118 protein-coding genes, 1 riboswitch and 1 other annotated feature (2 of these 120 only partly in view) are annotated in these 114,489 nt (G+C 47.5%); of the genes, 64 read left to right on the forward strand and 54 right to left on the reverse strand.

From position 1 onward, the window contains the following. From K7G97_RS15265 to acpS, 8 genes are all read right to left on the reverse strand, one after another. Positions 1–1,675, reverse strand: the 5' portion of a protein-coding gene (locus tag K7G97_RS15265; RefSeq protein ID WP_223040976.1) for a Tex family protein. It extends 446 nt beyond the left edge of the window; only the first 1,675 of its 2,121 coding nucleotides appear in the window; it begins with the start codon at positions 1,673–1,675; the stop codon falls past the left edge of the window. Between the two features lie 63 nt (positions 1,676–1,738). After that, positions 1,739–2,536 carry an RNA polymerase sigma factor SigB gene (gene sigB, locus K7G97_RS15270; protein WP_023469620.1) on the reverse strand — a complete coding sequence of 266 codons (798 nt, stop codon included), beginning with the start codon at positions 2,534–2,536 and terminating at the stop codon, positions 1,739–1,741. Then, on the reverse strand, positions 2,502–2,984 hold the full coding sequence (gene rsbW, locus K7G97_RS15275) for an anti-sigma B factor RsbW (RefSeq protein WP_023469621.1): 483 nt from the start codon (positions 2,982–2,984) through the stop codon (positions 2,502–2,504). Before rsbW ends, sigB begins: the two co-directional genes overlap by 35 nt. Then, on the reverse strand, positions 2,981–3,307 hold the full coding sequence (locus tag K7G97_RS15280) for an STAS domain-containing protein (protein WP_023469622.1): 327 nt from the start codon (positions 3,305–3,307) through the stop codon (positions 2,981–2,983). Before K7G97_RS15280 ends, rsbW begins: the two co-directional genes overlap by 4 nt. 194 nt (positions 3,308–3,501) lie before the next feature. Beyond that, positions 3,502–3,852 carry a type II toxin-antitoxin system PemK/MazF family toxin gene (locus K7G97_RS15285; protein ID WP_023469623.1) on the reverse strand — a complete coding sequence of 117 codons (351 nt, stop codon included), beginning with the start codon at positions 3,850–3,852 and terminating at the stop codon, positions 3,502–3,504. A 3-nt stretch (positions 3,853–3,855) separates the two neighbouring features. Beyond that, positions 3,856–4,080: a hypothetical protein gene (locus tag K7G97_RS15290; RefSeq protein ID WP_023469624.1), complete on the reverse strand. Its 225-nt coding sequence runs from the start codon at positions 4,078–4,080 to the stop codon at positions 3,856–3,858. A gap of 139 nt (positions 4,081–4,219) precedes the next feature. Next, positions 4,220–5,293, reverse strand: coding sequence for an alanine racemase (alr, locus tag K7G97_RS15295; protein WP_223040977.1), 1,074 nt, complete (start codon positions 5,291–5,293; stop codon positions 4,220–4,222). Further along, entirely contained in the window at positions 5,271–5,651 is a 381-nt protein-coding gene (gene acpS / locus K7G97_RS15300) for a holo-ACP synthase (RefSeq protein ID WP_223040978.1), read from the reverse strand. The genes alr and acpS overlap by 23 nt, the downstream gene beginning before the upstream one ends. Before the next feature lie 68 nt (positions 5,652–5,719). Here acpS and K7G97_RS15305 point away from each other — a divergent pair, with 68 nt between their 5' ends. After that, positions 5,720–6,460, forward strand: a complete 741-nt coding sequence (locus tag K7G97_RS15305) for a rhomboid family intramembrane serine protease (protein WP_064300646.1) — start codon at positions 5,720–5,722, stop codon at positions 6,458–6,460. A gap of 47 nt (positions 6,461–6,507) precedes the next feature. Here K7G97_RS15305 and K7G97_RS15310 read toward each other — a convergent pair whose 3' ends face one another. From K7G97_RS15310 to K7G97_RS15320, 3 genes are read right to left on the reverse strand one after another with little or no spacing between them, the layout of a single operon-like run. Then, positions 6,508–6,771, reverse strand: coding sequence for a hypothetical protein (locus K7G97_RS15310; RefSeq protein ID WP_023469628.1), 264 nt, complete (start codon positions 6,769–6,771; stop codon positions 6,508–6,510). A gap of 19 nt (positions 6,772–6,790) precedes the next feature. After that, entirely contained in the window at positions 6,791–7,291 is a 501-nt protein-coding gene (locus tag K7G97_RS15315; RefSeq protein ID WP_023469629.1) for a hypothetical protein, read from the reverse strand. After that, entirely contained in the window at positions 7,281–7,556 is a 276-nt protein-coding gene (locus K7G97_RS15320) for a 4a-hydroxytetrahydrobiopterin dehydratase (RefSeq protein WP_023469630.1), read from the reverse strand. The genes K7G97_RS15315 and K7G97_RS15320 overlap by 11 nt, the downstream gene beginning before the upstream one ends. 163 nt (positions 7,557–7,719) lie before the next feature. On the opposite strand from K7G97_RS15320, the gene K7G97_RS15325 reads away from it, so the two are divergent. Together K7G97_RS15325 and K7G97_RS15330 are read left to right on the forward strand one after the other, a co-directional pair. Beyond that, positions 7,720–8,253: a cysteine hydrolase family protein gene (locus K7G97_RS15325; RefSeq protein WP_223040979.1), complete on the forward strand. Its 534-nt coding sequence runs from the start codon at positions 7,720–7,722 to the stop codon at positions 8,251–8,253. A gap of 17 nt (positions 8,254–8,270) precedes the next feature. Beyond that, positions 8,271–9,722 (forward strand): nicotinate phosphoribosyltransferase, encoded by a 1,452-nt coding sequence (locus tag K7G97_RS15330; RefSeq protein ID WP_029342847.1) that lies wholly within the window; start codon positions 8,271–8,273, stop codon positions 9,720–9,722. 50 nt (positions 9,723–9,772) lie between these two features. Here the strand turns inward: K7G97_RS15330 and K7G97_RS15335 are convergent, their stop codons facing one another. Next, entirely contained in the window at positions 9,773–10,099 is a 327-nt protein-coding gene (locus K7G97_RS15335; protein ID WP_029342848.1) for a hypothetical protein, read from the reverse strand. A 142-nt stretch (positions 10,100–10,241) separates the two neighbouring features. On the opposite strand from K7G97_RS15335, the gene K7G97_RS15340 reads away from it, so the two are divergent. Then, positions 10,242–10,733: a YwpF family protein gene (locus K7G97_RS15340; protein ID WP_050678476.1), complete on the forward strand. Its 492-nt coding sequence runs from the start codon at positions 10,242–10,244 to the stop codon at positions 10,731–10,733. Here K7G97_RS15340 and K7G97_RS15345 read toward each other — a convergent pair. Both K7G97_RS15345 and K7G97_RS15350 read right to left on the reverse strand, forming a co-directional pair. Further along, positions 10,730–11,320, reverse strand: coding sequence for a histidine phosphatase family protein (locus K7G97_RS15345; RefSeq protein ID WP_223040980.1), 591 nt, complete (start codon positions 11,318–11,320; stop codon positions 10,730–10,732). The two genes, K7G97_RS15340 and K7G97_RS15345, sit on opposite strands and share 4 nt — an antisense overlap. 17 nt (positions 11,321–11,337) lie before the next feature. Further along, entirely contained in the window at positions 11,338–12,327 is a 990-nt protein-coding gene (locus K7G97_RS15350) for an alpha/beta hydrolase (protein WP_223040981.1), read from the reverse strand. A gap of 169 nt (positions 12,328–12,496) precedes the next feature. On the opposite strand from K7G97_RS15350, the gene K7G97_RS15355 reads away from it, so the two are divergent. Together K7G97_RS15355 and K7G97_RS15360 are read left to right on the forward strand one after the other, a co-directional pair. Next, the gene (locus K7G97_RS15355) at positions 12,497–13,510 is read left to right on the forward strand and encodes a metal ABC transporter solute-binding protein, Zn/Mn family (protein WP_195865968.1); all 1,014 of its coding nucleotides are present in this window, start codon (positions 12,497–12,499) and stop codon (positions 13,508–13,510) included. Between the two features lie 69 nt (positions 13,511–13,579). Next, a riboswitch (SAM riboswitch) is annotated at positions 13,580–13,684 on the forward strand. 81 nt (positions 13,685–13,765) lie between these two features. Then, positions 13,766–15,076, forward strand: coding sequence for a Na+/H+ antiporter NhaC family protein (locus K7G97_RS15360; RefSeq protein WP_029342853.1), 1,311 nt, complete (start codon positions 13,766–13,768; stop codon positions 15,074–15,076). Positions 15,077–15,119: 43 nt separating this feature from the next. Here the strand turns inward: K7G97_RS15360 and K7G97_RS15365 are convergent, their stop codons facing one another. After that, entirely contained in the window at positions 15,120–15,323 is a 204-nt protein-coding gene (locus tag K7G97_RS15365; protein ID WP_023469639.1) for a hypothetical protein, read from the reverse strand. 157 nt (positions 15,324–15,480) lie between these two features. Here K7G97_RS15365 and K7G97_RS15370 point away from each other — a divergent pair, with 157 nt between their 5' ends. After that, the gene (locus tag K7G97_RS15370) at positions 15,481–16,293 is read left to right on the forward strand and encodes an aldo/keto reductase (RefSeq protein ID WP_023469640.1); all 813 of its coding nucleotides are present in this window, start codon (positions 15,481–15,483) and stop codon (positions 16,291–16,293) included. 123 nt (positions 16,294–16,416) lie between these two features. On the opposite strand, the gene K7G97_RS15375 is transcribed toward K7G97_RS15370, so the two are convergent. The 3 genes from K7G97_RS15375 to K7G97_RS15385 form a co-directional block, all read right to left on the reverse strand. After that, positions 16,417–16,878, reverse strand: coding sequence for a hypothetical protein (locus K7G97_RS15375; RefSeq protein ID WP_023469641.1), 462 nt, complete (start codon positions 16,876–16,878; stop codon positions 16,417–16,419). Between the two features lie 85 nt (positions 16,879–16,963). Next, the gene (locus K7G97_RS15380) at positions 16,964–18,409 is read right to left on the reverse strand and encodes an alanine/glycine:cation symporter family protein (protein WP_223040982.1); all 1,446 of its coding nucleotides are present in this window, start codon (positions 18,407–18,409) and stop codon (positions 16,964–16,966) included. A 181-nt stretch (positions 18,410–18,590) separates the two neighbouring features. Further along, positions 18,591–21,044: a CoA-disulfide reductase gene (locus K7G97_RS15385; RefSeq protein WP_223040983.1), complete on the reverse strand. Its 2,454-nt coding sequence runs from the start codon at positions 21,042–21,044 to the stop codon at positions 18,591–18,593. A gap of 200 nt (positions 21,045–21,244) precedes the next feature. Between K7G97_RS15385 and K7G97_RS15390 the strand changes: the two genes are divergently transcribed. From K7G97_RS15390 to K7G97_RS15430, 9 genes are all read left to right on the forward strand, one after another. After that, positions 21,245–21,772, forward strand: a complete 528-nt coding sequence (locus K7G97_RS15390) for a type III secretion system chaperone family protein (RefSeq protein WP_023469644.1) — start codon at positions 21,245–21,247, stop codon at positions 21,770–21,772. Positions 21,773–21,928: 156 nt separating this feature from the next. Beyond that, positions 21,929–23,113, forward strand: a complete 1,185-nt coding sequence (locus tag K7G97_RS15395; RefSeq protein WP_223040984.1) for a hypothetical protein — start codon at positions 21,929–21,931, stop codon at positions 23,111–23,113. A gap of 26 nt (positions 23,114–23,139) precedes the next feature. Next, on the forward strand, positions 23,140–24,051 hold the full coding sequence (locus K7G97_RS15400) for an NAD-dependent epimerase/dehydratase family protein (RefSeq protein WP_223040985.1): 912 nt from the start codon (positions 23,140–23,142) through the stop codon (positions 24,049–24,051). Next, the gene (locus tag K7G97_RS15405) at positions 24,033–24,887 is read left to right on the forward strand and encodes a lysylphosphatidylglycerol synthase transmembrane domain-containing protein (protein WP_223040986.1); all 855 of its coding nucleotides are present in this window, start codon (positions 24,033–24,035) and stop codon (positions 24,885–24,887) included. Before K7G97_RS15400 ends, K7G97_RS15405 begins: the two co-directional genes overlap by 19 nt. Continuing rightward, positions 24,884–26,320 carry an alkaline phosphatase family protein gene (locus K7G97_RS15410; protein ID WP_223040987.1) on the forward strand — a complete coding sequence of 479 codons (1,437 nt, stop codon included), beginning with the start codon at positions 24,884–24,886 and terminating at the stop codon, positions 26,318–26,320. The genes K7G97_RS15405 and K7G97_RS15410 overlap by 4 nt, the downstream gene beginning before the upstream one ends. Next, positions 26,317–27,045: a glycosyltransferase family 2 protein gene (locus K7G97_RS15415; RefSeq protein WP_050678465.1), complete on the forward strand. Its 729-nt coding sequence runs from the start codon at positions 26,317–26,319 to the stop codon at positions 27,043–27,045. Before K7G97_RS15410 ends, K7G97_RS15415 begins: the two co-directional genes overlap by 4 nt. Continuing rightward, a complete protein-coding gene (locus K7G97_RS15420) occupies positions 27,042–27,776 on the forward strand; it encodes a hypothetical protein (protein WP_235515952.1) in 735 nt (244 codons plus the stop codon). The genes K7G97_RS15415 and K7G97_RS15420 overlap by 4 nt, the downstream gene beginning before the upstream one ends. 12 nt (positions 27,777–27,788) lie before the next feature. After that, positions 27,789–28,706 (forward strand): FTR1 family iron permease, encoded by a 918-nt coding sequence (locus tag K7G97_RS15425; RefSeq protein WP_075642928.1) that lies wholly within the window; start codon positions 27,789–27,791, stop codon positions 28,704–28,706. Beyond that, entirely contained in the window at positions 28,703–30,079 is a 1,377-nt protein-coding gene (locus K7G97_RS15430) for a hypothetical protein (RefSeq protein WP_223040988.1), read from the forward strand. The genes K7G97_RS15425 and K7G97_RS15430 overlap by 4 nt, the downstream gene beginning before the upstream one ends. Before the next feature lie 71 nt (positions 30,080–30,150). Here K7G97_RS15430 and K7G97_RS15435 read toward each other — a convergent pair whose 3' ends face one another. Then, the gene (locus tag K7G97_RS15435; protein ID WP_223040989.1) at positions 30,151–30,717 is read right to left on the reverse strand and encodes a GNAT family N-acetyltransferase; all 567 of its coding nucleotides are present in this window, start codon (positions 30,715–30,717) and stop codon (positions 30,151–30,153) included. Between the two features lie 99 nt (positions 30,718–30,816). Then, entirely contained in the window at positions 30,817–31,434 is a 618-nt protein-coding gene (locus K7G97_RS15440) for a YitT family protein (protein ID WP_064300662.1), read from the reverse strand. A 410-nt stretch (positions 31,435–31,844) separates the two neighbouring features. Between K7G97_RS15440 and K7G97_RS15445 the strand changes: the two genes are divergently transcribed. Then, a complete protein-coding gene (locus K7G97_RS15445; protein ID WP_223040990.1) occupies positions 31,845–33,194 on the forward strand; it encodes an FAD-dependent oxidoreductase in 1,350 nt (449 codons plus the stop codon). 425 nt (positions 33,195–33,619) lie between these two features. Here K7G97_RS15445 and K7G97_RS15450 read toward each other — a convergent pair whose 3' ends face one another. Beyond that, complete coding sequence (locus tag K7G97_RS15450; RefSeq protein WP_223040991.1) at positions 33,620–34,102, reverse strand: VOC family protein; 483 nt, start codon at positions 34,100–34,102, stop codon at positions 33,620–33,622. Between the two features lie 131 nt (positions 34,103–34,233). Between K7G97_RS15450 and K7G97_RS15455 the strand changes: the two genes are divergently transcribed. The 8 genes from K7G97_RS15455 to K7G97_RS15490 all read left to right on the forward strand — a co-directional run bounded on the left by K7G97_RS15455 (position 34,234) and on the right by K7G97_RS15490 (position 42,319). After that, positions 34,234–35,118 (forward strand): SDR family oxidoreductase, encoded by an 885-nt coding sequence (locus K7G97_RS15455; protein ID WP_223040992.1) that lies wholly within the window; start codon positions 34,234–34,236, stop codon positions 35,116–35,118. A 341-nt stretch (positions 35,119–35,459) separates the two neighbouring features. Continuing rightward, on the forward strand, positions 35,460–36,011 hold the full coding sequence (locus K7G97_RS15460; RefSeq protein ID WP_035395634.1) for a maltose acetyltransferase domain-containing protein: 552 nt from the start codon (positions 35,460–35,462) through the stop codon (positions 36,009–36,011). A 97-nt stretch (positions 36,012–36,108) separates the two neighbouring features. Further along, complete coding sequence (locus K7G97_RS15465; protein WP_262415768.1) at positions 36,109–36,993, forward strand: hypothetical protein; 885 nt, start codon at positions 36,109–36,111, stop codon at positions 36,991–36,993. A gap of 19 nt (positions 36,994–37,012) precedes the next feature. After that, a complete protein-coding gene (locus tag K7G97_RS15470; protein WP_087681615.1) occupies positions 37,013–37,696 on the forward strand; it encodes a response regulator transcription factor in 684 nt (227 codons plus the stop codon). Beyond that, on the forward strand, positions 37,693–38,964 hold the full coding sequence (locus K7G97_RS15475; protein WP_223040993.1) for a sensor histidine kinase: 1,272 nt from the start codon (positions 37,693–37,695) through the stop codon (positions 38,962–38,964). The genes K7G97_RS15470 and K7G97_RS15475 overlap by 4 nt, the downstream gene beginning before the upstream one ends. A 67-nt stretch (positions 38,965–39,031) precedes the next feature. After that, the gene (locus K7G97_RS15480) at positions 39,032–40,105 is read left to right on the forward strand and encodes a site-2 protease family protein (protein WP_058704417.1); all 1,074 of its coding nucleotides are present in this window, start codon (positions 39,032–39,034) and stop codon (positions 40,103–40,105) included. A 150-nt stretch (positions 40,106–40,255) separates the two neighbouring features. Beyond that, a complete protein-coding gene (locus K7G97_RS15485) occupies positions 40,256–41,644 on the forward strand; it encodes an MATE family efflux transporter (protein WP_223040994.1) in 1,389 nt (462 codons plus the stop codon). A gap of 108 nt (positions 41,645–41,752) precedes the next feature. After that, a complete protein-coding gene (locus K7G97_RS15490) occupies positions 41,753–42,319 on the forward strand; it encodes a 3'-5' exonuclease (RefSeq protein ID WP_053452136.1) in 567 nt (188 codons plus the stop codon). A gap of 441 nt (positions 42,320–42,760) precedes the next feature. Here K7G97_RS15490 and K7G97_RS15495 read toward each other — a convergent pair whose 3' ends face one another. The 3 genes from K7G97_RS15495 to K7G97_RS15505 all read right to left on the reverse strand — a co-directional run bounded on the left by K7G97_RS15495 (position 42,761) and on the right by K7G97_RS15505 (position 46,923). Beyond that, positions 42,761–43,876 carry an NADH-dependent flavin oxidoreductase gene (locus K7G97_RS15495; RefSeq protein ID WP_023469665.1) on the reverse strand — a complete coding sequence of 372 codons (1,116 nt, stop codon included), beginning with the start codon at positions 43,874–43,876 and terminating at the stop codon, positions 42,761–42,763. Positions 43,877–43,968: 92 nt separating this feature from the next. Beyond that, positions 43,969–46,059, reverse strand: coding sequence for an MMPL family transporter (locus K7G97_RS15500; protein WP_223040995.1), 2,091 nt, complete (start codon positions 46,057–46,059; stop codon positions 43,969–43,971). A gap of 69 nt (positions 46,060–46,128) precedes the next feature. Then, positions 46,129–46,923, reverse strand: a complete 795-nt coding sequence (locus tag K7G97_RS15505) for a hypothetical protein (protein WP_195865985.1) — start codon at positions 46,921–46,923, stop codon at positions 46,129–46,131. Between the two features lie 115 nt (positions 46,924–47,038). Here K7G97_RS15505 and K7G97_RS15510 point away from each other — a divergent pair, with 115 nt between their 5' ends. After that, positions 47,039–47,212, forward strand: a complete 174-nt coding sequence (locus K7G97_RS15510) for a YycC family protein (protein WP_195865986.1) — start codon at positions 47,039–47,041, stop codon at positions 47,210–47,212. A 46-nt stretch (positions 47,213–47,258) separates the two neighbouring features. On the opposite strand, the gene K7G97_RS15515 is transcribed toward K7G97_RS15510, so the two are convergent. Next, positions 47,259–47,741, reverse strand: a complete 483-nt coding sequence (locus tag K7G97_RS15515) for a site-2 protease family protein (RefSeq protein ID WP_058265683.1) — start codon at positions 47,739–47,741, stop codon at positions 47,259–47,261. 181 nt (positions 47,742–47,922) lie between these two features. Further along, positions 47,923–49,929, reverse strand: coding sequence for a type I pullulanase (pulA, locus tag K7G97_RS15520; RefSeq protein WP_262415769.1), 2,007 nt, complete (start codon positions 49,927–49,929; stop codon positions 47,923–47,925). A gap of 111 nt (positions 49,930–50,040) precedes the next feature. On the opposite strand from pulA, the gene K7G97_RS15525 reads away from it, so the two are divergent. After that, positions 50,041–50,535: a YajQ family cyclic di-GMP-binding protein gene (locus K7G97_RS15525; protein WP_023469671.1), complete on the forward strand. Its 495-nt coding sequence runs from the start codon at positions 50,041–50,043 to the stop codon at positions 50,533–50,535. Between the two features lie 109 nt (positions 50,536–50,644). On the opposite strand, the gene K7G97_RS15530 is transcribed toward K7G97_RS15525, so the two are convergent. Continuing rightward, positions 50,645–51,430, reverse strand: a complete 786-nt coding sequence (locus K7G97_RS15530; protein ID WP_029342884.1) for a 3-hydroxybutyrate dehydrogenase — start codon at positions 51,428–51,430, stop codon at positions 50,645–50,647. A gap of 121 nt (positions 51,431–51,551) precedes the next feature. Here K7G97_RS15530 and K7G97_RS15535 point away from each other — a divergent pair, with 121 nt between their 5' ends. The 3 genes from K7G97_RS15535 to K7G97_RS15545 all read left to right on the forward strand — a co-directional run bounded on the left by K7G97_RS15535 (position 51,552) and on the right by K7G97_RS15545 (position 53,605). Further along, positions 51,552–52,430: a LysR family transcriptional regulator gene (locus K7G97_RS15535; RefSeq protein WP_223040996.1), complete on the forward strand. Its 879-nt coding sequence runs from the start codon at positions 51,552–51,554 to the stop codon at positions 52,428–52,430. Positions 52,431–52,521: 91 nt separating this feature from the next. Then, on the forward strand, positions 52,522–52,935 hold the full coding sequence (locus tag K7G97_RS15540) for a carboxymuconolactone decarboxylase family protein (protein WP_023469674.1): 414 nt from the start codon (positions 52,522–52,524) through the stop codon (positions 52,933–52,935). A 76-nt stretch (positions 52,936–53,011) separates the two neighbouring features. Beyond that, entirely contained in the window at positions 53,012–53,605 is a 594-nt protein-coding gene (locus tag K7G97_RS15545; protein WP_223040997.1) for a metallophosphoesterase family protein, read from the forward strand. A gap of 62 nt (positions 53,606–53,667) precedes the next feature. On the opposite strand, the gene K7G97_RS15550 is transcribed toward K7G97_RS15545, so the two are convergent. Next, positions 53,668–54,273, reverse strand: a complete 606-nt coding sequence (locus K7G97_RS15550) for a hypothetical protein (protein ID WP_050678446.1) — start codon at positions 54,271–54,273, stop codon at positions 53,668–53,670. 30 nt (positions 54,274–54,303) lie between these two features. After that, entirely contained in the window at positions 54,304–55,986 is a 1,683-nt protein-coding gene (argS, locus tag K7G97_RS15555; protein ID WP_023469677.1) for an arginine--tRNA ligase, read from the reverse strand. A 60-nt stretch (positions 55,987–56,046) separates the two neighbouring features. Next, positions 56,047–56,265, reverse strand: a binding site (T-box leader). A gap of 129 nt (positions 56,266–56,394) precedes the next feature. On the opposite strand from argS, the gene K7G97_RS15560 reads away from it, so the two are divergent. After that, positions 56,395–58,071 (forward strand): GGDEF domain-containing protein, encoded by a 1,677-nt coding sequence (locus K7G97_RS15560; protein ID WP_223040998.1) that lies wholly within the window; start codon positions 56,395–56,397, stop codon positions 58,069–58,071. Positions 58,072–58,086: 15 nt separating this feature from the next. Beyond that, positions 58,087–58,869, forward strand: coding sequence for an alpha/beta hydrolase (locus K7G97_RS15565; protein WP_058713927.1), 783 nt, complete (start codon positions 58,087–58,089; stop codon positions 58,867–58,869). 58 nt (positions 58,870–58,927) lie between these two features. On the opposite strand, the gene trhO is transcribed toward K7G97_RS15565, so the two are convergent. Further along, on the reverse strand, positions 58,928–59,842 hold the full coding sequence (gene trhO / locus K7G97_RS15570; RefSeq protein WP_082663183.1) for an oxygen-dependent tRNA uridine(34) hydroxylase TrhO: 915 nt from the start codon (positions 59,840–59,842) through the stop codon (positions 58,928–58,930). 238 nt (positions 59,843–60,080) lie between these two features. Here trhO and K7G97_RS15575 point away from each other — a divergent pair, with 238 nt between their 5' ends. The 4 genes from K7G97_RS15575 (at position 60,081) to K7G97_RS15590 (ending at position 63,844) form a co-directional block, all read left to right on the forward strand. Next, complete coding sequence (locus K7G97_RS15575; protein WP_023469681.1) at positions 60,081–60,728, forward strand: TVP38/TMEM64 family protein; 648 nt, start codon at positions 60,081–60,083, stop codon at positions 60,726–60,728. A gap of 264 nt (positions 60,729–60,992) precedes the next feature. Then, entirely contained in the window at positions 60,993–61,319 is a 327-nt protein-coding gene (locus K7G97_RS15580) for a DUF485 domain-containing protein (protein WP_023469682.1), read from the forward strand. Continuing rightward, positions 61,316–62,872 (forward strand): solute symporter family protein, encoded by a 1,557-nt coding sequence (locus K7G97_RS15585; protein ID WP_223040999.1) that lies wholly within the window; start codon positions 61,316–61,318, stop codon positions 62,870–62,872. Before K7G97_RS15580 ends, K7G97_RS15585 begins: the two co-directional genes overlap by 4 nt. 114 nt (positions 62,873–62,986) lie before the next feature. Then, positions 62,987–63,844: a sulfite exporter TauE/SafE family protein gene (locus K7G97_RS15590; RefSeq protein WP_075642918.1), complete on the forward strand. Its 858-nt coding sequence runs from the start codon at positions 62,987–62,989 to the stop codon at positions 63,842–63,844. Between the two features lie 57 nt (positions 63,845–63,901). On the opposite strand, the gene K7G97_RS15595 is transcribed toward K7G97_RS15590, so the two are convergent. Then, positions 63,902–65,278, reverse strand: a complete 1,377-nt coding sequence (locus tag K7G97_RS15595) for an alanine/glycine:cation symporter family protein (RefSeq protein WP_223041000.1) — start codon at positions 65,276–65,278, stop codon at positions 63,902–63,904. 144 nt (positions 65,279–65,422) lie between these two features. On the opposite strand from K7G97_RS15595, the gene K7G97_RS15600 reads away from it, so the two are divergent. From K7G97_RS15600 to K7G97_RS15610, 3 genes are all read left to right on the forward strand, one after another. Next, on the forward strand, positions 65,423–66,640 hold the full coding sequence (locus tag K7G97_RS15600; RefSeq protein ID WP_223041001.1) for a PucR family transcriptional regulator: 1,218 nt from the start codon (positions 65,423–65,425) through the stop codon (positions 66,638–66,640). 121 nt (positions 66,641–66,761) lie between these two features. Beyond that, a complete protein-coding gene (ald, locus tag K7G97_RS15605; protein WP_029342897.1) occupies positions 66,762–67,886 on the forward strand; it encodes an alanine dehydrogenase in 1,125 nt (374 codons plus the stop codon). Between the two features lie 141 nt (positions 67,887–68,027). After that, entirely contained in the window at positions 68,028–68,888 is an 861-nt protein-coding gene (locus tag K7G97_RS15610; protein ID WP_223041002.1) for a tetratricopeptide repeat protein, read from the forward strand. 3 nt (positions 68,889–68,891) lie between these two features. Here the strand turns inward: K7G97_RS15610 and K7G97_RS15615 are convergent, their stop codons facing one another. Next, positions 68,892–69,539, reverse strand: a complete 648-nt coding sequence (locus tag K7G97_RS15615) for a diacylglycerol/polyprenol kinase family protein (RefSeq protein WP_087681632.1) — start codon at positions 69,537–69,539, stop codon at positions 68,892–68,894. A 115-nt stretch (positions 69,540–69,654) separates the two neighbouring features. On the opposite strand from K7G97_RS15615, the gene K7G97_RS15620 reads away from it, so the two are divergent. Continuing rightward, complete coding sequence (locus K7G97_RS15620; RefSeq protein WP_023469690.1) at positions 69,655–70,278, forward strand: DUF1836 domain-containing protein; 624 nt, start codon at positions 69,655–69,657, stop codon at positions 70,276–70,278. Positions 70,279–70,323: 45 nt separating this feature from the next. On the opposite strand, the gene K7G97_RS15625 is transcribed toward K7G97_RS15620, so the two are convergent. Together K7G97_RS15625 and K7G97_RS15630 are read right to left on the reverse strand one after the other, a co-directional pair. After that, entirely contained in the window at positions 70,324–70,800 is a 477-nt protein-coding gene (locus tag K7G97_RS15625; RefSeq protein WP_023469691.1) for an LURP-one-related family protein, read from the reverse strand. Positions 70,801–70,971: 171 nt separating this feature from the next. Then, entirely contained in the window at positions 70,972–71,358 is a 387-nt protein-coding gene (locus K7G97_RS15630) for a restriction endonuclease (RefSeq protein WP_230088865.1), read from the reverse strand. 303 nt (positions 71,359–71,661) lie between these two features. Here K7G97_RS15630 and K7G97_RS15635 point away from each other — a divergent pair, with 303 nt between their 5' ends. After that, the gene (locus K7G97_RS15635; protein ID WP_223041003.1) at positions 71,662–73,797 is read left to right on the forward strand and encodes an ATP-binding protein; all 2,136 of its coding nucleotides are present in this window, start codon (positions 71,662–71,664) and stop codon (positions 73,795–73,797) included. Further along, on the forward strand, positions 73,797–74,861 hold the full coding sequence (locus K7G97_RS15640; RefSeq protein WP_262415770.1) for an SDR family oxidoreductase: 1,065 nt from the start codon (positions 73,797–73,799) through the stop codon (positions 74,859–74,861). The genes K7G97_RS15635 and K7G97_RS15640 overlap by 1 nt, the downstream gene beginning before the upstream one ends. Positions 74,862–74,912: 51 nt before the next feature. On the opposite strand, the gene K7G97_RS15645 is transcribed toward K7G97_RS15640, so the two are convergent. Beyond that, the gene (locus tag K7G97_RS15645) at positions 74,913–76,304 is read right to left on the reverse strand and encodes a TrkH family potassium uptake protein (RefSeq protein ID WP_035395598.1); all 1,392 of its coding nucleotides are present in this window, start codon (positions 76,302–76,304) and stop codon (positions 74,913–74,915) included. 160 nt (positions 76,305–76,464) lie between these two features. Between K7G97_RS15645 and K7G97_RS15650 the strand changes: the two genes are divergently transcribed. The 3 genes from K7G97_RS15650 (at position 76,465) to K7G97_RS15660 (ending at position 78,330) form a co-directional block, all read left to right on the forward strand. Next, on the forward strand, positions 76,465–76,704 hold the full coding sequence (locus K7G97_RS15650; protein ID WP_023469697.1) for a hypothetical protein: 240 nt from the start codon (positions 76,465–76,467) through the stop codon (positions 76,702–76,704). 98 nt (positions 76,705–76,802) lie between these two features. Further along, complete coding sequence (gene motA, locus K7G97_RS15655) at positions 76,803–77,588, forward strand: flagellar motor stator protein MotA (protein WP_029342903.1); 786 nt, start codon at positions 76,803–76,805, stop codon at positions 77,586–77,588. Then, positions 77,563–78,330, forward strand: coding sequence for a flagellar motor protein MotB (locus K7G97_RS15660; protein ID WP_195865998.1), 768 nt, complete (start codon positions 77,563–77,565; stop codon positions 78,328–78,330). Before motA ends, K7G97_RS15660 begins: the two co-directional genes overlap by 26 nt. Before the next feature lie 40 nt (positions 78,331–78,370). On the opposite strand, the gene K7G97_RS15665 is transcribed toward K7G97_RS15660, so the two are convergent. The 6 genes from K7G97_RS15665 to K7G97_RS15690 form a co-directional block, all read right to left on the reverse strand. After that, the gene (locus tag K7G97_RS15665) at positions 78,371–78,904 is read right to left on the reverse strand and encodes a DUF420 domain-containing protein (RefSeq protein WP_023469700.1); all 534 of its coding nucleotides are present in this window, start codon (positions 78,902–78,904) and stop codon (positions 78,371–78,373) included. A 3-nt stretch (positions 78,905–78,907) separates the two neighbouring features. Beyond that, a complete protein-coding gene (locus K7G97_RS15670) occupies positions 78,908–80,335 on the reverse strand; it encodes a dihydrolipoyl dehydrogenase family protein (RefSeq protein WP_029342906.1) in 1,428 nt (475 codons plus the stop codon). Beyond that, positions 80,332–80,709, reverse strand: a complete 378-nt coding sequence (locus K7G97_RS15675) for a DUF1499 domain-containing protein (RefSeq protein ID WP_023469702.1) — start codon at positions 80,707–80,709, stop codon at positions 80,332–80,334. Before K7G97_RS15675 ends, K7G97_RS15670 begins: the two co-directional genes overlap by 4 nt. A gap of 93 nt (positions 80,710–80,802) precedes the next feature. Beyond that, positions 80,803–82,188, reverse strand: a complete 1,386-nt coding sequence (locus K7G97_RS15680; protein WP_214729090.1) for a sensor histidine kinase — start codon at positions 82,186–82,188, stop codon at positions 80,803–80,805. Next, positions 82,185–82,877, reverse strand: a complete 693-nt coding sequence (locus K7G97_RS15685; RefSeq protein WP_023469704.1) for a response regulator transcription factor — start codon at positions 82,875–82,877, stop codon at positions 82,185–82,187. The genes K7G97_RS15680 and K7G97_RS15685 overlap by 4 nt, the downstream gene beginning before the upstream one ends. Before the next feature lie 20 nt (positions 82,878–82,897). Next, positions 82,898–84,142: a hypothetical protein gene (locus K7G97_RS15690; RefSeq protein ID WP_262415771.1), complete on the reverse strand. Its 1,245-nt coding sequence runs from the start codon at positions 84,140–84,142 to the stop codon at positions 82,898–82,900. A 139-nt stretch (positions 84,143–84,281) separates the two neighbouring features. On the opposite strand from K7G97_RS15690, the gene K7G97_RS15695 reads away from it, so the two are divergent. Further along, complete coding sequence (locus tag K7G97_RS15695; protein ID WP_223041005.1) at positions 84,282–85,112, forward strand: Cof-type HAD-IIB family hydrolase; 831 nt, start codon at positions 84,282–84,284, stop codon at positions 85,110–85,112. A gap of 382 nt (positions 85,113–85,494) precedes the next feature. Here the strand turns inward: K7G97_RS15695 and ung are convergent, their stop codons facing one another. Continuing rightward, positions 85,495–86,154: a uracil-DNA glycosylase gene (ung, locus tag K7G97_RS15700; RefSeq protein WP_214729098.1), complete on the reverse strand. Its 660-nt coding sequence runs from the start codon at positions 86,152–86,154 to the stop codon at positions 85,495–85,497. An 80-nt stretch (positions 86,155–86,234) separates the two neighbouring features. On the opposite strand from ung, the gene K7G97_RS15705 reads away from it, so the two are divergent. After that, a complete protein-coding gene (locus tag K7G97_RS15705; RefSeq protein ID WP_195866005.1) occupies positions 86,235–86,960 on the forward strand; it encodes a WecB/TagA/CpsF family glycosyltransferase in 726 nt (241 codons plus the stop codon). 225 nt (positions 86,961–87,185) lie between these two features. On the opposite strand, the gene K7G97_RS15710 is transcribed toward K7G97_RS15705, so the two are convergent. Both K7G97_RS15710 and K7G97_RS15715 read right to left on the reverse strand, forming a co-directional pair. After that, positions 87,186–87,818, reverse strand: coding sequence for an NAD(P)H-dependent oxidoreductase (locus tag K7G97_RS15710; RefSeq protein WP_023469709.1), 633 nt, complete (start codon positions 87,816–87,818; stop codon positions 87,186–87,188). Between the two features lie 145 nt (positions 87,819–87,963). Beyond that, positions 87,964–88,422 carry a MarR family winged helix-turn-helix transcriptional regulator gene (locus K7G97_RS15715; RefSeq protein WP_029342913.1) on the reverse strand — a complete coding sequence of 153 codons (459 nt, stop codon included), beginning with the start codon at positions 88,420–88,422 and terminating at the stop codon, positions 87,964–87,966. Between the two features lie 170 nt (positions 88,423–88,592). On the opposite strand from K7G97_RS15715, the gene K7G97_RS15720 reads away from it, so the two are divergent. Further along, positions 88,593–88,853: a hypothetical protein gene (locus K7G97_RS15720; protein WP_029342914.1), complete on the forward strand. Its 261-nt coding sequence runs from the start codon at positions 88,593–88,595 to the stop codon at positions 88,851–88,853. Positions 88,854–88,870: 17 nt separating this feature from the next. Beyond that, positions 88,871–89,824, forward strand: coding sequence for a LacI family DNA-binding transcriptional regulator (locus K7G97_RS15725; protein ID WP_223041006.1), 954 nt, complete (start codon positions 88,871–88,873; stop codon positions 89,822–89,824). Between the two features lie 54 nt (positions 89,825–89,878). Here K7G97_RS15725 and K7G97_RS15730 read toward each other — a convergent pair whose 3' ends face one another. The 5 genes from K7G97_RS15730 to cbpA all read right to left on the reverse strand — a co-directional run bounded on the left by K7G97_RS15730 (position 89,879) and on the right by cbpA (position 96,219). Continuing rightward, positions 89,879–90,532: a C40 family peptidase gene (locus tag K7G97_RS15730; RefSeq protein ID WP_223041007.1), complete on the reverse strand. Its 654-nt coding sequence runs from the start codon at positions 90,530–90,532 to the stop codon at positions 89,879–89,881. 219 nt (positions 90,533–90,751) lie between these two features. Next, positions 90,752–93,967 carry an efflux RND transporter permease subunit gene (locus K7G97_RS15735; protein WP_223041008.1) on the reverse strand — a complete coding sequence of 1,072 codons (3,216 nt, stop codon included), beginning with the start codon at positions 93,965–93,967 and terminating at the stop codon, positions 90,752–90,754. A gap of 14 nt (positions 93,968–93,981) precedes the next feature. Beyond that, complete coding sequence (locus K7G97_RS15740) at positions 93,982–94,539, reverse strand: TetR/AcrR family transcriptional regulator (protein WP_087681646.1); 558 nt, start codon at positions 94,537–94,539, stop codon at positions 93,982–93,984. 210 nt (positions 94,540–94,749) lie between these two features. After that, a complete protein-coding gene (locus tag K7G97_RS15745) occupies positions 94,750–95,523 on the reverse strand; it encodes a pyrroline-5-carboxylate reductase family protein (protein ID WP_262415772.1) in 774 nt (257 codons plus the stop codon). 57 nt (positions 95,524–95,580) lie between these two features. Then, positions 95,581–96,219 (reverse strand): cyclic di-AMP binding protein CbpA, encoded by a 639-nt coding sequence (gene cbpA / locus K7G97_RS15750; protein WP_023469717.1) that lies wholly within the window; start codon positions 96,217–96,219, stop codon positions 95,581–95,583. A 341-nt stretch (positions 96,220–96,560) separates the two neighbouring features. Here cbpA and K7G97_RS15755 point away from each other — a divergent pair, with 341 nt between their 5' ends. From K7G97_RS15755 to queF, 9 genes are all read left to right on the forward strand, one after another. Then, positions 96,561–97,178 carry a DUF47 domain-containing protein gene (locus K7G97_RS15755; protein ID WP_023469718.1) on the forward strand — a complete coding sequence of 206 codons (618 nt, stop codon included), beginning with the start codon at positions 96,561–96,563 and terminating at the stop codon, positions 97,176–97,178. Positions 97,179–97,194: 16 nt separating this feature from the next. After that, positions 97,195–98,199, forward strand: a complete 1,005-nt coding sequence (locus K7G97_RS15760) for an inorganic phosphate transporter (RefSeq protein WP_023469719.1) — start codon at positions 97,195–97,197, stop codon at positions 98,197–98,199. 131 nt (positions 98,200–98,330) lie between these two features. Next, positions 98,331–99,146: a pyridoxine/pyridoxal/pyridoxamine kinase gene (gene pdxK / locus K7G97_RS15765; protein ID WP_023469720.1), complete on the forward strand. Its 816-nt coding sequence runs from the start codon at positions 98,331–98,333 to the stop codon at positions 99,144–99,146. 61 nt (positions 99,147–99,207) lie between these two features. Then, complete coding sequence (locus tag K7G97_RS15770; protein WP_087681649.1) at positions 99,208–99,576, forward strand: YojF family protein; 369 nt, start codon at positions 99,208–99,210, stop codon at positions 99,574–99,576. Further along, positions 99,573–100,223 carry a bacillithiol biosynthesis deacetylase BshB2 gene (gene bshB2 / locus K7G97_RS15775; RefSeq protein WP_023469722.1) on the forward strand — a complete coding sequence of 217 codons (651 nt, stop codon included), beginning with the start codon at positions 99,573–99,575 and terminating at the stop codon, positions 100,221–100,223. Before K7G97_RS15770 ends, bshB2 begins: the two co-directional genes overlap by 4 nt. Before the next feature lie 171 nt (positions 100,224–100,394). Next, positions 100,395–101,051, forward strand: a complete 657-nt coding sequence (gene queC, locus K7G97_RS15780) for a 7-cyano-7-deazaguanine synthase QueC (protein WP_023469723.1) — start codon at positions 100,395–100,397, stop codon at positions 101,049–101,051. Further along, positions 101,048–101,503, forward strand: a complete 456-nt coding sequence (queD, locus tag K7G97_RS15785) for a 6-carboxytetrahydropterin synthase QueD (RefSeq protein ID WP_023469724.1) — start codon at positions 101,048–101,050, stop codon at positions 101,501–101,503. The genes queC and queD overlap by 4 nt, the downstream gene beginning before the upstream one ends. Next, entirely contained in the window at positions 101,500–102,216 is a 717-nt protein-coding gene (queE, locus tag K7G97_RS15790) for a 7-carboxy-7-deazaguanine synthase QueE (RefSeq protein WP_223041009.1), read from the forward strand. The genes queD and queE overlap by 4 nt, the downstream gene beginning before the upstream one ends. 13 nt (positions 102,217–102,229) lie before the next feature. Then, a complete protein-coding gene (queF, locus tag K7G97_RS15795) occupies positions 102,230–102,718 on the forward strand; it encodes a preQ(1) synthase (protein ID WP_023469726.1) in 489 nt (162 codons plus the stop codon). Between the two features lie 435 nt (positions 102,719–103,153). Here the strand turns inward: queF and K7G97_RS15800 are convergent, their stop codons facing one another. Continuing rightward, positions 103,154–103,435: a helix-turn-helix domain-containing protein gene (locus K7G97_RS15800; protein WP_075642904.1), complete on the reverse strand. Its 282-nt coding sequence runs from the start codon at positions 103,433–103,435 to the stop codon at positions 103,154–103,156. 257 nt (positions 103,436–103,692) lie between these two features. Between K7G97_RS15800 and K7G97_RS15805 the strand changes: the two genes are divergently transcribed. The 5 genes from K7G97_RS15805 (at position 103,693) to K7G97_RS15825 (ending at position 109,724) form a co-directional block, all read left to right on the forward strand. After that, positions 103,693–105,360, forward strand: a complete 1,668-nt coding sequence (locus tag K7G97_RS15805) for a PTS transporter subunit IIBC (protein ID WP_174514745.1) — start codon at positions 103,693–103,695, stop codon at positions 105,358–105,360. A gap of 86 nt (positions 105,361–105,446) precedes the next feature. Further along, positions 105,447–106,250 (forward strand): endonuclease/exonuclease/phosphatase family protein, encoded by an 804-nt coding sequence (locus tag K7G97_RS15810; protein ID WP_035395584.1) that lies wholly within the window; start codon positions 105,447–105,449, stop codon positions 106,248–106,250. A 169-nt stretch (positions 106,251–106,419) separates the two neighbouring features. Beyond that, entirely contained in the window at positions 106,420–107,832 is a 1,413-nt protein-coding gene (locus K7G97_RS15815; RefSeq protein WP_023469730.1) for a sucrose-specific PTS transporter subunit IIBC, read from the forward strand. Positions 107,833–107,959: 127 nt separating this feature from the next. Next, on the forward strand, positions 107,960–108,802 hold the full coding sequence (locus K7G97_RS15820) for a PRD domain-containing protein (protein ID WP_262415837.1): 843 nt from the start codon (positions 107,960–107,962) through the stop codon (positions 108,800–108,802). After that, positions 108,789–109,724, forward strand: coding sequence for a carbohydrate kinase family protein (locus tag K7G97_RS15825; RefSeq protein WP_223041011.1), 936 nt, complete (start codon positions 108,789–108,791; stop codon positions 109,722–109,724). The genes K7G97_RS15820 and K7G97_RS15825 overlap by 14 nt, the downstream gene beginning before the upstream one ends. A 107-nt stretch (positions 109,725–109,831) precedes the next feature. Here K7G97_RS15825 and K7G97_RS15830 read toward each other — a convergent pair whose 3' ends face one another. After that, entirely contained in the window at positions 109,832–110,527 is a 696-nt protein-coding gene (locus K7G97_RS15830; protein ID WP_223041012.1) for an alpha/beta hydrolase, read from the reverse strand. Positions 110,528–110,700: 173 nt separating this feature from the next. Here K7G97_RS15830 and K7G97_RS15835 point away from each other — a divergent pair, with 173 nt between their 5' ends. Continuing rightward, complete coding sequence (locus tag K7G97_RS15835; RefSeq protein WP_231681714.1) at positions 110,701–111,957, forward strand: purine/pyrimidine permease; 1,257 nt, start codon at positions 110,701–110,703, stop codon at positions 111,955–111,957. 44 nt (positions 111,958–112,001) lie between these two features. Here K7G97_RS15835 and K7G97_RS15840 read toward each other — a convergent pair whose 3' ends face one another. The 3 genes from K7G97_RS15840 to K7G97_RS15850 all read right to left on the reverse strand — a co-directional run. Then, the gene (locus K7G97_RS15840; RefSeq protein WP_047390672.1) at positions 112,002–113,495 is read right to left on the reverse strand and encodes a peptide MFS transporter; all 1,494 of its coding nucleotides are present in this window, start codon (positions 113,493–113,495) and stop codon (positions 112,002–112,004) included. A 239-nt stretch (positions 113,496–113,734) separates the two neighbouring features. After that, positions 113,735–114,370 (reverse strand): Rossmann-fold NAD(P)-binding domain-containing protein, encoded by a 636-nt coding sequence (locus tag K7G97_RS15845; RefSeq protein ID WP_058704374.1) that lies wholly within the window; start codon positions 114,368–114,370, stop codon positions 113,735–113,737. Next, positions 114,367–114,489, reverse strand: partial view of a glutathionylspermidine synthase family protein gene (locus K7G97_RS15850; protein WP_223041013.1) — the final stretch only. 1,101 nt of this gene lie beyond the right edge of the window; only the last 123 of its 1,224 coding nucleotides appear in the window; the start codon falls outside the window, past its right edge — the gene reads right to left on this strand; it ends in the stop codon at positions 114,367–114,369. The genes K7G97_RS15845 and K7G97_RS15850 overlap by 4 nt, the downstream gene beginning before the upstream one ends.

The raw sequence follows: 114,489 nt of genomic DNA on the forward strand, positions 1-114,489 counted from the left end.
GCTTCTCGACTGTTTTATATTGTTCCGGATGAATCGGCGTCCGGTCGAGCGGATGCGTACCTTCTAGAATTCGCAGGAATCCTGCAGCCTGCTCATATGCCTTTGCACCAAGACGAGGAACTTTCAATAATTCCTGACGTGTCTTGAACGTCCCAAGTTCCGAGCGGCGTTCGACGATTTTTTTCGCTGTCGCCTTCGTGATTCCTGCGACATAACTCAAAAGCGGTTCTGACGCTGTATTAACATCAACTCCGACTTGGTTGACGACCGTCTCGACGACGAAATCAAGTGTCTCCTTCAGTTTCGTTTGCGAGACATCATGTTGATATTGACCGACTCCGACAGACTGCGGGTCAACTTTGACGAGTTCAGCCAGTGGGTCCTGCAAACGACGCGCAATCGAAATCGCGGATCGTTGTTCGACTTGAAGCTCTGGAAACTCCGTCCGGGCAATCTCTGAAGCAGAATAAATACTTGCTCCTGCCTCGTCGACGATCGTAAAGGCGATATCTTTTTGCCCCTGCATCCAGTCCGCAACGAATGCTTCTGTTTCCCGTGAAGCTGTACCATTGCCAATCGCAATCAACTCGATTCCATATGTATCGACGAGCTGTGAAAGAGTTTGGCGTGCTTCTTTTGCTTTTTGCTCTGACATCGTCACGTAAATGACGCCGACTTCCTTCATTTCACCTGTCGGATCGATGACTGCCCACTTACATCCTGTCCGGTAAGCCGGATCAAGACCCAACATGACTTTCCCTTTCATCGGTGGTTGCATGTAGAGTTGACGGAGATTCTTACCAAAGACGTCAATCGCTTGGAGCTCTGCCTTTTCCGTCAGTTCATTTCGAATTTCTCGTTCGATGGCAGGAAAGACGGATTTTTTATAGCCCGTCGTGATCGCTGCTTCGACGATATCACGTTTCTTTGGCGCCAGTTGTGCGTAGGAACGAAGCAATGTCGGTAAAACCTGTTGTTCCTCTAACACGACTTTCACAGAGACGATTTTCAATGCTTCCGCACGGTTGATCGCAAGAATCCGGTGCGGAACGATCTGTTGGATCCGCTCACTGTAGGCATAATACTGTGCAAAGACGCCTTTTTCATCGACTGCATCCTTTTTCTGTTTCGTGACGATTTCTGCTGAACGGCGCATTTGCTTACGAATGAACTCACGCACCGTCGCTTGTTCGCCCCACTCCTCGGAAATGATCGATTGTGCCCCAGTCAGCGCTTCTTCCGAATCCAGCCCATTGCTCAAGCGATGGAATGTCGCTTCATCATAAGCAGACTTGTCGCGGAGCCAGTCAGCAAGTGGTGCAAGCCCTGCTTCCCGTGCAATTTCCGCTTTCGTCCGACGTTTTGGTCGAAATGGTAAGTAGATATCTTCGACTTGCTGTAACGTCGTCGCTTCTTCAAGTGTTCGACGAAGTTCCGGCGTCAGTCCACCTTGTTCCTCAATCTTTTCAAGGACGTCGCTCCGTCTGCTTTCAAGTTGCGTTAATTGTTTATGTCGATCGAGAATCGCTTTGATCGCGACCTCATCGAGTTCACCTGTCTGTTCTTTCCGGTAGCGGGCGATGAACGGAATCGTACCGCCTTCTTCCGTCAATTGTAAGACTGCCTTCACTTGCGCAGGACGTACATTCAGTTCACTTGCGATTCTCTTTTCCATCTGCTTCACCTCTCATTCATTATACCGAAGAACGCATGGAAAAGAAAAAAGACTGACACGAGGTCAGTCTTTAGAGAATACTTCATTTGGTTCGACTTTGATCGCTTCACGTAACTTCTGTAAAGCGCGTCGTTGAAGACGGGAAACGTGCATTTGTGAAATGCCGAGTAGTTCGCCCGTTTCTTTTTGACTCATATTGCGGTAGTAAGCACATTCGAGAATCGAACGTTCGCGGTCCGTTAAGACAGCAAATGCCTTTTCAAGAATCAGACGCTGATCGACAGAATCGTAGCCGTTTTCTTGATTCCCGACAAGATCGAGTAACGTAACGGTACTACCTTCCTGATCTGCCTCAATCGAACTATCAACGGATAACGCTTGATAGCTTTTACCCATTTCAAGTGTTTCGAGGACTTCCTCTTCCGATACTTCAAGACGCGCAGCAATCTCATCGATGCGCGGAGAGCGTTGCAACTCCGTCGTCAACTCCTCGACTGCCTTCTTGATTTTCGGTCCAAGTTCCTTGATGCGACGTGGAACGTGAACGCTCCATGTTTTATCGCGGATGAAACGTTTGATTTCACCGATGATCGTCGGAACAGCAAACGATTCAAAACTGCGACCGAATTCCTTATCGAAGCGACGAAGCGCTGCGAGCAACCCAATCATTCCGACCTGAACGAGATCGTCATGAATCGGTCGACCACGCGAGAACTTCCGGGCCAAAGCTTCTACCAAGTCTGAATAACGCTCGAGTAATGCCGCATGCACTTCCTCATCTTGGTCGTCCTGCTGATACAAATCAATCAGTCGAAGTACTTCATCATCACTGTGATGGCGTTGTTGAGACTTTGCTGGCACTTTGACCCACCTCATCTCTATTCATATATTTTGTCATATGGACAGTGACGCCGTTCGCTTTCTCGATCGTTACTTGATCCATCAATGCTTCGATCATCAAGATACCGAGTCCTCCTTCATGCAAGGAATCGAGATCGTGTGCATCCGTAATCGGTTCACTTTGGCGTTTGACCTCATCTTTATCGAACGTAATGCCGTTATCCTTGACGACAATCTCAAGACGATCATCCGGATAGACATTACATGTCAAGGCGATGCTACCATCTTCTTTTCCTTCGTACGCATGTTGAACAGCGTTCGCACATGCTTCTGAGACAGCGATCTTGATATCTTCGATGTCATCATACGTGTATCCCATACGGTTCGCGACACCTGAAACCGTCAGACGGGCAATGGCTACATATTCCGGTTTTGCCGGTAATGTCATGTTTAGTTGTTCGTTCTTCATTGCGTTCCACCTCTTACACCACTATCGATTGTAATGATGCTTGAAAGACCTGTGATTTCGAACAGACGACGGATGCGTTCAGAAACGCCGACGAGCGTGAACGATGTACCGTTCTTTTTCGCCGCTTTGAGTGCTCCGACGAACACGCCGAGACCTGTCGAATCCATGTAGTGTACTTCATCCAAATGGACGACGACATCGTTTGTTTCAACTGCCGGGACTAGTTCTTGGCGAAGCTTTGGTGCTGTATACGTATCAATCTCACCTGCGATATAAAGATGCGTCTGACCGTCTAGCTGCTCTGTTTTAATTGTTAAATCCATCTTCAAGTTCCTCCTCAAGGAAAATCTGTCTATGTGGTCTTGCTATTCATCCTACCTCATCCCTTTATAAAAAGGTCACTTGGGTATGTTTCCCCGTAAAGAAAACTTTAAAACCCATTTTATAAAAAAAGAGGTCAAAAAAAGTCGCATACGCTAGTATCGACTCTTCTTGTGTTGCGCTTCTATGTAAGTGCCTAAAAATCAACCAAGCCTAAGCTGATTGCGACGGCACTATTTACTTTCATCATCGTGTCTGGATCTAGATGTGTGACTTTATCCGTTAGACGGCGTTTATCAATTGTCCGGATTTGCTCAAGTAAGATGACCGAATCACGTTCTAATCCGTGTCGCTCTCGATATACTTCCACATGGGTCGGTAGTTTGGCTTTGTCGATCTGTGCCGTGATCGCAGCCACGATGACTGTCGGGCTGAATCGGTTACCAATATCATTTTGTAGAACAAGCACGGGACGAACTCCCCCTTGTTCCGATCCGACCACAGGTGACAAATTTGCATAAAACACGTCGCCACGTTTGACTATCAAAGCTTACACCCCGCTTACTTGACGTAGGAGTGAGAACTCCGCCTCCGTTTCAATCTGGAACATTTCGCCAACGATCGATAAATTGATTGCTGCCATTTCTTCGTAACCACGCTTCAATTCCTCACGTAGCTGACGCTTGCGTTCTTCGGTCGTATGGTTCGACTTCATCCCAATCGTCTCCTTCGCTACATTTCGCTCAACAAACTGCATTTCCCGTTGTTGGACCAAGATAATGGCACCTCCAGATTCACTGAAACCTTAACGAACGACTCACTTTCTACTTCAATATATCAGTCGAATTCAGAAAATACAATCAAAATTCAAACAAATAACATATTTTTGCCATCTTATTGATGTCTTGTACGAATCATTGACGTGGAACACGCTTCGAGAATTGACAGAGAACTTCATAGTTGATCGTCCCGAGCCAATGGGCTGCTTCCTCGATCGGTGCCCCTTCTCCAATCAAGATGACTTCCGTTCCAATCGGATATTCTCGCGGTAAACGAATCATGAGCCGATCCATGCAGACACGCCCGACGATTTCGCACGGTAGACCGTCTACGATCAACGAATAACCTTGGAACTTGCGTGACCAGCCATCCGCGTAACCAATCGGAACGGTACCGATCCATTCATCCGTCGGCGCGGTATAAGTCGCTCCGTAACTGATCGTTTGACCCGGTTCAACTTGTTTGACCTGCATCAGACGACTTTTCAGTGAAAACGCTGGTTTTAAAAATTCATAATGACCTGCCATCTCATCGGACGGCATCGCCCCATATAATGCAATACCAACTCGAACGACGTTAAACGGTGCTTGACCTGCTAAGCGAATCGCTGCCGCCGAATTGGCACAGTGGACGTACCGGATATCCGGTACTAGTGCGACGTACGACAAAAACGTCTCGAGCTGGCGTTCAAACAACCGACTACTCAGCTCGTCAGCAGTCGCGAAATGCGTATAGATCCCTTCGAGTTCAACGAGATCATCATCACACTCAACAAGAATTCGCTTCAACTCATCGACATGTTGCAATCCGAGTCGCCCCATTCCCGTATCGACTTTGATATGCAAGCGGAGATGATCGACTTCCGTCAAATGACGTTTCGCTTCCTGAAGCCAATCGGCTGAAAAGACAGGGACGGCGACATCATAATTCGAAGCGACTGGTGCATGTTCCGGTAGTAAGGCTTCAAGCATCAGAATCGGTGCTTGGATGCCCGCTTCGCGTAACTCAATCGCTTCTTCGAGGAGTGCGACAGCGAGTAAGTCGGCTCCGTTCTCAAGAGCGATCTCAGCAACTGTCACTGCCCCGTGACCATAGCCGTCCGCCTTGACGACTGCCATCACCTGTTGTTCACCCATCCGTGTTTTGATTTCGCGTATATTATGTGCGATCGCTTCCCGATCGATTTCAATCCAAGTTGGTCGGTACATCCCATTCCCTCTTCTCTAATAAGACTTGCGCAGATGCATAATGCTCTGAATGTGTGATCGAGACGTGGATGACGCCATCGAATGGTCCACTCATGATCGGTCGCCCTGTCTCATCGTTTAAAATTTCAACATCTTGCCAAGAGACTTCTTTTCCGACGCCGGTTCCGAATGCTTTGACGAACGCTTCCTTTGCGGCGAAACGTCCAGCAAGATACTCGATGCGACGGTGTCCCGAGAGCGATTGAAATCTTTCCTGCTCTGCCTGTGTTAAGATTCTCCCAGCAAAACGTGGCTGTCGCTCGAGCGTTTGCTTGATTCGATTCAGTTCGACCAAATCGATTCCAATTCCATAAATCATCCGAGACGCCTCCACAGTTCTATTCTTCGCCATCTTCATATAGAATGAAGATGAAGCGAGGTGTTGTCATGTTTAGTCGAACGGAAAACCTACAAACGTTCACACGTTCTTATCCGGTCGTTTCGTTGTTCATTTTAATCCAAGTCGCCCTGTTTGTCATCGAACAGTTGGGCCCACTCCTTAACCTGACATTCTCTCCTCTAAATGCAGGGGCATCCATCAATCTCTTAATCGAGCAAGGTGAATGGTGGCGTGTCGTCACAGCAACGTTCTTGCATTACGATTTTTGGCACATTGCGTTCAATACGTTTGCTCTCGTCATCTTCGCTCCACCGCTTGAGCGGATGATCGGACATGGTCGATTTGCAGCCTTTTACTTGCTCGTTGGTACGCTTGCAAACATCTTGACGTACTTCACGAAAATCAATGAACCGTTTTATGGTCAAGCTGGAGCATCGGGTGCCATTCTTGGTTTGCTTGGTTTTTATGTGTACTTGAGTCGATTCAAGCGGACTGTCATCCTAGCAGACGATACACGTCTTGTGTATATCTTTACTGCGGTCACGGCAGTCTTTACGTTACTTGGTTCAAATGTCGCTGTATTCGGTCACTTGTACGGTTTCGTCCTCGGATTCCTCTTCGGATTCGTCTTTGGTAATCGTGCCGTTCCATTCACACGTCCGTTCCAAACTGGTCGTCGATCGAGCGGTGGACCTGTCTTCGTAAGCGGTTCTGGTCAACTCGGTCGGATCTTCTTCTATATCATCATCGCGTTTGCCGTACTCGGATTATTCTTCCGCTACTTGTAAACCAGCATACAAAAAGGACTCCGCTACACGCGCGAGTCCTTTTTTGCTTATTTGCGAAGTACTTCTGCTAAGTCCTTCACGTCGTCAATCAGGTTATGGATCGTCTCCTGATTATCCGTATAGAGTGCTTTTAGTTCCTCAAAGCGCCCTTTTGGATCTTGTTTGACAGCAGACAATTGTGTTCCTGCGCCGCTGAATGTCCGTTTCACTGCTGCGAACTGCGCTTGGCGCGTATCTTTATGCAGTAGTGATAAAGTAGCGCCGACGAGTGCGCCACCGAGTGTTGCTACGACAAAATAGTTCTTCTTCATCTGTTAGTCCCCCTGCATCTCACTCATTTGTTGGTGGTACGATTTGATACCGTTTCATGACGGGAGAAGGCGCGAACGACTTCCCTGCCTCTTCAGCATACTGGTCTACCGTAAGACGTTCAACTGATTTTGCATAACGAGCTCCGTCCCCTGTCTCTTGGAACTGAATCAATAAGGCAAGATCCGTTCCCTTCTCGACACGTCCAATCCGAAACGCCTGGAAGCCACCGTATTCTGCTCCGATGACTTTCGGATTCGACATCACTTGATGTACAAATAGATCCCCGCTATTTTGATCTGCCGGAATCGACCAGTAGAAGAGACTGCCTTCATCCGAAAAATTGCCACGTGATTCAAGCAACGTGTAGGTATTGCCACTTTGAAAAGGTGATTTCGAGTCCGTCTCCATCCAGAGGATGGCATCGCCGCTTCCGCTAGCGACACGAATATGAGCATCACGGGAACGAATTTGTTCAACGAACGAACCGCTACCGAATGTAATCGAAAGTTTAGATGGCATCACAGGCCTCCGCAAGTTGAAAGTCTTTTTCCGTCAATCCGTTTTCATCATGAGTCGTCGCTGCAAGTGTGACGTTTTTATAGTCGATCACGATTCGTGGATGATGATTCAAGTTTTCAGCGATACTTCCGACTTCCTGTACGAAATCCAGTGCCGCAGGGAACGATGCAAGTGTATAGGTCCGGACGATTTCATCATCCACGACACTCCAATCCTGCAACCGCTCAAGACGCTCTTCCACTTCATACTCATTCAACCTAGCCATCCCTTTCTCCTCCTCTACTATCATTTTCGTCCTATACCTTATACCCCATTCTTTTACTTCTCTATACCTGTTTGTATCCGATTTCTTCCTTTTGCCTTCTGTGTGAGATAGAGTACAATGTGAAAGAGAACACTAATTCAAAATCGGAAAGGGGCTTACGCATATGCGCGCTCTGATTGTCATTGATTACACGATCGATTTCGTTGCTGACGAAGGAAAGCTGACTTGTGGAAAACCAGGACAAGCGATTGAAAATCGAATTGCTACGTTGATGGAGGAATTTTCAACGGAAGATTACGTCGTCATCGCCAACGATATTCACGAAGAAGGCGATACGTTCCACCCGGAAACCGTCCTCTTCCCGCCACACAATATCCGCGGAACACATGGACGTGATCTGTTCGGAAAAGTCGCAGCCATGGCACGGGTCGCCGATCACGTCATCGACAAGACGCGTTATAGTGCGTTCGCCGGGACGGACCTCGATTTACGCTTGCGTGAACGCGGTATCCGCGAAGTCCACCTCGTCGGTGTCTGTACGGACATTTGTGTCCTTCATACAGCTGTCGATGCCTACAATCTCGGGTATCGTATCGTCGTCCATGCCGATGCGGTCGCAAGCTTTAACGCGACTGGTCACGAGTGGGCGCTTACACACTTTAAACAATCGATCGGCGCTGAAGTCGTCGGCGAATAAGAAGGGATCTGTCCGTCATGTTACAACGTAATCTTGCACTCCATACCGATCTGTACTTACCACGGTGGATGTATATCTATTGGAAAGAAGGACGTCATAATGAACGCGCCGTCTTTGATGTTTACTACCGTTCGAATCCGTTCGCAGGAGGCTATGTCGTCTTTGCGGGTCTCGAAAATATCATCGAGTACATTCAAACACTCCGTTTCACGGAAGAAGATATCACGTACTTGCAAGAGATGATTGGCTTCCCGGATGAGTTCAAGGATGAACTGCGTCAGTTCAAGTTCAATGGTTCGATCTCAAGTGTCAAAGAAGGCGAGATCGTCTTCCCGAACGAACCACTGATTCGGATCGAGGCACGCATCTTTGAAGCGAAGCTCTTACAGACCGCGATTCTGAACATCGCGAACCACGAATCGCTCATCGCGACGAAGTACGCACGGATTCGTCAATCGGCTCCCCGTGCGAAGTTCCTCGAAGCTGGCGCCCGTCGCGCGCAAGGCATCGATGCCGCTTACTTCGGTACGCGTGCTTCGTACCTGGCTGGTTTTGACGTCACAAGCCTTGCTTCAGCAGGACGCGACTTCGGCATTCCGTGTGGTGGAACGATGGAACATGCCGACATTCAATTCCACGATGACGAATTGACGGCATTCCGGACATTCGCTTCTCATTATCCGGATCAGGCGACATTACTCGTCGATACGTACGATACGCTCAAGAGTGGTCTTCCGAATGCCATCACGGTTGCGAAGGAACTCCAAGCCAAAGGGCATAAACTGCGTGGCATCCGAATCGATTCTGGCGACTTATCTTACTTGTCAAAACGTGCCCGCAACATGCTGGACGAAGCCGGCTTCCCGGAAGTCGACATCGTCTTATCAGGGGACCTCGATGAGTACGTCATCCAGGACTTACGCATCCAAGGTGCCCAAGCCAATACGTTCCTCGTCGGAACACGCGGTATCACAGCCTACGAACAACCGGCTCTTGGAATGGTCTATAAACTAGTCGCGCGTGAAGTAGATGGCGAGCTCGCACCCGTCATTAAAGTATCCTCGTCAAAAGCCAAGACGACGACGCCCCATATCAAGGAAGTGTATCGCATCATCGATCCGGTGACGGATAAGTTCAAAGGCGATTACGTCACGTTGATGGACGAAGATCCGTCGACACTTGAAGCTGTCGATCTCATCGACGTCCGGGACCCATCGTTCCGAAATCGCATCGAACAGTTCAAGGTCGAGCGGTTACTTGAACCAATCTTTAAAGATGGAGAACTGGTCTATACGGTTCCGACGATCGAAGAGAGCCGCCACTTCCACGAAACACAGATTGGTCGTCTGTGGGAAGAGTACAAACGGCTGCGTTTGCCAGAGATTTATGCTGTCACATTCAGCGATCGTCTCTGGAAGCTCAAACTCGACATGATTCGGGATACTCGACTGGCAAGTGGATTAAAATAAATCGCCAAAAAGCGCCGTTCTTCCTCCATCGGAATGAACGGCGCTTTTTCTCATGTTAATCCTGCTTCGTTTCCGACAGGTGTCATTTCTGTTGGCGCTTGTTCCATCTTCTTACGAAAGTACCATGCGAAGCCAAGTGCACCTCCGATGAAGACGATATACGTGATGCGTTGACCGAATTCAGCTAAGGAATCCGCGTAGAAAATACTGATTAAATGATCACTTCCACTAATGAGTAGCAAACAGGCAATCAGGAGCGCAATGCGATATGCAAGCGTCGGGCGGTCTGTCGGTTCAGCATGCCAATACATGATGATATGGTGGGCAAGTAGAACGATACCCAGGATTCCTAATATTCCAATGAGTACTTGCGGCATAATGAACGATCCTCCTGTTTAGTAGTATCTAGTCTTATTTAAACATAGTTCATACGAATTTCGTCAGGAAAAGTTTCCCGTCTTACATTCCTCACGGTATACTGTAGGAAAATCGTAAGCGATCAAGGGAGGGTATTTTTTCATGAAAACCTTTAAGTTATGCACATTACGCATTTTAATGGATGAGTCAGGACGTGATACGACGATTCCCGTCGCCATTCAGGACGGATTGACGGTCAGTACCGAACAGACGGCACAGTGGGTTGCAGAAATCGTCGTTCCTCCGACGGATCAGCCGATCGTCGATGAATTGTTCACAAAACATTTACGTGCTTTGATTGAAATCACGATCTCACGACCTGATAATGACCCTGCCGCGATGATCGTCACGCCTCTTGAACGGACTGTCTTAAGCGAAAACGTCTCATATGTCTTCACGGGTAAGATGGTCATGATGAAAAATGATTTATCTGAATCGATCTTACGCGAAGTCGTCGAAGATGGATTCGCTGGCGAAGAACTCGTTCAAGAGTATAAGGATCGTCGTTCAAAACGTGGCGCCCATATCACAAGTATCGCTAAAGAAACGTTCAAACAATATTTGACCGAGCATCCGAACGCACCTGTCTCTTAAGGTTTTTCAACCTCGTCCGTGATGTGGTCCGCTACGTTGATGCGGTCAATCGTATAGTGATCCGTATGCTGGATATAATTCGCACACGCGTTTTTCAAAGGTGTCCGGTAACTAAATGTCGCATCAATCGACGATAATGCTGCCTTGATCGTATGCGAGTGACAGACGATTAGAATTCGTTTCCCTTCATACGTGCGTGTCACTTCCTGTAGCGCCTCGAACACGCGATCTTGGATGTCTTGTTCCGTTTCAAGACCTGGCACAAGTGTCGTATCGTTCGCTTGAACGGCTTCGTAAATCGCTGCGACCGGTTCACCGGAAGCGGCTCCGAATTCGCGTTCGACAAGTCGCTCATCTGTCGCTGTGATCGTTAAACCAACAGCACGACCGATGATTTCTGCTGTCTCAACGGCACGTGATAGGGGGCTTGCTAACAAGACATCCCACTCTTCATTCGATAGATAAGCGGCGCTGAGTTCCGCTTGTCTTCTTCCTGTTGCATTCAACGGGATATCTTCTCTTCCTTGAATCCGTTCGTTTAAGTTCCAATCCGTCTGACCATGCCGCACTAAACAAATTTCAGTCATGTCTCTGTCTCCCTCATTTAAGAAATATGACTGATTGTATCATGTTTTCCATTCGGAAGTTGTCGCGGTGGCAACAGTAGCACCTGACAGGTGAAACGTTCAATTCGTTCAAGCAATCGCTCAATCTTTAACGGATTTTCCGTCTGAGCGAAACTGGCAAGTGAGTGGGTGCCATTCGGAAAGGAAAACAAACGAACATCGGCTCCGACATCCGCTCCCTTCTCAACGAAATGCAAAGCTTGAGAAAACGGGACGATCGGATCTTTTTTACCGTGCAAGAGCATGATGGGCGGGGCATCCGACGATAAATGTGTGACGGGTGAGACGTGCGTCATCAGCTTGCGCCATTCTTCTCGTCCCCCCTTGTAGAACTTAATGTGGGCAATCCAAGTCTGAATGAAATTAAACAACAAAAAGTTCGTCGGTGGATATAAAGCGATCACACCACTGATCAATGGCATGTGGCGCTCATCACGCTCACCAACGAAAGCAGATGGGGCAAGTGCCGTCGTCAGCATGAGTGCAGCTCCGGCTGAGTCTCCCCATACCATCATCCGACCTCTTAGAATGCGAAGATCCTCCGCTTCCTTGTTCAAAAAACATAATGCATCCCGTACATCTTCGAGGTTATCCGGAAAATAACTGCCCTCTTCGAACAAACGATAATCGATACTACAGACAGCAACTCCGAGTTCAAGCAGACGGTCGACGATTGGACTAAAGCAGAATATGTCATCACGCTCCCCACGAACGAATGCACCGCCGTGTGCGTAGATGGCAACTGGAAACGGTCCCTCACCCGGTGGATAATAGAGATCGAGCTGTAAGATGCGGTCTCCCACCTGCTTATAGGTGAGCGTCCGCGGTGCCAGTTGTTTTTCTGTGTGTGGCAAGGCGGGTTCGGTCCACCGGAGCAGTGCACCGTAATTGTTCCAAATACTCGCTCCCGCTGCTGCCGTCGTCAATAACGCAGCTCCCCCCATTAGCCATGCAGTTTCACGTTTCACTTGATCACCTCCAAAAGACGTACCAGTTTCTTCACTTTATTATCCTTTTACCCCGTTTTAAAAGATGTCGAACGTCTCGGTATTCCTACTTGACGCTTCATCGGCGTTCCGCTATAGTGAGAAAGTCCAAATCGGAATAGTTACGTTTTAATAATGGAGGTATCATATAATGAAAAAAATCATTCCTGCTTTAACGGTCGCCTTCGCGAGTGCAAGTGTCCTCGCTGCTTGCGGTTCAAATACCGATTCATCGACTTCAGATAAAACCCAGACAGAAGTCTATGCATCAACGTTCGCGACGGCTGCTATTGCCCGCGAAATCGGTGGCAATCAAGTCGACGTCAAGATGATCGTTCCACCTGGAGCAGACCCCCACTCTTACGAGCCAACGTCAAAACAACTCACTGAGATTGCCAAGGGCGACTTGTTCCTCTTAACCGGTACGACGCTCGAGCCGTATTCGAAAAAAATCCAGGAGAGTCTAAAAGGCACGGATGTCCGCTTCGTCGAGACGAGTAAGGACGTCAACTTGCTAGAGTCGGATGCTACACTTCATGCACATGAAGAAGAAGGGCATACAGAAGACGAACATGCCCACGAAGAAGAAGGGCATGATGATCATGCAACAGATGAACATGCGCATGAAGAAGAGGGTCATGACCACGGAAAATACGATCCACACGTCTGGCTCGACCCTGTCAACGCAAAAGCAATGGCACGCTCAATTACAACTGCTCTATCAAAAGAAGTACCAAAAGACAAAGCAACATTCGAGAAAAACTTAAAAGCGTTCGATCAACAAGCTGACGCACTCGATGAAGAGTTCAAACAAGCGGTCGCTGATGGATCGAAAAAAGAGCTTCTCGTTACGCATGCCGCTTACGGTTACCTCGCAGAACGATATGGCTTCACACAACTGCCGATCGCGGGAATTTCTCCTTCTGATGAACCGTCACAAAAGCAACTGGCCGCTTTAGTGAAAGAAGCACGGATGCATGATTTAAAATACGTCGCGTTCGAAGAGACAGTCTCACCTAAGGTTGCACGTGTCATCCAAAAAGAAATCGGAGCTGAATCCGTGACGATTCATAATCTAGAGTCGGTCACGAAAGCGCAACAAAACAGCTCTTATTTCAAGTTGATGGAAGAAAACGTCCAAACATTGAAAAAGGCACTTCAGTAAAGTACAGTTGACACGCGTTACTCAATGCGGTACGGTAAGAAACGTGTTTTACAACAATTGAATGACTTCTTTTTATCGCGAGAAACGGAGGGACTGGCCCAATGATGTTTCGGCAGCGGACGATTTGATTCGTACTGTGCCAAATCCAGCAAGCGAAAGCTTGAGAGATAAGAAGAGCGTCTTTATTTCATAAAGACCTCCTTCTTTCTTGCGAAGGGGTCTTTTTTTGTATCTTTGAGAAACGAGGTGTTAACAATGAATGAAACGATCACGCCTAACAAATGGGCACTGCTTCCTCTCGTCGTATTCCTGGTTCTCTTCATCGGAGCCGGGATCTTCTATGACGACTTTTACAAATTTCCGATCCTTATCGCCGCACTGATCGCTTTGATTTTTGCTGCAATCACGACGAAAGGATCCATCAATCAAACGGTCGAACGAATTGCAACGGGTGCCGGAAATCCCGATATCATGATCATGGTCTTCATCTTCTTACTAGCCGGTACGTTTTCTGGAACAGCAGAAGCAATCGGCGCCATCGATGCGACCGTTAATGCCGCTTTGACGTTCCTACCTCCGTCGCTCCTGATGAGTGGTCTGTTCATCATCGCTGCCTTCATCTCGATGGCGATGGGGACATCTACCGGAACGATTGCTGCACTCGCACCGATCGCCTTCGGTATTCATGAAGCGACAGGCATCAACGTTGCGATCGCAGCGGCTGCTGTCGTTGGTGGATCGATGTTTGGCGATAACTTGTCGTTCATCTCGGATACGACGATTGCTGCCGTCCGTACCCAAAAAACGAACATGCGCGATAAATTCCGGACGAACTTCATGATCGTCCTGCCGGCTGCTATTTTGACAGTCATCCTGCTCGCATTCGTTTCTGGTTCTGGTGACGTCGTCGAAGCAAAAGCATTTGAATTCTACAAGTTGATTCCATATCTCGCTGTCATCGTCCTTGCACTATTTGGCGTCAATGTCATTCTTGTCCTCATTGGTGGTACGTTACTCACCGGCATCATCGGTATGATTGATGGTAGTTTCGGCTTGAGTGGCTTCGTCCTCTCGATGTCCGAAGGAATGATGGGGATGGCGGAAATCTCCATTTTGACGCTCCTCATGGGTGGTCTCGTCAGCTTGATTACGTTCAACGGTGGAATTGCTTACTTGAAAGAGACGCTGACACGCAAGATTTCACAGCGTCGGGGTGCCGAATTCAGTATGGCGGCACTCGTCAGTGCAACGAATCTCGCGACAGCAAACAATACGATCTCGATTCTCGTCGCTGGACCACTAGCAGCTGAAATTGCCGATACGTATGAAGTCGATCGCAAGAAATCAGCGAGTATCCTTGATATCTTCTCTTGTGGTATTCAAGGCATCATTCCGTATGGGGCACAACTTTTGATCGCAGCAGAATTGACGAAAACAGCTTCTCCTGAACTGATTCCGTATCTGTTCTACCCGTTCCTCCTCTTCGTCTGTGGATCAATCGCCATCTTCTTCGGTTTGCCACGCATGAAGAAGACAGCGACGAAGCAAGAAAAAATTTCTTCGTAACTATAAAACAGGTCCAATCGCGTCGACGATTGGACCTGTTTTATTATTTTTTCTGCTTCGCTTGTCGTTCTAAGATTAAATAAGCGATTGCCGGAAGCGGGAATTGAACGAGTCCAGCGCCTCCCCAAACCCATGGATTACGTCCTGACTTTCGCGCACTAAGAAACAGACCCACTGCCTGCGTTACTAACAATGCGCCAATGCTAAGCCAAGTACATTTGGATAGCTTTTTATTCTTTTGAGCCATCTTTTCTCCCCCTCTTTTAACACACGATTAAATCTCATGATTCTTTTCTATTTTACCTTATTTTGTTCCTCCATGAGCATGGAAACGGACGTCTTCGTTCGTTCATGCTAAACTAAACGAGCAAATCTAAACTATGTTTTATGAGGAGGAGTAACACATGCAATACGCAAAACTTTCAAACGGTATTACGATTCCCCAAATCGGATTCGGTGTCTGGCAAGTAGATGAAGAGACAGAAGCACCTGCTGCTGTCGCTGAAGCATTACGTGTCGGCTATCGTCATATCGATACGGCTGCTGTCTACAAAAACGAGCGCGGTGTCGCAAAAGGAATCAAGGAAAGCGGCGTGAAACGTGAGGATCTCTTCTTAACGTCAAAAGTCTGGAACGATGATATTCGTGCCGGTCGGACGAAGGAAGCATTCGCAGAATCGCTCGAACGTCTCGAAACAGATTATCTTGACCTCTATCTCATCCACTGGCCGGTCGAAGGCTATATCGAAGCGTGGAAAGCAATGGTTGAATTGTACGAAGAAGGCAAGATCAAAGCGATCGGTGTCTCGAACTTCAAGGAACATCACCTCGATACATTGGCAGAAGAGGGCTTGATGGCTCCAATGATCAACCAAGTCGAGTTGCATCCACAATTGCCGCAACACGAACTGCATGAATACTTGCAAGATCACAACATCCAAGTCGAAGCATGGAGTCCACTCATGCAAGGGAAATTCCTCGAAATTAACGATTTCAAGGAAATCGCAGAGAAACACGGCAAGACACCTTCACAAGTCGTCTTACGTTGGCATCTCGACAACGGCATCGTCGCTCTTCCAAAATCCGTTACACCAGCACGCATTGCGGAAAACTTCGACGTCTTTGATTTCCAACTCGATGCTGATGATCTTGAGAAAATTGATCGTATCGCAACGGATGTCCGCCTCGGACCGGATCCGGACGAAATCGATTTTTAATCTGGCAATTCACGTAAAAGAGAACATCTTCCATATGAAGACGTCTTGATTCATCTGAACGACGAGAGACCCGTTTCCAGTCTAAGACTTGGAAGCGGGTCTCTTTTTTATGATTGAAGCTGATCAGACATAATAAATTAAAATCGTATCTTCCGCTTCTTCTGCTTTTTGAAAATAGGCGCGTAAATCGGCGAACTGTTCCCAAACATCCTCGAATTCGCCTGGTGTTCCAGCTTCATCATGAATCGAAGCGAGTGCCCGCTGATCAAAGTTCCGCATCACTTCAGCGGAAATGATCAGAAGCGGTAAAGGAAGAATCCCGACGATCGCCGCTTTCTCTTCATTAACGATCAACTCTTCGCCAACAATCGCTCGTCCCAGGTTGTAATGTGTGTCTTGATCAATGTAGATATCGATTTGATTCATCAAATGATAGATGGCGTTCGTCTGTTCGAGAGCGAATAATTGTTCATGATCGGGTTGTGTCTCATGAATGAATAAAATCCAGTCCATGATGATGTGGGGATCGTTTCCGAACGACTCCCAGACCGCATCCGTGACGCGGACGAAATGTACGTTTTCCATTCTCCCCCTCCCTTCTGTACTCTGTATTCCCTTTTTAAATTCGTTCTATACAAAAAAAGAGCCAGATTTCTCTGACTCCCTTTCCTTAGATCGCTTTTTCATCTTCTTTTGATTCCTGCCATGCTTCAAGCGTATCTTTCCCTGGCAAGTTTGGAATCGAGTCCGCATAAAACCGTGGCTCTTTCCCTGCTTTTCGTTGTGTCATGTAATCATCTAGGGCAAGCTTCGCAATCTTTGCGAGACGGAAAATCGCATACAGATTGACGATCGCCATGAGTCCCATGAAGATGTCCGCTAACGCCCACACGAGACTAGCCGACTCGACAAGTGAACCGAAGACGATCATGACGAGGACGAGTACGCGGTATGCCATCATGACTTGTTTATTTTCACGGATGAAGTTGATGTTCGATTCACCGTAGTAGTAGTTTCCGACGACGGAACTAAACGCAAATAGGAAGATGGCGAGTGCCATGAATCCTGTCGCAAATGATCCGACTTGTGATGCAAGTGCGCCCTGTGCTAAATCAATACCAGCTAAGGCATCTCCATTCGCATCTTTTGTCGGAACCCCACTGACGAGAACGATCATCGCTGTCGCCGAACAGACCATCAATGTATCGACGAAGACCGCGAATGATTGAATCAAGCCTTGTTTGACCGGGTGAGAGACTTCTGCTGTTGCCGCTGCGTTAGGTGCTGAACCCATACCGGCTTCGTTCGAGAACAAACCGCGACGAATACCATTCAGAACGGCCGCCCCGATTGCTCCCCCTGCTAACGTCTTAAACTCGAATAATCCTTCTTGGAAAATCAATTTAAAGACACTTGGTAATACTTCAAGATTCGTCACCATGATATAGAGGGCGATTAAGATATAACCACCTGCCATGATCGGAACCATGAACGAAGCGACTGTCGCAATACTGCGGACACCGCCAAAAATGATCAGTGCCGTCAAGACGACCAATCCGACCGTAATCCACATCTTATCCACGCCATATTGACTTTGTAGAGAAAGCGAGATCGTATTCGATTGGACAGAGTTGAAGACAAAACCAAATGAGATCGTGATCAGAACACTAAAGATGATTCCTAACCAACGTTGTCCAAGCGCTTTTTCCATGTAATAGGCTGGACCACCACGCCATTCTTTTCCGTCACGTACTTTGTAAATCTGAGCAAGCGTACTTTCGACGAATGCTGACGCCGATCCAATCAAAGCAATTAACCACATCCAGAAGACTGCTCCCGGACCGCCGAGTGCGATTGCAGCCGCTACACCCGCGATGTTTCCGGTACCGACACGTGCTGCCGTACTGATCGCGAATGCTTGAAACGGGGAGACACCGTCTTTTCCATCATCTGTCCCTTGGAACAATAAGCGAATCATCTCCGGAATCATCCGGAATTGAACGAATCGCATCCGAAATGTAAAATAAATGCCTAACACGACGAGTAACGTGATCAATACATTTGTCCATAACAAATCACTGACTCTATTCACTAACGTCATTAATTCCTTTTCCATCAAATCTCCTCACTTCCATCCATCTTTTCTCTCTATTTGTATGTAAGTTTTTTTCACATGTGATTTATCATACGCAATTTTTTTTGAAAAATCAAACTCATCTATACCTCAGATCATAAAAAACGTGTCAAACCTCACATCAGATGTCAGGTTTGACACGTTCACATAAACAGTTTTTAGATTAGATGAACAGATTCAGATTGGCACCGTCCGTTGCACCAAGGTAACTCGCGACACCACCGTAATCAATGCCGTCGAGGAGTTCTTCCTTCTTGATGCCCATGATATCCATCGACATCGTGCAGGCGATCATCCGGACACCGGCTGCTTGCGCTTTTGCCATCATCGTCTCGAGTGCATCGACTTGTTTATCCTTCATGACTTTTTTCATCATTTTTTGACCGGCGCCTGCCATGTTCATGTTCGAGAGCGGTAACTCCCCGGCATGCTTCGGCATCATCATGCCCATCATCCGTTCAATGCCGGCTTTCTCGACTGCCGGTGCGTCTGGTTTTCGAATGATATTCAAGCCCCAGAACGTAAAGAACATCGTCACTTGTTTCCCCATCGCTTGTGCACCTTGTGCGATGACGAAAGAAGCGAGTGCTTTATCGAGATCACCACTGAAGACGACCATCGTCGCATCATCTGCTGGATTGACTTGAACCGGCGCTGGAGCTGGTGTCTCTCCTTGCCCTTTTTCAAGCATAACCTCGACGACACCTTGATTCATCTCCGCTGAATGAACTGTGTGACCTAGTTTTTTCGCCCATGCTTGAACGTCTGGTAAGAATCCTGGGTCCGACGCCTTGACGAAAATTTGCTCGCCGTCCGTCATCTGATCAATTTTTGTTTTCAGCTCTAAGATTGGACCTGGGCACTGTAAGCCGCACGTATCGAGCAGCGTCACTTGTTCTGGTGCAGTCTTCGTTGTTGGCTCACGTTTCGTTACCGTCACAGCAGTCTCCTCCTTCGCTTGGCTTCGTGCTTCTTGATCACGACGCACGACCGACCATGTTTTGTATCCGCCGCTTAAGTTTTTCACATCATAACCGTGTTGTTGCAACAGTTGACTCGCAACATATCCACGTAATCCGACTTGGCATGTCACATAGATCGTTTGATCCTTCGGCAGATCAGTCAACTTCTCACGTAACGTCGGTAACGAGATATTAATCGATCCCGGAATCGCGCCTAACTCGTTTTCCGATGGTTCACGGACATCGAGTAATAAGCCACCGTTGGCGACGATCGCATCGATTTCGTGCCAATGAACGTTCGCACTGTCACCAAGCACGATGTTCGACGCAATATATCCTGCCATGTTGACCGGATCTTTTGCTGAACTATATGGCGGTGCATATGATAGTTCGAGATCTGGTAGATCAAGCACTGTCAATCCACCTTTAATCGCTGTCGCGAGGACATCGATTCGTTTCTCGACACCTGTCATGCCGATTGCCTGCGCTCCGTAGATCGTTCCTTCGATTGGATCAAACAGTAGCTTCATCGAAATCGGACTCGCCCCTGGGTAGTATCCCGCATGAGATCCCGGGTGGAGATGCACGGCTTCATAACGAAGACCGAGCTGACGCAACCGTTTTTCATTGTTACCGGTCGAAGCGACCGTCAAATCAAAGACTTTTGCTACCGCTGTTCCGAGTGTGCCACTGTACCGAACGTCGCGTCCAGCGATGATGTCAGCAACGAGGCGTCCTTGACGGTTTGCCGGCCACGCGAGTGGAACGTGTGTCGCTTCCTTCGTGATATAATCTTTAACTTCAATCGCGTCACCAATCGCAAAGATCGATGGATCGGATGTCCGCAATTGATCGTCGACTTGAATCGTCTGTTTGATGCCAAGTGTTAAACCAGCATCTGCTGCGAGCGTACTCTCCGGTGCAACACCAATTGATAAGATATTCATCTCTGTTTCGATCACGCGTCCGCTTGTCAGGACGACGCGGCGACCTGCCTCTTCAAAACGAGCGACACCATCTTCTAGAATCAACTCGACGCCTTTCGCACGCAGATGTTCATGAACGATGGCTGCCATTTCCGGGTCGACCGGAGCCATGACTTGATCCGCCATCTCGACGAGGGTGACGTGCGCCCCACGTTCGACGAGGTTTTCTGCCATTTCGAGACCGATGAATCCTCCACCGATGACGACTGCCCGCTCTGGACGCGTCGTATCGACGTATTCCCGCATCCGGTCCGTATCCGGAATGTTCCGTAACGTAAAGACGTTTGTTGCATCTTCAAGTCCTGGAATGTTTGGACGGATCGGTTTTGCGCCTGGAGAAAGAATCAGATGATCATACGATTCATCGTATTCTTCACCCGTTTCGACGTTGCGGATCGTGACCGTCTTCGCTTCACGGTTGATCCGAATCGCTTCCGACAAATTGCGGACATCTAAATTAAACCGCGCGTGCATGCCTTCTGGCGTTTGGACGAGTAATTTATTGCGATCCTTGATAACGTCTCCGATATAGTAAGGCAGTCCGCAGTTCGCGAACGAAATCTCTTTTCCACGCTCGAGTAAAATGATTTCAGCCGTTTCGTCAATCCGGCGCAGTCGCGCTGCTGCCGTGGCGCCGCCTGCGACGCCGCCTACGATGATCGTTTTCATCTGATGATTCCTCCTTGAATTTCTATCTGTCACCTAATATACCCTGTTAGGTATGTCATTTCAAGTCAATTGCTCGTAGATTCACAAACAAGACATATCTCTGCTCTTTTGTATTTTCTTCCTATCTTAACGGACATTAGTTGCAATTCCTTCTGAAATGCTTGAAACTGAATTTATAGTATATAAAGGGGGATTTTGCAATGGACCAGGAACGTAACTCGAACGAATCAAACGAGAACAATAAAGTGACACCGATTCACCAAGATCGTCAACCCGAAACAAACGAACAAGGAATCGCGCCACAACAGCAACAACACTTGGAAGCATTCCAAGCTTTCCTCGTTGAAAAAGGCATTCCAATGGAAGCACGTGAGAATGAGACACACGTCTTCTTCATGACACAAGAAAAAACACCTGCAGGAGCAGAACCGATGATGATGATCGTCTTCAGTAAGACGACGACAGATGTCGAATTGTTCGCTCGTACGGTGACACACGTACCAGACGGTGTCGAGGATCTCCCGATTCTGAACGCCATCAATGACTTCAACCAAGAATTCAAATACTTCCGCGTCGTTCTCGACAGCGACCGTGATGTCACGATCGCATCAACGATCGATCTTGATCACGGCTTCAACCCAGCTGCGATCTTCGGACATTCTGTCATGATGTTCCAAGCATCAGACGAAGTCTACACGTATTTGACAAAACTGTACGAACAGTTCTAATTTCTCATTTTAAAACGGCTTTGGAGCCCTGCTCCGAAGCCGTTTTTTTCTTTAAAGTTCAATTGACAATGAGAATTATTCTCGCTATAGTTAGATTTGTGAAAACGACTACATGACGGAAAACGTCTTATTAATTCTTCTGGGGGAATCACGATTATGAAAAAACGTTTAAAAGTAGCTTCGATCTTCATGGTAGCCGGTATCTTGGCTGCCTGCGGTTCGAATGAAACGGATACGACTGCACCGAAAAAAGAGAAAACGGAACAGTCGACCGAAACTAAATCAGCAGATGCGGGGATCGCTGCAACGACACTGACAGATGAATTGACGATCTTCAGCTCAATCAAAACAGAACTCGACAAAGCAAAAGAAGGACAAGCGATCGATTGGAAGATGGTCACGACAAGTTATGAATCGAAACTAAAAGGTGGTGTCGAGACGACAGCACCAGAAATCGAACAAGTCATCCAGTCTGCTTTAGCAGGTGTAGATGCGAAGGATCTCGATGAGAACATCGCTCGTCAACTCGTGGATAAAGGTCTACAATCGTATTTCTATAAATTACAAAAAGCAACACAAGCAAAAGCTGAAGAAGCACTCGTAGCTGGTAAACCGGAAGCTGCAACGGAAGCACTCAAGGACGTGGAAGCGATGGCGAAGACCGTCTTCATTCCGACAGCTGAAAAACGGGACGCGAGCTACGGCTTCAAAAACGAAGACGCCATCGCTCAAGCGATCACATCAGGTCTTTCAGCTCAGCAAGAAGCCATCGACGCGAAAGAAATCGGTGACTTCAATGTTGCGAAACAAGTAACGGATAAATCGATTTATCGTTCCTTCTATTTAGCTGCACTCGGTTATGCACAAAAAATCGAGGATGGCGTCAAAGCCGGTACGGACGAAAAAGAATTACAAATGGAGCAGGCAGAGGGATATGGCTTCCTCCTCGCGATCGAAGAATCATTAGCGGGCGGAGACGAAGAAGCTGTCAAAACGCTGAAAGAGCGCTATGATTTCTCGAAAACAAAACCAGCTGATGTCTCTTACAAAGAAATCGAAGGATTGTTCGCAAAAGCGTTGACGGAAAAAGTCGACGGGTATCATGAAGAGGCACAAGAAGCGATCGAGAAGAAAGACGTCGATACAGCACGTGCCGAAGCAATGGAAGCGAACATGTTCGTCGTTGCGATGAAACCGACGCTTGAGAATCGTCTTGGCAAGGACAAAGCAGCGCAAGTCGCAAAAGACGCAAACGAATGGTTCGCACTCGTCGAAAAAGGCGACGTCAAGGCTGAAACGACAGGTGAACGGATTACAGACGCACTCGAACCACTTAACTAAGAAGGAAATGGAAACGGAGGGATAAGATGAATATCGGAATCACAGGAGGTGCCGGCTTCATTGGCGCCGCCCTCGCCCTCCGGCTCCAGCAGCACCATACCGTCCATGTCCTTGATGCTTTCACGGACTACTATGATGTCCAGTTAAAAGAAGAACGAGCAGATGAACTAAGACGTGCCGGTGTTACCGTTACGACGGGTGACGTTCATCACGATCTCGACGCCTGGATGGAGAGGTCGTTCGACGCTGTCTTTCATCTCGCAGCACTTCCTGGTGTTCCGCGCTCGCTCGAAGAACCGCATCACTATATTCGTGAGGACATCGATATGACGGTGACCTTGTTAGAAGCCGCAAAAAGACATGGCATGCCGCATGTCTTTTTCGCGTCTTCTTCTTCCGTTTACGGGGAGCAGACAGGTCCACTGAAAGAGGAACAGGCAACAGGACACGTCGCCAGTCCTTATGCGGCAGCCAAGTATAGTGCCGAAAGCTTTTGCCATGCTTATGCTCATTTATATGATGTAAACGTGACGCTGTTTCGCTTCTTTACGGTCTATGGTCCATCGGGTCGTCCCGATATGGCGCTGTTTCGTTTCATTGAACAGGCATTACGCGGAGAGACACTCACCGTCTTCGGTGATCCAATCCGTGACTTCACGTATATCGATGACATCACCCGTGGAATGGAACAGGCGTTGCTGGCTCGTGCAGTCGGGACGTATAACCTCGGTGCGAATCAGCCGGTCTCCGTCCGCACGCTAGCTGAACGGATCGGTCAACGGTTTGATGTGCCTGTGCAGACTCAAACTGCACGACGCGGAGACGTGACGATGACATGGAGTGATACGACGGCAGCACAGAAAGCCTTCGGTTACCAACCGTCAATCGAGATCGATGTTGGACTGGAGCAGGTGATCACGTGGCATCAAAACCGCTGATTCGAACGTTTCTGTACCTGACGCTTACCGGACTTGTCATCTTTTTACTGCTCCGTTTTTTCTTGGAGTTACCGGTTTCGTATCGGTACATTGAAGCTTTATTCAAGAGTCCGTGGACGATCCTTGCGACCTTGACGTATGCGATCGCCTTTTATTTACGGGCGGTCGCCTGGCGCCGCGCCGATGCAAAACGTGCACCGACCGCTGTATACCTGTCGAGCCTGTATCTCGGACTGACGATCAATCATCTCTCACCGGTCAAACTGGGAGAGATGATCCGACTCGTGACGGCGAGAGCCGTCGGAAGTCCATGGAAGCAGACGAGCGCGATCTTCGTCTTACAACGAAGTATTGACTTGATCGTTCTGTGTACCTTCATTTTGATCGGTTGGTTGTTTCACCCGATCGTCTTGCTCGTCGCGCTCCTTGCGACCGCGTTATTGTTCGTGTTACGCCGACATGTTCCGCATCTCCCATCGCTCGTTCTGTTCGGAACGCTCGCTTGGACCGTCGAGGCTCTCGCCGTCTTCCTCCTCTTGCACGGAGCCGGTATCGATGTGTCTTTCCCGACGACATTGATCGCGATGAGTGCCGGTGTCCTGTCTGGTGTGATTCAATTCACGCCGGGTGGACTCGGTACGTACGAACTCGCGATGGGTACGGTGTTACGGCAAGCCGGTGTTGCTCATGCGTACGATGTTGCCTTGATGACGCACTTCTTTAAATATGCCTTTGCTTTTCTCATCCCGCTGTACGTTCTCATTCGGCATCCGGCTACACTTCGGTTGTTGGTTCGTCAGCTCAAATACACTGATTGGAAAGGAGGAAGACGATGAAAAGTGCTTCTCGCTTTGAAAAAGTCGCAGCACGCGCCTGGAACTTACTCAATGAAGGAAAACCCTTCACACCCATTTTTACGATCGGCGTCTTTTTGACGTACGCCTTATGGACGCAGATGCCACTCGCAGAAGCTGGTCTTGGTTTCATCGTGACGCTTCCTTTGTTTATCTTGCTTTGGCGTTATGATTTTCCGTTATTTTTACGAAATTACCTTTGGATTCCAGTCATCGTTTGGCTGTTCCTTCGGGGTACGAATGCAGATTATTTACCTTTGTTCGCCTATGGCGCAGGTCTCTATTTCTTCTTTACGATATTTTTCTGGGGGACAATCTATTATCATCTCCGGATCGGAACGCGCTGGACGAACTTCACGCGCTTTTGGAAACTCGTTCTAAAGAATAGTGATTCGACAAGTGGTAACGCGCAGGAGCAACTGCCTAAGGTTGCTCTGTTGCTCATGTACTGGTGGACGGCAAGTGACGCGTCGACACTCGACATGACGTTCATCTGGTTCCCAATTGGTCTATTCGTCTTTGCATGGATCCTGCATCACTACCTGTTCGACTGGAAACCGAAGTTGCCCGAGGCAATGACGGTAGATGCCAATCTTCCGACTTCAGAAAAAGTCTATGTCCTGATTGTCGACGGGATGCGTAAAGATCGCTACATGGCAGCAAACACGCCGTTCCTCGAGCGATTGCGTCAGGAAGGAACGGAATATACGAATATGGAGACGGTTTACCCTGCCCGGACCGTCGTCTGCTTCAGTTCGATGTTCACCGGTGCTCGTCCGGAAGATCACGGCATTCATTCGAACATGGTCTGGAATACGACCGGCGTTAAAACGGATACCGTCTTCGATCGCCTCCGTGCCGTTGATAAGTCAGGAAAAATCCTTGGTATCGCACACCTTGTCGATGCGTTCGGTTCAACTGACGTACGGACCGTCACGGCAGTCATGCATAACGATGTTGCGGATCGAAATATCGTAGAGCGTGCCAAACAAATCGTCCATGAAGAGGATCCGGATCTGCTCGCGATTCAGTTGATTGGAACGGATCAAACAGGACACAGTCGAGGCACTCTCTATTCCGAGTATGTCGAAAAAATCGAGGAAGCGGATGCGCTCCTTTCCGAGTTTTGTGAGGAGCTCGATCGCCTTGGTAAACTCGAGGATGCGACACTCATCGTCATGGCGGATCACGGTCAAGCGGACGGAATCGGTGGACACGGTCACTTGGATGAAGGCGAACGGTTCGTCCCGTTCTGGATGTATGGTAAGAACGTTCATGCCGGTCTAAAAGTCGATACGCACCGTCATATCCTGTCACTCGGACCGACGATCACCAAAATCCTAGGGGCAGACATCCCGCACGATAGCCGCGGTGTGCTATTGACAGAAGCGTTCAAGGAGGCGAAGTCTAAATGAAGATCATCGTCTTTTTACCAGCTCACAATGAGGAAGTGTCGCTCCCGCTCGTCTTAAAACGAATTCCGGACATGATTGACGGCATTCCAGTCGAGACCCTCGTCATCGACGACGGCTCAGTGGATGCGACGAGTACGATCGCGCGTCAACACGGCGCACATGTCTATCGGTTCGAGCAGAATCAAGGACTCGGCGCTGCAGTCCGGGAAGGACTCCGCCAGTCCTACGAGCTCGGCGCTGATGTTGCTGTCATGATTGATGCCGATAACGAATATCCGGCCGATCAAATTCCGGATATCGTCCGACCAATCTTACACGATCAGGCCGACTACGTATTCGGTTCCCGCTTCCTCGGTACCGTCGACGGGATGCGGCTCTATCGCTATATCGGCAATCATGTCTTCACGTGGTTGCAATGCCTTTTATTGAAACGTAAAATCCATGATGGTCAAAGTGGGATGCGTGCTTTTTCACGCGCAGCGTGTCACCATGCTGAGATCATTCACGATTATAACTATGCCCAAGTATTGACCCTCAATCTCGTCCGAAAAGGCTTCCGCCTTCACGAAGTTCCGATTCGTTATCGGGTCCGGGAAGCAGGAAAGTCCTTTATCCGTCTGAATTATGTCCAACGTGTCCTCCCAGCGATTTACCGGGAGTGGCGACGACCGATCACACAGCTTAGCGTTGAAGAACGCATGGAACGAAAGGAGCACCTCGGATGAAACGCCTTCTTTTGCTACCGCTCCTCCTGCTCTCACTATTCGTGAGCACTTCCACTGTTTCCGCTTATAGTTACGGAGACCCAGGAAAGGAAGCTTTTGCGGAAGCGTATAAACAATTTGAAGAACAACTCGATGCTAAAGATTACGCGCTTGCGAAAGAGACGCTTGCCGCCTATGATAAAGAATTCAAACTGTATTTCCCTGAAGCGAAAGCGAAGATCGATACGGCGCTTGAACAAGAAGATGCCGAGGCTGCCAAACAAGCGTACCGCGTCGCTCTCCGTCAAAATATCGAACGTCGCCTGCACTTTGCTGAAGAGCAGTTCGAGGACTTCGGTCAAGCGAAGCTCTTACTTGCGAAAGCCCGCGGGACATACGATGTGCTCGCGCCTTACGTCAAGGAAAGCAAGGATGCACAAACATCCGATGACGTGTATACTGCATTTGATGAATCCTTAAAAGCACTCGGAAATCCTGGTCTGTTTGGGGTCGGGAAAAAAGCGAGTGACGAAGAATCCTTCAAGAAAAACATTACGATGATCGAAGATACGTTGACTCCTCTCTTCGTCCTGCCGGGTGAAGAAAAAACAGGCGTCTTCACGGAAGAAGACTCCTTCCTCGGTCAAACGTTCGGAACGGACGCGATTTGGAAATTGATTGCGCTCGGACTCGTCATCGTACTCATCGTCATCGTCGTCATTGGTCAATGGAAGAAGAAACGCCGCTCATAAGGAGGAAGACAGATGGATTTTCAAGCGTTTTTGATTACGCTTCGGGAGTGTCTCGAGGCTGTTCTCATCGTTGGGTTGATCTTAGGTTATCTCGATCGATTGAACGCTCCACAATATAAAAAGTGGGTCTACGCAGGTGTCGGATTGGCACTTCTCGCTAGCCTTGGTGTCGCGTTCCTGTTCCAAGTCGTCTTTACGAGTTTTGCGAGCTTCGGAAGCGATACGTATCTGCGTCTCGGCATCATGATGGTCTCCGTCCTGCTCTTGACACACATGGTCCTCTGGATGGGGAAGGAAGCGAAAGAGAATCAACAAGCCTCCCAAGCGAAGGTTGCCGCTGCCGTCTCGACGGGTAGTGCCATCACGATGATCATCCACTCCTTCCTCGTCATCGTTCGAGAAGGAATTGAGACCGTCTTCTTCTTCGCTGCCATCTCAGGTGGGGAAATCGAAAAAGTACTGACGAGTTATGGTGCGGTTTCCGGTCTGTTACTCGCCTTGATCTTCGGATACTTATTCGTTTCCGGCTCCATGAAGATTCCCGTCAAACGTTTCTTCCAAGTGACGGGCGTACTCATTCTATTCATCGCAGCCGGCATGCTCGTCCAAACGATTGGACGCTTCCAAGATCTTGGTTTGCTCGGTAGTCTTTTGATGAATGCTGACGGCACACCAGCTGCTGTATACAATATCGTCGGCTTCATGCCGGAGCACTACATCGATCAGGTGCAATACTTGCGTGATACAGGAAATTCAACATTGATCAGTGGACAGATCGGAACGTTCATGGGTGCGATGTTCGGGTACAGCCATAACCCATCGCTCGAACAAGTCGTCGCTTGGTGGGGCTACTTCGCCTTTGCCGGTTGGATGTTGCTCCGTCAAAACAAACCATCGAAGTCATCAAAGTCCTTACAGGAGGTTTCTTGACCGTCCGAAGCGATCGTTCACGTCCGCGTGGACGGTCGCTTTTTTGGATCACGTTGCTATTTATCGGTGGCTGGATTGGTTTACGGATCAGTTACGTCAGTCCCTTCATCGCGAGCTACGATATTGCGAACTTCACGCTCGCTGTGACCGATTATGATCTGGCTGATTTACGTCCGCACTTTCCTGGTTATCCCTTTTTCATCTTATTTGCCAACCTATTTCTGCCGCTGATGATACCTGTCAAAGCGCTCGGACTCGTCTCTACACTAGGACTGGCAAGTGCGCTCTTGCCACTCTACTCGCTTTTCCGCCGTCATACCTATGATACGACTCGACTGATCGCTGCCTTTACCGTTCTCTCCACTGCCTCACTCGTGACGTTCGCTGCAACCGGGATGTCGGATGGGCTCGCCCTCGGACTACTCGTCTGGTACGGCTGGAGCATCGAACGCGCACGGCATCAGATTCGTCGCTGGCTTCCGTATCTTCTGTTCGGTTTACTGATGGCGACTCGCCTATCCTACGCGCCGTTTGGTTTCATGTTGCTTGTCCTGCTGTGGCAGGTGCGAAAGGATTACTGGCAACTCTTATCCGAGTGCGCCCTTCTTGTTCTGGCACAGCTTGCTTGGTTGCTCCCGGTCGCTTTTTCTGTCGGTGGACCCTATTCGTTTCTTCAATTATCACTCCGCTTCGTCAGCGGTCATTTTTCCGATTGGGGTGGTTCTGCTCAGACCGATGATGCTTCCATCGTTCAACGATTTGTTCAGACGCTTCAACAACTCTTCTGGCATGGGATCGGTTATGGCACGTGGATCGGACTAGTGTCTGGACTGCTGCTGTTCTTACGCAGACGTTGGGCGGTCGATGTCGCTTGGGGAGCGACGGCTGGACTCTATTTCGTCTGGGTCTGGCTCGGACAAAATATCGATAAACCCCGTCATGTCTTACCGCTTGTCCTATTGCTACTCATCTGGTTGATCCGTCAGCTTCCGTTGCGGATGTATCTGCCGTTTTTAGTCATTCAGTTGACGATCGGTAGCCTCGCGTTGAACGAGCAAGCAACGCGTCCTCCGGCGACGATTGAACTAGCACGTTACGTAACGACTCTTCCAATCGGCGCGACAGTCTTTACCGACGAGGAAGCTCGCCAATTCCAGTCCGAACGACCGGATGCCGCAATCGTTCCGATCGGTTCGGTCAGTAAATGGAATGCAGAACCAAAATCCGACCAGAGTTACGTGACCGGTCGATTGCTCGAGCGTCTTCACGCTCAAGGCGTACGACCAAACGTCAAACAAGTCGTCCGCTTCACGAGTGATGCCCGCTACGAACCAGAAGACGCGCAAGCGATGCTGTATCAATTAACGCCTTGATGGCACAACTGCATGCATACGAAAAACCATGCGATTCCCGAATGACACCGTGGAAATCGACATGGTTTTTTTCATTGCTGCGTATCGTAACGACGTTCCATATAATCAAAGGTACCGCCGCTGATTTCAATCGTCCGAATCGGTTCGAAGCCGAGACGGCGATACAGGCGCTGTGCCCCGGCATTCGTTTGATCCGCATTTAAGGTGAACGCTTGTAGTCCTCGTTTCTCGCCCTCTTCCGCCGCTGCCTGCAACAGTTCCGTACCAATTCCTTTTCCGCCATGACGCGCATCAACCGATAAGGTATCCAGGTAATAGACCGGTCCTTCCGTCTCGATATCGATCTGGATATCTTGACCCGTCCAGCGCTTCAGTTGGTCTTTGATCGGTTCGTCGAGTCGTTCCGCATCCGTCCCGGCATACGCAATGACGATACCCGCTACTTCATCCTCGATGATTTTCACGAGGATGTTTTCATGACTCAATCGGTTTCCTGTTTCAGCGACGAAGTACGCGAGTCGCTCTAGAACTTCCTCCCGCTTTGTCGTTCCCGTCAGTGTCTCAGCAATCTCATGAATCGCTTGCTCAATCAAGGGGGCAATCTGTTGCGCTTCAGAAGCATGTGCTTGTCGAATCATCTCATCCTTCTCCTTTCGTTTTTTCTAATCCATGAACCTGAAAAATCGGACTCGACGGTGTCGAATCCGATACATGATTTTTTTAGACATTCGTTCGTCTCACTGCGTGACTTTTTGTACGACAGGTGCCGGTACGATGACAGGCTCCCGTGTCATGACAGCCACGACACGTCCAGCGATTGCTACAGCCAGTAACGTATATAACGTTAAGCTGAGCGGCAGATAGACGAGTGAGATGACTAACACGATGGCATCGAGTCCGAACAAGATCGTTCCGATCGATAGACCTGTCAGTTTGCTGAGTCCCATCGATAGCAAATCGTCTCCACCTGTTGCCGCTCCACTTTTCAAAACAAGTCCGAGACCATATCCGGTCACGATTCCGCTAGCGATCGCTGCGATGAGCGTCGCTGGCCAAGCCTGTTCTGGAAAGTGGAACAAATCGAGTCGGTGCCACATCTCATAAAAGACTGATAATGCACCTGCTGAAAGTAACGCTTCGCTGACGAAACGTTTTCCTTTGAAGTACAAGGCACCAATGAAAAATGGAATATCGAGCACGATCATTGAAATCGAAGGATTGATATCAAAAAAGTATCGACCGAGCAACGATAATCCGATGAAGCCACCTTCTGCTAATCCGAACTGTTCATTCAATGTGTAGTAACCGAACGCCATGATCAGCGTACCGGTTAAGATGGTTGCGATTCGTTTCATGTTTTATTGTCCTCTCCCGTTTACATCGTGGGAGAGGTTTTATACGTCCCGTTTGGGTATTCATCTATTTTCGCTCTCCCTGATTTTTATAAGCCATTACCGTCTGTTCGTTATGACCGGTACTGCTAAAAATCAGGTAAGCTGAATAGATGATTGGTCCTCTCGGTATCCATCGGTTTCCACCCCTTCATTAAAAATCTATTTTCATTATAACCCGAATTTCAGTAACTAAAACAGTTTTACGCATTCTTCACATAATCCAAACACTTTTGCTCACTCATTCACAATTTAGACAAGATTATGCTCAACATTGAACAAACAACTTGAAAATGACCTTGTGAAGGATTACACTAAGTATATCAAATGAATGTGATATTTATCACAAACAAAACACAAAGGAGACTTTACCCATGAAAGTAGCAGTCATCGGATGTACACACGCAGGAACAGCAGCAGTCAAAGAACTCGCTTCACAACAAGACGTCGAGATCACCGTTTATGAGCGGAATGACAATGTATCGTTTCTCTCTTGTGGAATCGCGCTTCACGTCGGTGGTGTCGTCAAACATGCGGAATCACTTTTCTACTCATCACCAAGTGAACTCGCTGAACTCGGCGCTGAGATGCGTCTGAAACATGATGTGCTTGAAATCGATAGTGAACGCCAAACGATCGTTGCGAAAAACCTCATGACTGGTGAAGTCGTTCACGATACGTACGATAAACTCATCATGACGACAGGGTCATGGCCAATCATTCCAATGCTTCCTGGCATTGAGTTGAATCAGATCGAGCTCTGTAAAAACTATCACCACGCTCAAACAATCATTGAAAAAGCGACAGATGCAGAGCGGATCACTGTCGTTGGTGCAGGGTATATCGGTGCTGAACTCGTCGAAGCGTTTGAAGCATACGGAAAAGACGTCACGTTCATCGATAGTGCGGATCGCATTCTCAACAAATACCTCGACCGCTCGTTCACTGATGTCATCGAACGTGAATTGACAGACCGTGGTATTCGCCTCGAACTCGGACAAACTGTCCAAAGCTTTAAAGGGGAAAATAGCTCCGTGACACACGTCGTCACAGACAAAGGAACGTTCGAAACGGATCTTGTCATTCTCTGTGTCGGCTTCCGCCCAAGTACGGAACTCTTAAAAGGACAGGTCGATATGCTACCGAACGGTGCCATCATCGTTGACGATTATATGCGGACAAGCAACCCAAACATCTTTGCTGCTGGTGACAGCTGTGCCGTCTATTACAATCCAGCTCGGACACACGCCTATATTCCACTCGCAACGAATGCTGTCCGGATGGGAACATTGATCGGTAAAAACTTACGCGCACCAAAGATTCGTTACCAAGGAACACAAGGCACATCAGGTCTTCGCCTATATGATTTGAACATCGCGTCGACTGGTTTGACAGAAGAAGCGGCACCCTTGTTCGGACTCGAAGTGAGTAGCACGACAGTCACAGATGCGTACCGCCCAGAGTTCATGCCAACAGCAGAAGACGTCCAATTGAAGCTCGTCTTCGAGACAGCAACCCATCGTGTCGTCGGTGCACAAATCATCTCAAAAGTAGATTTGACACAGGCGATGAACACACTTTCTGTCGCGATTCAAAATGATATGACACTTGAAGAGCTCGCTTTCGTCGACTTCTTCTTCCAACCGCACTACAACAAACCGTGGAACTTGCTGAACCAAGCAGCTCTGCAAGCGATGAATGAGCGTCAATCCGCTCGTGTCTAAGCGCATTACACGATCAATCAAATGAGGCTGACTCAAAAAAAAATGACGCGTCTTTTCACGCCCTTTCCTCAGGCGAGACACAAGCCCGTTTTCCTGCTTCGTTGAAGCAGGAAAGCGGGTCTTGTTCGTCTCTGACAGCGCATAAATGCGCTTGTTCCTGTAGGAGTGGCGTGTGACGCGTCATTCTTTTTGTTACGAGATAAGGATGGCAGATCATCATTCTGCCACACTTATCTTTGTAGAGACTGACTTTTGAGTCAGCACCGTTTTAGACTGAAGACAACGTGCAATTTTTCTCTAACGAGAAGGATTGCACTTTTTTGTTCGTCTCGCATCGTTTTCCTGGGACAAGCATCGCGCCGCTTCGCTTCAGGGTCGCTCCTGCTTGTTTTTCCCTAGGAAGCGATTTCGAATGAAAATACCAGTTATGTCGTCTTTTTCTCCGATTCAGTCTCAAATAGATGCTGCCAGTCTTGATACGGCATCGTGCCATTCACTGTTTCCATGTCAAAGCGTAACGGTGCAATCAACTCGAGTGAATTGCCATCTGGATCCTCGAAGTAGATCGCCGCGTGCGCATGTGGATGGTTATCGAGAACAAGCGGTTGATCGGCTGCCGCTACACCAAAGGCCGATCGGACTTCAATTCCTCTCTCCTTTAACCAGTCCTGTGCTTTATCGATATTTTCTTGCTCCATTCGAAACGCCACATGTCGAATCGATGGGTGATACGGTAACTCGGCTTGACCGGCTTTCCATAAACCTAACCAACTCTTGCCATGCTCGATCCAAAAGAAAGCGACGCGTTCATTTTGGAACGCACATGCAAGTCCCAATTTTTCATAAAAGGCAATTGATCGTTCGAGTTCTTTGACCGGTAAATGAGCTTCATATAATCCAGCAATCATCTTCTTCACACTCCTCTTTTTCTAGTGTAAACCATCAATTTCCAAATTTACTATCATCAGAAACGTTTAATCCGACCTATTGAGGGAACATACACCCTATACCAAAACCAACTTTCAGGAGGAATGTTTACATGGCTGCATCGAAAAATCCGTTAACCCAATACTTTAATGACGATTTCCCAAAACAATATCAGGACGCACCAGCGGTTCAAGCAAAAATGGAACCTGTTCCCGATTGTGGCGAAGAGAGTTATAAAGGCTCTGGCAAATTGATCGGCAAAAAAGCACTGATTACGGGTGGCGACTCCGGCATCGGCCGAGCAGCAGCCATCGCTTACGCTCGTGAAGGAGCTGACATCGTGCTCAACTACTTACCGGAAGAACAACAAGATGCAGAAGAAGTCAAAGTACTCGTTGAAGCAGCGGGACAAAAAGCATATCTTTTACCTGGTGACCTAAGTGATGAAGCGTTCTGTGGACAACTCGTCAAAGAAGCACACGAATCGCTCGGTGGACTCGACATTTTGGCGCTTGTCGCAGGGAAACAACAAGCTGTCGAAGATATTCTCGACCTGTCAACGGAGCAATTACGTAAGACATACGAAATCAATGTCTTCTCCCTCTTCTGGGTCGTCAAAGCAGCCTTGCCACTCTTAAAAGAAGGGGCTTCGATCATCACGACGACATCCGTTCAAGGATACAACCCAAGCGCGAACCTCTTGGATTATGCATCGACGAAGTTTGCCATCAACGGATTCACGCGCGGACTCGCTAAACAAGTCGCGCCAAAAGGAATTCGTGTCAACTCCGTCGCACCTGGTCCGATTTGGACACCGCTTCAAATCTCGGGTGGTCAGCCAAGCGAAAACATTCCAGAGTTCGGACAGGAAACACCACTGAAACGAAGTGGTCAACCGGTCGAACTGTCGGATGTTTATGTCTTCCTCGCTTCAGACGCTGCGAGCTATGTTACGGCGCAAATCTATGGTGTCACAGGCGGAATCGAATTAGCATAAGAATTGCATTTGACGGGAATGACTCAAAAGTCAGTTTCTACAAAGACCAGGGTGGCAGAATGATAATCTGCCACCCTTTTCTCGTAAAAAAAGAAGTGCTCGTTACACGCGACTCCTACAGGAAAAAGCGCATTTTTGCGCTGTCAGAGACAAACAAGACCCGCTTTCCTGCTGAAGAAAGCAGGAAGGCTGGCTTGTGTCTCGCCTGAGGAAAGGGCGTGAAAAGACGAGTCACTCTTTTTTGAGTCAGCCCCCTTTACGTATATCTTAACGGGATATCAGTTGCATCACCGGGTACCATTTAGTCTAATGAAAGTAATAACGATGAAGGAGTGAATCAGATGACTGAAAAAGAAAAGATGATTCAAGGGGAACTCTACTTAGCACAAGATCCGGAACTCGTAGCTGACCGTATCCGGGCACAATCGCTCTGTTATGAGTTCAATCAATTGAGTGTTCATGATGGGACTAAACGGAAGGCACTTCTTCAACAATTATTCCAGACGGAGCAAGCCGACTTTTACATTGAACCGACCTTTAAATGTGACTATGGCTATAACATCACTTTAGGGGCTCGCTTTTATGCCAACTACGACTGTGTCTTGCTCGATATTTGTCCGATCACGATTGGTGACAACTGCATGCTTGCTCCAGGAGTACATATCTATACTGCGACCCATCCACTCGATCCTGTCGAGCGCAACAGCGGTTATGAATTCGGGAAACCGGTCGTCATCGGGAATAACGTCTGGATCGGTGGACGCGCGGTCATCAATCCCGGTGTGACAATCGGAGATAATGCTGTCATCGCCTCAGGTAGTGTCGTCGTCAAGGATGTACCGGCAAACAGCGTCGTCGGTGGAAATCCAGCCCGAGTCATCAAAACAATCTAATTCTCATCAAATTCTAATCTGTTCCTCAGCTTCCTTTCACGTGGTCTGGTTATTCTATGTATAAGAACAACAGCCACTACTAAAGGAGGACATCATCATGACTGAAAAACGAACAGATAAAGGGAATAAACGTTTCAAAAAAGGAATCGCTACACTTGCCGTAACGGGTACAGTCTTAACAGGAGCCGGAGCGTTTCTCCTCTTCACAGGTCCAGGACACTCTCTCGTCAACTCGACGGTCACCACTTCACAGCAGGCAGAGCAAAAAGTCGAAGCTGCTTCGCGCCAAGTCGAACAAAAGCTTCCTGCTTCGATGCGTGACGATCAAGAAATCGAAGGCACATTACAAAAACTATCGGATCGTTCAATGACAATTGACGTCAACGGTGACACTCAGACGTATGACTTCGCTTCGTCAGTCGAACGCGAAGCCGTGCAAGAAGGCGATTGGGTCAAAATCGATCTGAATGCGAATCAGCAAATCACGGAACTGGAGCGAGAAGATCAAGACGATCGGAATGACCGAGAGGACGATGGCAATCGCTCAGATGATTCATCAGACGATGCGAATGAACGATACGGCATCCTTCGTGCCCTATCACAAAGTGAATTGACACTCGAACAAGATGGACAAGAGACGGTTTACGCGATTGCGGATCGTGCGGAACGTGATGCTGCGAAATCTGGGGATATCGTAAAAATCGAATTGAATGCAGACGGTCAAGTCCGTGAAATCGACCGTGAAGATGACGACGAAGATCGTAATGCTACACGCGACGAAGACCGTGACGATGCACGGGAACAAGAAGTCCGCGGCACGCTCGCTAAAATAACGAATCAAGAGATCATCATCGAACAAAACGGTGCACAAAAGTCATACTCTCGTGCATCAAACATGGAACAAGATGATGACGTCCGCGTCGGTGGTTCCGTCAAACTTGAGTTGAACGCGTCAGACGAAGTGACAGAAATCGATGAATGATCATTAAAGGAGGATGTTTATGCCAACCACCATCTTAATCGTTGAGGACGATGCGAAAATCGCACGCCTCCTTGAACTCGAACTCCAATATGCCGGGTACGCGACACGTGTCGCCCCCAACGGAAAAGATGGTCTCGCTGCCGCTGAGCATTCGGTTGATCTCGTCTTACTCGACGTGATGATGCCGGAGCTGAGCGGCTTCGAGGTGTTGCGCAGGCTCCGTGGAAAAGGTATTCATGTCCCCGTCATTATGCTAACGGCACGTGGAGAAGTTTACGATAAAGTCGCAGGACTCGATCTTGGTGCGAATGATTATGTGACGAAACCGTTCGAGATGGAGGAACTCCTTGCCCGGATCCGGGCGTTACTCCGCACCCCGACTTCAACGAATAACGCATCGCGCACGTTACAGTTCGCCGATCTTGTACTCGACCTTGATCGACATGAAGCATTCCGCAACGAATTGCGACTCGATTTGACACCACGCGAGTTCGAACTCCTGACGTATTTACTCGAAAACAAGGAGCATGTCCTGACACGCGAACAAATTCTAAATCGCGTCTGGGGGTACGATTACTTCGGCGAGACGAATATCGTCGACGTCTACATCCGTTATCTTCGGAAAAAAGTCGATGCTCACCCTCCTGCTTTGATTCAGACCGTTCGTGGGGTGGGTTATGTGCTACGGGAGGCGACGCCATGAAGCTTCGAACGAAACTCGCTTTATCCGTCACCGCCTTTACGACACTCTTGTTGTTACTTTCGTTTATCGTCGTAACCTTCGTCGTCCGCAATCATTTGATTGAATCCCGTTATACGCAGCTTGAACAGGCAGAGGAATTGATGGAGGATGATTCATCAGTCCGAGCATTACTGACGCTTCATGAGGATTCTGTCGTCTTATCGAACGAAGATGGACGATGGGTCATTTCAAATGATGAAGAGGATGACGACTCGTCTACCGTTAATGGAGACGTACAAGCGAGTGACCTCCCCGGTATTCCACGTTCGAATGAGCCATTCAAGTCTGGCGATTGGTTCGGTATCGTCTATCAGGATCAAGCCTATTTGTTCGAAGATGAGAGCGTCGATGATACGGTCTCGACACTCATCTTGACCTTTACCATCGTGTTGGTCGTCGGAATCGTCATCGCGTTCATCAGTAGCTTCTGGATTGCGTATCAGACACTCCGCCCGCTCAGACAACTGAATGATACGATGCAACGGATCTCGTCTTCTGGAACGCTTGAGACCGTGCAGACCGAACGCGATGATGAGATCGGTCGCCTCGGTCATGTCTTCAATCAGATGATTGGGCGTGTCGATCAGACAATGGAACAACAACGGCAATTCGTCGCCGATGTCTCGCATGAGATGAAGACACCATTGACGGTCATCGAAGGCTATACACAATTGTTGAAACGATGGGGAAAAACGAAGCCGGACGTCCTCGATGAATCGATTGAACACATCTTGCAGGAGACGCACGCGATGCGGACGACCTTGATCGAGCCCATGCTCGAACTGTCTCGTCTCGGCTATGAGGAAACGTCTGTTGAAGAGATCGACTTAGCGGAGCTTGGCAGCGAACTCGCCGATCGGATGTATCACGCGACAGGGACAATCATACCTGTTGATGCCTCTGGAACGATTCGGGCGAATCGCGAAGCGGTGCTACGCATCTTGACGATTTATATCGATAACGCCCTAAAATATGCCACTTCTCCTGAATTGCATCTGCGCAAGGAGCGACTCGCTGTTCTTGACCGCGGGACATCTTTAACAAACGAAGAACGTGCCCGGTTATTTGATCGGTTTTACCGACTTGATGCAGCACGCGATCGTTCAGGAAGTGGACTCGGATTGTCGATTGCCGCTGCACTTGCGACGACACACCATTTTCAGGTCGGTAGTGAAGCGCGTCAGCCAGATGGCAGTTGTTTCTATCTGATTCCCGAGCAGTCTAAATGAAACTTTTTCTACATTTGTGTCGTACACTTAAGGAAGAACGTCACATGATGAAAGAAGGAATTTCACGATGGCTAAAAAACGTTGGGGTGGACTTGCTGTTGCCGGCGCCTTTCTCTTAACGAAAGGAAAGGTCATCCTTGCCTTATTGAAATTTTCGAAGTTTGGAGGCACTCTGATTTCGTTCGGAGTTTCGCTTCTCTTTTACGCTCAAGTATTCGGCGTCTGGTTCGGGGTCGGATTGCTCTATCTCCTATTCATTCATGAGATGGGACATCTACTTGCTGCGAAACGACTCGGTTTTAAAACGGGTCCCGCGATTTTCGTACCGTTCATGGGAGCCGTCATCGGGATCAAAGATACGTTCCGGACACCAAAACAAGAAGCGATTCTTGCGTACGGTGGACCACTCGCGGGTCTCGTGTCCCTGATTCCGCTTGCGATTGGATACGCTGTGACCGGAAATGACTTTTGGCTCGTCATCTTCCATCTCGGAGCTCTATTGAATCTCTTCAACCTACTTCCCGTCAGTCCGCTTGACGGCGGACGGATTCTTGCGGGACTTCCGATCATCGTTTGGGTTGCAGGTCTTGCTGCCTTGATTGCTTACGGCATCACGAACTTCAGCTTGATTCTGCTCTTGATCGCTTTCTTCGGCGGTAGTGCTGTCTGGAAACGGTATAAGTTCGCAAAACAATATGAAGAGAACCGATCGACCTTGATGTTATACCGTGCTGCACGCGAACGCGTCTTACGCGCAAAGGCGGAGCAAGAACGTGCAAACGCGGAAGTCGCTCTTGCACCGGAAGTGGAGGAAGAACAAACGGTCGAAAGTACGTACGACCCGATTGCTTGGTCACTTCGTCTCGATTTACAAGATTTGCGACAAGCGAGTCCGGAAGAGGCACGTCAGGAAGCGGACGATCTGTTACGGTATCAATATGATGCTGCGAACGACTACGATGCGTTGTTGCGACGAATCGATCAGCGGATCGAACCGCTCCGACTCGCTGAAGAGTCCGTCCAGTATCACCAGATGCCGAAAAAACAACAAACGATCACACTCCTTGCTTACTTGGCGCTCGGTGCCATTTTATTCATTGCTTTTGAGTACTCGAAAGGGTACTTGCCTACCCCCTCTTAAATCGAGTTCCATCGGATGCGCTTCGTGGCGCATCCTTTTTTCATGGAACGAACACATTGACTAGAGTGATTTCTTGCATCTCATCAAAGAAGCGACTACTCTGAGTAAAACCCTACTTACCACTTGTCTAAAAAAGGAGGCTCTCCTTCCATGAATAAAAATACTGCCCGCCTGGGTGAAGCACCTGTCAATCAGCTCTTACTTAGTCTCTCTTTACCGGCGATGGTCGGGATGCTCGTCACGGCACTCTACAATATCGTCGATACGATTTTCGTCGCTCAAGGCATCGGTACGGCTGCCGTCGCCGCCGTCGGAATCGCTTTCCCGGTCCAGCTTGTATTGATGGCGATCGCTAACTCAATCGGTATCGGAGGTGCTGCAATTGCGTCACAACGGCTTGGTCAAAAACAAACGGATGGTGCCAGTCGTGCTTATGCCAACGTCTTGATAGCGGTTTTTTTCATCAGTATGCTCGCCATCATCAGTGCTTTCATCTTCGTCGAACCGTTACTTCGTCTCTTTGGAGCGACAGATGAGATCATGCCGTATAGTATCGATTTCTTACGCGTCCTCTTGATCGGATCTCCGTTCTTCATGTTGACGATGGCGTCGAGTGCCATGTTACGTGCAGAAGGACGCGCGAACTATCAGATGCGCGTCATGCTGACGACGGTTGCGATCAACATCGTCCTGACACCGCTGTTCATCTTTGGTCTTGATTGGGGCATCCAAGGTGCTGCACTCGGGACAGTCGTTGCGCAAATCGTCGGTGCTGCACTTGTTTTCCGATTCTTCTTTACGAAACGTCGGCAAACGGGGTTAACACTCGATAGAAATGCTTTCAAACCCGATTTCCGTTTAACGTTTCGGATGATGCAAATCGGATCGTCGTCTTTCATCATGCAGGTTTCTCAATCGATTTTGTTCATCACTGTCAACCATATGCTCGTCCGGTACGGGGGTACGACAGAACTAGCGACGTTTGCGGTCATCAATAAGTTCATGGCGCTTGTCGGTATGCCGATCATGGGGATCGTACAAGGGATGCAACCGATCGTCGGGTATAATTTCGGTTCTCGGCAATTTAGCCGGATGTCGCTTGCCATCAAACTCGCAATCCGTTACGGCTTATCGTTATCAATCAGCTTGTGGTTACTGATTCAACTGTTCCCCCGTTTTTGGGTCGGCTTGTTCACGGAAGAAGCAGCACTGCTGCAGGAAGGTTCGAGTGCGATGCGCATCTTATTCGCTCTATCGTTCGTCTACGGGATTCAAATGATTATCAACGGGATGTATCAATCGCTCGCCAAAGCAAAAGTCGCTTTATTCTTGTCCTTGTCACGCCAAACGTTATACACGATTCCACTCGTCCTGATTTTACCCCTGTTCTTCGGTGTCAACGGGGTCTGGTTCGCTTTCCCGATTGCTGATGCGATGGCTGTTTTGACGGCCCTTGTCTTCGCCTATAAAGATCGCGTTCTGTTATTTAAACCGGAGGAATACGTCGCAGAGGAACAAAAAGTCGCCACCGCGAAGTGACTGGAATGGATATCAGATCATCTGCCTTGCAGATGGTCTTTTTTAATGGACTTCTATAATACGAACATGTATTCTGTTACTAGTGAATGACAGAAAGGGGTCTGCTGTATGTATACATTAGCGATTGACTTTGAAACGGCAAATCGGAATAGCCGAAGCATTTGTGCGTTTGGGTGGTCCGTCCTCTCCAACGGTCGCGTCACGGAGAGTAAACAGGTCTTAATCAATCCAGAAGAGAACTTCGACGCCGGAAACATCCGGGTTCATGGAATTCGTCCGAGTGATGTCTTCGATGCACCGACGTTACCTGAAGCGATGGAAGCACATGGCTTATACGATTTAATCGCAGGTGCTCAACTGGTCGTCGCCCATAATGCATCATTTGATATGGGGGCGCTCCAAAAAGCGATTCAAAAATATGATATGTACCAGATGCCCGCTTTCACGTACGGTTGCACGGTCAAATTATCCCGCAAACTGTATCCGTGGTTGCCGAATCATCGATTGAATACGATGGCAGAATTCCTCAACGTCTCTTTCCAGCACCATGATGCGAAAGAGGATGCCTACGTCTGTGCCTTGCTCTTAAACGATATGTTGGAACGAACGAACCTACAGGATCCTGTCACCTTGCATACGTTTTGTGGCGTTCGGATGGGACAGGTTGCCTATTAAACAAAAAAACACTCTAGACACAAAATCTAGAGTGCTTTCAGATTGTAGACAACAAGGATGACTCCAAAAAATGACGCGTCTTTTCACGCCCTTTCCTCAGGCGAGACACAAGCCAGTTTTCCCGCTTCGAGCAGGAAAACGGGTCTCGTTTATCTCTGACAGCGCATAATGCGCTTTTTCCTGTAGGAGTGGCGTGAAACGCGTTATTTTTTTCTAGAAGAAGGATTCGAGAAGCGTTTTGTTCACTCGACATCGCTTCCTAGGGAAAAACAAGCAAGAGCGACCCTGCAGCGAAGCGAAGCGGCGCGATGCTTGTCCCAGGAAAACGATGCGAGACGAACAAAAAAGCGCAATCCTTCTCGTTAGAGAAAAATTGCACTTTACCTTCAATCTCAAAGCACTCTAGACACGAAATCTAGAGTGCTTTTTGATGCTGTTCTATTATTTGCTTGTTTGTTTGATCGGGAACCAGCCTGGACGACTTGTGATGCCTGCCCATAATGCATCTGGAACGACGAGTTCTGCTTGTGCTTCTGGATCAAGTTCTGTCCGGATTGACGCAAGATCACCCGCTTCGACTTTTTCAACCCACTTCGGTTCCATGATCAGTTCACGACCGAGAGCGATCATTGGAACGACAGCCAAACCTTGTTCGACTTCGTCCGCTGTGTGCAGCGATCCGACACCGATGACAGGTACTTGTTCGCCAACACGTTCTTGGACGAGCGTGATTGGTGATGTCGTTGCATTTTCGTCACGAATCGAACCTGCGAAGAAGTCCATTACGGAAACGTGCAAGTAATCTAGGTCTTTTTTCGCCAGCTCATCGACGAGGCGCATCGTATCATCGAGTGTGATTCCTGGATTTTCGATCTCTTCTGGAGAGAAACGGTATCCGACGATGAACGAAGGATCCTGTTTCGCGACAGCTTCGACTGCATCCACGACCGCTAATGGGAAGGCGAGACGTTTTTCTAAGCTACCGCCCCATTTGTCTTCGCGACGGTTTGAGTGTGGTGAGAAGAATTGTTGAATCAAGTACGTGTTCGCACCGTGAATCTCAACACCATCAAATCCAGCTTCCATCGCACGACGTGTCGCTTGACCGAATGCTTCAATGATTGCTTCAACTTCTTCTGCCTCTAACGCACGAGGTGTCATTGCCCCTTCACGTACAGGTGCGACAGCACTTGCACTGACTGTTTGCCCACCGACGAGTTCTGGTGGTGCCATACGACCAGCGTGGAAGATTTGTAAGATCGCTTTTGCGCCTTTATCTTGAATCGTTTTTGCAAGTCGCTTCAGACTTGGAACGAGATCGTCACGATGCGCACCGAACTCATTCGGGAATCCTTGACCGTCTGCCGTGACGTTCGCACATGCTGTAATGACCGCACTGACGCCACCTGAACGTTCTGCATAGTACGCGAGTTCCGCATCCGATACTTCGCCGTTCTCTTGTGCCGCATAGTTCGTCATCGGTGCCATCAAGACGCGGTTTTTCAGCGTCACACCGTTTGGTAATGTAAATGGTTCAAACATTGCTTGAGTTGCCATGAGTGAAGTGCCTCCTCTAATTTCTTGAATTGAATATCGACAGTATACGCTCGTCTTCCTCTGAATAGCTACTGATGTGCTTACGCGATGTGTCACTTGCGGATCGCTTTACGACGACCACCCGGCCACCACCAGTTCCAGTGACCAAATAGTTTCATCAGTGCGGGGACGAGTAACATCCGGACGATCGTAGCATCAATAAATATCGCAAGCGCGATACCGACGCCAAGTTGTTTAATTGGACTGACGCCCGTGAAGGCAAACGCTCCAGTGACGACGATCATGATCAAGGCAGCAGACGTAATGATTTTACTCGTCTTCGCAAGCCCCATCTCGGTCGCGTAATCGTTATCGCCTGTCTCGTCATAATACTCTTCCATTCGCGAGACGAGAAACACTTCATAATCCATCGATAAACCAAAGACGAGTGAGAAGATGAAGACCGGTGTCAGAATGCCGATCGTCTCCTGTGGAAGAACTGCGCCGGACTCGAACAAGATGACGAGTAATCCGAATGTCGCTCCTAGACTAAGCAAATTCATTAGAATCGCCTTGATCGGAATCAAGATGGACCGGAACGCAATCAGCAGGATGATGAACGTTGCCAAAACGACGACACCGACTGCTAGTGGGAGTTTCGATTCAATGGCATCATAAATTTCCTGATTGAAGGCTGCCGGTCCCCCGACAAGATAACCGTCCGCTTGCATCTTTCGCACCCAGTCTTGCGAAGCAGCATCGCCGGGATCTCCTTTTAAGTTAACGTCAATCCGTGCTTGGTCGTTCTCTGATAGAAATGCCGTCAAAGCTTCGCGCCCGGCCGGAACAGCGACTAACTGCTCGAGCGGCACTTGTTGCTGTTCGGCAATCGTTGCGGCGGATACGACGGAACGTACATCGGGATCCGACTCGAGTCGAATCGTCACGTCTTCGATTTTTTCTCGTCCCACCTCTGAGGAAGCATCAGCAGATAAGATGAGGACGGCGTCCGTTCCATCGTTTCCGAATGTTTTTTCCCACGACTCAAAAGCGAGACGCGACGGATACGATTCCGGTAAAGCAGTCGCTTGCGGAATATTCAACGTCAAGTCACGTAACGGCAATAAACAAGGTAACAATAGCAATAAGGACAAAATCGTGACTGCGACCGGGTGCTTCATGACGAAACGAGCGAGGCGACGCCAACGATCTTCACTACGACCTGCTCGTTGCCGGAAGAGTCGTCCTTTCTCTAATACCTTCCCGAAGACGATCAATAGTGCTGGTAGTAACGTTAATGCACTGACGACTGCCCCGAGGACCGAAACGAGCGTCCCGATTGCGACAGCGCGGAAGACATCCACATCAATCAGTAATAGCCCGGCAAGTCCGACGAATACACAGATTCCAGAAAATAAAATCGAACGCCCTGCCGTCTCGACCGAACGGATCGCCGCCTTCCGAATATCTTGTCCGTCCTGCCGTTCTTCTCGGAAACGGTTGACGTATAACAGCGAAAAATCAATTCCGAGCGCCAGCGAAATCATCGCGACCGCATTCAAGACGAAGATTGATAACTCTTGTTGTCCGGCGACGAAATAAAGAACACCGGCACCAAAGACAAAAGTGACGAGTCCCATGATCAACGGTAGGATGGCGGCAACCGGAGTACCGAAAACGAGTAGCAAGACGATCAACGCTGCTGGAATTCCAATCAACTCAGCCCGGATGAGGTCATTTTTTGACGCTGTATTCAAATCATCGACGACGACCGGTTCACCCGTTAACCGAATCGTTCCCGTGTCATCCAGCTGACGTGTGACCGCAGCTGCCCATTTCGCATCAAGTGTCGGTACCCCGACCGTCACGTATCCCTTATCGTCCCGAATCGCTCGCGGATTTTCAACAGGACCAGTGACGTTCCCGACGCCTTTGATGTCACGGAAGCGCTCGACATGTTGCACCATCGTTTGTTGTAGGTTCTCTTGATTCTCAAATAGGACGATGATCGTATGCGGATCCTGACCGAAGTCTTGATCGAGTACTGTCTCGACGCGTTGAAAATCACCATCACGCGTAAATCCGTTTCCTTCTAGACGATCGGGTAATTGATAGGCGAAATAACCAAGCACGACGAGCAGGATTGCCCAAACGATTAACACTCCTCGAAAATACGTACTTATCAGATGACCAAGCCGTTCCATGATGCGTCCCCTTTCTGTATAAACGTACAAAAAACATCCTTCTTGCTGAAAAGCGAAAAGGATGTTTCGTTACGTCTTTTGAAAAATTTGAACCCATGTGTTGCCGAATGTCGCCGATGTCGATACGATCGCAAGACGTCGCGCCTCTTCATCGAGTAACACACTTTTGAGTAAAACGGAGGAATGACATCCCTCGAACTTATATTTCAGCTGATTCTTCTCATACAAGTAAAAACGAGATGAATCGGTGATCGAAAACAATTGGTGCCGGTGATCAACGAGTGAGTACTCCGCGTAATCTGAAAAAGGAATAATCGATTCCTGATTCGTCGCAGCGTCCCAAATCACATACCGTTCTTTTAGATCATCATAAGAAATGATTGTCGTAGGTGCGATGAATCGTTCGAACGTCAAACGTGTATCATATCCTCGCTCCACTAAGCGTCCGAACAGTGGCGCCTCTTCATAATTTGAGTACCGCCAGTCCCCTGTTTGAACGTTCACACAGACGACGTCTGTTTCTGCCGTGTACAGGAAGATCTCATCGTCTTGCCACAAGAATAAATTACTGAACCATGCTTCGGAAAAAGCAGCGGGTCGCTTGATATAATCTAAATGCCCTTGCTCTAAATCTAGTAAACCAAAATAAGCTGACTCTTCAAATACGATGAACAATCGTCCACCGCCTGGCTCAATGTACCAGGAGAATGGAACATACGCACATGCTGTTTCCCATAGTGGTCTTAAATCCGCATCACATTTCATAAATCCGTGGCGATCTCGAAAAAGAAGCAAATCCTCCCCGATTCGATCGAACAGTGAGACGGATTCATGGAGTAACAGCTCTGCAGCAGGTTTATACATATGCATCACTTCCTACTTCATACGGTATCAACCTTCTCAGTTTCTCGCTACTATTGATGCGCTCGACTTGCACCTCCTGTTATACTAACTTCATGGAAAAAGGAGGACGAACACGATGAAACCTTTACAATTATCAGCAGAGACGGCTGTCGAACTCGCAAAACGTCTGAACGTACCACTTGAACAACTGATGCATATGCCGCGCCATATCTTGATTCAAAAGCTCGTCGAACTCGAGCAGGAACAAGCGAAAACGGAATCGGATTCGTCTAGCGAATCGAAATCCTGAGTAAAAAGCCTCTTTTCCAATGACGGAAAGAGGCTTTAATCTTCGTTTAAGATTGTGGATGATAGTCGGATTTACCGTAACGGAAGACATTGATGATCGCTTTTCCATCACTCGGATAACCATTCGGATGATCGATTGGGAAGAGTGAGAAAAAGACGAAATAAAACGAGAAATACGCAAATTGGTACGTAAAAATCGACGCCTCGAACACGCCGGCATATATGAGACCATTTACGACTAAGATACTCACCAAGTTCGCGATCGATCCACCAGCGTAGACCATGATATTAGCAAACTTCGTTTCATGACGTAGTGCCTCATACTGACACCAGCCATCCCAAAAATAAACACGATTCAGTCGAATCGGACCAACACGAAGCAATGACTTGCCTGAACCAATATTGATTTCCATGTTTCCACCGAATAATCGGGCGAAAAAGTAATGACCCATCTCATGAATCAATGTCACGATAGGCAGCAGCAAAAAGAACGACAAAAAGAATTTCCATAAGTCACCGAAACCGAACATACACCGTACACCCTCTCACTTCAAAACAACATCTTAAATACTACATATGAATTTTCCCGAAAGATGTATCTTCAAACAATGTTTCGATGATTTTCGCAAGTCAATTGCATGACAGACTGACATCGGACTGTCATCCACGTAAAAAAAGGACGAAGCCCTATAGCGCTCCATCCTTCTTTATTTAATCGGTTTTCTTACGACGTTTGTTCGCTGCGTACAACAATCCGATGATCGTTAGTGCTGCACCGCCTGCTACCGCGTATTTCTTGTAGTCTGCTTTTCGTTCGGCGATGACCGTCGTCGTCAATGCTTGGACGACCAACTGTTTCTCTTCATGCAGTCGTGGTGCGTGCAACTTAACAGCACCCGACTCCACCAATACCTCGAATTCACCGTTTGGCAATTCAATCGTAATATCCTCTTCCGTCGCATTGTGATAGACACGCTGCCGTTCGATGTACCCTTCATAGGTGCGCTTCAGTTCAAAGGCAATGACACCTTCCCCTTCTTCAAGGAAGCGTAGATGTTTTTTGATCATCGCTGCGTTTGCGAGACGGAACATCGGATACTGACGACGGAGGGCAATCAATCCTTTGACGTACTCAACTGCCGGACGCTCTGTTTCCGCCCGTTCATAGTCAAGACGATTGACGACTTCACCCGCATTGAAGCTGTCACGAATTCCGTCCTTCGTCCGGAAGAACTCTTGTCCGGCATGGAGGAACGGAATCCCTTGCCCCGTCAAGATGATGGCATTTGCGAGCATTTGCCGTTTCCGGCGAATCGCTTCCGTATCCTCTGGACGAGACACCGTTAATTTATCCCAAATCGTCAAATCATCGTGTGCTTCGACGTACGAGACGACCTGATTTGGTTCATCGGCAAATCCTTGCGAAGAGACGTTGCCGGCGATTCCCCGTTTGACTTCACTCGTCCGGTCGAATGCGCCACTGATGAAACCGCGGTCTTCCGGCGTTTGAACATCGCCTTTGACCCCGTCCCGTAAGCCGTTATTAAAATGAGCGATTCCTGGCATCTTCGGTGCATTGAAGTAGTTCGCTTTTTCTTCCGGATCAAGTGGCGTATCGAGATCCCAGCCTTCACCAATGATTAGAATCGACGGATCGATCCGGTCAAGTGCATGGCGCACCTGATTCATCGTCTCGACATCATGCAGTCCCATCAAATCGAATCGGAAACCATCCAGATGGTACTCTTTCGCCCAGTACGTAACACAATCAAGAATGAACTTCCGCATCATCAAACGTTCGGATGCCGTATCATTCCCACAGAAACTACCGTTCGACAGGCTACCATCCGCCTCTTGACGATAGAAGTATCCAGGAACGAATTGACCAAGTGGAACCGTTGCTGCATCATACGTATGATTGAAGACGACGTCCATGATGACACGAATCCCGCGGTCATGTAACGCTTGTACCAATTGTTTTAATTCAAGGATCCGCGTTCGTGGATCATCCGGATTCGATGAGTACGAACCTTCCGGTGCAAAGTAGTTCACCGGATCATACCCCCAGTTATAGTTATCCGGGTCGTTCGGCGCTGTCTCATTGACTGAGCCAAAATCATAGATCGGCAGTAACTGGACATGTGTCACACCGAGATCCGCTAAATAATCAAGTCCCGTCAATCCGCCATTTGGTGTCCGAGTCCCTGCTTCCGTCAATCCAGTGAACGTACCACGTGCGACGACACCACTAGCCGGATGACTCGTTGCATCGCGCACATGTAATTCATACACAACTGCATCTTGCGAAGAATGGAACAGTGGGCGTTCTTCGATCCATCGTTCTGGTGTCACACTTGTCGGGTCAATCAACGCACCGCGTTTTCCATTCGTTCCGACGGCTTTTGCATACGGATCGACCGCCTCGACCTTTTGTCCGTTGATGCTCGCTTGAAACGTATAGAAATAACCTTCATATGCCGCTCGATCGAGTTCAACGACGTACGTTCCCCGTTCGCCTGCCACCATCTCGACCTCTTCGACTTTTCGTGCGCGTAGTGTCTTGTAGAGACGAATCACGACACGTTCTGCCGTCGGCGCCCACAAGCGCACGCGAATCGCTGTCTCTGAGAAGGTCGCTCCTAAATCATTTCCACTATAGGCAAATCGCTCATCCAGTTCTTGCGGTGTGAGCGTCAACATGTCTGCTGTTTGTTTCAAAGCTAAGCACCCCTTTCATTTCATGGTTTTTATTATAACAAAATTTCAAAGCAGTGGACGCTTCCGGTATTCCTCTCTAAAATAGAGAGTGGAATGAAAGGGGAGATTAACATGGCAGCAAAAGATAATTCATTTGATATCGTGTCACAAATCAACATCGAGGAAGTCAAGAATGCAGTTCAGATCGCACTAAAAGAAATCACGAACCGCTTCGACTTCAAAGGTTCAAAGAGCGACATGAAGCTCGAAAAAGAGGATTTGATTCTAATCTCAGATGACGATTTCAAACTCGATCAAGTCAAAGATGTCTTAACAGCAAAATTGATCAAGCGCGAAGTCCCGACAAAAAACCTGCAGTACGAAAAAGTCGAACAGGCTGCTGGCAATACGGTTCGCCAACGCGTCATCCTGAAAAGTGGAATCGACCGCGACGATGCGAAAAAGATCAACAATGCCGTCAAGGAATCGAAATTAAAAGTGAAGACACAGATCCAAGATGATCAAATCCGCGTTACAGGTAAATCACGTGACGACTTGCAACAAGTCATGCAAATCGTTCGTGAGCTTCCGTTATCGGTCGACGTTCAATTCATTAACTTCCGTTAATCTACTCGCGTCAAATCGGCTGAACGTTCTTGTTCAGTCCATCAAACAAAAAAGGGAGGTGCTTTCTGGATCGTATCCAAAAAGTACCTCCCTTCATTTATAGTGTTGCTTATTGCGCTGTGTAACCACCATCGAGAACGACAGCTTGACCCGTGACACCTGCTGCTTTGTCACTTGCAAGGAAAATAGCGTAATCCGCGATTTCTTTGACTTGGAGTAACCGTTGTTGCGGGACAAGTGGGTAGATGACTTCTTCTAATACACGTTCGAGTGGTACATTCCGTGTTTCAGCGAGCGAAGACAATTGGTTTTGGACGAGTGGTGTATCGACATATCCTGGGCAAATCGCGTTGACCGTGATACCTGAAGTTGCTCCTTCTAATGCTGCGACTTTCGTTAAACCGATGACGCCGTGTTTCGCACTATTATAAGCAGCTTTCCCTGCAAAACCAATCAATCCGTTGATCGATGACATGTTCAAGATTCGTCCAGAGCCTTGTTTTTTCATGATCGGGAAGACATATTTTGTATAAAGGAATGGTGCACGAAGCATGATGCTTTGAAGCAAGTCGAATTTCTCAGTCGAGAACTCTTCGATTGGTGAGACGTGTTGCATACCCGCATTGTTGATGACGATATCAATCGTTCCGTAGTGTGCGACAGTCTGTTCGATACTTGATTTGATTGCCTCTTCATTCGTCACATCACCTGCGACGGCAAACGCATCGAAGCCTTTTTCACGAAGTGTTTCAGCAGAGCGTTTTGCAGCTTCTTCCTGAAGATCGACGATAACGACCTTCGCACCTTCTTGGGCGAATTCTTCAGCGATCTCAAGACCGATTCCGCTTGCTGCTCCTGTAATTAATGCAACTTTTCCTTCGAGTTGTTTCATCATGATGGATTCCTTCTTTCTTTATCTTTACGTGTTCGGTCTCTTTACTGTACGCTGATTGAAAGAATAATAAAAATGAATACTTGTTATGACATCTATAACTCAAAAGAATAGGAGAATACTGATGGATTTCCGCCAACTGGAATACTTTACGGAAGTGGCACGCTTCAAAAGCTTCACTCGTGCTGCTGAACATCTCCACGTCACGCAACCGACACTCAGTAAAATGGTCCGTCACTTAGAAGAAGAACTTGAGATGGAATTATTCGATCGGAGTAAACGACAAATCGTCCTGACGGATGCCGGTGAGACCTTATTGATTGAAGGTGAAAAGATTCTGCGGCAGTTATCTGACCTGCCTTCCCACCTTTATGATGTCATGCATTTGACGAAGGGAACGATTCGGCTCGGTGTGCCCCCACTGATCGGTTCGCTGTTTTTCCCGGGTCTCTTGCGTCACTTCGAAGAGATGTATCCGATGATTCAAATCGAATTAATCGAAGCCGGTGGACATGCGTTAGAAAAAGCGGTCGTCGCCGGTGAAGTCGATTTGATCGCAACGGTGCTGCCTTCGGATGAGCATTTAACGACGCACCCCTTCATTGAAGAAGAATTGCATTTGTTCTTACCAAATGATCATCCACTCGCTGATCGGTCGATGATTGCATTAGAAGAAGTTTCCGACATGCCGTTCGTCTTGTTCAACGAAACATTCTCACTACACGATGTCGTCTTGAATGCTTGCCAAGATGCCGGGTTTACGCCTAACGTGTCGCGAGTGAGCTCGCAATGGGACTTCTTATGTTTACTGGTTGCAGAAGGAAATGCCGTGACCGTCCTGCCGCGTTCGATCGCGGATCGCTTTTCGATTCGTGGCGTCAAAACGATTCCGCTTGAAACACGTGTTCCGTGGCACTTAGGAATCGCCGTCCCGACCGGTCGCTATCAATCGTACGTGACGCGGAAATGGATCCAATTCGTCAGCGAGATGTATTCCAAATAAGCATACCTTTCATAAAAACCATGTATTTGTAGCATGGTATTTCTTCCTTTACGATAAGAACATCGTTAAAAAAGAAAGGAAGTCCTTTACCATGGCAACTCATTTTGAATCACGTCACGAAACCGGCGTAAAAAAACTCAGCGAATTCACAGACGCAAACGCCGCACAATCTACGCATGACAAAATCTCTGAATCCCTGAAAGATATCGCTCCAGCAGTCGGTGAGTGGATCACGGATTTCGCATACGGTGAAGTTTACAGCCGCGATGGTCTCGTCAATCGTGACCGCGCAATCGTTACGATTGCTTCTCTCGTCACACAAGGTACAGAACCACAGCTCGCTCTCCACATCAATACTGGATTGACAGCTGGTTTAACAGGAAACGAAATCGTCGAAGCTATCATGCATCTTGTTCCTTACACTGGATTCCCACGTGTCTTGAACGCACTCGAAGTCGCAAAAGTCGTCTTCGCAGAACGTGGCGTCACAGTCGAAACAGAATAAGATAGGTACGACTTAATTGAAAAAAGATGGGCATGACGCATTTTCGGGTATCTCCTTAACAAAGGAGTGGTCGATCATGCGTTATGCCCTTTTTGCGGATCTTCACAGCTCATTAGCCGACACAGCGGCTGTCCTAGCTGACATACGGCGGCTCGCTCCCGATGCGCATTTGTTTTGTCTCGGTGATGTTCATGAATGCCATGTCGGTAAAAAACGAGCGAAGCGCTATTCTTTCGAATCGCTCTCCCTCGTCGTGACGCTCGATGATGATTTTTTAAAGCTAATTGATTTTAAGACGTTACTGGGTAATCAAGAAGAGCGCATCCTGTCGCTCGTTCCACCACATCTGTCTCCTGTCATCGATGCATTACGCGATTGCCCTCGAAAACAACGGATCGAGGGGGCGTTATTGATTCATGGAGATCAACTCAGTTGGTCGCGGGATTTTCTACCCGACCTGTCACAACAACGCGAACCGTTACTGTTTTTTGGTCATAGTCATATCAGAGGTTTGTTTCGAAATGGCATCGCGAAACCGAGCCCACTAGGTCAAACTTTATCCATCAAAGACAAACGGTATGCCGTCAATCTAGGTCCCGTCGTCTTCGAACGAGAATGGTGTCTTTACGATTCAGAGCAACAAACGATCGTATTCCATCAGGCGAACTAAGAAGATACAACAAAAGCCGTCGGGCACAGGGCTCGACGGCTTTTGTTCATGCATCTTATTGATCAGAGATAACGGACAAGCGATGCCTTGACGACATCCACTTGTGTGAAGTTCGTCTCTTCCGCGAATGTTTCGATGACTTGACGGACATCCCCTTGACGACGTACGAAGCTCGTCGGGACTGGTGTCGTACCGACAAGTTGCTCATGCAGACTCGTCAATCGATGATCATCGATGATCGTCGTCATCAAATCAAGGAACAGGAGAACATGCAGACGGTTCAAATAATCCCACGGCTTGTCTTCCGAACGGAATTCATTTCGGGCGAGCCACTTTTTCAATCCGATCGCATCGATTTGACTCAACGTCTCTGTCGTGCGTGCCGACTTCCAAAGCGTCAACAATTCCCCAAGTTTTTTTCGTGTCTGTTTCTTACGCATGAAGAATTCAAAATTATCTTTCGTCCGTAATGCGTCTCCTTCGATCGGAGCAATCAAATCGGCTTCCGGCGCCGTCACGAAATCGTGAACGAAATCGACAGACTCTCCCGGTAACCAAGCAGCGACTTTCCCGTGAAAATCAGCCATGAAGGCGACCGTTTCTGCCAAAGGCTCCTGCTTCATTTGTGAAGCAGCTTGCTGTAATCGTTCTTTCGTCTCAGTCTTCATAATCTACCTCTTCTTATTCGTGGATTGGTCTTACATTTCTTCCGGAGCGCCGACACCGAGTAAACGAAGACCCTCTGTCAAGACAATCGTGACCGACTTGACGAGTGCAAGACGCGATTGTTTTGCTGCGTCATCTTCGAGAACACGGACGTGTCCGTAGTATTTATTGAAGCTTTGTGCAAGATCTAAGACGTAGCGGCTGATGATTGATGGCTCGCGACGTGTGAACGCGCGATCGATGACCGTCGAGAATTGGTTCAGCATCGAGACGACACCCCATGCATGATCATCGGCACTACCAGCGAATGGTGTGCCATCATAGCCACCTTTACGGAGCAACGAGTGCGCACGGGCATTCGTGTACTGGACATACGGTCCTGTTTCGCCTTCGAATTTCAACATCTGCTCAAGATCGAACTCGATGTTGTTCATCCGTTCGTTCTTCAAGTCGTGGAAGATGACGGCGCCGACACCTACTTGACGAGCCGTTGCTTCGGCATTCGCTAAGTTCGGATTTTTTTCCGCGATATTTTGCTTCGCAACGTCGATCGCTTCTTGTAGTACTTCTTCAAGTAAGACGATCCGACCTTTACGCGTCGACATTTTCTTTCCGTCCTTCATGATCAGACCGAACGGCACATGGTGCATTCCATCGACGTTCTCAAATCCAAGTTTCTTCAAGACTGCGAACAATTGCTTGAAGTGAAGCGCTTGTTCCCCACCGACGACGTAGAACGCTTGCTCAAAGCGGTACGTTTCGAGACGATAGACGGCAGCTGCTAAGTCACGTGTCGCATAAAGCGTTGCGCCATCTTTCTTTTTAATCAAGGCAGGTGGCATACCCTCTGCTTCGAGGTCGACGACCATTGCCCCTTCTGATTCGACGAGGAGATCTTTTTCTTCGAGCAAATCGATGACGTGTTGCATCTTATCGTTGTAGAAGGCTTCTCCGTTCAAACTATCGAATTTAACACCGAGCATCTCATAGACACGGTTGAACTCAACGAGTGAGACTTCACGGAACCACGTCCAAAGCGTCGTTGCCTGCTCATCACCTTGTTCGAGTTTTTTGAACCAGAGACGTCCTTCGTCCTCAAGTGCCGGATTTGTTTCCGCTTCTTCGTGGAACCGGACGTATAATTTCAACAATTCCTTGATTGGTTCTGCACGGACCGCTTCTTCCTCACCCCACATCGTGTAAGCCACCATCAATTTCCCGAACTGTGTTCCCCAGTCCCCTAAGTGGTTGACACCGACGACGTCGTACCCTTTTTTACGTGAGATTTGGTTGAGCGCGTTCCCGATGACCGTCGAACGCAAGTGCCCCATCGAGAATGGTTTCGCGATGTTTGGTGATGAAAAATCAGTGACGATCGTTTTTCCATTCGCTTCACTTGATCCGAACGCCTCTTGCTCCGTCAGGACTTGGTTGACGATTTCTTGCGAGACGACTTCCCGGTTCAAGAAGACGTTGATGTAAGGACCAACAGCTTGAACGTTCGAGAACAACGGCGCGTCAATTTTTTCTGCGAGCTCCGAAGCAATCATGTTCGGTGCTTTACGGAATGCTTTAGCGAGCATGAAACATGGGAATGCCAGATCTCCATGATCTTCATGTTTCGGTTGCTCGATCAGTTGTTCGATTTGTTCAACCGATAAGGCACCTTCCATGACGTGATGTAATACTTCTGCATACTGCGCTTTATAACTCATCTTTATTTCCTCCTGCTTCACTGATTTTTTGGCAATAAAAAACGCCCCTTGCGCCACGCGCAAAGAGACGGAATGACCGCGGTACCACTCTTCTTGGTGTCATTTCGACACCCACCTTGTTCGGGGATAACGGGGTTCCCCCGGCTACGCCTTTTCCATCAGGAATCGGGTAGCGTCTCAGAAGTGCGTTTCACGACCGGTTCGTCCTCAGGCTTCCACCATTCCCTGATTCGCTAGTTGACGAATATCAACCGTTACTCTCTTCATCATTGACTGTATTCGATATCTTTCACATTATACGCAATTCTTTCTTTTCTCTCAACCTTATTTTTTTGGTAAATGGCTTATCAAAATTTCCACAATTCGGGTATAGGAATAAAAGATACTTCTCAGGGGGAGGGATGTTTCATGCGCTACTACCAACATGTAGCCCGGACGAGCTGGATCGTCTTCGGTCTCGTCGCCTTGACATTATTAGTGATCGGCATCGTTCATCCACCAACCTTCCATCCTTCTGTCTCCATCATCAACACCCTTTATTTATTCGGACTCGTTCTCCTGTTTCAGTTCGATAATGTCCGTCGTGGTGGCATTTACTATACATTCCAAGAAGGAATCATCTTATTTTTATTCCTCAATTACGGTTTAACGTACGCCTTGATTTTAAGCCAAATCGGTATTCTCGTCTTTCAATTCATGTCCCATCGAAAAGCGATTCGCTGGAAACGTTTCGTTTATCTTTACCCGATCAATGCCTTATTCGATTTAGTCTACATCTCGCTTCCGGCCTTTGCGTATTATGCGCTCGGCGGACCGATCGGCTCAAACTTTACGTATACGAAAGCCTTGCTCCCTTTCACCGGCTTTTTGATCACCGTCTTCCTTGTCTCTTACTTCCAATGTCTATTCGTCAATCGATTCCTCTACTTGAAATACGATTGGCAACGTCTCGTAAAGCTTCAGTCCCTCGTCTATGGAATCAGCATGTTAAGTGCTCTACTCGGAATCTGGTTCTACGATGAAAGTCCGCTCGTCGCGGCTACAGTTTCCGCCTTGATTCTCTTTTTGTTCAAACGTCTGTTGCAAGAGCGTGGCGACTCCCTTGAAGCAAACGATAATGCCAAGCGATTCGATGATGCGAAGGAACACTTGTTGATTTCCCGCTTCGAACGCGAGACGATCGATTCACTGCTCCTCGATTTACCACATCTGTTGCCGTTTTCTGAAGGTTGGATCTCAATTCAACAACAGCGGAAACAAGTCATCTATAACATTCGGACGAAACAACCGATTGACGTGTTACCACTGTTTCATTCCTTGTCAGCCGACGATTTGCATACCCCGATCATCTATGGTCTGCGTTGCGACTGGGGAAACGATATTCAAATCGGATTGCCTGTCGATCGTCACTCGATGTTAGCGATTCCTTCGATTACAAGCGGTGAGGTCGATGTTTCAATCATCCTGTTCCATCAAGTCGCAGACGCCTATGATGCGACGAATGCCGACGAATTATCTCGTTTGCTCCGTATCTTTTGTCGCGTCTTAGAACGCTCACGTGAAACGGTCCAACTCTATACAGAAAGTCGGACCGATGCCTTGACCGAGTTACCGAATAGTCGGGCTTTTTATGAACACGGTCGGCAGGAATTTGCCGCTGACTGCTATCCGCTCTCCGTGATCCTGTTCGATATCGATCATTTCAAACGTGTCAATGATACGTATGGTCATAAAGTGGGCGATCTCGTCCTTCGTGAACTCGGTCGACGTATCCAGGCGATCCAATTGCAATATGATGATGTCTTTGCTGCTCGTTATGGCGGGGAGGAATTCGTGCTTCTGTTGCGAAATGGTAGTCAAGAGGCTGCTATCCAGATTGCCGAGACGGTCCGCCATGCGGTCATGGATCGTCCCTTCCTCGTCGATGGTCACCGACTGTCCTTAACGGTCAGTCTCGGAATTGACACAGTGGAGGAAAGATATCAACGGACGTTCGAAGAGTCGTTACGTCAAGCCGATCATGCACTCTATGTCGGCGGAAAACACAACGGACGCAATTGTACCGCGCATTACGCAAATCTTTGAAAGGTCGTGACTCTATTGTCGATTACGGAAATTGAAATGACGCTACCGACATCACAAGCTCACCGGACGATTCGGATTCATCGGCCGCCCCATTTAGATCCTTCTGAAGCGTTACCAGTGATTTATATGCACGATGGACAAAACGTCTTCAGTGGAGAAACCGCCTCGTTCGGAAAAGGCTGGGAGATTCATCTTGCGCTACAACAGACACAGATTCCGGCAATGGTCGTTGCGATTGATAGTCCAGAAGACGGCATGGACCGTTACGACGACTACGCTCCTTGGAGTGATGAAGCTTTATTGATGCGGACCGCTTATCCTTCGCACCGGAAGTCGATCGGGGGAAACGGTAAGGTCTACATGGACTGGATCATTCGCGAGCTAAAACCATACATTGATGCCAACTACGCGACACGCCCTGACGATACGACGATGATTGGCAGCTCGATGGGTGGCGTCATCTCGCTTTATGGATTATTCGCGTATCCGGAAGTCATCACGCGTGTCGCTGCCCTGTCGACTGCCGGATGGGCAAACTTCTCCTCACTGCTTGAATTCATCGAGCGCAGTCCGTCGCTGTCTACTGCCCATCGCTGTTATATGGATGTCGGGACAAAAGAAGTGAGTGGTCCGATGACCGAAACGGATTATTTACACACAAATGATGTCTTAGCACGCGCGGTCGAACAGAAACTTACTCAAAGTCGCTATACGATCATCCCGGAAGCGATTCATCATGAAACGGCCTGGGCCGAGCGTTTACCGGATGTTTTGCGTTACTTGTTTCCTTCCTCGTGAATACACAAAAAGCCGGGCGATTTCTACTAAAGAAATCCTCCGGCTTTTTACGCGTGCCTTATACTAATTCTTCTTGTTGCTCTTTTTCATAACGGTTGCGCGGATGCTCCCGGCATTCATCGGAACACGAACGCATGACTTTTGGTTCGCATTCTTCACAGCAGAAGTGCTGTCGATTACATTCCGGGTTTGCACAATTAACGTAGCGCGTCTCCGGTTTTCCACAGTAGTAACATTCTGAGACGACAGAAGGATTGACGGCATTGACAGGAACTTGTACACGCTCATCAAAGACGTATAGTTCGCCTTCCCAGTCTTCTCCTTGCGTCTGTTCATCTTTTCCGTACATGACAACTCCGCCTTTTAGGTGGAAGATATCATCACTCTGTTGCCGTTTACGGAAGTACGCCGTGAATTTTTCACAACGAACACCACCCGTACAGTATGTGAGAACCTTTTTTCCTTCAAACAAATGCTCGTTCTCGTCAAGCCACTCCGGGAATTCCCGTGAAGCCTCGACATCGACTTTTACAGCATTCTTGAAGTGTCCGAGGTCGTATTCATAGTTGTTGCGTACATCGAGAATGACGACATCATCTTGTTTCATCATTTCTTTCCACTCTGCTGGTTCAAGATACGCAGCGTGTTCTTCTGGTACGTTGAATTCATCCTCAAAACGCCATGTGACGAGTTCTTTTTTGTAACGGACGAACGTCTTTTTGAAGGCGTGCTCTTCGACTTCATCGATTTTGAATTCGATGTCAGCGAATCGTGGATCCGCCGTCAAGTCCTTCATGTATTGTTCCGTTTGTTCGACCGTTCCAGAGAGTGTGCCGTTGATTCCTTCTGGTGCGATCAAAATCCGACCTTTAATACCGAGCTCTTTACAGTAAGCAAGATGCTCTTTCGTTAGCTGTTCCGCATTTTCGATCGGAACATACTTATAAAATAATAGTACGCGATAAGGTTTCATATTCCTCATTAGCCCCCATGTCAGTTTTTTGCAGTAAAACGAACGTTGGCAAACGAAGCGTCTAGCTATTGACTAGCTGGGAACGCCTGCAAAACGCACCCATTTAAGTATAATACCAACTCCCTTTCGAATGTACAATCTACAATTCCTGAATCCCTTTCAAGGAATTTCATTCCCTTTCTGAATCAGAAAGAGTTAAAATAAAACACAGTAGTACATCTCGCAAGGAGGATTCCGAATGCTCCATACACTTCGTGACTGGATCGAGCAGATGATTTTCTTTCTCCAAGACTTACCTGGAGGAGCTGCCACCGGTTTGATTGCCCCGTTTCTTGAGTCTCTATTTCCTTTCCTGCCACTCGTCCTGATCATTTCCGCGAATGCGGCAACCTATGGTTTTGGTATGGGTGTTCTCGTATCATGGGTCGGGAGCATGCTTGGATCACTCGTCGTCTTCGCTTGTATTCGATATCTATTTCGTCGTCCGGTCACGCGTTGGCTTGAAAAACACCATGCCGCGCAACAGTGGATCGAACGTGTTCGTCACATGAGTCCCATCTCACTCGGATTCTTTTTCTCGCTTCCGTTCATGCCTGCGTTCATCATCACGTCCATTTCCGCTATGATTCAACTATCGTTGCGGACGTATTTGATCGCTGCTGGTGCGGGTCGTCTGATCGTCGTCATCATCTTCTCGCTAATCGGAAAGGAATGGTCCACGTTCCTTGAACGTCCGATGCGTCTTGTCCTTCTATTTTTGATTTTACTCGCTATCTGGGGAGTCAGTCGTGGGACGGAAGAATGGCTGAAGCGTCGTGCGCTCTCAAAACGTGCGGATCATTTACGGGAAATCGAAGATAAGATCGAACGTCCATCTGAAAAATGACTCAAGCCTGTCTATGATTCTATAGGCAGGCTTTTTTAAGCTGTTCTCATTTTCCGAGGACTAGGTCTTTTGAATCATTTTGAAATGTAATTAATATACAAGAATAACGTTCAAACAATGTTCAATATTGCAAACGCTTACATTAAATTGGTATGACCAAGATTAGTATAATAATGAGCATTTCTTCTTAAAAATTAGGATAGCTTTTCCAGAAACGACATCCTTATAATGAATTTACATTCATTCCTTGAAGGAGGCGTCCTCATGCATCAAGTATCCGAAGTCCAGAAAAATGAAGCGACTCAATCTGCTCCAGCAATCGTCGAGAGCGCTACCTTTCAACAATTGATGCGTCAAAAGAATGGCTTCATTCTTCCAGCCATCAGTTTCTGTCTTATTTTTTATTTTACGCTTCCGATTTTGACAAGCTACTTTACGATTTTAAATCAGCCGGTATTCGGTGATATTACGGGTGCTTGGATCTTCGCTTTTGCTCAGTTCATCATGACGTGGACGTTCTGCATGATGTATAGCAAAAAAGCACGTGCCTTTGATCGACTTGTCGAACAGATCAAGGAGGAGTCGAAATGAATTATACTGCCGTTGCTTTATTTGCGGCGATCGTCGGTTTGACGCTCGTCATTACATACTTTGCTGCTCGTAAAACCAAAACTGCTAATGACTTTTATACAGCGGATGGTGGACTCACTGGTGCACAAAACGGGATGGCGATTGCCGGCGACTATATGTCTGCTGCCTCGTTCCTCGGAATTGCTGGGATGATTGCCTTAGCTGGATTCGATGGGTTTTTCTACTCGATCGGTTTTCTCGTTGCTTATCTCGTCGTCTTATACCTCGTTGCCGAACCACTTCGGAACCTTGGGAAATACACGATGGCGGATATGATTGCCGCTCGTTTCAATGCTTCAAAAGTTCGCGGTGTCGCCGCCATGAACTCCATCGCGATCTCGATTTTCTATATGATTGCGCAACTCGTTGGTGCGGGTGCCTTGATTGAATTGTTATTAGGAATTCCTTACACGACGAGTGTCATCATCGTTGGTATCTTGATGACAGTCTACGTTGTCTTCGGTGGTATGACAGCGACCTCATGGGTTCAAATCATCAAAGCGATTCTCTTGATGGCAGGAACAGCGGTCATTTCGTTCATGGTATTCGCCAAGTTTGATTTTTCGATCTTCAAGATGTTTGCAGAAGTAAAACAAGCGACACCACTCGGTGATTCATTCTTGAATCCCGGAAACAAGTTCAAATTACCGCTTGATACGATTTCATTGAATCTCGCACTCGTTCTCGGAACGGCTGGATTACCACATATCTTGATTCGTTTCTTTACTGTTAAGGATGCTCCGACTGCTCGTAAATCCGTCGTATATGCGACATGGATCATCGGTGCTTTTTATATCTTGACGATTTTCCTCGGCTTTGGTGCCGCTGCTTTCGTCGGTTCTGAAGATATCATTGCTGCCAATGCTGCTGGTAACATGGCGGCACCACTTCTCGCCCAAGCACTCGGTGGTGATTTACTCTTCGCGTTCGTTGCCGCGGTAGCCTTTGCGACGATCCTCGCCGTTGTTGCGGGACTCGTCTTATCTGCAGCATCCGCCTTTGCCCATGACTTCTATAGTCATATTCTTCGCAAAGGACAAGCAACGGAAAAAGAACAGATGACGGCAGCACGACTCGCTTCCATCGCCGTCGCCTTGATTTCGATGGTACTCGCATTGTTCGCACAAACGATGAACGTCGCGTTCCTCGTTTCACTTGCCTTTGCTGTCGCGGCAAGTGCCAACTTGCCAGTCATTCTCTTGACGATCTTCTGGCGCCGTTTCAATACTGGCGGAGCTGTCACAGGTATGATCGTCGGGTTATTCTCTTCACTGATTCTCGTCGCACTCAGTCCAAACCTTTGGGCAGTCGACGGTTCAGCCTTGTTCGTCGGGGAAGCCCTCTTCCCGCTGACGAATCCAGGAATCGTCTCCATCCCACTTGGCTTCCTCGGAGCCATCGTCGGGACATTGTTGACGAAATCGAACGAAGTTGCCGGTAACTTCGAGCGTATCTTAGTCAAGGCCAATACCGGTATCGATGCAGCCACGGAAGTCGCCGCATCAAAAGAATAAGTTCCCCTTAACGGCTCCTTCAACCCCCTTGAAGGAGCCGTCCCCTTTTACATTCTTCTCATTCATTGCCATACTAAGTGAAGAATAGAGAAGAACAGGAAAGGAAGACTGTACATGGATCTCGCTTTTTATTATTTCTTAATCCTCGGATTTTTTATTGGAATCATCTCCGGCTTTTTCGGAATCGGTGGCGGTATCATCTTGACGCCCCTACTACTCATTTTAGGATATGCTCCAAGCGTTGCGATCGCGACCAGTCTCATGTTGACTCTCGGATCAACCGTTTCAGGTACGCTCTCTCACTTACGTCTTAAAAATGTCGTCTGGCGCGATAGTCTTGTCGTCGGGGGTGTTGGAATCATCGGTTCGACGATCGCGACACCACTTGTCCTTCGTTTAGAGGAAGTCAACGGTGCTCATCTCGTCATCTCGATCGTTTATATCGGACTCTTACTCTACTTCGCAAATAAGTTCTTACGCCCGAAAGCAACGACCGGTGAACAGACGGGTTGGAAAAATCGATATCTTGCCCTTGCCTTCACTGGTCTGTTCGCTGGATTCATCTCTTCGCTTCTCGGTGTCAGCGGTGGATTCATCATCACACCGTTACTCGTCGGGATTGTTGGCTATGAGTTGAAACGTGCGGTTGGAACGAGTATTGCCTCCGCGTTACTGATCGTCTTATCGGGACTCGTCAACTATACGGTCGCGAGCACGAATATCGATATCCTCGTCGGGATCATGCTGATCGTCGGCGCCTTGCTCGGAGCACCGATTGGCGCGAAACAGTTGACGCATTTCGAAAGTCCGTTCGTCAAAAAGTACCTCGGTATCTTCTATTTGACAGTTGCGGTCAGTGTCCTACTCGAAGTCATCGGCTGGAACGTCGCTTCACTCTCTGTCCTCGTTGCGCTTAGTTTGATTTTCTTACTGACGCTCCTCATCTACAGCCGTCGTCGAACGAATGGATGAATCGTCTCATCAGAAAAGCCGTGGTGCCTGTTGAAAGGCATCACGGCTTTTGTTCGTTTAAGCGACTCGTTTATGACCCGTCCGTTCGTAGTTCCTCGTTTGTTCAATGACCAAGTGCGACAAGAACAACATTCCAATCAAGTTCGGAATCATCATTAATCCATTTGCGATATCTGCGACCAGCCACAACGGTTCTAATTGCGCGACCGCACCATAACAGGCTGCGAGCGCAAAGAACACGCGGTATCCTTCGTTGAAGCGTGTCGTACCGCTCAAGTACTCCAAGCACTTCTCTCCATAGACATACCACCCAATGATTGTTGAATAACCGAAGAAGAAGACGGAGAAAGCGACCGTCCATTCTCCAAATGATCCAAGAACACTCGCAAAGGCGGTTGCTGTCAGTGCTGCCCCGGAAAGATTCGCATCATGCATCATACCTGAATGTAGTCCACCTGATGGATCCCAAAAACCTGTCGTCAGAAGGACGAGTGCCGTCATCGTACAGACGATCAAGGTTACGATGAAGGTACTCGTCATCGAAATCAATCCTTGTTCGACCGGACGCTCACTTTTTGCAGATCCAGCAATCAAGGCTGCCGTCCCAAGTCCTGCTTCGTTCGTGAAAATCCCCCGTGCTACACCGACTTGCATTGCCATCATGATTGATACACCGGTGAAGGCTCCCGCCGGCGCAAGCGGCTGGAAGGCGTACTCAAAGATTAAACCAAAGGCTGGTAGAATCTGATCTGCCTTCAATACTAAAAGGACACAAGCGGCACCGATATAGAGTAAGCTCATGATCGGAACGAAGATCGTCGAGATCGCACTGACGCGTTCGAGCCCACCACGAATCGATACATAGACCGCAATTGCGAGCAGAATGCCGAATACTAGCAGCGGCACACGAAACGATTGCTCAAGCACCGTTGCCATCGCATTCGCTTGCACCGTATTCCCAACACCAAATGATGCGATCAAACCAAATACCGCAAACAGGATGGCGAGGAATTTAAATTTAGGTCCTAGTCCCTTTTCGATATAATACATCGGTCCACTGACGGCTTCGCCGCGTTCGTTTCGACTTCTAAAGAGAATGGCAAGGAGGCTTTCTGCATATTTCGTCGCCATTCCAATTAAACCGATGACCCACATCCAAAAGACTGCGCCCGGTCCGCCCATCGTCAAGGCGACTGCGATCCCTGCGATGTTTCCGTTTCCGATCGTCGCCGCGAGGGACGTCATCAACATCTGAAAGCTACTGATTTCACCTTCACCTTGCCCTGATTTTTGAACAGATAATTGAAACGCTTGTTTTAAGCGCCGAAACTGAAGACCACGTAAGCGGATCGTAAAGTACACTCCTGTTCCTACCAACAACACCATACTCGGAATCCCCCAGACCCAAGCCGATATCAGACGTAATACTTCCATGCCATTTCATCCTCTCTCTCTTTTCCGAGGCTTACCGTAGCATGTAGTTGTGTTTTCTTACAATACAAAAGAATACTTTTTGTGATTTTACACAATAGAAGATATACTAAAACTATCGAGTGAAAGAGAAAGAAGGGAAATCCCATGTTAGAAGCTTCATATCATTCCTTAGACGACTTAGCGGAAGCGATCGGTATTGCCTTGAATGCCCCGATTACGATTGAAGATCGCAATCACCGCCTTCTTGCGTATAGTACGCATACAGCTGATACCGACCCTGCCCGTGTCGCAACGATCATTGGTCGCCGGGTACCGGAATCGGTCATCGACCAACTCTGGAAAGATGAAGTCATCCAGAGCCTTGCTACACAAGATGATCCACTCATTATTTCTGCACGCACGGATGTCGGACTGAATGACCGTGTCGCCATTGCGATCAAGCAAGATTCAGAAATTCTCGGCTATATTTGGTCGATTGCCCGAAGCACGCCGTTTACTTCTTCGGAACTAGCGGACTTAAAGAAAGGAGCTCTACTTGCTCAACGTCAGTTACTGGCGATCGACATGCAGAAAAAACGGAAGGAAGAGCAGACGGAACAGTTCTTCTTCGAGTTATTACATGAAGAACTATCCGAGTCGGAGATTCTGAAGATGTTCTCTAAACTCCATGTCGCACCACCTGGCATCAGTCGCTTGACGGTCATTCGTTTTTCAGAGGCAATCACACCGCGTCTCGCCGATCGCCTGCGCTATTTATTGACGATTCAGCAGACGGTCCGTCCGTTACTTTATGCATATGATGAGACGGATTTTATCTTGTGGATCAGCACAAACGATCGCGACGCAGAACAAGAACGTCTGCAGTTCGACGCCTTCATCCAGTCGTTTCGACAATTACTCGCGGAGCGGTTCGATTATACGAACTTCGTCGCAGCAAGTAGTGAAGTCTTCACCGGCGTCCAAGCGATTCCCGAGCGCTATGAAGAAGCGGGCATCGTCTTGCGTTTGAAAGACGCCTTTCCATTTGAGTTGAAGAACGTGACCCGTTACGAACGCCTCGGCCTATTTCAGCTCTTACCGATTTTCTCAGAACGTTTGCGACGGCGGACGGTTCGCTTGGAAGAAATCGAACGGTTGCGTGCTTACGATGTGAAACATGCCTCCTCCTTATGTGAGACGTTAGAATGGTTCCTTCATTATGATGGGAACGTCAAACAAGTCGCTTCCCATCTCCATGTCCATCCGAATACGATCCTCTATCGGATGCGACGAATCGAAGAGGAAGCGGGCATTCGAATGGAATCTTTACCTGAACGCTCTTTACTTTATTTGTATCTAAAAGCAGACCGATATCCTTTGTGATTTTCCACAAAGGATATCGGTTATTTTTGAAAACGCCGATAAAGTGGAACGCTTTCATTTCTCGTATACTGAAGATGAAGAGAAATTGATTTGTTTATTTGCGAAAGGGGATCGCGTTCACATGATCATTGGAGTATTAAAGGAAATCAAAAACAACGAAAACCGTGTTGCATTAACACCTGCCGGGGTAGCAGCGTTACATGCACAAGGACATCGTGTCATCATTGAATCAATGGCAGGTATGGGGAGTGGCTTCACGAACGAAGAGTACGTTAAAGCAGGTGCTGAAATCATCGCGACTGCTGCTGAAGTCTGGGCAACAGCCGAACTCGCTCTAAAAGTTAAAGAGCCGATCGCTTCAGAGTACCAATACTTCCGTCCGGATCTAACATTGTTCACGTATCTTCACCTAGCAGCTGAGCCAGAATTGACACGTGCACTCGTTGATTCGAACATCACAGCAATCGCTTATGAGACGGTTGAGAAGAACCGCACACTTCCATTGTTAACACCAATGAGTGAAGTCGCAGGACGTATGGCATCGCAAATCGGTGCACAGTTCTTAGAAAAACCACATGGTGGTATGGGCATCCTGCTTGCAGGTGTTCCTGGGGTTCGTCGTGGAAAAGTCACAGTCATCGGCGGTGGTGTCGTCGGAACGAACGCTGCGAAACTCGCAGTTGGTCTCGGTGCGGATGTCACGATCATCGATGTCAGCCCAGAACGCCTTCGTCAGCTCGATGATATCTTCGGTAACTCGATCAACACATTGATCTCCAACCCGTACACGATTGCTGAAGCGGTCGCTGAGAGTGATCTCGTCATCGGTGCCGTCTTGATTCCAGGTGCAAAAGCACCGAAACTCGTCACTGCCGATATGGTCAAACGCATGAAGCCGGGCGCTGTCATCGTTGACGTTGCCATCGACCAAGGTGGTATCTTCGAGACGGTCGACCGTATCTCGACGCATGATGACCCAACATATGAAAAATTCGGTGTCGTTCATTACGCAGTCGCGAACATGCCAGGTGCTGTTCCACGTACGTCTACACTAGCATTGACGAACGCAACGCTTCCGTATGTCCTTGAGCTCGCGAACAAAGGCACACACCGTGCGCTTGCTGAAAACGATGCTCTTGAAAAAGGATTGAATGTCGCGCAAGGATTCGTCACGTACGAAGCGGTCGCACGCGATCTCGGATACACGTACAAATCCGTTGAAGATGTGCTTCACCTACACGCATAATCTTGAAAGTAGAAATAGTCGATGATTCCTTTTTGAGGAACCATCGACTATTTTTTATTGCTTCTTGAGGCAACACTCGGCTTGTCATATGATGAGAAACGAAGACTTATGATTTTGAACTAGTAGAGGGGATCTCATTACATGACACAAACCATAACCGCCCATTCTCATGAACTTCAGAGCCACGTCGCTGAAGTCGCGTTACTCGAAGCACTGACATCCGATACAGAAGAGAGCGTACGTATTGCCGCAACTGAGCGCTTACGTGTTCTTGTCCCATCTCATCCATTGCTCAACATTGCTACAGCTCATTCCCTTTACTTCAAGAACGAACACACTCAAGCGCGCCGGCTGATCGAGGAGACACATCAGCAACTCGGTGAGCATGTGCACGGATACATACTCCTCGGTATCATCAGTGAAGATGAAGGATATATGCACGAAGCAGAACAGTTTTTCCTTTCAGCCATCACACGGTTCCCTGAAGAGCCAGCAGGACATCGTTTCCTTGCCGTCCATTACAATCATCGTCAATTTTATGGGGAGTCAGCTGTTCATGCGTTTACATATTTAAAGAAGGTTGGCGCATCTGGAATCGATACGCTGATGGCCATTGATTCCATCCAACAATTAGACGGTCATTCGATCGACACGTTGGAAGCACTCTATGCATTAATCCTTGGCGTATCTCATCTCGACAAAACCACCGTCTTTCATGCGACAGCTTCTGTCAATCAAAGCATTCAATATGAGAAGCTGCATGCTACATTGCGCGAAGACAGCGACGAGACCCTCTACGCTAAGCTCGATGAATACCTTTCCAACATGCTCGAACATGGCTTGTTCGCAGCTGTTTATGACGATTCCGAAGAAAAGATCTATCGCCATGTCTTTCAGGATATGTGTCGGGATATGACCATTCGTCATGCAGGTTGGCGTGCGTACCCGGATTATATTCGATTACGCTTTCTCTATTTCAAACAATTGTTGTTACGCGACTGAACGTTAAAAAGCAAACGCGACGAGTGCCGCGATCGTCCATGGCAAGATCAAGTTGTCGAGATCGCGATATGAGATGGCTTCGATCAAGGCTGCGATGTTCGCAAGCAAAAAGCCATAACTGACAGCGAGCCAAACCGGTTGTCCATAAAACAAGAACGTCACGGTCAACACGAGGAATGACGCCAAAAATAGGGCGATACTTCCTTCAAAGGATCGTTTTGTCTCACCACGGACGTAAAACGTCTTTCCGTAGCGTTTTCCGACGAGAGCCGCGAGACCGTCGCCCCAAGCAAGCACCATGCTTCCCGCAACAAGCGCCATCGGTTGTCGTTCGAAGAAGAACAGGACGAGTCCTGCTAGAGCGAGTGGATAATAGACCGTTCCGTAAGAAGGACGATCGACGTCGTGCATCTGACCGATTCCTTTTCGTAGTGTCACTAGATTCACGACAGCAAAGAATAACAACGGTACGATCGCAACGTACCAGTGATCCAGCCAGAGCAGCGCAAGAAATACCCAGTGACCGACAGCAATATGAATCCATTTCCGAACCGTCTCGGGAGAAAAACCGAAACGGCGTCCAATGACTTCCAGGATGACGAGAACTAGCCCGACGATTCCAATCGTGCCAAGAGCAGCTATCCATTCCATCGTCATTCCCCCTTTCTTTCCTATTATTGTACGTTGTTTCAGTTGCCATTTGCCCTATTGAACCTTCATTTGATAACATAAGGTCAAATGACGTCCTAGAGAGGAAGTTTTGGAAATGTATGATGCTCAAGCAGTCCAAACATTATCAAGTTGTCTGCAACGCTTGAACGAAGGAAAAGGAATCGAACCCCTCGTCGCAACGGAAGGCACAGAATTGCCGAAGGTCATCAATCGCTTGAAGCAATTCGATCCATTAAAAAATGGTCTATCTATCAATGAAATCGTTCATTTGGCAAATGCCCTGATCGGCGAACATATGTCAGCGACGACGATCCAGAACTGGACGAAACGTGAAGTCCGGGACATCATCGGCGTACCGCATCGCGGAAAGAAGTACTCGATCAATCAAGCTTCGATCATCTATCTACTGGATGATTTGAAACACCTCTTCTCGTTAGAAGAAACACGAGAACTGCTGACGATCGTCTTCAAGAATCCGAATATTGATGAGGATGATTTAATCAGTCCGCTTAATTTTTATCTCGTCTACACGCAACACGCAGAAACAAGTGGTCCAATCGAATTGACGGAGAAGCGTCTCAGACGCTCGCTCGAGCGTATTAACGCTTACCGCCCTGAAACTGTCCACGTTCTCCAACTGTGTCTCTATGCCCGTCGTGTATCGCATTTGACACACGAAGCGAAACAACGCCTCCATCATGTTCTGCAAACGACATGATGAAAAAAAGATGCCATCCATGTCATGGAAGGCATCTTTTTTTATTTAGACGGCTGTCAGTGATTTATAGTGGACGTTGTTCGTCAGACTTTTCAAGACAGAGAGTAGTTCGTACATCGAGAGTTTGTCCGCATCCTTGACGAGACGGTACTCATCACCGTCTTGCAACAATTCCGCAACGACTTCTCCAGCGGCACTCCGTACGGAGAATTTTCCTTTTGTCAGGTCGAAGGAAATCGTGAACGTACCACGCTCATACACGTTATACTCACATTTCTTCGAGAAGAGCGAAAACTTCTCACGCATTTGACCTACCTCTTGTCCATCATGGTTCATCACGACCCACTTCTTACATGTCGGAATGAACTTACCAAACGCTACCCCTCTACCTTCACCATTCATTACTTGAACACGACCATTCTCGTCGTGTTGAACCGCACCAATCATTTGGTGCGCTTCATCATAAATCGCGGCATGACCTTGCGAAAAAACGCAACCCTGCACATAGACAACTTTGCGCAACAGAAATTCTCCTCTCACTGCTAAAACGTGCTGGTTTTTCGTCCCCAGTTTATTTAGACATCCTGTATAGTTTAACTTTCTTTATCTGTATGATATTTCGTTAACGAAAATGATTATTGCACCGTTTCTCCAAATTGACAACCCCCTTTTGTCGACAATCATTCGACATGTTCAATGCAGGTTCATCTCCTTTGCAAATGCGAGCAATTCTTCCCGATCAATGAGGCGAACCTGATTTGGCTCTGCTAGCTGATACGCAGCTTCCGTAAAGGTCGAATTCGTAACGACCCACCCCTCGTCCATCCCGTAGAATGGAACCGAGGCAGCGACCTGTTGAACCGCTTCGAGCCCTACAGCCGCACTATATCGCTTTGCCTGGATGGCAATCTTATACCCTCGTTCATCCTCTATCAACAAATCTGCTCCGAAGTCGCGTGAAGCAGGTGTTAACTCGACCCGATATCCTGCTGTTTCAAATAAATCGGCAAGCCATTCTTCAAATTCTCGTCCTTCCATTCGATCGAGTCGTTTTTCAAGCGACGGCGTTAAAATGGACAAAAGAAGAAAAAGGATACACCCTACTATACTGATGATTAAGATTAAAGGTTCCCAAGAACTCGAAAAAAAATAAGTTCCGAAAATTCCTATCATTGCAAACAAAGCTGCTAGTAACAATCGTTTTCGTTTTAATCGTTTCATCGTGCTTTTCCCCTCTACTTCGTCGTGACCTTTTTTTCACTATACTAAAATTCTTCGTCGGTTGCTTCCTTCAACAGGAAACACGACTCGTCTTGCAGAAGTAAACTAACGAGGAAAGACTGTCTTAAAATCCATGGTCGAAGACCAGTCAGGAGGTAGCTCATGGCAGAACATTCATCCCCTTCATCGCTACGAATCATTCACGCGACGTTACGTGCTATGAAAGACCCCGTTCTTCTTGTCGATGCAAATGGAAGGATTCAATTTCATAATGAAGCGTTTCAACACCAGTTCATGAACACTCCGAATATCGAAACCGTTCAGGAGCTGTTTCCCATCACGGATGATTTCTTTCCATTACAGAAGGAAGCCGTCATTTCAACGACACATCAATTAACAGTCACAGCGATTGAAGCGACGGACTATTTTCTTGTCCATGTCGCCCCCCTGAAAATCGAGGACTTATTCAATTCAACACTAGATACTGCTCTATTCATCACCGACTCGGAGTTTCGGATTCAAACTTGTAACGAGGTGGCAAGCACCTTATTCCGTTTTGAAAATGCCGAAGACATCATGGGTCTCCAAGCGACGGTTCTACATGATGCGAAGGAAATCGCTACCCGCCGTCAACATCTCGAACAATTGAACTTAAAAGATTTATCGGACGCGCAACTGTTTTTACTGCATGGACGGGAAGCCGAAAATGAATGGACCTATCATCGTTTGGATGGCTCAACGTTCCACGGACGCCTTTATATGACACGGTTGCCAAACGATACGTACTTCCTGCTCATTCAGGACATCACACCGCAAAAACAAATCGAATGGCATCTGACGAAAAGCGAACGCCGCTTCCGACTCTTCTCGGAATCCGTCGTTGAAGCCGTCATCTTTCATGATCACGGCATCATCATCGATGCCAATCGCGCAGCAGAAGTCATTTTCCGGACGAAACTTGAGAAAATGAAAGGTAAGATGACGCTTGAATTGATTCATCCGGATCATCACGCGCGTGTCTTGCAACGCATCGAGGAGCATCGAGAAGAACCATACGAAGTCCTCGGTCAACGTGCCGACGGAACCTCTGTCGAAATCGAAGTCTTCCCGCGTGAAATCATCTACAACAACATCCGGATGCGTGTCGCTGTCGTTCGTGATATTACAGAACGAAAAAAGATTGAGAAAATGCTTGAACGTGAAAAAAATGCCATTATGCGTCAGCGTGATATCACACAATCGATTCTTCAGGCATCCAATGAAGGGTTCCTACTGACAGAAGAGGATGGGAGTTTCATCTTCATGAACGTCAAAGCACGCAAATTACTCGATGTCCCAGGCATTGCACCAAGTAAGATTCAAGAACGAATCAGTCTGATTCCGAATCTCGATTTGAACACTCGATTCGAGATGCTCCGACAAGTAGAAGAATTACTCGCCGGAAAACATTCTGAACTATCTTTTCGTTTCACGTTACAGCGACCAAATGAGTCCAGTCCACTTTATTTCGAATTTTATGCGACTGCGATCAAAAAGGAGAAGAGCCGCATTTCTCGTCATGGCTTCCTATTTGTTTTCCGTGATCGGACAGAGGAAGCGAAGATGGATCAAGTAAAAGACGAACTCGTCAGTACAGTATCGCATGAGTTGCGCACGCCGCTGTCCTCCATTCTCGGCTATATGGAATTACTACGATATAAAAAACAATCGGCTGATCGAATCGAACGGTATGTTGAGATCGTTCACGAAGAGACGAAACGATTGACGACGCTATTAAATGAGTTTTTAGACATTCAGCGTCTAGAAGGTGGAAAACAGGAGTATACTTTCACGTCGTTCTCGTTACGCGATCTTCTCGCATCAACCGTCGATGCCTATGGCGAAACCGTCGAGACGCATCGGATTGATCTAGAACTACCAGAGGATCCTGTTCTGATTTTTGCGGACGAGCACAAAATCAAGCAGGTGATCTTGAACTTGCTTTCGAACGCCATTAAGTACTCTCCACAAGCGGATCATATTCGAGTCCTTCTTTCAGCCAATCCGGAACAAGCAACGTTCTCTGTGACAGATTATGGACTCGGTATTCCACAAAATGCTTTTGAAAAGCTCTTTACGAAATTTTACCGGGTCGACAACTCAGACATCCGGAAAATCGGCGGAACCGGACTCGGACTTGCCATCTGTAAGGAAATCATCGAATCGCACGGAGGTGCGATTTCCGTTGAATCAGAAATCAATGATGGTTCGACGTTCACCGTTGTACTCGAACGTGATCCAAGAAAGGAATGGAATTGATGCGGACCTACTTTATGACGGGTTTCCCCGGTTTTTTAGCGACCAAACTGATCGAACAACTGGCACGTGTTCCGGACCAAATCGCTTGTTTTCATTTGCTTCATTTACCGTCAGAGCGAAACGCAGCTGTTAAGCGACGCCAGGATCTTCTAGAACGTACATCCTTACGATCGGAGCAACTTGTATTGCACGAAGGCGATATCACGGTCGAACAGCTTGCTTTATCATCAGAGGCGCGGATGATGTTGCAACAAGACGTCACACACATCTTTCATCTCGCGGCGCTATATGATTTAGCAACAGCATATGAACCCGCCTTTCGAATCAATGTGATCGGTACCGCGAACGTGACACAGTTTGCTCATACGTGTTGGACCTTAGAGCGCTACATTTACTTCAGTACAGCGTATGTCTCAGGTCTTCGTTCCGGAATGGTTCTAGAAGATGAGTTACAAGCAAGTGCCTTTAAAAATGCTTATGAAGAAACGAAATATTTAGCAGAAGTGCGTTTCCGTAAAGAAATCGGAACGATCCCCTATACGATCATCCGTCCTGGAATCGTCGTCGGTCATTCCGAAACGGGCGAAACACCGAAGTGGGATGGCGTGTATTTCGTTTTAAACGCGATGCGTCTCCTGCAATCTTTTGCTCCTCTCCCGTATCCCGGTCGAGCAAACGCACTCGTCAATCTCGTGCCTTATGATTACGTCATTGAAGCGACCGCTTATCTCAGTCATGCACCGGTCGGAAGAAATAAGACCTATCATCTGACAGATCCATTCCCACATGGCGCACGCGCGATTTTTGAGATGTTACACGTCGCCTATTATGGACGTTATCCGCGCGGAATCGTTCCGTTTCGACTCGTTAGCACGGCATTGACTCCAGCTGTCGCGAAACGACTTCAGATGCAACGTCAGACACTTGACTACTTCATTCATCCCGTTCAATATGACACGACACATGCCTTACGCGACTTACGGGACACTGGTATTATTTGTCCAGATCTTGCAGAAACGATGCCTCGGCTCGTCCAATATTACCAAACACACGCGACACACTAAAAAAGTCCAATCGTTCTTCCGCAAGGGAAGTCGATTGGACTTTTTTATCGGTTACCCGATCAACATATTTTCTTTTGGATAACGAATCGTCCGGTCTCGTTGCGTCGCGAACGTGAACAGGATCGTCAAGGAGCCGACACGTCCGAGTAACATCATGAACATGATCAAAAACTTCCCAAAGCTATTGAGCTCAGCTGTTACGTTCAAAGAAAGACCAACTGTTCCAAATGCCGAAACGGTCTCAAAGAATAGACCAATAAAGGAAATATTCGGCTGGGTCAACGCCAAGAACGTCGTGATCAAAGCGATGAACAGTAAACTGAAGACAGCAATCGCATATGCCTTTTGAATCGCTTGCGTCTGAACAGTCCGTCGCATCAGAACCGTTTCACGCTGTCCGCGTATATACGTCCAGACATTCTTTAAGATGACCGCTGCCGTCGTGACCTTGATCCCGGAACCTGTTGATGCGGAACCTGCCCCAATGTACATCAAAACCATCATCAAACCGATCGAGAGCGGTACCATCGTCGTTAAATCGATTGTCTGGAAACCAGCCGTTCGTGTCGTGACGACTTGGAAGAATACGATATGGAGCGCACTGAAGAACGATTCATCCTTTAATGAACCCAAGTTCGAAACCCACTCGTAGAGCATCATTGCTAAAACACCTAGTCCATTGATGACGAGTAGTGATAGCACCATCAATTTAGAATGGAGCGAAATTTTCTTGAAGTTTCGTTTACCAGCGATATCCGCGATGACCGTAAAACCAAGACCACCAATCATCAAGAGCGCTGCAATCGTCAGAATGAATGTCGTATCTTGTTGGAAACCGATTAGATTATCACCCCATAGTGCGAATCCTGCATTGTTGAAGGCGGATACGGCATGGAACAAACCGTAATAAAGTGCTTTCCCGAAACTGTATTTGTATTGAATGAACAAATCAAGCGCAATCAAAAACATCCCAACGATTTCAACGAGGACCGTCGTGACGATGATATTACGAACGAGACGAATCGTTCCGCCCGGACTATCGAGATTAAACATCTCTTGAATGATGATCCGCTGACGAATCCCAATTTTTCGTCCCGTGACACTGAGCAAGACGAGCGCGATCGTCATGAATCCAAGCCCACCGACCTGAATTAAGAGCATCATGATGATTTGACCGAGTAAATTATAGGACTCGGCAATATTGATCGGTGACAGTCCTGTGACGGTTCCTGCCGATGTCGCAACGAATAGGCAATCGATGAATGATACATCTTGCCCCTCTTGTTGTGAGATCGGAAGCCACAATAAAAAACCACCTAGTAAAATCGTCAATGTAAAGCCAGTTGCGATAAAACGTGCCGGTTTATCGAACAGCTGATGATACATCAATTCACCTAAACGCCCGAAGCGTGCGAGTCGTGAACGTCTTTTATGCGAGAACATCTTACTCCCCCTAGATTTTTTTCAGACAGAATTGTCTTTATCATACTCCCTCGAATTAAGAAGTTCTATCGAAATATGCAATCGACTAAACGTTTTCGTATTTTTTTGGTAAACTAGATAAAAGTGGACGTGTAATCATTAAAGGAGGTTGAGGGAAACAGTGGACCCTAAGACGGCTGATCATTCGATTGAGGATGTCTGGCGAAGGCTGGAACGACAATCACAATGGATGCCTGCGCAATTGTATTATCAATTCGAGGAACTCTTATCATTACATTTGGAGCAACCGATTCTAAATGAATTGTATCAAGTGTTAAAAAAATACGACGTACTGACCGATATAGAGCGTGACGAACGAAACGAAAGCATTCAAATGCTAATCGACGAAAACGGCGCTTGATTCTCGGTTTTTGGATTTCCGAGCAGAAGAAGTGTCTTCTGCTCTTTTATTTTTCGTTCCTATACGGATTACATACAGAAAGGTGGCACACATCAATCATGGATATCGTGTCGATCATCGGGATCATTCTTGGTCTCATCACATTAGTCGGAGGTATGATCTTAAAAGGTGCGCCTCCGGTTGCTTTACTTAACCCAGCAGCCCTCGTCATCATCTTCGTCGGGACAGCAGCTGCCATCATGATTTCCTTCCCGAAGGAACGATTGAAAGTCTTACCTGCCTTGTTTAAAGTCATCTTATTCGAACAAAAGCTGATGACGAAACAAGTGTTGCTCGGACAATTTCTGACACTCTCGACGCAAGCACGTAAAGAAGGTCTGTTATCTCTCGAATCAGCACTTGAAGAAGTCGATAATGCCTTCATGAAGCGCGGCGTCATGATGGTCATCGATGGACAACCATCCGAATATGTCGAGGACGTCATGACACGTGACCTCGAAAACATGACAGAACGCCATCATGCCAATGCGAACATTTTCACGCAAGCCGGTACTTACGCACCAACGCTCGGGGTTCTCGGTGCCGTTGTCGGTCTCGTTGCCGCCTTATCCGATTTATCGGACATCGAAAAATTAGGTCACGCCATTTCAGGTGCCTTCATCGCAACACTATTCGGGATTTTCACCGGATACGTCCTATGGTTCCCGTTCGCAACAAAACTGAAGCAAAAATCAGCGAACGAGATTCAATTATACGAGATGATGATTGAAGGGATTCTCTCGATTCAAAACGGTGAATCACCGAAAAACTTAGAGGATAAGCTACTTGTGTACTTGACACCGAAGGAGCGTGCAAATTATGAAGCGGAAAAAGAAGCCGCATGACGAACATATCTCCGAAGGCTGGTTAATTCCGTACGCCGACTTATTGACCTTACTTCTGGCACTCTTCATCGTACTTTTTGCTTCGAGTAGTGTCGATGTCGTGAAATTAAAAGCGATGTCACAGACATTTAGTTCTGTCTTCAACGGTGGATCAGGGATGATCACGAACAGTTCACTTTCTACTCAAGAAGAAGAGGATTCGAAAAAACTCGATGCGCGGACGAAGGCACAAAGCTATGAGATCGCAGAACTCGAAAAAATCAAAGAAGAAGCCAATCAATACATTAAGAATGAAAAACTTGAAAAAGACATCAAGGTCGAAATCACGAATGAAGGACTTGTCTTTACGATTCGCGACCGCGCGTTGTTCTCACCAGCTCAAGCAGAAGTAAGAGGACGCTCGCTTCAAATCGCAGAGGGAATGAGTGCACTGCTCGTCAAAGCAGGGCAACGTCAGATTCAAGTGTCTGGACATACAGATAATATTCCAATCAACACAGCACAGTATCCGTCGAACTGGGAACTGAGTGCGGACCGGGCGATCAGTTTCATGCGTGCCTTACAACGGAATCCAAAGCTTGAACCAAAACGCTTCACCGTCAGCGGTTACGGTGAATTCCAACCAATCGCGTCCAATCAAACGGAAGCAGGTCGCAGTCAGAATCGACGCGTCGAAGTGTTGATTCGACCATTGATCGACTTAAAAGCGAATGTACTCGACGAGACAAAAGTCAAATCCTGAACGTAAAAAAGCTCCTTCGTGGTTGACGAAGGAGCTTTTTTTAATAATACGGACGAATCATGATATAGACGATGACACCAGTCAAACTGACGTATAACCAAAGCGGCATCGTAAAGCGTGTCCACTTTTTATGCTTCTCGAAGTTTTGATTCACAGCGTGCGCGAGTGACATCAAGACGAGTGGGACGATGACTGCAGCTAGAATGATGTGCGTAATCAGGATGAAGAAATAGACAGGGCGAACGAAACCTTCGCCCCCGAATTTCGTCGATTCACTGACGGCATGATACGTGACGTACGAAATTAAGAATAAAGTCGTCGTCGTCATCGCACCACCAATGAAGCGACGATGGTTCACCCGGTTGCCCCGACGAATGGAAATCCAAGCACCGAGCAACAGCATGAAGGTAAAACTATTGAAGATGGCATTCAAAAAAGGAAGCAACGTCCAATCGAATCCTGAATCAACTTGTACGGGTGGCGCAAAGAATAAAAGCGCCACGAGCAAATTGATGACAAGCGTCAGCAGGATGACGAGCGGAACGAAATTCCGTTTAGTAGCAGGTTGTTGCATGAATCATTCTCCTTGTTTCCAGTCGAAATAACGTTTCAACCATTTTGGGATCGGACCAGCGAATAGACGTTCACGCCAGTAGACATCAGCAGCACGCTGAACAGCAGCACCACGGATCGGATATGGATGGACGACACGCGACAATTGACCGACCTTATCTTTACGCGCCATCGCATAGACGACTTCTTGCATCCACTCACCGGCTTGTTCTCCGATTGCATGTGCTCCAATCAGTTTTCCACGCTTATCGGCGATGAGCTTGACGCGCCCTTCTGTCTGACCATTGATGACGAAACGATCGACTTCATCGAGACCGGTCTGATAGACCTTGATCTCCCCATGTTTCTTGCGTGCCTCGTCTTCCGTCAATCCGAGATGGAATAATTCAGGCGTCGTGAATGTGACCCATGGAACCGCCCGATAATCCGGCTTCGTCCGTAGACCGAATAAAGCATTCGTGACGACCGTTTTTCCTTCCAGTCCTGCGACATGCGTAAATGGGAGCGAGTTGATCGTATCTCCGACCGCAAAGATGTGTCGTTGACTTGTGCGAAGTGAACCATCGACCTGGACGAATCCTTTTTCGACGTGTACACCGGCTCGATCGAGACGTAGTGCTTCGATGCGTGGCTTACGACCGACCGCGACAAGCACGGCATCCGTTTCGATGACACGTGATTCGCCGTTCGCTTCGACCGTCACTTCGATGCCCCCGGCTGACTTGCGGACGTGCGTGACCTTCGTATCGAGATGTAATGTCAATTCTTGTTCAAGCTGACGTTGAATGACTTCGACCATGTCGCGATCTTCTTTTCCGAGTAACGTCTTCATACCCTCGATGACCGTGACTTCTGTTCCAAGATGCGCATACGCTTGCGACAGCTCAAGACCAATCGCACCACCACCAATGACGAGCAGTCGCTCCGGACGCTCCGTCAATTCGAAAATCGTCTCGTTCGTTAAATAATCAATCGTATCGAGTCCATCAATCGGTGGAATGATGGGTTGAGATCCCGTCGAGATCGCAAACTTCTCACCTACGACAAGCTGTCCCGCCACTTCCACTTCATGAGCACTGAGGAATGTCGCTTCTCCGATATAGACATCGACGCCAAGGTCTTCGAACCGTTTCGTTCCATCGTGTGATTGAATGATGTTACGTGCCCGATCGACGCTTGCTTTCGTTTTCGAATAGACCGCATCCCCGTTCAGCGTCACGTTGTATTTTTCAGCCGTTCGCTTCATGACATGGACATCGTGCGCGGCTTCGATCAAAGCCTTTGAAGGAACGCAACCATAATGGAGACAATCTCCGCCTAGGTGCGTATGCCGTTCGATCAGGGCGACGTGCGCGCCGAGACTTGCTGCACCGGCAGCAATCGTCATCCCGGCTGCCCCACCACCAATGACAACTAATTGATAGGTCTTCATCGCAAGCCCTCCTCGTAACGACGTGTGATGTCTTCCATCCGTTTACGGTTGACGCCCCAGTCGGAGTATCCGACACGCGATGCCGAACGGAAATGGATCACTTGTGCGGCTTCATCGAAGTAAAATTCGACGTCATCTTTGAAGCGAAAGACTTTACTCGTGAAGATGGCATGAATGTATGCCCCTTCCTCCTTGACGACTTTGACGCGGTCGAGGCTTTGTAGGATACGTAAGAGTTGGAACTTCGAATCTGCAAGCGTTCCTTTGAACGGGAGCGGACGCATTTTCATATCCTGTAGATCGGTTTGAGTAGATACCGCGTTCGGTTTTCCGGAGAGCGGTTGAAGCGTACCATTTGAAACACCAAGTGCCATGACTGATTCCTCCGTTTCCTATCATCTGATCCATTTCGTACTATAATCCACTTAACTTTACCAGTTTCTGTTTCACTCTGCCTGTCTGAGTGTTTACGCTTTCGTGACAGGTAGCAGAATCGTCGCGATGACGCCGCCTTCCGGCTGATTATCAATGAATAGCTTGCCTTCATGTGCTTCGACGAGTTCTCGGCAAATCGATAGTCCGAGCCCTGTTCCACCCTTTCCTTTTTGCACTTGATAGAACTTTTCTGTGACGTGACGTAAGTGCTCTTTCGGAATTCCGGGACCTTCATCACTGAAGGAGAGGAACAACACACGCTCTGAACGAACGAGTCGAATGGTGATCGTGCCACCGACTGGAGAAAAGCGGATCGCATTATCAAGCAGGTTCAAGAAGACTTGTTTCAATCGGTTTTCGTCGTACAGACCGACGACTTGCGCCGGTAACTTCTGTACGATCTGGACATTTTTTTCTTCCAGCTTTTGACGCAGTTGCGCCGTCACGGTCTCGATGATTTCCGTCAAGTTGACTTCCTGACGGTATAAGACGAGGCGACTCGTCTCGAGTTTCGAGAAATCGAGTAACTGCTCAACGAGCGAAATCAAACGCTCCGTCTCCGAATGAATGATGCCCATCCCAAGCGACGCCTCTTCCGGCAACTGATCCTGTTCGACGAGTAACGTTTCACTCCAGCCTTTGATTGATGTCAGCGGTGTCCGTAATTCATGGGAAATACCAGAAATGAATTCATCTTTCAATGTTTCCTGCTGTTTGATCTGTTGTCCCATATAATTGATCGTCCGCGCTAGTTCTCCAAGCTCGAACGAGTATTCCTCGTTCACCTTGACGTCGTAATGCTGTTTCGCGATTTGATCCGATGCTCCGATGACTTCTTGAATCGGTCGGACGATCGACGAGACGAGACGTGAGGAATAGATGAAGGCAAGTCCCCAAATTACTGTACCCAGGAGGACGATCGCTAAACAAATTTCGATCACACGTCGATCGATTCGCTCAAGCGACGTCGTATAACGAAGCGCTCCCGTCGTCTGACCAAACGACACGACAGGTTCTGTTACTTCCAGTAAATGTTCTCCCGTCGCCTCATCATCATATCGTTTCGTGACGGTCTGTCCCGCTCTTACTTGATTGATCGCCTCTCGCGTCAACTTACGTTCCGAGATGAATCCGGTCGAAGAGTAACGCGGAATCCCTGTCGCATCCAACACTTCGATTTCAGCGTCTGGATAAGCGTAAGAATCGAGTACATCATGGATCGTCGCTTCTGAATCGGCGTAATCATAAGCAAGGCCGCTATTCGCAAATAAGACAGCACTCGCATTCGCATGACGTTTTAAGACATCCGTCGCCGTCACGTAGTAATAGTTATAGGTCACGAACGAAAGGATCCCGATGACGAGTAAGACTGTCACCGTGATAATCGTCATGAACCGCATCAATATTTGGCGCTTCATTCTTCGTTACGCCACTTGTATCCATGTCCCCACAATGTCTCGATGAACTTCGGTTCCGCTGGATTCTCTTCGATTTTTTGACGAAGACGGCGAATATTGACATCGACCGTCTTCCGATCACCAAAGTAATTCTCACCCCATACCGCATCGAGTAATTCATCTCGCGACATGACTTGATCTTCGTTTTTGATGAAATGGCAAAGTAAATCGTATTCAGTTGGTGTCACTTCGACGTCAACACCTTCTTTTTGGACGCGCTTCGCGCCTAAATCAATCCGGAACGGTCCAGACACGAGTTCACGCGGCTGTTTTCTGCGGCGTAACGTCTCTACCCGTCGCAGGAGCGATTGGATGCGCGCGAGTAGCTCTGCTGGACTGAATGGCTTCGCGATGTAATCGTCCGCTCCTACGCTCAGTCCCATGACTTTATCCTCTTCTCGTGTCCGTGCCGTCAGCATGATGATCCCGACGACTTCATCCTTTGCCCGCGCCTGTTCACAGACGGCAAAACCGTCGACTTCCGGCATCATGATATCGAGTAACAGAATATCGAAGGTTTGTTGATCAAACTGCGCAAGCGCTTCTTTCCCATTTTCCGCCTCGATGACATCATAGCCTGCCCGTTTCAAATTAATGACGATGAAACTGCGAATCGCATGTTCATCTTCGGCTACTAGTATTTTGGTCATTCTTTTCTCCCCCTGATTCTTTATTCCACAAGTGTGACACGATTGACGAACACTTCATAATCCTTCGTCGCATCAATCACATAGACATAATCGATACCTTCTTTGATTTTTCGTTTTTGATCACTCGCAATGTATTGATTCTTCGGAATGACCTCTAATTCGAAATCAATCTGCTTCGTTTCTCGATTGATGAACCGAACACGATTTTCACGTTTCTCGATCGTTTCACGCGTCGCCCAGTTGGCAGGGAACCGCATGACGAAATTGTATTCTTGATCGATGTACTGCTCTTCTCGCAATTCGAATCCACTCTCGAGAAATGGCGGATTATCTGACCCATTCCATGTGTAATATGCCGTGATGCGTGGTTTCGGTTCACCCTCACGCCCTTTACTGCCTTCTGGCGTATACTGATGACCAAACTCGACGATTCCGTCTTGATCGACATCTTTCGGGAAAGTATACATCGGTTCGACGATCTCATCGACCTGACCGAAACGAACCTGTTCCAACGTATCGTTCGCTAAGCGGAATAATCCGATGTGCATTTTCGCATCTCGTGTATATGAGACGATCAAGCCTTTATTCCGAGCGGCATTGATCGTATCGACTTCAAATAAATCATGTTCTGCGAATAAATCGCCATCCTGCGTTAAAAGTGTCGTCTCTTGGTGCTCTTTCGACAGGATGTCTTTATAATAGATCAAACGAGACGGACTGCCCTTTTGCAGAAGCACCATATCCCGCTCTCGATCTTGATTCAAATCAGCTACCGACAGACGATCGTATCGATCGACTTTCGTGACGTCTCGTTGCTTCGATAGTAACTGCTCAATGATGTATAACGTATTTTCACCATAACTGGTAATACCGATGACCAGGTGGTTTTGTTTATGTCGTGCGTCAGTTATGACTTCGAGTCGATCGATGGCTCGACCGTCAGCTACCGTCTGTCGCGCTACGAGTCGCCATTTTTCGCCTTGTCGTTCATGGACGAGCAGATGAATCGTGAAGCGCCCGTCCTGCTCGCTGCGGTAGAAGGTGATCGCCTCATCTTTACCGTTTCGATCTAAATCGACGAGTTCGTATAGACGTGATACCGCTTGATTTCGTGGTGCCACGATCTCTGCCTGTTTCGGCAAATCGCGGTCAATCCGTTCTTTCAACGACTGCTCCCATGCCGGAAGGGACGGATGTTCGAGTAAAGAGGCGGGATGCGGAAACATCGTACTGCATCCTGCTAATAATAGACTTGATATGATCATGAAGAGATATTTCATAAAGTTGGAATCCTTTCCGTACGGGCTCTGTTTCCACTTTATCATACTCTCTTCGAGGAGAGTATATTGTCGAACGGGGGACAAGTTGTTACGATATACAGATAATTGAAAGGGGTTTGAATGTATGACGTATAAAATGATTGTTCTCGATTTAGATGATACCTTGTTGACAAGTGACCATACGATTTCACCACGTACGAAAGAAGCTTTACTCGCTGCGCAGCGTCGCGGGAAGAAGGTCGTGCTCGCTAGCGGTCGTCCGACATTTGCCATGCTCGACCTCGCAAAAGAACTGGAACTCGCCCGCTACGGCAGTTACATCCTAAGCTTCAATGGCGCTTCAATCATTGATTGTAAAACGAACGAGTCGCTCTTCCTCAGCACGCTTTCCCCGGAGACGGTCCACCGCCTCGACGATTTGAGTAAACGGGAGGGTGTCTACATCCACACGTATGTCGGACATGAGATCCTGACAGAGGAACCGAATGAATATACGACGCTCGAAGGACAACTGACAGGCATGGAGGTCATTCGTGTCGCTGATTTTAAAGCCGCGATTCAAACACCTGTCGTCAAGTGTTTGATGATGGCAGAAGAGATGCACCTCGCGCGCGTCGAACAGACGCTTCAACAGGAACTTGCGGGTGAACTCGCGGTGGCTCGCTCGAAGCCATTTTTCCTTGAATTCACAGAAGATGGTGTCACAAAAGGCACAAGCCTTGCCTTACTGTCTGAAAAACTGGGAATCGCTCAAGAAGAAGTCATTGCTTGTGGAGACGGCAACAACGATCTATCGATGATCGAATGGGCAGGTCTTGGTGTCGCGATGGCGAATGCAGCCGATACCGTCAAAGAAAAAGCACAGTATATGACCGCTTCGAACGATGAAGATGGTGTTGCTCTCGTCGTCGAAAAGTTCATGATGGATGAGGAGCCGGCTATCTCAAGCCGCTAAGTGACTCAAAAAAAGAATGACGCGTCTTTTCACGCCCTTTCCCCAGGCGAGACACAAGCCAATTTTCCTGCTTCATTCAAGCAGGAAAACGGGTCTTGTTTGTCTCTGACAGCGCAAAATTGTGCTTTTTCCTGTAGGAGTTGCGTGTGACGCGTCTTTTTTTATACCTGGAAGAAGGATCAGAGAAGCATTTCGTTCACTCGACATCGCTTCCTAGGGAAAAACAAGCAAGAGCGACCCTGCAGCGAAGAGGTGTGATGCTTGTCCCTGGAAAACGATTCGAGACGAACAACAAGCGCAATCCTTCTCGTTAAGAGAAAAACTGCGCTTTGTCTTCAGTCTCAGGCTGACTTTTGAGTCAGCCTTTTTTGATTTACGACATTTACGACAAACACCAGTCGATCGGCTCTCTTCCCTGCTCTTTCAGCCAAGCATTCGTTTGAGAATACGGTTTACTACCGAAAAATCCACGACTCGCGGATAAGGGACTCGGATGGACGGCTTCAAGAACAAGATGACGATCCGTATCGATCAGCGCTTTTTTACTCTTCGCATGATTTCCCCAGAGGATGAATACGATCGGTTGTGTCTGTGTTCCTAATACTTCGATGACCCGATCCGTAAACGGCGCCCAGCCTTTTTTAGCATGTGATCCCGCTTTCCCTTCCTCAACCGTAAGCGACGTATTGAGTAAGAATACTCCTTGTCGTGACCATGCTTCGAGATTTCCGGAGGTCGGAGCCGGACAACCGATATCTGTGACGAGTTCCTTATACATGTTTCGAAGGGACGGAGGAATCGGTACTCCGTCATGCACGGAAAAGCTGAGTCCATTCGCCTGACGTGGACCATGGTAGGGATCTTGCCCTAAGATGACGCACCGGACATCTTCTGGCGCGACTGCATCGAACGCATGAAAGATCCGCTCTTTCGGAGGGTAGACGGTCGTCGTTTGATAGGCTTCCTTCAAAAAAGCCCACAGTTCTTGAAAATAGGGTTTTTCCTTTTCTTCTTTTAACACGGTTTGCCAAGATGGATGCACGTGAATCCGCTCCTTTTTCAGTCTCAAGTCGCTGTTCGTCCGTCTTGATTCTGCTATGATGGATGATGAGGTGGAAAACTATGATTCAGACAAAACAATTATTCGGACTACCATTCGTCGATGCGACACCTTCGCAATGGTATACCCATATTAAAACAATCTTACACGACCGCGGAAAAGCCTTTCTTGTCACAGCGAACCCAGAGCTCGTGTTGCGTGCATTGCGCGAACCTTCTTACGATGCCATCTTACGACGGGCGACGTTCATCACACCAGACGGAATCGGTGTGACGGCTGCCAGTAAACGGATGGGAGCACCGCTCACTGCGACATTACCAGGAATCGAGACGGCACGTGAACTATTGCGGACGGCAGACGCACTCGAGAAGCGTGTCTTTTTACTCGGTGGACGTCCGGAAGTCATGAAATCGTTGATCCGTCAGTTATCGATTCGTTTTCCGAACATCCACTTCGTTGGAACGTTTCATGGTTTTGGAAAGACAGAAGAAGCTACGCGAGCAATCGCAGAAGCAGACGCTGATCTTGTTCTCGTCGCACTCGGTGCGCCAAAACAGGAAGAATGGATCGCTTCCATCTATGATCAAGTCGATCACGGCATCTTTATCGGTGTCGGTGGTGCGTTCGACGTCTGGTCCGGACACAGTAAGCGCGCGCCTAAATTATTCCGTCGCTTCAAGCTAGAGTGGCTCTATCGTATCTCGACGCATCCTCGTGGATTCGAGAAACTCAAGGATTTGTTACTTTTCCTGACGCTCGTGCTTCGCAAAAAATCAACGCTCTCTTGAGCGCACACAAAAAGGGCCGACTTAAAAAATGACGCGTCCTTTCACGCCCTTTCCTCAGACGAGACACAAGCAAGAGCGACCCCGAAGTGAAGCGGCGCGATGCTGGTCCCAGGAAAACGATGTGTGATGAACAAAAAAGCGCAATCTTTCTCGTTAAGAGAAAAATTACGCTTTACCTTCAGTCTCAAGGCTCCCGACACGGCGGGAGCCTTTTTGACGCTTATCTTATGCGTTGACAGTCGAGAATGAACGACCGAGTTCTTTTGCTTTAGCGATTGCTGCTTCTTTGATTTCTTCTGCTTTTTCTGGGTTCATTGCCATACCTTCGATGAAGAGTGCATCGTAGTCTGTTACACCAGTGAAAGCAAGCGCTTGACGGAGGTAGTCATCACCGAAATTGAGACCAGATCCTGTGTAGACGCCACCTGTTGCTTGGATGTGGAGTGCTTTTTTGCCTTCCATCAAGCCTTTTGGACCTTCTGCAGTGTAAGCGAATGTTTTACCTGCAAGAAGAACACTGTCGATGTACATTTTGAGACGTGCTGGGAAAGAGAAGTTCCACATTGGTGTGACGAAGACATACTCATCTGCTTCCATGTATTGCTCGAGATGTTTTGTCATCGTACCGACTTTTGCGATCTCCACTTCTGTTAACTCTTCGCCTGTTGCGAATTTGCCCCATGCGCTAAGAACATCTGTATCGATTTCTTGGACTGTTTCGTTATATAGATCAAGAACTTCTACTTCAGCTGAAGGATTCGCTGCTTTGTAGCTTTCGAGGAATGCTTCACCGACTTGAAGGCTGAAAGAGTGTTCTGTAGCTTTCGGGTTAACAGTTACATAAAGTAATTTAGTCATTATTATTTCTCCCTTTTATTTAAAGTAAATTCTGTAACTAAACATACCAACCACCTTTTCGTTTGTCAATCAGTTTGACTTCCAAACGAATAAAAAAAGCTCAAGTCCGTGACCTGAGCTTTCTTGATCTTATGAGTGCTAATTCTTACACATTTTCGAGCGGCGTATAATGTTCGGCTCGTAAACCGATTCGTTTCAACTGATCAATCAACTGTTCCTTTTCAGAAACCGATAAATCCTTAAATAAGTCTGCTAAAAAGGCTTCATGTTTCGGGAATGTCTCTTCCATTAGTTCGCGTCCAGCTTCCGTTAATGTCCCAAACGTAACACGACGATCCGTCGCACATGATTTTCGCGCAATCAACCCACGCTTTTCAAGTTTATCCACGACATACGTCACACTTCCGCTCGTTAATAGAATCTTATCGCCAATTTGTTGTAGAGGCGTGTCCCCTTTGTGGTACAGCAATTCAAGAACTCCGAATTCCGATAAATTCAACTGATGTGTTTTGATGTCTGCCTTCACTTGCTCCGTCACCGCATGCATCGTCCGAGATAGAACAACGAGCATTTTTAATGCCAGCTTCGAGTCTGTCGATTCCATTTTACGTTCGCCCCTCTTTGTGTTGTATCGTCACAATCATAGACTTCTTTGTCTACCTGGTCAATTCTTGCTGAATTTTTGCAATGATCTACTGCGTAAAATTAGTTCTTGCGGTGAAACGCGTTTCATAGCCTATTGTCTTGATATACACTAAAAAGGAGGTAATCATCATGTCGATTCATACACGATTAATCCAGCTGTTCAAACGAAATGTTGCTTTTGAGTGGGCCATCGAACAATTGCATACACCAGCAGGTTATTATTTGTGTCAGCACACGTTGGTCGATCAATACCCCGATTTGTCTCCTCAAGAAAAAACGCGACTGCTCTCAAAGATCAATGAATTGGCTGAGCAGACAGCTCCATTCTCGGCTCCCGTCTCTCGACAGGATTGGCGCCGACTTGAACGACGATTATCTCGTAAGATGTAATCCAGGAGGGATGCGCGATGACGAACATCCGAGACTTGGCACGTGAAGCCAACGTGTCCGTTACGACAGTCTCACGTGTACTAAATGATCATCCGTACGTTGCGAACGAGAAGCGACAAGCTGTTCGAGAAGCCATCGAAAAACTCGGATATATCCGTAATCAGACTGCCGTCCATCTATCGACGGGTATGACAAAAACGGTCGGAGTCATGCTTCCGTTCGTTGATCATCCATATCACGCTGCCATTCTTCAGGGCATCGCGCAAGCCGCCTTTGACGCGAGCTATCGGTTCTTGACGTGGCAAACGAATTATGTGGAAACGCATGAGCAACTGGCACTGGATGCGCTGGCGCAACAGGAAATCGACGCACTCATCGTCGTGTCGCACAGTCTTCCCTTATCAGCGATTTTATCGTATGAACGTTATGGCCCGATCGTCTTTTGTGAACATCATGAAGATGTCGCTGCCGTCTATATCGATCACTATACGGCCTTTCAACAAGGACTTGCACATCTGCGACAACAAGGACATACGAGCATCGGCATCTGTCTCGGACGACCGGACAGTACGAATAGCTTGGCGCGTAAACATGCGTATCAAGAGGTCGTACGTGACGAATTCGTCTATGAACAGACCTTGACGATTGAAGACGGTGCGACCGTCGCAAGACGCTGGATGCAACAAAAACAACGACCGACCGCTATCTTGACCGCAAGTGATCACGTGGCGGCAGGTCTCATCTTGGAACTCCGAAAACAAGGCTATCAGGTTCCTGGAGACCTGTCTGTCATTGGTTTTGATGGAAGTGAACTCGCTGAAGTCTTAGCGATGACGACGATCGCGATCCCTTATGCCACGATCGGGCGACATGCGTTTCAATTAACCGTCCGCGAAGATCTCGTTGCTCGTCCACAAATCGAAGTACCCTCGACGTTCATTGCTGGAACGACCGTTCTTCCTCATACCTGAATCCATATAAAAAAGCGACGAGTTCATCGATTTGAATTCGTCGCTTCATTTCGTTTAAAGAGTTCCTGCCGCTACATACCGTGATCCCCAGTAGCCGCCACGGAACGATTCTTTGACGACTCTTCCATAATACGAGTTCGCATTGATCATCGTACCACCATCGACAGCGATTCCAACGTGTTGAATCCCACTTCCATGTGTAAAGAAGACGAGATCACCAGCGCCTGGTGCCGTACGTTTTGTTGCTGAGTATTGAGCCGCTGCCGTACGTGGGAGTGATTTTCCTAGTGCTTGATAAACGTAACGTGTAAATCCAGAGCAATCAAAGCTAACAGGACCTGTCGCACCAAAAACATAAGGACGTCCTTTGAGACCTTCTGCTACCGAAACGATCGTTGATCCTGTTTTACTAAGACCTTTTGTCGCTTTAGCGTTATATGGTTTCGTGTATGTAGAGGCGATGTATGCTGATTTCCCTTGATGACGGATTTGATACCATTCTTTGACCTGACCTACGACGGTTACAGCTTGTCCAAGTTTCAATTGCCCGACTCGTTTACTTGATACAGCAGCTTTTGCACGAATATTCAGCACATCCACTGACACCACTACTTTTTTACTTGTTGCAGCTTGCGTTGATGCTGGGACGAGTGTCCAACTACTGATGAGTAACGTTAAGGTTAACAAAACACGAGTGACAGCTTTCATCGATTCATTCTCCTCTTATGTATGAATGTATTGCACGTCTGAATTGTCAGATAATTTCTGTATTTATCCTATCATGTTCCAGATTTTCATCATGTTACAGTTCTTTAACGCGTATTCTTTTTCGTAATACTTTTGTAACAAAATAAAAAAACAGGTTGTAGAACGGCTTAGGATAGCCATTTCTACATACCTGTCAGTTTGAGTCACTTAATCGTTTTTTCAAGAATCAATTGACTTCTTTTTACGGAAACGTGCTAAGAATTCATAGACGATCGGCACGATAAGGAGTGTCAACAACGTCGAACTTGTCAGTCCACCGATGACCGTCACACCTAACCCTTTTGAAATCAATGCGCCACCTTCGAGTCCAAGCGCAAGTGGTGCAAGTGCACCAATCGTCGCAAGTGCCGTCATCAAGATTGGACGTAAACGTGTACCTGCTGCATCGAGTAATGCTTCACGCGTCGATAAACCTTCCGCTTCTTTATGAATGACACGGTCGATCAAGACGATCGCATTCGTCACGACGATTCCGATCAACATCAAAGCGCCAATCAAGGATGACACAGAAATCGTCTCTCCTGTAATCAACAGGGCAACCAGTCCACCGATGATTGCGAATGGAAGTGAGAACAAGATGACGAGTGGTGTCAATGCTCCTCCAAACGTAATGACGAGGACAAGATAGACGATCGCTACAGCTGCTGCCATTGCTAGACCAAGTTGTGTGAACGACTCTTGGATCTGCTCTGTGACTCCGCCTTGCTCATACGAGACGCCTGTCGGACGATCAATGTTTTTGACGGACTTTTCAATCGCTTGAGAAGCCTCTGTTGCTTTATCCGTTTTTAGTTCTGCTGTAACGGTAGCGACGAGTTTTCCATCACGTTCGTTAAGCGAATCAGGAGTCGTTCCTTTCTTCACTTCAACGAAATCGGACAATTTGCGAACGCCAAGCGGTGTCACGACATCCGTCTCTTCCAAATCTTGAATGGAATCGTATGTCGTTTGTTCGTTTGGAACGATGACATCGAGTTCCTTCCCATCTACCTTAATAGTAGAAAGTGGTTTTTCTTCTCCTTGGACATTAGCAATGCCCTGCGCAAGTTGTGCTGTTGAAACGCCGAATTCAGCCGCTTTTTGCTGATCGACTTCGAACGTATATTGCGTATACGCTTCTTTTAAATCTGTCGTTACTTTTCGAACATACTTCGATTCACCTTCGATCGCATCGACGAATTTCGGTGTTACTGCTTCTAAATCTTCAATATTATTTGCAAAGATTGAATACGAGACGCCTGACGAAGCTGCGCCACCACTAAAGTCTTGCTCTTTCCATTCTCCTGTTGGAATGTCAGCATTCAGCTGTTTGATGGCTGTCTGTTTAACATCTGCGAAACCTTCCGTGTCTGGATCGTATTGGACGATGAAGACCCCTTGTTTCGTATTCCCTGGATTCAATGGATTTTCTCCACCGACGGTAAACTGAAGATTATCGATATTTTTTTGTTTGTTGAAATAATCTTCTGCTTGATCAGCTGCTTTTAACGAATCATCCAACGTTTGACCTGGTTTTGGATTGTATGTGACGTAGAGTGTCTTTTCTCCTTCTTGATTCAAGAAGTTGACACCAATCGTTGGTACGAGAGCAAAACTACCGATCAACAGTAAGACTGAAAGACCAAAGACGATGAGTTTATGGTTAAGAGACCAATTCAGCATACGGCGATACCCATTCGCCAACTTTCCGCCCTCTTCTTTTTCCGGTTTTGGTGCTTTACCACGCTTAAAGAGCGAATCCGCGAACATCGGAACGACCGTAACTGCAACGATCAAGGACGCGAATAGCGCAAAGACGACTGTCAAAGCGAATGGTAAGAACAGCTCACCAACGAATCCCGTAACGAATCCGAGTGGCAAGAAGACCGCGATCGTAACGACTGTCGACGAAGCGATGGGAATGAAGACCTCTCGTGTTGCACTGATGATCAGTTCTTTTCCTTTTAACTTTTCCGTCGGATCCGTCAAACGACGATAAATATTTTCGATGACGACGATGGAATCATCAACGACTCGACCAATCGCGACCGTCATCGCTCCGAGTGTCATGATGTTCAAGGAAATATCCATCTGCTTCAAGACAAGAATTGCCATCAGAAGGGATAACGGAATCGAAATAACAGCAATGATCGTTGATTTAATGTTTCGTAAGAACAGCAAGATGATGACGATCGCAAATAACGCACCAATCAATGCTTTACTGATCATCGTCGAAACAGATTCCTCAATTGGTTTTCCTTGATCCAGTGTCACAGATGCATTGACCGAACCGTTTTCTTTTTCAAAGTCTTTGATCGTCTGCTTGACTGCATTGACGACATCGACCGTGTTTGCATCTTGCGACTTCGTTACTTGAACACCAATCGATCGTTCACCATTCGAACGCGAGATCGATTCCTCGATCCCTTTATCTTCGATCGTCGCGACTTGCGACAACGTGACAGTTGGCACTTGTGTTGGCGCCGTCTGTGCTGCCTGACCGGACGTTGCGCCTGTCGCTGGTGTCGTTTGGGATGCCGCAGGGGCTGACGATGGAGCTTGTCCTGCTTGTCCTGCTTGTCCTGCTTGTCCTGCTTGTCCTGCTTGTCCTGCTTGTCCTGCTTGTCCTGCTTCAGGAGTATTCGATACTGGCGGTGTATAGGGAAGACGAAGATCTTTTAATTCCTTGACCGTCGTTGCTTTTCCATCTAATACGACCGCTTGTTCCTTATCTCCTAACTCGTACAAGCCAAGCGCTAAACGGGAATCATTAGCTTGAATCAATTGTTTCGCATTCTCTTCGGTTAGACCGTAACGTTCGAGTTTTTTCTCATCGAAGCGAATTTCGATCCGGCGAATCTCTTGACCCGCGACTTGAACCGTCTGCGCCCCTTCGATTCCTTCAAGCTTTGGTTGAAGTTCGTTTTCAACGAGTTTCGTTAATTCAGATAGGGAACGTTCCTTATCCGAAACGGCAAAACCGATGACTGGGAATGCATCAAAGGAAATCCGTGATACTTGTGGTTCCTGAACACCTTCCGGTAATTCGACGTTTGAAAGAGCTTCTTTTACTTTTTGCTCGGCTTCTTCCATATCCGTGCTGAAGTTATAGTCGATTTGTAGGTTCGATGCATTTTGGAAAGACGTCGAACGTACTGTATCGACTCCCGGTAAATTTTCGACCTTACTTTCAAGTTCTCGACTGACTTCATCTAGCACCTGTTCTGGTGTAGCACCTGGATAAATCGTCGTCACCGACACAGTCGGCGTCGTGATGTCTGGCAATGTCTCGAGCTTCATCGATGTTCCCGCATAAATACCGGCAACCGCGATGATGATCGTCATAAGCCAGAGGGCAAACTTATTGTTCACCGAAAACTGGATGATCTTTTTCATCGTATGGTTCTCCCTCACTCTTCAATTTGTTTGTCTAGTCGTCGTGCACGTTCTATTAATTGCTGAATTAATCGTTGTCGCACATCTGGAGACGGTGCACCGAACTGAAAATGCTCCGACAATTTCAAACCGTCTAATGTAAAGCGAATCGATAATACTTCAACCGGATCCATCTGTTCTGTCAGTTGGCGGAAGAACTGCTCCGCTTGTCGCTTTCGTTCCTCGACGAACGTCGCGTGATCCTTTAACAAGGACAACAAGTAAAGAAGCGCATCCATGTCGAGATGGAACTCCTCTTGCTGCTGAATTTGCAACGTCACGAACGCTTCCATCGGTCCCATCGTCAACTGATGCTGTTCATATAGTTCAAATTGACGTGCTTCTTGCGCCTCGATGACCCCCATTAATAAAGCTTCCTTCGAAGCGAAATGATACAATAGCCCACCTTTTGAGACATTCGCTTGTTTCGCTACTTCTTCGAGCGTCAATTGGGTGAATCCTTGTTGCAAAATAATCGTCGTCGTTGCTTCAAGAATCCGACGCCGTGTCTCTTGCGCTTTTGCACTGGCCAATAGTCTCCCCCTTCCCTCATATTTTACTGTACCGTCTGGACGGTTTCTTTTTACAGTGTACGAATTCTTATTTCAAGATGCAATCGCTTTGCTTATGTTTCACGTGAAACTTTCGTGAACGAAAAAAGACTGACTCAAATGTCAGTCTCTACACAGATAAGGGCGCGAAAGGACGCATCATTCTTTTGGATTCAGCCTCTTTTGAATCCATTATTCGTCTGCTTCGCGTGCACTCTCTCGTAGTGCCGCTTGCATCGTATCGAATAAGTGATGCTCCCGTAGCACTTGGACGCCACGATCCGTTGGTCCACCAGGTGCCGCAACATCGGCAATCAGACGATCCGTACTTGCGTCGGAGCGCATGAGAATTTCAGCTGAACCTTTCATCGCTTGAGCAACGATTCGGCGTGCATTTTCTTCTTCAAAACCAGCATCCGTCAAAACCGGCACCATACCAGCTACGATTTCATAGAAGAAAGCAGGACTACATCCAGCTGCCGCCATGAATGCCGGCATCGTCGATTCATTTGCTTCCGCAATTTCTCCGACACGTCCAAATAATGCCTCGACTACACTTCGGATCTCTTCATTCACGCGTGAGCCGAACCATAGTCCAGTCATTCCTAAACGGTGTGCGACTGGAGTATTCGGCATGGCGGCGACTGTCGGTTGTTTTGCCAACTGTTCGATTTCATATGGTGTAATATGCGCAGCAATCGAAACGATCGTCTGATTCGTCCATTGTTGATTCGCTACATAGTCGAGTACACCATCGGGTTGCATGCCCAGCATGACGACATCGTATAAGGAGACGTCCTCCTGTTCGACCGTTTGAACGCCGTGTCGTGCTGCGACTTCCGTCAAACGTGCCCCGCCACTTCGATTCGTCATCGTGATATCTTCTCGTGCCAATCCAGAAGCGACCCATCCTTGAACGAGTGCCTCACTCATCGCACCAGCTCCTACTATCAATAGTTTCATCATCTATCCTTCCTTTCCCTCAAAAAAAGACCAGTCATGAACTGGTCTTATGCGGGTCCATTATACACGAACAGCTAAATCTTCGACAGCAACGACACGAAGTCCCTTGTCGTCAAGTTTCTTGACGATTTTTTTCTTTGTCTTCTCGTCACAATCCGTCGGTAATGTAATCAATACACGACGCATGACGCTACTCTTCGCATCGAGTGTCATCAGACTCGCGACCGTTGAATATTTGTTGACGATCTTCGAGATTTTCTCAAGTGCCCCTTTTTGTTCACTGAGGGCTACTGTCAGGACGTAACTTCCCGAATCACGGTTCCATGCTTCTTCAAGCATTCCAAGCATTTTTCCGTGTGGCAGGATACCGAAGAAATGACCGTCGTCATTCAAGACCGCGATATACGGTAATTCCTTGATTGAGAAGAAGACTTCAAAGAAATTACTTCCTGTATAGATGTATTTGGATGTATTCTTAATCAGCGACATGACGTTATCGTCTAAGCTGCCACCATTCATCCCATGCCGATAGATGTGCATCTTATAGATGTTCCCTTTGAAGTCCTGTCCTGATTGGTCAAGGACCGGGACACAGCGATATCCGGTTTTTTCAAGTGTGTCGAGTGCTTCACGAATCGTCGCTGTCTCGGAAATCGTGACACATTGATGCTTCGGAATACATAAACTTTGTACGAGCATAATAAAATCCTCCTCTTTTACCTGATTACGCAGACTTAATCATATCATTCGATTTTCATGCGCCATATCCTCTTTTCCCACTTCTGATGCGCTTTTATTCTTACAATCACAAGACAATCTCTTGCAATTACAACGTAATCCAACTCATTTCAATCAAGTACACTTCACTTTTTCCATTGTCAGACAATTTATTAAATCTACAATCACCTTCATATTAAGATTTATTAAGATTTCGTAAAGACGCTTCATAAATGTATTCTTTTACAATACCGTCTGCTACAATCGAACTCGTGAAGTTACTTCACTATTCTATTCTTGTTCTTAATATGGAGGCAGAAGAAATGTTTAGTAAAAAACAAGATCCATTCGCAGTGAAATTATCCGAAATCGCAGGACACTTAAAAACGACTTCGCAATTCTTCGTTGACTTTAAAATCAACGGCATCGCGGATGTAAAAGAATTTGCACATAAAGTAAAAGACTTCGAAACAGCTGGGGACGATTTGATGCACCAGTTGATCATCGACTTGAACAACGCGTTCATCACGCCGATCGACCGTGAAGACTTACTCGCACTTGCTAACGCACTTGATGATGTCTTAGACGGTTTTGAAGAATGTTCAGCGATCTTCGAAATCTACAATATCGTTCAAGCAGACGAGCACATGATCAAGTTCGTTGATGAAATCAACATCGCTGTCACAGAACTCGCGATGTCAATGGATCTTCTTGTTGCACGTAAATTGCAACCGATGCGTGAACACGTCATCAAAATCAAAGAACAAGAGACGATTTGTGACAACCTACGCCGTAAATCGATCAAAGCATTGTTCGCAACAGAAACAGATCCAATTAAAATCATCCAATATAAAGAAATCTATGAATCGCTCGAATCAATCGCGGACTACTGCCAAGATGCAGCTAACGTCATTGAAACGATCATCATGAAAAACGCTTAAGTGAGGAGCTAACGAGATGGATAGCCTGTTTATCATCACCGCCATAATCGTGATTCTCGCACTTAGCTTCGACTTCATCAACGGTTTCCACGATACAGCGAACTCGATCGCGACTTCGGTGTCGACTCGTGCGTTGAAACCACGTCATGCCATCATCTTGGCTGCATCGATGAACTTCCTAGGTGCAATCACGTTCACTGGAGTCGCAAAAACGATCTCTGGTGACATCGTTGATCCGTCAACACTTGAACATGGTAGCTACGTCGTCATCGCTGCCTTGATTTCAGCCATTGCCTGGAACCTTTTGACTTGGTACTTCGGTATTCCGTCAAGTTCTTCGCATACACTGATCGGTTCGATTGCTGGTGCTGCTGTTGCCTCTGTCGGATTCGGAGGAATCGAAGCAAAAGGCTTCTTGAAAATCGTTCAAGCCTTGCTCATTTCACCAGTGCTCGCATTCACACTCGGTTTCATCGTTTATGCAATCTTTAAAGTCATCTTCAAAAAAGGAAACTTGGCGAAGACGAATCGTCGCTTCCGTCATGTTCAAATTGCAACCGCTGCTTTGCAGTCGTATACACACGGTACGAACGACGCACAAAAAGCGATGGGGATCATCACGCTTGCTTTGATCTCATCTGGTTATCAAACGGATCACGAAGTTGCGACTTGGGTTAAACTCTCATGTGCGATCGCAATGGGTCTCGGAACATCTGTCGGTGGATGGCGGATCATCAAGACCGTTGGTGGTCAAATCATGAAAATCCGTCCGGTCAATGGGGTTGCAGCTGACTTAACATCAGCAGCGATCATCTTTGGAGCGACAGCGATTCATCTTCCGGTTTCGACGACACACGTCATCTCTTCTGCCATCTTGGGTGTAGGTACATCACACCGTAAGAAAGGTGTAAAGTGGGGAACAGCACAGCGCATGCTCATTACATGGGTCATCACATTGCCGATTTCGATGGCTTTCGCTGCCTTGATCTACTATATTCTCGACTTCTTATTCATTAAATAAGTACTTGCCCCGCCTACTCAAAAGAGGTGGGGTTTTGTGTACATCAGAAGCGTCGATAGTTGTTGTTTTTCCCATAATTCGCTATGATGAAGAACAAGAAGGATTGTCTATTTCTTTAGGAGGAATGCCCCATGACAAAACGTAAAGCCTTAACGATTGCTGGTTCCGACACGAGCGGTGGAGCTGGTATTCAAGCTGATTTGAAAACATTCCAAGAACTTGGTGTCTATGGAATGAATGCTTTGACGGTCATCGTCGCACAAGACCCTGATCACTCTTGGCACCATGCGGTTTACCCAATCGACACAGAACTCGTCCGGACACAAATCCACACGGTCCTTGGAGGTATTGGTGTTGATGCGATGAAGACGGGTATGCTCCCGACTGTCGAAATCATTGAAGCCGTTGCTGAGAAAATCAAATCATCCGGCGTTCAAAACGTCGTGATCGATCCTGTCATGGTCTGTAAAGGCGAAGACGAAGTGCTGAACCCTGATACGGCAAACGCACTTCGTGATGTCTTGACACCACTTGCGACGGTCGTCACACCGAACGTCTTCGAAGCCGGACAACTGTCGGGCCTTGGTAAGACACCAGCAACGATCGACGAGATGAAACTTGCAGCAGCACGGATTCACGAAAAAGGTGCGCAATACGTTCTTGTCAAAGGTGGCAGCAAGATTGACCATCCACAAGCAGTTGACGTGCTTTATGACGGAAAAGAGTTTATCCTGATTGAGGACGAACGAATCGAGACACCGTACACGCACGGTGCCGGCTGCACGTATTCTGCAGCAATCACGGCCGAACTCGCAAAAGGTGCATCGGTAGAAGCTGCTGTCCGTACAGCAAAATCTTTCATCACTTCTGCGATTCGTCATTCATTCCGTTTGAATGAATACGTCGGACCAACTGATCACGCTGCACATCGTACAGTCCAGTCTTGATCCGCTTAAGAAGTCCGCGATATCCGCGGACTTCTTTCTGTATAGGAGAGGAGAAAAGTTTATGCAAGCCATTGATGTACAAGAAATACAGCGTTATATCGACGAACATGCGAATACACCGTTATATGTACACGTCGAGACGACGAACGGTGCTTACGCGACGCACCAAGATCCAACTTTCCATAGCGCAGGGATGTTTTTCCGTAATGCGGAAATCACTTACGAACGTGGTCTGATCACAGGAAACGGACCTTACCGGATCGGTTTGAAACTTGCCCACGGCTGGTTATACGGTGAAGGATTGACTGACTTCGAATTTGCTGGGGATCAATTGTTGATTGCCGGTCACGATATCGAAGGACGTCTTGCGATTGCTTTTGAACTTAGCCCGACACCATTCGCTCAAGGTGCAGAGGAGGTAGACGCATGACACACGAAGATCATTTACTCGTCGTCTTCCCTCACCCGGATGACGAAGCTTTCAGTTCTGCCGGTACGATCATCGAACACGCTGAAAACCGCGGTCCTGTCACGTACGCTTGTCTGACACTTGGTGAGATGGGACGTAACATGGGACGTCCTGTCTTTACGAACCGGGAACAGCTCGCAACGATTCGTAAACGCGAGTTAATCGATGCTGCTGCAAAAATGAAGATTTCGGATCTCCAGATGTGGGGACTTCGTGATAAGACCGTTGAATTCGAAGATGAGGCAGCACTTGCTGACCGTATTCTTGCCTTGATTCAACAGACACGACCAACTCGTTTGATTTCGTTCTATCCGGGTTACGCGGTCCATCCCGATCATGAAGCGACAGCTCGCGCCGTCGTGCGTGCCCTCCGGATGATGGATCCTGCTGATCGCCCAGAGTTCCTTGCGGTCGCTTTCGCGAACAATACGAAAGAAGAGCTCGGGGAAGGAACATTCATTCATGATGTCAGTGCCTATACGGATCAAAAGATCAAAGCACTCGAAGCACACGCTTCACAAACAGGTGGTCTGATGAAGGTCATCTCGGAAGATTCGAACATTCGAGATCTACTCGTCAAAGAACGCTACTATCACTATCCACTTTAATCTTCTTACAAGAGATGCGTACCGTCCGATCGACGATACGCATCTCTTTTTTTGTCTTTATCAGAAAACGTCGACTTTTTCAATGGCTTCTGCTAGTGTGAATAGTTGAGACTATGTCTCCGGAGTTCGTAACCTCCTCCGTTACAAAAACTAGGAATGGAAGTGTACATTATGAAAAACGAACGTGCTCTTGTCGTCTTTAGTGGCGGTCAAGACTCAACGACTTGTTTGTTTCAAGCACTGAAACAATACGAAGAAGTCGAAGTCGTGACGTTTAATTACGGACAACGTCATGCTCAAGAACTCGAAGTCGCACGCGACATCGCCTCTGAGCTCGGTGTCAAACACCATGAGCTTGATCTCTCTCTTCTCAGTCAACTGACGAGTAACGCCTTGACTGACCACAGCCAAACCATCACGACGAACGAAGATGGTCTTCCTTCTACTTTTGTAGATGGACGAAATCATCTGTTTCTTTCGTTCGCAGCCGTCCTTGCGAAAGGACGCGGAATCCGTCATATCGTCACTGGCGTATGTGAAACGGACTTTTCCGGTTACCCTGACTGCCGTGATGCCTTCATCAAGTCGCTCAACGTGACATTGAACCTTGCGATGGACTATCCATTCGTACTTCACACGCCACTCATGTGGCTCGACAAAAAAGAGACGTGGGCGCTTGCCGATTCGCTCGGTGCGTTTGATTTCGTTCGAAATCGCACGTTGACGTGTTACAACGGCGTCATTGGAGATGGTTGCGGTGAATGCCCAGCCTGTGAATTACGGAAAAATGGATTAGATGCATACATCAAGGAGGTTCAACACACATGACATTCAATTACGAAGCACCTGAAACGGTCGAGCGCCCGACTGGCGACTCGCTTATCTATACGAAATCTCGCGTCATGATCGTAAAAAAACTGACGTTCGACGCAGCGCACCACCTATATGATTATGATGGAAAATGCCGTGCCCTTCATGGTCACACGTATCATGTCGATATGGGAATCAGCGGTTTTCTGGATCACCGCGGTATGACACTCGATTTTGGTGACCTTAAAAAAATCTTCAAAACACATCTCGAACCACTATTGGATCACCGCTACCTGAATGAATCGTTACCATACATGAATACGACAGCTGAAAACATGGCAGCTTGGATTTTCGAGACACTCGGACAACATCTTCCGGATGAGCGTGGACTTCGTGTCGAATTCGTCAAGCTCTATGAGACACCGACTGCTTTTGCTGAAGTCCGTCGTGAGTGGATGAACGAAGCATGAGTGCCTTAACAAAAACACCAAAAATTCCGGTTCTCGAGATTTTCGGACCAACATTTCAAGGAGAAGGACGATCGATTGGTCAAAAGACGATGTTCGTCCGGACCGGCGGTTGCGACTACTCTTGTTCGTGGTGTGATTCCGCCTTCACGTGGGATGGTTCTGAAAAACCCGAACTCTTGACGGCAGAGACGATCATAGAACGCCTTGATGTACTCGGCTCTTACGGACATGTCACGATTTCTGGTGGGAACCCGTTACTTCATGCATCAATCGGCACATTGGTTGCGGCATTAAAAGAACGAAATATCACGATGTCTGTCGAAACCCAAGGCTCCTACTGGCAAAATTGGTTGCTTGATATCGATGACGTCACACTTAGCCCTAAACCACCTTCAAGTGGGATGAAGATTGATTTCGATCGCTTGGATGTCTTTTTTAAGCGTTTACCGGAACAACAGCGTGCCGTTAAAATCGTCATCTTTAATGAGAAAGACCTCGACTTCGCGGCGATGATTTCAGAACGATATGCGCTAAAGACGCTTTATCTATCGCTCGGTAATCCTGATCCGCACGAAGAAGGAACGATCGCTCCACGCATGCTACACGATTTAAAAACACTTTGGGAACGCGTCGCACGTGATGAGCGCTTCAATCATGCGCGCGTCCTACCACAACTACACGCCCTCGTTTTCGCGAACGATCGTGGCGTCTAAGGAGAAATGATTCATGCGACCTGAAGATTTAAACGACTTATCGTTACTCGGCCAAAAAGCCGTCCCATACATTTTTGAATACCAACCAGAAGTTCTCGAAGCATTCCCGAATCGTCACCCGGAAAATGATTACTTCGTGAAATTCAATGCACCAGAATTTACGAGTCTTTGCCCGATCACGAATCAACCAGACTTCGCGACGATTTACATCTCGTACATCCCGGACGAAAAACTCGTCGAATCAAAATCACTGAAGTTGTACTTATTCAGCTTCCGTAACCATGGTGATTTTCATGAGAACTGCATCAACGTCATCGGAAAAGATCTCGTGAAATTGATGGAACCTCGCTATCTTGAAGTATGGGGCAAATTCACGCCACGCGGTGGAATCTCGATTGATCCGTACTACAATTACGGGAAGCCTGGTACAAAATACGAACAAATGGCAGAGCACCGTCTATTCAATCACGATCTCTATCCTGAAACAATCGATAATCGTTAAGACGACTAAAAGAGGAACAAGGGGAAATCCCTTTGAGACTGAAGACAAAGTGCAATTTTTCTCTAACGAGAAGGATTGCGCTTTTTTGTTCGTCTCGAATCGTTTTCCTGGGACAAGCATCGCGCCGCCTCACTTCGCTGCAGGGTCACTCTTGCTTGTTTTTCCCAAGGAATCGATGCCGAGTGAACAAAGCACTTCTCTGATTGTTCTTTCGATATAAAAAAATGACGCGTTACACGCCACTCCTACAGGAAAAAGCGCGATTTTGCGCTGTCAGAGACAAACAAGACCCGTTTTTCTGCTCGAATAGAGTGGGAAAACTGGCTTGTGTCTCGCCTGAGGAAAGGGCGTGAAAAGACGCGTCATTTTTTGAGTCAGCCCATTTGTCTATAATCTACAAGAAGAAATCCCTTTGTTCCTCTTTTTTGATGCCCATCAACTAGATGGAAGGTCAATCAAGGACGTGCTATCCTGCTGACGGATGACCTCAGGTGGCCAGATATGCCGAATTAAGTGATCCGAAGGGACATGTAAGACACGGGCCAGTCGCTCAATCATTGAAAATGAGGGATGGGCAATGCTACTTTCAATACGCTGGATCATCTCAGGTGTCGTCTCAGTTAACTCTGCTAATGTATTTTGATCTAACTGATGACGTTCTCTTAATGTACGAATCCGCTGTCCGTACTGTCCGATCGGTTGAATCCCTTCTTTCATCCGCTTCAAACATCCTTTCTTCTTTTAAAACTAAACAACGTTCACTGTAGTCTTATTCCCACTTTTTTTAAATCTGAATACCTTTCCGAACTATCAATTTTTAATCAAAATAAAATTTCAAATATTTTTCTTATAAAACACTAGCTTTTTAAAAAGTTATCGCTTACAATTCTATATGCAAACGGTTGCATTAATCGCTTACATTATTGCACTGTTCTTACACACATATTAGAGAAAAAGAGATACAAAAGGAGTGAATGATCTTGAAAAATGCTATTTCGTTCGATTTTTGGCAAAAACTCGGTAAAGCCTTGATGGTCGTCATCGCGGTTATGCCTGCTGCAGGAATCATGATCTCGGTCGGGAAACTGATCGGCATGTATGGAGGCGATATCGCGTTAATGCAAACGATTGCTCGAATCGTTGAAGATTTAGGTTGGGCCATCATTACGAACCTTCATGTCTTATTCGCCGTCGCGATTGGTGGATCATGGGCAAAAGAACGTGCTGGTGGTGCGTTCGCAGCGTTACTCGCCTTTATTCTGATCAACCGCGTCACAGGAGCTATCTTCGGCGTCAACACTGACATGATCGCGGACCCAAAAGCAACGGTCGATTCATTGCTTGGTTCTGAGCTCATCGTAAAAGATTATTTCACTTCAGTTTTAGGGGCACCGGCTCTCAACATGGGAGTATTCGTCGGAATCATCTCTGGTTTCCTTGGTGCCGTTCTCTTTAATAAATTTTATAACTTCAGTAAATTGCCAGATGCTCTTGCCTTCTTTAACGGAAAACGTTTTGTACCATTCGTCGTCATTGGTGGATCAGTCGTTGCAGCATTCGCCTTATCACTCGTTTGGCCGTTCGTTCAAGGCTTATTGAATGACTTCGGTCGCTGGATTGCCTCTTCACGTGATTCTGCACCGATCATTGCACCGTTCGTATACGGTACACTCGAGCGTCTATTACTTCCGTTCGGTCTCCATCACATGTTGACTGTCCCGATGAACTACACGGAACTCGGTGGAACGTACAAAATCCTGACAGGTGCTGCTCAAGGATCGACAGTTGCTGGTCAAGATCCGCTTTGGTTAGCTTGGATCACTGACCTTGTTAACTTAAAACAAGCCGGCAACACACAAGGATACAATGATTTGATCAACAGTGTCGTTCCTGCTCGTTTTAAAGAAGGACAAGTCGTCACATCACTTGCTTCATTGATCGGTATTGCTGTCGCAATGTACATGTCAGTTGATGAAGATAAAAAGAAAGCATACAAACCTGTCTTCTTATCTGCTGGACTTGCGGTCTTCTTGACAGGTGTCACGGAGCCAATCGAATTCATGTTCATGTTCATCGCTCCTGTTCTTTACGTCATCTATGCTGTACTAACAGGTGTTGCTTTCGCACTAGCAGATGTCATGCATCTTCGGATTCACGCATTCGGTGCGATCGAACTCTTAACGCGGATTCCATTGATTGCAAAAGCTGGATTAATTGGTGATTTAATTCGTTTCATCGGTGTCTGTGTGTTCTTCTTCTTCTTGAACTTCTTCACGTTCCGTTTCGTCATCAAGAAGTTCAACTATGCGACACCAGGTCGTAACGGGAACTATCTGGACGATATCAACGTATCTACAACTGAAGCTTCAGGTGAGGCTGCTGCGACATCAGCTCCTGCCGACGGTTCGCAAGCTTCACAAATCATCGATTTGCTTGGTGGACAGCAAAACATCGAGGACGTCGATGCCTGCATGACGCGTCTTCGTGTCACTGTCAAAGATCCAGCGCTTGTTGCAAAAGAAGCAGACTGGAAAGCAAACGGTGCACTTGGTCTGATCCTTAAGAACAATGGCGTGCAAGCCATCTACGGTCCAAAAGCCGATATCTTAAAATCAGATATCCAAGACCGGATCGGCGCATAAACCTGCGAGATTAGGGAACTATCTAAAGGTGAAGCTCTTTTATAAGAGTTTCACCTTTCTTATTTAAAAAATCAGGAGGACCACTCATGCGTCTACTCACACTAAATTGTCATTCGTGGCAGGAAGAACAGCCACTCGAAAAATTAAACCAGATCGTTCAACAAATTCTCGCTCAGGATTATGATGTCATCGCACTGCAAGAAGTGAGTCAATTGATGGATACACCCATCGTCTATGATGATGTTCGTAACGATAACTTTGCCTATTTGATCCAGCAAGCGTTAAAAGAACAAGGTCAAACCTACTCCCTCGTCTGGGATTTTGCTCATATCGGCTATGATAAATATGAAGAAGGACTCGCTCTTTTGACGAAACATCCAATCTTAAAATCGGACAGTTATTATGTTAGTCGCAGTCAAGATACATTCGATTGGAAATCACGAAAAATCGTCCGTGCGACGATCCAAGTCGACGGTACACCGATCACGTTCAATACATGTCATCTTGGCTGGTGGGCAGATGAAGTCGAACCGTTCCAGGAACAATTCAATCATTTGATGGCTCGGATGGATCCACTCGAATGGACATTCTTCCTCGGTGATTTCAACAACGATGCCTTAGAACGAAATACAGGTTATGACTATATGATGCAACGGGGATTGCACGACGTCTTCCTGCTAGCTAAGGAAACAGTCGGAATTGAGACGATAAATGGCAACATCGATGGATGGGAAGACAATCAACAAGGATTGCGGATCGATCTCGTCTTATCGAATCGGAAAATTGACGTTGAACGCGTCGGTGTCGTGTTTGATGGGATTCACGGTCCTGTCGTTTCCGATCACTACGGTGTGGAGGTCGATATTCAGATTCAAAAAAATGAACATTAAGTATTGACAACGCTTTCTTTTCTCCTTTAAGATGTAATCAAATCAATAGTGCGGATTGTGACAGTACGGCTGGCAAGACCGAAATGACACCTCGTTAGGAGAGGTGTTGTTCGGTCTTGCCTTTTTTTGTCTCATTCAGCACGTTTCATGAAAAAGGAGGACTTTTCCGATGGATTATCAACAAACTGCTAAACGTGTGCTCGAACTCGTCGGCGGACGCGAGAACATCATCACTGCTGCTCATTGCGCGACGCGTTTACGCCTTGTCTTGCATGATGAATCAAAGGTTGATCAAGCAGCACTTGAAGACTTAGATGGTGTCAGCGGCGCCTTCTCAAGTTCTGGTCAATACCAAATCATCTTTGGTACCGGTACCGTCAATAAAGTATTTGCTGCGTTTGCACCACTTGCCGGTGTAAAGGTCGATGGAGAGGAACCACTCGACGTTAAAAAGGCTGCATCGCAAAAATTAAATCCGTTCGCCCGTCTTGCCCGCTCGCTCTCGAACGTCTTCGTTCCACTCATTCCGGCAATCGTCGCAGCCGGTCTCTTGATGGGATTACTCGGTATGATTAAGGCTTTCGGTTGGGTTGACGGTGATTCACCGATCGTCCAACTACTGGATATGTTCTCGTCTTCTGCCTTCATCATCCTACCGATCCTGATCGGTTTCTCGGCAGCTCGTGAATTCGGTGCGAACCCGTACCTCGGTGCTGTCATCGGGGGGATCATGACACACCCGTCCCTCTTAAACCCTTGGACGCTCGGTAATAGTGATCCGGAAGTCATGAAGTTCCTCGGAATGAACATCGAGTTGATTGGTTATCAAGGAACGGTCTTCCCGGTTCTCTTAACCGTTTGGGTCATGGCAAAGATTGAACAACAGGTCCGGAAACGGACACCCGAGACGCTTGACTTACTCGTCACACCGTTCGTTACGGTTCTCGTCACTGGATTCTTGGCATTGATCGTCATTGGTCCGATCGGAACGTTACTCGGAAAAGGCATTTCATTCGTACTCGTCTTCTTCTATGAACAGTTCTCAGTCGTCGCCGGTCTTCTCTTCGGTGGACTTTATTCGACAATCGTCATCACAGGGATGCACCATAGTTTCCATGCGATTGAAGCAGGATTACTTGCAGATAAGAGTATCGGAAAGAACTTCCTCTTACCGATTTGGTCGATGGCGAATGTCGCTCAAGGTGGTGCCGGACTTGCCGTTTACTTCTTGACGAAGAACGTTAAACTCAAAGCACTCGCCCTACCGTCTGCGTTCTCAGCATTTCTCGGAATCACAGAACCCGTCATCTATGGCGTCAACTTACGTCTTGGAAAACCATTCATCGGTGGTGCCATTGGTGGTGCGATCGGTGGCGGTTATGTCGTCTTGACACAAGTCGCTGCGAACGCTTATGGATTAACTGGAATTCCGATGATTGCGATCGTCGCGCCACTCGGTGCGTCAAACTTGATCAACTATCTCGTCGGATTCGCCATTGCAGTCGTCACTGCTTTCATCTCGACTGTCGTCTTGATGCGTCTCGATGCACGGAAACAAAAAGAAACGGACGTTGCTGCTTAATCCTTCATGCGACCAAACCGAGTCCTCGGGCTCGGTGGTCGCATTTGTCGGTTCGCAAAGCACTGAAGTTCGCTTTATAATAAAAGAAAAGATCGGAAAGGAGGACGTCAGGCTGATTATTCATAAGATCCTTAATAATAACGCTGTTGTCGTCAAAGAAAATGGACAGGAACGTATCGTCATGGGACCAGGCATCGCATTTGGAAAAAAGAAAAAAGATCCGATTCAAGCGACGAAGATCGAAAAAATGTTCATCCCTTCATTTGAAAATGCAGAACAGTTCAAAGAGATTTTAACAACGACACCACTTGAGATCATTGATTTATCGGAACGCATCATCTCACATGCAGAAGGTGAGCTCCAAACACCGTTTCATGATTATATTCACGTCAGTCTGACGGACCACCTTGCTCATGCCGTACGATTAGCGCGTGAACAACTCGTCGTGCATAATCGATTGGCAGAAGAAATTCGCCTTTTGTACGGACCGGAGTATGCGATTGGCGAATGGGCAGTTCTTGAGATCGAGCGTGCCTTACAGGTCACGCTACCGAAAGAAGAAGCTGCGAACATCGCGCTTCACTTATATAATGCACGCCAAACGCATCCAAATATGGCGACTGCGTTGCAGACGGTGACGTTACTCAATGAACTACGTGAACAGATCGAAGTCTTTTTTGGACAAACAATCGAGACCTCATCGATGACGTATTATCGTTTCTTTACGCACATGAAATTGGTCCTCGCCCGGATTGAACAAGGAGAAACCTTACACGACATGGATGATGTGATTTTATCTGCCGTCAAAACACGTTATGCCGAGGCTTATGCCTGTGCGAGTCAAATGAGCAATTGGTTGACTGTCGAACTCGATACACGTGTACCTGAATCAGAAATCGGCTATATGGCTTTACACATCGAACGGATTCGTCCGGATCTTGAAAGGAGTTCTACGTATGAAAATCTTTAGTTTAGGGGAAGCATTGATTGATTTAATTCCTCTTGATGCTGAAAACATGACGTTTCAAAAAAATCCTGGGGGTGCTCCTGCCAATGTCTCTGTCGGACTCGCTCGATTAGGCGCTGACAGTTATTTTCTTGGAGCTGTCGGTGATGATTCGATGGGACACTTCTTGAAAGATACGTTACATCATTATGGTGTTCGTACCGACCATCTCGTCCACGATTCGACGCAAAAAACAGGACTTGTGCTCGTTACGAACGGTCAGGGTGGCGAGCGGTCGTTTGAGTTCATCAACACGGAGCGCGCGGATATGCAATTCCACGAAACCCATGTCCCGGAGGATTTCACGTCCGTCGATTTATTACACATCGGTTCGATCTCTTTAATCACTGGAGAATCCGTCAACGCGACACGAAAAGCCATCGCACGTGCAAAAGCACACCAGGTACCAGTCTCATATGATCCGAACTTACGAGAGTCGTTATGGCCGAATCTGGACGAAGCGCGGACGACGATTCGATCCGTTCTACCGGATGCACAAATCGTCAAACTTGCTGAGGAAGAATTGACGTTTCTAACTGGGCAAACGAATCTTGATGACGGGGCTGCTGAATTGTTAGCTGAATATCCGATTCGTCTTCTTGCCATCACGCGAGGAAGTGAAGGATCGATTCTCTATACGGATCGTGCGATGACTGTCATCGATGCGATTACGGTCGACGCCATCGATACGACAGGAGCTGGAGATGCCTTCATGTCCGGTTTACTCTACCAGTGTGCATTACGCGATTTTTCGTTTGATTGGTCTGAAGATGAACTTCGCGACATCGGTCGATTCGCAGCGATTTCAGGTGGACTTGCTGCTTCCGTCAAAGGAGCGATGGCTGCTCTGCCAACGCTTGACGAAGTCGCTCATCGCTTGAGTTGAATCGATGACTCAGTAAAAATAAGGATGGAGAGGTTCCGGACCCAGTGTCGAAATCTCTCCATCCTTTTCGTTTGATTAATGAATCGTTGATTCACTAAGCGAATCGATTAAGGTGTATCGATAAATCGTTTGATTTCATCTAATGACTCATCCTGTTGTTCTTTTGGCGTTAATGGGCTACTGTTGTCCCCTTTTTGTCGACCGTACATCCCAAAGTTCGCGTGGTTCCCCTGCTTGATTTCATGGAATACCGCATCTTTTCGAACGTCCTGCTTACTTTTTTCGATATCAGCGACTGGTAAAACACCATCTCGTCCACCGTAGATCGTTAGTGATGGCACATCAATCGAATCAATCGGATAGGACGCGAGGAAAACGATCCCCTTAATTTTTGGATGTTGTTCAACGATCGTCGAAGCTGCGCTTCCACCGAGCGAATGCCCGATCAGATACCATTTTTTGACCTGCGGATATTCCTCGATGATATCGAGTCCTTCGTTTGAGTCAAGCAACGCAATCCGAAACGGTAGCTTCGGGATGACGACGAAGTGCCCGTCTTTCGCTAGTTGCTTACCGTAATAACTGTAGGCTGCTGCATCGACTTTTGCCCCTTGATAAAAGATGAATCCGACATCACTCGTCTTTTTTCCAAATGTCACTTCACGGGGTGTATCTGCCTCCATGTAAGATATTGCTTGGGGAGACGCATCATAATCGAACTGTGCCCAGATCATGAATACAACTATGAGCAGTGCTAACAGCGCAGCAATCGTTCCAATAATTCGTATACTCCATTTTTTCATCTCATTTCCTCCCGTTATCGTTATACCTCTTATTATGTGTTAAATCACATATGAAAACAAATATTAGAATTTTCAGTCATTGTAAGCATCTCTATCGCTTTTTCATGAATTGGTTTAAGATGAAACCAATATTGTTTTTTCGAAAGGAGATTCACGTTTTGCCGCGTACCCTTGTGTCTACGATTCAATGGTTTTTGTTCATTATCTGTACTAACATTGCCCCGCCCCTTGCCATCGCAGCATCGTTTGAACTCTCGGGTGCCGAGACGCTTTCCTTCTTATCTCGTTGTCTATTCGTATTTGCCATCTTAAGTCTCTTTCAAGTCCTACTCGGACATCGTCTACCGATCATGGAAGGTCCTGCTGGAATTTGGTGGGGTGTATTTGCTCTCTATTCGTCGATTGGTGTCACATTGTACGGCAGTTATTCAAACACATTACAGTCGCTTGGATTCTTACTCCTACTCAGCGGTATCATCTGTATCGTCTTGACGATGACGGGTGTCTTACGGCGCTTAGTCCCTCTTTTTACACCGCAAGTCATCGGTGTCTACATGCTGTTGCTGTCGGCACAGCTGTCCGGATCCGTCATGAAAGGATTACTCAATATCGAAGATGGACGAATTCAAGTATTACCTGCCGTCATCTCGATTCTGACGGTCTTGATCTCGCTTTATTTAGAACGAAGCGATCGCTTACGCCAGTATGCTTTATTAATCACGTTACTCGTCGGTTGGAGCATGTTTGCATTGATTGGTCGTGCCGAGATGCCAAGCTTCGATGGTCCACTGTTCACTTTACCGAGCTTGTTGCCGTTTGGCGGTATTCATGTCGACTGGAGCTTATTACCGACAGCTCTCATCATCTCGTTGTTGTTAATGACGAACGTCTTAGCAAACATTAAAGTCATCGAACGGATCATCAGTGCGAAGCGCGGAGAAACCGTCAAAGGACAAGTCGGAACAGCTGGTATCACGGCTGGTATCGGACAACTCTTCGCTGGTCTGTTCGGTACAGTCGGTCCTGTCGCGATTTCCGGAACGGCTGGTTTCATTGCCTCAACAGATAACACGGACCGCAAAGCGTTCGTCTATGCGAACATCACGTGCCTCTTCCTCAGTATCGTGACACCATTCGTCGGGTTGATTGCTAAAATCCCCGTCGCCGTTGGTTATGCGATGGTCGCACCGATTGTTGCCGGGATGGCGATCATCGGCGTCACGGAAGCAGCCCGTGACTTGAATCGTCAAACAGCGATGATCACAGTCGGACTTCCGGTTCTCGTCGGTATCGGTGCGTTGTTACTACCGAAAGGAGCAACAGCCGATTTACCACCGCTCGTGACGACCCTGATGTCAAACGGACTCGTTCTCGGAACATTGGTCGCCTTGCTCGCAGAAGGGTTACGCCATATTCGGACGAATGATTAATAAAAAGACGCTTTCTCGGTTGAGAAAGCGTCTTTTTTCATGCATCAGCGAATACCGCGCATGTATTTTTGAAGTTTTGGTGCGAAAGCGAACAAGAGTAATCCGAAGATGACGGCAACGATACCTGTGATACCGAAGTACAAAATCTCCGTGTCATTCGTATAGTATTTAACGATTTGTGCGTTGACCGCTTGACCCGTTGCGTTCGTCAAGAACCACAGACTCATCGTTTGTGCAGAGAAAGCCGCGGGTGCGAGTTTCGTCGTTGCCGATAGACCGACTGGTGACAAGAAGAGCTCACCGATGACGACGAGGAAGAAGCTCAGTGCAAGCCAGAGTGGACTAACTGACGTCTCCACACCGAACAGGATACCTGGTAGTGTCATGACGATGAATGAAAGTCCGGCAAACAGAAGACCAAACGAGAACTTTTGCATCGTCGTTGGTTGACGATCACCGAGTTTGACCCAGAAGCTCGCAAACACAGGTGCTAATACGATGATGAAGAGCGGATTCAACGATTGGAAGAATGCCGGTTGAATCTCAAATCCTAAGAATGAAAGGTTCGTCCGTTCACTTGCGAAGATGGAGAGGACGTATGAACCTTGTTCTTGGATTGCCCAGAAAATCGCTGCTGCGATGAAGAGCGGAATATACGCAATCAAACGTGAGCGCTCATCATCCGTGATCTTTGGACTACGAAGCATGACTGTGAAGTAAGCGATCGGAATCAAGATCCCGAGAATCGTGACCATTAAAGTAAAGCGAGAAATCGTCAACAGTCCTGTCATCGATGCAACGACACCGAGTACCGCAATCACGACGACAACGATTGATGCGATCGTGATGAAGCGTTTTTTCTCGTCCCCTTTTAATGGGTTCAAGACATACGTACCCGCTTGACCAAGGTTTTTCTTTTTCGTCAAGACGAAGACGACAAGTCCTGCGAACATCCCGATGGCAGCGAGTGCGAAACCAGCATGGTATCCACCGCGGTCAGCCACTTCACCGACGACGAGTGGTGAGAGGAATGCTCCAGCGTTGATCCCCATGTAGAAGATACTAAAACCAGCATCGCGACGGTTATCCGTCTTGCTGTACAAATCACCGACGATATTCGATACGTTCGGTTTTAAGAAACCAGTACCGATGACGATGAGTCCCATCGAGATGAAGAGGGCTGTAATGCCTGCTGGTAAAGCAAGGACGATATGCCCTAGCATGATCAAGATACCACCATAGAAGACGGTCCGTGACGTACCGAGTAAACGGTCAGCTACCCATCCCCCAATGATCCCTGACATGTAGACGAGTGAACCATAAACGGCCATGATTGATGCAGCTGTCGTCTTATCGATACCTAGACCACCGTTGGCAACTGAATCGTACATGTAGAAGATAAGGATGGCACGCATGCCATAGTAGGAGAAACGCTCCCAAAACTCAGTGAAGAAGAGGGTGAATAACCCTTTCGGATTCCCGAAGAATCCTTTTTGCGGAACGGTCTTATAGACCTGATCGCGATCAAACTCTGCCATATGATCGGCTCCTTTCATCAATCCTAAATAAGTGCATAATCCATCATCTTTTCCCGCTTTCCCCAAACGATAAGCGTGACGAAACAGATAGGATACGAATACACTGTTTTGCCTGAATTGTCTCACTTCTTTTTTTATATATGAGACAGCACTTTACCATTCAACCGCAAATCATTTGATGAGTCAAATATTATTTACGTTACAAGAATAACAAAAAGAGCAGTCGACTACTCGACTGCTCAGGATTGCATCTGTTTCGATTCAATGATTGTAATTCCAGGCGGTGCATGTAACGTTTCACGGATCATCGCCGCAGCGACTTGACCAGCTTCGATCGGAGCAATGGCGCTCCGCTTCAACAAGGGCCGTAAGACCGTCGAAATTTTCGCAGCCGCTTGTTCGCCTAAGCGGAATTCATCTCGATCCCCTAGCAACAATGATGGTCTAAAAATCAATAACGCGTCATATCCGAGTACACGTAATCCGTTTTCCGTGTCCCCTTTTACGCGATTGTAGAAGGTTTTGGCATTCGGATGGGCACCGAGCGCCGAAATCAAGGCAAATCGTGTCGCCCCGAGGTCTAACAATTCACGACCCAGTTCAATCGGATATGTGTAGTCAACCAGACGAAATGCCTCTTGCGATCCTGCTTGTTTGATCGTCGTGCCCAGTGCACAATAGACATGGTCGACGACAGGTAGTTCAATTTCTGTCACACGATCAAAATCAATCACCCATTCTTCCAATTTCGGATGAAAACGGCGCATCGGGCGGCGAACGAGAACATGTACCTCGCTATATGCATCTTCTGCCAACAAACGATCGACGAGTTCTTGTCCGACTAGACCAGATGCTCCTAAAATTGCTGCTCTCATACGTTTCTCCCTCCTTCATGCTGTCGACCAATGGGTACGAAATAGGAACGGTTTCCAGTGATCCGTTCTCCGGCACGTACACCGATCGCACTTGGTCTTCCTCCTAAAATAAAGACACC

The sequence above is a fragment of the Exiguobacterium acetylicum genome (genome assembly GCF_019890935.1).
Lineage (GTDB): Bacteria > Bacillota > Bacilli > Exiguobacteriales > Exiguobacteriaceae > Exiguobacterium_A > Exiguobacterium_A abrahamii.

Excerpts from the sequence above, each read along its gene's own strand:
- rsbW (WP_023469621.1), bottom strand. The coding sequence starts at position 2,984 with ATGAAGAACGAACAACTAAACATGACATTACCGGCAAAACCGGAATAT.
- K7G97_RS15280 (WP_023469622.1), bottom strand. The coding sequence starts at position 3,307 with ATGGATTTAACAATTAAAACAGAGCAGCTAGACGGTCAGACGCATCTT.
- alr (WP_223040977.1), bottom strand. The coding sequence starts at position 5,293 with ATGTACCGACCAACTTGGATTGAAATCGATCGGGAAGCGATCGCACAT.
- acpS (WP_223040978.1), bottom strand. The coding sequence starts at position 5,651 with ATGATTTATGGAATTGGAATCGATTTGGTCGAACTGAATCGAATCAAG.
- K7G97_RS15305 (WP_064300646.1), top strand. The coding sequence starts at position 5,720 with ATGTTTAGTCGAACGGAAAACCTACAAACGTTCACACGTTCTTATCCG.
- K7G97_RS15310 (WP_023469628.1), bottom strand. The coding sequence starts at position 6,771 with ATGAAGAAGAACTATTTTGTCGTAGCAACACTCGGTGGCGCACTCGTC.
- K7G97_RS15315 (WP_023469629.1), bottom strand. The coding sequence starts at position 7,291 with ATGCCATCTAAACTTTCGATTACATTCGGTAGCGGTTCGTTCGTTGAA.
- K7G97_RS15320 (WP_023469630.1), bottom strand. The coding sequence starts at position 7,556 with ATGGCTAGGTTGAATGAGTATGAAGTGGAAGAGCGTCTTGAGCGGTTG.
- K7G97_RS15325 (WP_223040979.1), top strand. The coding sequence starts at position 7,720 with ATGCGCGCTCTGATTGTCATTGATTACACGATCGATTTCGTTGCTGAC.
- K7G97_RS15330 (WP_029342847.1), top strand. The coding sequence starts at position 8,271 with ATGTTACAACGTAATCTTGCACTCCATACCGATCTGTACTTACCACGG.
- K7G97_RS15335 (WP_029342848.1), bottom strand. The coding sequence starts at position 10,099 with ATGCCGCAAGTACTCATTGGAATATTAGGAATCCTGGGTATCGTTCTA.
- K7G97_RS15340 (WP_050678476.1), top strand. The coding sequence starts at position 10,242 with ATGAAAACCTTTAAGTTATGCACATTACGCATTTTAATGGATGAGTCA.
- K7G97_RS15345 (WP_223040980.1), bottom strand. The coding sequence starts at position 11,320 with ATGACTGAAATTTGTTTAGTGCGGCATGGTCAGACGGATTGGAACTTA.
- K7G97_RS15355 (WP_195865968.1), top strand. The coding sequence starts at position 12,497 with ATGAAAAAAATCATTCCTGCTTTAACGGTCGCCTTCGCGAGTGCAAGT.
- K7G97_RS15360 (WP_029342853.1), top strand. The coding sequence starts at position 13,766 with ATGAATGAAACGATCACGCCTAACAAATGGGCACTGCTTCCTCTCGTC.
- K7G97_RS15365 (WP_023469639.1), bottom strand. The coding sequence starts at position 15,323 with ATGGCTCAAAAGAATAAAAAGCTATCCAAATGTACTTGGCTTAGCATT.
- K7G97_RS15370 (WP_023469640.1), top strand. The coding sequence starts at position 15,481 with ATGCAATACGCAAAACTTTCAAACGGTATTACGATTCCCCAAATCGGA.
- K7G97_RS15375 (WP_023469641.1), bottom strand. The coding sequence starts at position 16,878 with ATGGAAAACGTACATTTCGTCCGCGTCACGGATGCGGTCTGGGAGTCG.
- K7G97_RS15380 (WP_223040982.1), bottom strand. The coding sequence starts at position 18,409 with ATGGAAAAGGAATTAATGACGTTAGTGAATAGAGTCAGTGATTTGTTA.
- K7G97_RS15385 (WP_223040983.1), bottom strand. The coding sequence starts at position 21,044 with ATGAAAACGATCATCGTAGGCGGCGTCGCAGGCGGCGCCACGGCAGCA.
- K7G97_RS15390 (WP_023469644.1), top strand. The coding sequence starts at position 21,245 with ATGGACCAGGAACGTAACTCGAACGAATCAAACGAGAACAATAAAGTG.
- K7G97_RS15395 (WP_223040984.1), top strand. The coding sequence starts at position 21,929 with ATGAAAAAACGTTTAAAAGTAGCTTCGATCTTCATGGTAGCCGGTATC.
- K7G97_RS15400 (WP_223040985.1), top strand. The coding sequence starts at position 23,140 with ATGAATATCGGAATCACAGGAGGTGCCGGCTTCATTGGCGCCGCCCTC.
- K7G97_RS15410 (WP_223040987.1), top strand. The coding sequence starts at position 24,884 with ATGAAAAGTGCTTCTCGCTTTGAAAAAGTCGCAGCACGCGCCTGGAAC.
- K7G97_RS15415 (WP_050678465.1), top strand. The coding sequence starts at position 26,317 with ATGAAGATCATCGTCTTTTTACCAGCTCACAATGAGGAAGTGTCGCTC.
- K7G97_RS15420 (WP_235515952.1), top strand. The coding sequence starts at position 27,042 with ATGAAACGCCTTCTTTTGCTACCGCTCCTCCTGCTCTCACTATTCGTG.
- K7G97_RS15425 (WP_075642928.1), top strand. The coding sequence starts at position 27,789 with ATGGATTTTCAAGCGTTTTTGATTACGCTTCGGGAGTGTCTCGAGGCT.
- K7G97_RS15435 (WP_223040989.1), bottom strand. The coding sequence starts at position 30,717 with ATGATTCGACAAGCACATGCTTCTGAAGCGCAACAGATTGCCCCCTTG.
- K7G97_RS15440 (WP_064300662.1), bottom strand. The coding sequence starts at position 31,434 with ATGAAACGAATCGCAACCATCTTAACCGGTACGCTGATCATGGCGTTC.
- K7G97_RS15445 (WP_223040990.1), top strand. The coding sequence starts at position 31,845 with ATGAAAGTAGCAGTCATCGGATGTACACACGCAGGAACAGCAGCAGTC.
- K7G97_RS15450 (WP_223040991.1), bottom strand. The coding sequence starts at position 34,102 with ATGATTGCTGGATTATATGAAGCTCATTTACCGGTCAAAGAACTCGAA.
- K7G97_RS15455 (WP_223040992.1), top strand. The coding sequence starts at position 34,234 with ATGGCTGCATCGAAAAATCCGTTAACCCAATACTTTAATGACGATTTC.
- K7G97_RS15460 (WP_035395634.1), top strand. The coding sequence starts at position 35,460 with ATGACTGAAAAAGAAAAGATGATTCAAGGGGAACTCTACTTAGCACAA.
- K7G97_RS15465 (WP_262415768.1), top strand. The coding sequence starts at position 36,109 with ATGACTGAAAAACGAACAGATAAAGGGAATAAACGTTTCAAAAAAGGA.
- K7G97_RS15470 (WP_087681615.1), top strand. The coding sequence starts at position 37,013 with ATGCCAACCACCATCTTAATCGTTGAGGACGATGCGAAAATCGCACGC.
- K7G97_RS15475 (WP_223040993.1), top strand. The coding sequence starts at position 37,693 with ATGAAGCTTCGAACGAAACTCGCTTTATCCGTCACCGCCTTTACGACA.
- K7G97_RS15480 (WP_058704417.1), top strand. The coding sequence starts at position 39,032 with ATGGCTAAAAAACGTTGGGGTGGACTTGCTGTTGCCGGCGCCTTTCTC.
- K7G97_RS15485 (WP_223040994.1), top strand. The coding sequence starts at position 40,256 with ATGAATAAAAATACTGCCCGCCTGGGTGAAGCACCTGTCAATCAGCTC.
- K7G97_RS15490 (WP_053452136.1), top strand. The coding sequence starts at position 41,753 with ATGTATACATTAGCGATTGACTTTGAAACGGCAAATCGGAATAGCCGA.
- K7G97_RS15495 (WP_023469665.1), bottom strand. The coding sequence starts at position 43,876 with ATGGCAACTCAAGCAATGTTTGAACCATTTACATTACCAAACGGTGTG.
- K7G97_RS15500 (WP_223040995.1), bottom strand. The coding sequence starts at position 46,059 with ATGGAACGGCTTGGTCATCTGATAAGTACGTATTTTCGAGGAGTGTTA.
- K7G97_RS15505 (WP_195865985.1), bottom strand. The coding sequence starts at position 46,923 with ATGTATAAACCTGCTGCAGAGCTGTTACTCCATGAATCCGTCTCACTG.
- K7G97_RS15510 (WP_195865986.1), top strand. The coding sequence starts at position 47,039 with ATGAAACCTTTACAATTATCAGCAGAGACGGCTGTCGAACTCGCAAAA.
- K7G97_RS15515 (WP_058265683.1), bottom strand. The coding sequence starts at position 47,741 with ATGTTCGGTTTCGGTGACTTATGGAAATTCTTTTTGTCGTTCTTTTTG.
- K7G97_RS15525 (WP_023469671.1), top strand. The coding sequence starts at position 50,041 with ATGGCAGCAAAAGATAATTCATTTGATATCGTGTCACAAATCAACATC.
- K7G97_RS15530 (WP_029342884.1), bottom strand. The coding sequence starts at position 51,430 with ATGATGAAACAACTCGAAGGAAAAGTTGCATTAATTACAGGAGCAGCA.
- K7G97_RS15535 (WP_223040996.1), top strand. The coding sequence starts at position 51,552 with ATGGATTTCCGCCAACTGGAATACTTTACGGAAGTGGCACGCTTCAAA.
- K7G97_RS15540 (WP_023469674.1), top strand. The coding sequence starts at position 52,522 with ATGGCAACTCATTTTGAATCACGTCACGAAACCGGCGTAAAAAAACTC.
- K7G97_RS15545 (WP_223040997.1), top strand. The coding sequence starts at position 53,012 with ATGCGTTATGCCCTTTTTGCGGATCTTCACAGCTCATTAGCCGACACA.
- K7G97_RS15550 (WP_050678446.1), bottom strand. The coding sequence starts at position 54,273 with ATGAAGACTGAGACGAAAGAACGATTACAGCAAGCTGCTTCACAAATG.
- argS (WP_023469677.1), bottom strand. The coding sequence starts at position 55,986 with ATGAGTTATAAAGCGCAGTATGCAGAAGTATTACATCACGTCATGGAA.
- K7G97_RS15560 (WP_223040998.1), top strand. The coding sequence starts at position 56,395 with ATGCGCTACTACCAACATGTAGCCCGGACGAGCTGGATCGTCTTCGGT.
- trhO (WP_082663183.1), bottom strand. The coding sequence starts at position 59,842 with ATGAAACCTTATCGCGTACTATTATTTTATAAGTATGTTCCGATCGAA.
- K7G97_RS15575 (WP_023469681.1), top strand. The coding sequence starts at position 60,081 with ATGCTCCATACACTTCGTGACTGGATCGAGCAGATGATTTTCTTTCTC.
- K7G97_RS15580 (WP_023469682.1), top strand. The coding sequence starts at position 60,993 with ATGCATCAAGTATCCGAAGTCCAGAAAAATGAAGCGACTCAATCTGCT.
- K7G97_RS15585 (WP_223040999.1), top strand. The coding sequence starts at position 61,316 with ATGAATTATACTGCCGTTGCTTTATTTGCGGCGATCGTCGGTTTGACG.
- K7G97_RS15590 (WP_075642918.1), top strand. The coding sequence starts at position 62,987 with ATGGATCTCGCTTTTTATTATTTCTTAATCCTCGGATTTTTTATTGGA.
- K7G97_RS15595 (WP_223041000.1), bottom strand. The coding sequence starts at position 65,278 with ATGGAAGTATTACGTCTGATATCGGCTTGGGTCTGGGGGATTCCGAGT.
- K7G97_RS15600 (WP_223041001.1), top strand. The coding sequence starts at position 65,423 with ATGTTAGAAGCTTCATATCATTCCTTAGACGACTTAGCGGAAGCGATC.
- ald (WP_029342897.1), top strand. The coding sequence starts at position 66,762 with ATGATCATTGGAGTATTAAAGGAAATCAAAAACAACGAAAACCGTGTT.
- K7G97_RS15610 (WP_223041002.1), top strand. The coding sequence starts at position 68,028 with ATGACACAAACCATAACCGCCCATTCTCATGAACTTCAGAGCCACGTC.
- K7G97_RS15615 (WP_087681632.1), bottom strand. The coding sequence starts at position 69,539 with ATGGAATGGATAGCTGCTCTTGGCACGATTGGAATCGTCGGGCTAGTT.
- K7G97_RS15620 (WP_023469690.1), top strand. The coding sequence starts at position 69,655 with ATGTATGATGCTCAAGCAGTCCAAACATTATCAAGTTGTCTGCAACGC.
- K7G97_RS15635 (WP_223041003.1), top strand. The coding sequence starts at position 71,662 with ATGGCAGAACATTCATCCCCTTCATCGCTACGAATCATTCACGCGACG.
- K7G97_RS15640 (WP_262415770.1), top strand. The coding sequence starts at position 73,797 with ATGCGGACCTACTTTATGACGGGTTTCCCCGGTTTTTTAGCGACCAAA.
- K7G97_RS15645 (WP_035395598.1), bottom strand. The coding sequence starts at position 76,304 with ATGTTCTCGCATAAAAGACGTTCACGACTCGCACGCTTCGGGCGTTTA.
- motA (WP_029342903.1), top strand. The coding sequence starts at position 76,803 with ATGGATATCGTGTCGATCATCGGGATCATTCTTGGTCTCATCACATTA.
- K7G97_RS15660 (WP_195865998.1), top strand. The coding sequence starts at position 77,563 with ATGAAGCGGAAAAAGAAGCCGCATGACGAACATATCTCCGAAGGCTGG.
- K7G97_RS15665 (WP_023469700.1), bottom strand. The coding sequence starts at position 78,904 with ATGCAACAACCTGCTACTAAACGGAATTTCGTTCCGCTCGTCATCCTG.
- K7G97_RS15670 (WP_029342906.1), bottom strand. The coding sequence starts at position 80,335 with ATGAAGACCTATCAATTAGTTGTCATTGGTGGTGGGGCAGCCGGGATG.
- K7G97_RS15675 (WP_023469702.1), bottom strand. The coding sequence starts at position 80,709 with ATGGCACTTGGTGTTTCAAATGGTACGCTTCAACCGCTCTCCGGAAAA.
- K7G97_RS15680 (WP_214729090.1), bottom strand. The coding sequence starts at position 82,188 with ATGAAGCGCCAAATATTGATGCGGTTCATGACGATTATCACGGTGACA.
- K7G97_RS15685 (WP_023469704.1), bottom strand. The coding sequence starts at position 82,877 with ATGACCAAAATACTAGTAGCCGAAGATGAACATGCGATTCGCAGTTTC.
- K7G97_RS15690 (WP_262415771.1), bottom strand. The coding sequence starts at position 84,142 with ATGATCATATCAAGTCTATTATTAGCAGGATGCAGTACGATGTTTCCG.
- K7G97_RS15695 (WP_223041005.1), top strand. The coding sequence starts at position 84,282 with ATGACGTATAAAATGATTGTTCTCGATTTAGATGATACCTTGTTGACA.
- K7G97_RS15705 (WP_195866005.1), top strand. The coding sequence starts at position 86,235 with ATGATTCAGACAAAACAATTATTCGGACTACCATTCGTCGATGCGACA.
- K7G97_RS15710 (WP_023469709.1), bottom strand. The coding sequence starts at position 87,818 with ATGACTAAATTACTTTATGTAACTGTTAACCCGAAAGCTACAGAACAC.
- K7G97_RS15715 (WP_029342913.1), bottom strand. The coding sequence starts at position 88,422 with ATGGAATCGACAGACTCGAAGCTGGCATTAAAAATGCTCGTTGTTCTA.
- K7G97_RS15720 (WP_029342914.1), top strand. The coding sequence starts at position 88,593 with ATGTCGATTCATACACGATTAATCCAGCTGTTCAAACGAAATGTTGCT.
- K7G97_RS15725 (WP_223041006.1), top strand. The coding sequence starts at position 88,871 with ATGACGAACATCCGAGACTTGGCACGTGAAGCCAACGTGTCCGTTACG.
- K7G97_RS15730 (WP_223041007.1), bottom strand. The coding sequence starts at position 90,532 with ATGAAAGCTGTCACTCGTGTTTTGTTAACCTTAACGTTACTCATCAGT.
- K7G97_RS15735 (WP_223041008.1), bottom strand. The coding sequence starts at position 93,967 with ATGAAAAAGATCATCCAGTTTTCGGTGAACAATAAGTTTGCCCTCTGG.
- K7G97_RS15745 (WP_262415772.1), bottom strand. The coding sequence starts at position 95,523 with ATGATGAAACTATTGATAGTAGGAGCTGGTGCGATGAGTGAGGCACTC.
- cbpA (WP_023469717.1), bottom strand. The coding sequence starts at position 96,219 with ATGCTCGTACAAAGTTTATGTATTCCGAAGCATCAATGTGTCACGATT.
- K7G97_RS15755 (WP_023469718.1), top strand. The coding sequence starts at position 96,561 with ATGTTTAGTAAAAAACAAGATCCATTCGCAGTGAAATTATCCGAAATC.
- K7G97_RS15760 (WP_023469719.1), top strand. The coding sequence starts at position 97,195 with ATGGATAGCCTGTTTATCATCACCGCCATAATCGTGATTCTCGCACTT.
- pdxK (WP_023469720.1), top strand. The coding sequence starts at position 98,331 with ATGACAAAACGTAAAGCCTTAACGATTGCTGGTTCCGACACGAGCGGT.
- K7G97_RS15770 (WP_087681649.1), top strand. The coding sequence starts at position 99,208 with ATGCAAGCCATTGATGTACAAGAAATACAGCGTTATATCGACGAACAT.
- bshB2 (WP_023469722.1), top strand. The coding sequence starts at position 99,573 with ATGACACACGAAGATCATTTACTCGTCGTCTTCCCTCACCCGGATGAC.
- queC (WP_023469723.1), top strand. The coding sequence starts at position 100,395 with ATGAAAAACGAACGTGCTCTTGTCGTCTTTAGTGGCGGTCAAGACTCA.
- queD (WP_023469724.1), top strand. The coding sequence starts at position 101,048 with ATGACATTCAATTACGAAGCACCTGAAACGGTCGAGCGCCCGACTGGC.
- queE (WP_223041009.1), top strand. The coding sequence starts at position 101,500 with ATGAGTGCCTTAACAAAAACACCAAAAATTCCGGTTCTCGAGATTTTC.
- queF (WP_023469726.1), top strand. The coding sequence starts at position 102,230 with ATGCGACCTGAAGATTTAAACGACTTATCGTTACTCGGCCAAAAAGCC.
- K7G97_RS15800 (WP_075642904.1), bottom strand. The coding sequence starts at position 103,435 with ATGAAAGAAGGGATTCAACCGATCGGACAGTACGGACAGCGGATTCGT.
- K7G97_RS15805 (WP_174514745.1), top strand. The coding sequence starts at position 103,693 with ATGATCTTGAAAAATGCTATTTCGTTCGATTTTTGGCAAAAACTCGGT.
- K7G97_RS15810 (WP_035395584.1), top strand. The coding sequence starts at position 105,447 with ATGCGTCTACTCACACTAAATTGTCATTCGTGGCAGGAAGAACAGCCA.
- K7G97_RS15815 (WP_023469730.1), top strand. The coding sequence starts at position 106,420 with ATGGATTATCAACAAACTGCTAAACGTGTGCTCGAACTCGTCGGCGGA.
- K7G97_RS15825 (WP_223041011.1), top strand. The coding sequence starts at position 108,789 with ATGAAAATCTTTAGTTTAGGGGAAGCATTGATTGATTTAATTCCTCTT.
- K7G97_RS15830 (WP_223041012.1), bottom strand. The coding sequence starts at position 110,527 with ATGAAAAAATGGAGTATACGAATTATTGGAACGATTGCTGCGCTGTTA.
- K7G97_RS15840 (WP_047390672.1), bottom strand. The coding sequence starts at position 113,495 with ATGGCAGAGTTTGATCGCGATCAGGTCTATAAGACCGTTCCGCAAAAA.
- K7G97_RS15845 (WP_058704374.1), bottom strand. The coding sequence starts at position 114,370 with ATGAGAGCAGCAATTTTAGGAGCATCTGGTCTAGTCGGACAAGAACTC.